This window comes from Bacteroidales bacterium (assembly GCA_016707785.1).
In the GTDB taxonomy this organism is placed as follows: domain Bacteria; phylum Bacteroidota; class Bacteroidia; order Bacteroidales; family UBA4417; genus UBA4417.
Genome location: JADJGZ010000011.1, coordinates 1 through 115343, shown reverse-complemented (window position 1 = coordinate 115343; position 115343 = coordinate 1). Strand labels below are relative to the sequence as shown.

General features: G+C 41.6%; 88 protein-coding genes, 2 tRNA genes and 1 pseudogene (1 of these 91 running past the window's edge). 47 read left to right on the top strand and 44 right to left on the bottom strand.

Annotation, left to right across the window (positions count from 1 at the left end):
* From IPH84_07860 to mutS, 8 genes are all read right to left on the bottom strand, one after another.
* Positions 1-545, bottom strand: partial view of a SusD/RagB family nutrient-binding outer membrane lipoprotein gene (locus IPH84_07860; GenBank protein MBK7173135.1) — the 5' portion only. It extends 979 nt beyond the left edge of the window; only the first 545 of its 1524 coding nucleotides appear in the window; its start codon is at positions 543-545; its stop codon lies off the left edge, out of view.
* 94 nt (positions 546-639) lie between these two features.
* On the bottom strand, positions 640-4005 hold the full coding sequence (locus tag IPH84_07855) for a SusC/RagA family TonB-linked outer membrane protein (protein ID MBK7173134.1): 3366 nt from the start codon (positions 4003-4005) through the stop codon (positions 640-642).
* 217 nt (positions 4006-4222) lie between these two features.
* Complete coding sequence (locus tag IPH84_07850) at positions 4223-5281, bottom strand: FecR family protein (GenBank protein MBK7173133.1); 1059 nt, start codon at positions 5279-5281, stop codon at positions 4223-4225.
* A gap of 179 nt (positions 5282-5460) precedes the next feature.
* Positions 5461-6048 (bottom strand): RNA polymerase sigma-70 factor, encoded by a 588-nt coding sequence (locus tag IPH84_07845; GenBank protein ID MBK7173132.1) that lies wholly within the window; start codon positions 6046-6048, stop codon positions 5461-5463.
* Positions 6049-6239: 191 nt separating this feature from the next.
* Positions 6240-7544 (bottom strand): DEAD/DEAH box helicase, encoded by a 1305-nt coding sequence (locus IPH84_07840; protein ID MBK7173131.1) that lies wholly within the window; start codon positions 7542-7544, stop codon positions 6240-6242.
* 264 nt (positions 7545-7808) lie between these two features.
* Positions 7809-7896 (bottom strand) — tRNA-Leu (locus tag IPH84_07835).
* Positions 7897-8006: 110 nt separating this feature from the next.
* Positions 8007-8079, bottom strand: a tRNA-Gly gene (locus tag IPH84_07830).
* A gap of 441 nt (positions 8080-8520) precedes the next feature.
* Positions 8521-11112 (bottom strand): DNA mismatch repair protein MutS, encoded by a 2592-nt coding sequence (mutS, locus tag IPH84_07825; GenBank protein ID MBK7173130.1) that lies wholly within the window; start codon positions 11110-11112, stop codon positions 8521-8523.
* Between the two features lie 152 nt (positions 11113-11264).
* Here mutS and IPH84_07820 point away from each other — a divergent pair, with 152 nt between their 5' ends.
* Positions 11265-11792 (top strand): RNA methyltransferase, encoded by a 528-nt coding sequence (locus IPH84_07820; GenBank protein ID MBK7173129.1) that lies wholly within the window; start codon positions 11265-11267, stop codon positions 11790-11792.
* Between the two features lie 161 nt (positions 11793-11953).
* The gene (locus tag IPH84_07815; GenBank protein MBK7173128.1) at positions 11954-13462 is read left to right on the top strand and encodes an OmpA family protein; all 1509 of its coding nucleotides are present in this window, start codon (positions 11954-11956) and stop codon (positions 13460-13462) included.
* Between the two features lie 51 nt (positions 13463-13513).
* Here the strand turns inward: IPH84_07815 and IPH84_07810 are convergent, their stop codons facing one another.
* The 4 genes from IPH84_07810 to IPH84_07795 all read right to left on the bottom strand — a co-directional run bounded on the left by IPH84_07810 (position 13514) and on the right by IPH84_07795 (position 20338).
* The gene (locus IPH84_07810) at positions 13514-15148 is read right to left on the bottom strand and encodes a hypothetical protein (protein ID MBK7173127.1); all 1635 of its coding nucleotides are present in this window, start codon (positions 15146-15148) and stop codon (positions 13514-13516) included.
* Positions 15149-15294: 146 nt separating this feature from the next.
* Positions 15295-16911 (bottom strand): choice-of-anchor J domain-containing protein, encoded by a 1617-nt coding sequence (locus IPH84_07805; protein ID MBK7173126.1) that lies wholly within the window; start codon positions 16909-16911, stop codon positions 15295-15297.
* A gap of 211 nt (positions 16912-17122) precedes the next feature.
* A complete protein-coding gene (dnaK, locus tag IPH84_07800; protein ID MBK7173125.1) occupies positions 17123-19033 on the bottom strand; it encodes a molecular chaperone DnaK in 1911 nt (636 codons plus the stop codon).
* Between the two features lie 291 nt (positions 19034-19324).
* Positions 19325-20338: a DUF4249 family protein gene (locus IPH84_07795; GenBank protein ID MBK7173124.1), complete on the bottom strand. Its 1014-nt coding sequence runs from the start codon at positions 20336-20338 to the stop codon at positions 19325-19327.
* 206 nt (positions 20339-20544) lie between these two features.
* Between IPH84_07795 and panB the strand changes: the two genes are divergently transcribed.
* The 7 genes from panB (at position 20545) to IPH84_07760 (ending at position 28907) form a co-directional block, all read left to right on the top strand.
* Positions 20545-21357: a 3-methyl-2-oxobutanoate hydroxymethyltransferase gene (gene panB, locus IPH84_07790; protein MBK7173123.1), complete on the top strand. Its 813-nt coding sequence runs from the start codon at positions 20545-20547 to the stop codon at positions 21355-21357.
* Positions 21338-22060, top strand: coding sequence for an RNA pseudouridine synthase (locus IPH84_07785; GenBank protein MBK7173122.1), 723 nt, complete (start codon positions 21338-21340; stop codon positions 22058-22060). The genes panB and IPH84_07785 overlap by 20 nt, the downstream gene beginning before the upstream one ends.
* 363 nt (positions 22061-22423) lie before the next feature.
* A complete protein-coding gene (locus IPH84_07780; protein ID MBK7173121.1) occupies positions 22424-24556 on the top strand; it encodes a T9SS type A sorting domain-containing protein in 2133 nt (710 codons plus the stop codon).
* On the top strand, positions 24531-24992 hold the full coding sequence (locus IPH84_07775; protein MBK7173120.1) for a response regulator: 462 nt from the start codon (positions 24531-24533) through the stop codon (positions 24990-24992). Before IPH84_07780 ends, IPH84_07775 begins: the two co-directional genes overlap by 26 nt.
* A gap of 144 nt (positions 24993-25136) precedes the next feature.
* Positions 25137-28028, top strand: a complete 2892-nt coding sequence (locus tag IPH84_07770; protein MBK7173119.1) for a PD40 domain-containing protein — start codon at positions 25137-25139, stop codon at positions 28026-28028.
* A gap of 12 nt (positions 28029-28040) precedes the next feature.
* On the top strand, positions 28041-28418 hold the full coding sequence (locus IPH84_07765) for a phage holin family protein (GenBank protein MBK7173118.1): 378 nt from the start codon (positions 28041-28043) through the stop codon (positions 28416-28418).
* Positions 28419-28439: 21 nt separating this feature from the next.
* Positions 28440-28907: a pyridoxamine 5'-phosphate oxidase family protein gene (locus tag IPH84_07760; GenBank protein ID MBK7173117.1), complete on the top strand. Its 468-nt coding sequence runs from the start codon at positions 28440-28442 to the stop codon at positions 28905-28907.
* A 24-nt stretch (positions 28908-28931) separates the two neighbouring features.
* Here IPH84_07760 and IPH84_07755 read toward each other — a convergent pair whose 3' ends face one another.
* Positions 28932-29528, bottom strand: coding sequence for a phosphatase PAP2 family protein (locus IPH84_07755; GenBank protein ID MBK7173116.1), 597 nt, complete (start codon positions 29526-29528; stop codon positions 28932-28934).
* Positions 29529-29581: 53 nt separating this feature from the next.
* Complete coding sequence (locus IPH84_07750; protein MBK7173115.1) at positions 29582-30355, bottom strand: (S)-benzoin forming benzil reductase; 774 nt, start codon at positions 30353-30355, stop codon at positions 29582-29584.
* A gap of 172 nt (positions 30356-30527) precedes the next feature.
* Here IPH84_07750 and pruA point away from each other — a divergent pair, with 172 nt between their 5' ends.
* Positions 30528-32168, top strand: coding sequence for an L-glutamate gamma-semialdehyde dehydrogenase (pruA, locus tag IPH84_07745; GenBank protein ID MBK7173114.1), 1641 nt, complete (start codon positions 30528-30530; stop codon positions 32166-32168).
* Positions 32169-32311: 143 nt separating this feature from the next.
* On the top strand, positions 32312-33691 hold the full coding sequence (locus tag IPH84_07740; protein MBK7173113.1) for an MFS transporter: 1380 nt from the start codon (positions 32312-32314) through the stop codon (positions 33689-33691).
* Between the two features lie 72 nt (positions 33692-33763).
* Here the strand turns inward: IPH84_07740 and IPH84_07735 are convergent, their stop codons facing one another.
* Together IPH84_07735 and IPH84_07730 are read right to left on the bottom strand one after the other, a co-directional pair.
* A complete protein-coding gene (locus IPH84_07735) occupies positions 33764-36949 on the bottom strand; it encodes a TonB-dependent receptor (GenBank protein ID MBK7173112.1) in 3186 nt (1061 codons plus the stop codon).
* 285 nt (positions 36950-37234) lie between these two features.
* A complete protein-coding gene (locus IPH84_07730; GenBank protein MBK7173111.1) occupies positions 37235-38011 on the bottom strand; it encodes a C40 family peptidase in 777 nt (258 codons plus the stop codon).
* 117 nt (positions 38012-38128) lie between these two features.
* Between IPH84_07730 and IPH84_07725 the strand changes: the two genes are divergently transcribed.
* Positions 38129-40219, top strand: a complete 2091-nt coding sequence (locus IPH84_07725) for an HDIG domain-containing protein (GenBank protein MBK7173110.1) — start codon at positions 38129-38131, stop codon at positions 40217-40219.
* On the opposite strand, the gene IPH84_07720 is transcribed toward IPH84_07725, so the two are convergent.
* The 3 genes from IPH84_07720 to trxA (IPH84_07710) form a co-directional block, all read right to left on the bottom strand.
* Positions 40179-40853, bottom strand: coding sequence for a WbqC family protein (locus IPH84_07720; protein ID MBK7173109.1), 675 nt, complete (start codon positions 40851-40853; stop codon positions 40179-40181). The genes IPH84_07725 and IPH84_07720 overlap by 41 nt on opposite strands.
* A gap of 257 nt (positions 40854-41110) precedes the next feature.
* Positions 41111-41470 carry a thioredoxin gene (gene trxA, locus IPH84_07715; GenBank protein MBK7173108.1) on the bottom strand — a complete coding sequence of 120 codons (360 nt, stop codon included), beginning with the start codon at positions 41468-41470 and terminating at the stop codon, positions 41111-41113.
* A gap of 38 nt (positions 41471-41508) precedes the next feature.
* Positions 41509-42012 (bottom strand): thioredoxin, encoded by a 504-nt coding sequence (trxA, locus tag IPH84_07710; GenBank protein ID MBK7173107.1) that lies wholly within the window; start codon positions 42010-42012, stop codon positions 41509-41511.
* A 126-nt stretch (positions 42013-42138) separates the two neighbouring features.
* On the opposite strand from trxA (IPH84_07710), the gene IPH84_07705 reads away from it, so the two are divergent.
* On the top strand, positions 42139-42594 hold the full coding sequence (locus tag IPH84_07705) for a transposase (GenBank protein MBK7173106.1): 456 nt from the start codon (positions 42139-42141) through the stop codon (positions 42592-42594).
* A gap of 85 nt (positions 42595-42679) precedes the next feature.
* Here IPH84_07705 and IPH84_07700 read toward each other — a convergent pair whose 3' ends face one another.
* The 5 genes from IPH84_07700 to IPH84_07680 form a co-directional block, all read right to left on the bottom strand.
* Positions 42680-44125: an OmpA family protein gene (locus tag IPH84_07700; GenBank protein MBK7173105.1), complete on the bottom strand. Its 1446-nt coding sequence runs from the start codon at positions 44123-44125 to the stop codon at positions 42680-42682.
* Between the two features lie 233 nt (positions 44126-44358).
* A complete protein-coding gene (locus IPH84_07695) occupies positions 44359-46482 on the bottom strand; it encodes a C10 family peptidase (protein MBK7173104.1) in 2124 nt (707 codons plus the stop codon).
* 72 nt (positions 46483-46554) lie between these two features.
* Positions 46555-48648: a C10 family peptidase gene (locus tag IPH84_07690; GenBank protein ID MBK7173103.1), complete on the bottom strand. Its 2094-nt coding sequence runs from the start codon at positions 48646-48648 to the stop codon at positions 46555-46557.
* Between the two features lie 85 nt (positions 48649-48733).
* A complete protein-coding gene (locus IPH84_07685) occupies positions 48734-49090 on the bottom strand; it encodes a TM2 domain-containing protein (GenBank protein MBK7173102.1) in 357 nt (118 codons plus the stop codon).
* 149 nt (positions 49091-49239) lie between these two features.
* On the bottom strand, positions 49240-51354 hold the full coding sequence (locus IPH84_07680; GenBank protein MBK7173101.1) for a C10 family peptidase: 2115 nt from the start codon (positions 51352-51354) through the stop codon (positions 49240-49242).
* A gap of 179 nt (positions 51355-51533) precedes the next feature.
* Here IPH84_07680 and IPH84_07675 point away from each other — a divergent pair, with 179 nt between their 5' ends.
* Positions 51534-52784 carry an imidazolonepropionase gene (locus tag IPH84_07675; protein ID MBK7173100.1) on the top strand — a complete coding sequence of 417 codons (1251 nt, stop codon included), beginning with the start codon at positions 51534-51536 and terminating at the stop codon, positions 52782-52784.
* A 39-nt stretch (positions 52785-52823) separates the two neighbouring features.
* On the opposite strand, the gene IPH84_07670 is transcribed toward IPH84_07675, so the two are convergent.
* Genes IPH84_07670 through IPH84_07650 form a run of 5 tightly spaced genes read right to left on the bottom strand, consistent with a single transcriptional unit; the run spans position 52824 to position 56680 of the window.
* Entirely contained in the window at positions 52824-53654 is an 831-nt protein-coding gene (locus IPH84_07670) for a DUF2271 domain-containing protein (GenBank protein ID MBK7173099.1), read from the bottom strand.
* A 17-nt stretch (positions 53655-53671) separates the two neighbouring features.
* On the bottom strand, positions 53672-54049 hold the full coding sequence (locus IPH84_07665) for a hypothetical protein (protein MBK7173098.1): 378 nt from the start codon (positions 54047-54049) through the stop codon (positions 53672-53674).
* Between the two features lie 60 nt (positions 54050-54109).
* Positions 54110-54958 carry an alpha/beta hydrolase gene (locus tag IPH84_07660; protein MBK7173097.1) on the bottom strand — a complete coding sequence of 283 codons (849 nt, stop codon included), beginning with the start codon at positions 54956-54958 and terminating at the stop codon, positions 54110-54112.
* A 6-nt stretch (positions 54959-54964) separates the two neighbouring features.
* Complete coding sequence (locus IPH84_07655; GenBank protein ID MBK7173096.1) at positions 54965-55912, bottom strand: calcium/sodium antiporter; 948 nt, start codon at positions 55910-55912, stop codon at positions 54965-54967.
* Positions 55913-55930: 18 nt separating this feature from the next.
* Positions 55931-56680 (bottom strand): copper homeostasis protein CutC, encoded by a 750-nt coding sequence (locus IPH84_07650; protein MBK7173095.1) that lies wholly within the window; start codon positions 56678-56680, stop codon positions 55931-55933.
* A gap of 630 nt (positions 56681-57310) precedes the next feature.
* Here IPH84_07650 and IPH84_07645 point away from each other — a divergent pair.
* The 9 genes from IPH84_07645 (at position 57311) to ftcD (ending at position 71974) form a co-directional block, all read left to right on the top strand.
* Positions 57311-58024: a hypothetical protein gene (locus IPH84_07645; protein MBK7173094.1), complete on the top strand. Its 714-nt coding sequence runs from the start codon at positions 57311-57313 to the stop codon at positions 58022-58024.
* A gap of 14 nt (positions 58025-58038) precedes the next feature.
* Entirely contained in the window at positions 58039-59313 is a 1275-nt protein-coding gene (locus tag IPH84_07640) for a T9SS type A sorting domain-containing protein (protein MBK7173093.1), read from the top strand.
* A gap of 65 nt (positions 59314-59378) precedes the next feature.
* Positions 59379-59630, top strand: coding sequence for a hypothetical protein (locus IPH84_07635; GenBank protein MBK7173092.1), 252 nt, complete (start codon positions 59379-59381; stop codon positions 59628-59630).
* 85 nt (positions 59631-59715) lie between these two features.
* On the top strand, positions 59716-62280 hold the full coding sequence (locus tag IPH84_07630; GenBank protein ID MBK7173091.1) for a hypothetical protein: 2565 nt from the start codon (positions 59716-59718) through the stop codon (positions 62278-62280).
* On the top strand, positions 62237-63487 hold the full coding sequence (locus tag IPH84_07625) for a hypothetical protein (protein ID MBK7173090.1): 1251 nt from the start codon (positions 62237-62239) through the stop codon (positions 63485-63487). Before IPH84_07630 ends, IPH84_07625 begins: the two co-directional genes overlap by 44 nt.
* A 223-nt stretch (positions 63488-63710) precedes the next feature.
* A complete protein-coding gene (locus IPH84_07620; protein ID MBK7173089.1) occupies positions 63711-66515 on the top strand; it encodes a hypothetical protein in 2805 nt (934 codons plus the stop codon).
* 301 nt (positions 66516-66816) lie between these two features.
* Positions 66817-68112, top strand: coding sequence for an L-fucose:H+ symporter permease (fucP, locus tag IPH84_07615; GenBank protein ID MBK7173088.1), 1296 nt, complete (start codon positions 66817-66819; stop codon positions 68110-68112).
* 153 nt (positions 68113-68265) lie between these two features.
* The gene (locus IPH84_07610; GenBank protein MBK7173087.1) at positions 68266-69903 is read left to right on the top strand and encodes an AMP-binding protein; all 1638 of its coding nucleotides are present in this window, start codon (positions 68266-68268) and stop codon (positions 69901-69903) included.
* A 376-nt stretch (positions 69904-70279) separates the two neighbouring features.
* Positions 70280-71974 carry a glutamate formimidoyltransferase gene (gene ftcD, locus IPH84_07605; protein MBK7173086.1) on the top strand — a complete coding sequence of 565 codons (1695 nt, stop codon included), beginning with the start codon at positions 70280-70282 and terminating at the stop codon, positions 71972-71974.
* 35 nt (positions 71975-72009) lie between these two features.
* Here the strand turns inward: ftcD and IPH84_07600 are convergent, their stop codons facing one another.
* On the bottom strand, positions 72010-73023 hold the full coding sequence (locus IPH84_07600; GenBank protein MBK7173085.1) for an aldo/keto reductase: 1014 nt from the start codon (positions 73021-73023) through the stop codon (positions 72010-72012).
* A gap of 133 nt (positions 73024-73156) precedes the next feature.
* Between IPH84_07600 and IPH84_07595 the strand changes: the two genes are divergently transcribed.
* The 11 genes and pseudogenes from IPH84_07595 to IPH84_07545 all read left to right on the top strand — a co-directional run bounded on the left by IPH84_07595 (position 73157) and on the right by IPH84_07545 (position 85180).
* Positions 73157-75712, top strand: coding sequence for a hypothetical protein (locus tag IPH84_07595; GenBank protein MBK7173084.1), 2556 nt, complete (start codon positions 73157-73159; stop codon positions 75710-75712).
* A gap of 25 nt (positions 75713-75737) precedes the next feature.
* Positions 75738-77199: pseudogene (locus IPH84_07590) on the top strand (aspartate ammonia-lyase).
* Positions 77200-77221: 22 nt separating this feature from the next.
* The gene (gene hydF / locus IPH84_07585; GenBank protein ID MBK7173083.1) at positions 77222-78451 is read left to right on the top strand and encodes a [FeFe] hydrogenase H-cluster maturation GTPase HydF; all 1230 of its coding nucleotides are present in this window, start codon (positions 77222-77224) and stop codon (positions 78449-78451) included.
* Between the two features lie 29 nt (positions 78452-78480).
* Positions 78481-78936, top strand: a complete 456-nt coding sequence (locus tag IPH84_07580) for a SoxR reducing system RseC family protein (protein ID MBK7173082.1) — start codon at positions 78481-78483, stop codon at positions 78934-78936.
* A gap of 295 nt (positions 78937-79231) precedes the next feature.
* The gene (locus tag IPH84_07575) at positions 79232-80098 is read left to right on the top strand and encodes an RnfABCDGE type electron transport complex subunit B (GenBank protein MBK7173081.1); all 867 of its coding nucleotides are present in this window, start codon (positions 79232-79234) and stop codon (positions 80096-80098) included.
* Between the two features lie 60 nt (positions 80099-80158).
* Positions 80159-81493, top strand: coding sequence for an electron transport complex subunit RsxC (gene rsxC / locus IPH84_07570; GenBank protein ID MBK7173080.1), 1335 nt, complete (start codon positions 80159-80161; stop codon positions 81491-81493).
* A 6-nt stretch (positions 81494-81499) separates the two neighbouring features.
* Positions 81500-82489, top strand: coding sequence for an RnfABCDGE type electron transport complex subunit D (locus tag IPH84_07565; protein MBK7173079.1), 990 nt, complete (start codon positions 81500-81502; stop codon positions 82487-82489).
* A gap of 13 nt (positions 82490-82502) precedes the next feature.
* Positions 82503-83117: an RnfABCDGE type electron transport complex subunit G gene (locus IPH84_07560; GenBank protein MBK7173078.1), complete on the top strand. Its 615-nt coding sequence runs from the start codon at positions 82503-82505 to the stop codon at positions 83115-83117.
* Entirely contained in the window at positions 83114-83710 is a 597-nt protein-coding gene (locus IPH84_07555; GenBank protein MBK7173077.1) for an electron transport complex subunit E, read from the top strand. Before IPH84_07560 ends, IPH84_07555 begins: the two co-directional genes overlap by 4 nt.
* Before the next feature lie 53 nt (positions 83711-83763).
* Positions 83764-84339: an RnfABCDGE type electron transport complex subunit A gene (locus IPH84_07550; protein ID MBK7173076.1), complete on the top strand. Its 576-nt coding sequence runs from the start codon at positions 83764-83766 to the stop codon at positions 84337-84339.
* Positions 84340-84478: 139 nt separating this feature from the next.
* Positions 84479-85180, top strand: coding sequence for an ATP-binding cassette domain-containing protein (locus IPH84_07545; GenBank protein ID MBK7173075.1), 702 nt, complete (start codon positions 84479-84481; stop codon positions 85178-85180).
* A gap of 46 nt (positions 85181-85226) precedes the next feature.
* Here the strand turns inward: IPH84_07545 and IPH84_07540 are convergent, their stop codons facing one another.
* Complete coding sequence (locus tag IPH84_07540; protein ID MBK7173074.1) at positions 85227-86348, bottom strand: glycosyltransferase family 1 protein; 1122 nt, start codon at positions 86346-86348, stop codon at positions 85227-85229.
* 24 nt (positions 86349-86372) lie between these two features.
* The gene (locus IPH84_07535; protein ID MBK7173073.1) at positions 86373-87515 is read right to left on the bottom strand and encodes a glycosyltransferase; all 1143 of its coding nucleotides are present in this window, start codon (positions 87513-87515) and stop codon (positions 86373-86375) included.
* Positions 87516-87624: 109 nt separating this feature from the next.
* Between IPH84_07535 and murB the strand changes: the two genes are divergently transcribed.
* Positions 87625-88644: a UDP-N-acetylmuramate dehydrogenase gene (gene murB / locus IPH84_07530; protein ID MBK7173072.1), complete on the top strand. Its 1020-nt coding sequence runs from the start codon at positions 87625-87627 to the stop codon at positions 88642-88644.
* On the opposite strand, the gene IPH84_07525 is transcribed toward murB, so the two are convergent.
* Together IPH84_07525 and IPH84_07520 are read right to left on the bottom strand one after the other, a co-directional pair.
* Positions 88637-89779, bottom strand: coding sequence for an acyltransferase (locus tag IPH84_07525; protein ID MBK7173071.1), 1143 nt, complete (start codon positions 89777-89779; stop codon positions 88637-88639). The two genes, murB and IPH84_07525, sit on opposite strands and share 8 nt — an antisense overlap.
* Positions 89780-89785: 6 nt before the next feature.
* Complete coding sequence (locus IPH84_07520; GenBank protein MBK7173070.1) at positions 89786-90910, bottom strand: glycosyltransferase family 4 protein; 1125 nt, start codon at positions 90908-90910, stop codon at positions 89786-89788.
* Between the two features lie 181 nt (positions 90911-91091).
* On the opposite strand from IPH84_07520, the gene IPH84_07515 reads away from it, so the two are divergent.
* The 4 genes from IPH84_07515 to IPH84_07500 all read left to right on the top strand — a co-directional run bounded on the left by IPH84_07515 (position 91092) and on the right by IPH84_07500 (position 96171).
* On the top strand, positions 91092-92537 hold the full coding sequence (locus IPH84_07515; protein ID MBK7173069.1) for an oligosaccharide flippase family protein: 1446 nt from the start codon (positions 91092-91094) through the stop codon (positions 92535-92537).
* Between the two features lie 91 nt (positions 92538-92628).
* Positions 92629-93675, top strand: coding sequence for a hypothetical protein (locus IPH84_07510; GenBank protein ID MBK7173068.1), 1047 nt, complete (start codon positions 92629-92631; stop codon positions 93673-93675).
* A 57-nt stretch (positions 93676-93732) separates the two neighbouring features.
* On the top strand, positions 93733-94704 hold the full coding sequence (locus IPH84_07505; protein ID MBK7173067.1) for a hypothetical protein: 972 nt from the start codon (positions 93733-93735) through the stop codon (positions 94702-94704).
* 18 nt (positions 94705-94722) lie between these two features.
* Positions 94723-96171: an O-antigen ligase family protein gene (locus IPH84_07500; GenBank protein MBK7173066.1), complete on the top strand. Its 1449-nt coding sequence runs from the start codon at positions 94723-94725 to the stop codon at positions 96169-96171.
* Positions 96172-96184: 13 nt separating this feature from the next.
* Here the strand turns inward: IPH84_07500 and IPH84_07495 are convergent, their stop codons facing one another.
* Both IPH84_07495 and efp read right to left on the bottom strand, forming a co-directional pair.
* Positions 96185-97129, bottom strand: a complete 945-nt coding sequence (locus IPH84_07495; protein ID MBK7173065.1) for a UDP-3-O-(3-hydroxymyristoyl)glucosamine N-acyltransferase — start codon at positions 97127-97129, stop codon at positions 96185-96187.
* A gap of 31 nt (positions 97130-97160) precedes the next feature.
* Positions 97161-97724: an elongation factor P gene (efp, locus tag IPH84_07490; protein ID MBK7173064.1), complete on the bottom strand. Its 564-nt coding sequence runs from the start codon at positions 97722-97724 to the stop codon at positions 97161-97163.
* 231 nt (positions 97725-97955) lie between these two features.
* Here efp and IPH84_07485 point away from each other — a divergent pair, with 231 nt between their 5' ends.
* Complete coding sequence (locus tag IPH84_07485; GenBank protein ID MBK7173063.1) at positions 97956-98567, top strand: VTT domain-containing protein; 612 nt, start codon at positions 97956-97958, stop codon at positions 98565-98567.
* Positions 98568-98630: 63 nt separating this feature from the next.
* Here the strand turns inward: IPH84_07485 and IPH84_07480 are convergent, their stop codons facing one another.
* The 5 genes from IPH84_07480 to IPH84_07460 all read right to left on the bottom strand — a co-directional run bounded on the left by IPH84_07480 (position 98631) and on the right by IPH84_07460 (position 104283).
* A complete protein-coding gene (locus IPH84_07480) occupies positions 98631-99254 on the bottom strand; it encodes an ABC transporter ATP-binding protein (protein MBK7173062.1) in 624 nt (207 codons plus the stop codon).
* Between the two features lie 410 nt (positions 99255-99664).
* Positions 99665-100453, bottom strand: coding sequence for an acyl-ACP--UDP-N-acetylglucosamine O-acyltransferase (gene lpxA / locus IPH84_07475; protein MBK7173061.1), 789 nt, complete (start codon positions 100451-100453; stop codon positions 99665-99667).
* Positions 100454-100471: 18 nt separating this feature from the next.
* Positions 100472-101863, bottom strand: coding sequence for a bifunctional UDP-3-O-[3-hydroxymyristoyl] N-acetylglucosamine deacetylase/3-hydroxyacyl-ACP dehydratase (locus tag IPH84_07470; GenBank protein MBK7173060.1), 1392 nt, complete (start codon positions 101861-101863; stop codon positions 100472-100474).
* Positions 101864-101901: 38 nt separating this feature from the next.
* Positions 101902-102939 carry a UDP-3-O-(3-hydroxymyristoyl)glucosamine N-acyltransferase gene (gene lpxD / locus IPH84_07465; protein MBK7173059.1) on the bottom strand — a complete coding sequence of 346 codons (1038 nt, stop codon included), beginning with the start codon at positions 102937-102939 and terminating at the stop codon, positions 101902-101904.
* Between the two features lie 105 nt (positions 102940-103044).
* Entirely contained in the window at positions 103045-104283 is a 1239-nt protein-coding gene (locus IPH84_07460; protein ID MBK7173058.1) for an HD domain-containing protein, read from the bottom strand.
* Positions 104284-104541: 258 nt separating this feature from the next.
* On the opposite strand from IPH84_07460, the gene IPH84_07455 reads away from it, so the two are divergent.
* The 7 genes from IPH84_07455 (at position 104542) to IPH84_07425 (ending at position 112628) form a co-directional block, all read left to right on the top strand.
* Positions 104542-106095, top strand: coding sequence for a PglZ domain-containing protein (locus tag IPH84_07455; protein MBK7173057.1), 1554 nt, complete (start codon positions 104542-104544; stop codon positions 106093-106095).
* Between the two features lie 7 nt (positions 106096-106102).
* A complete protein-coding gene (tsaE, locus tag IPH84_07450; GenBank protein ID MBK7173056.1) occupies positions 106103-106522 on the top strand; it encodes a tRNA (adenosine(37)-N6)-threonylcarbamoyltransferase complex ATPase subunit type 1 TsaE in 420 nt (139 codons plus the stop codon).
* A 12-nt stretch (positions 106523-106534) separates the two neighbouring features.
* Positions 106535-107758 (top strand): alanine dehydrogenase, encoded by a 1224-nt coding sequence (locus tag IPH84_07445; GenBank protein MBK7173055.1) that lies wholly within the window; start codon positions 106535-106537, stop codon positions 107756-107758.
* A 65-nt stretch (positions 107759-107823) separates the two neighbouring features.
* The gene (locus IPH84_07440; GenBank protein ID MBK7173054.1) at positions 107824-110181 is read left to right on the top strand and encodes a TonB-dependent receptor; all 2358 of its coding nucleotides are present in this window, start codon (positions 107824-107826) and stop codon (positions 110179-110181) included.
* A gap of 3 nt (positions 110182-110184) precedes the next feature.
* The gene (locus tag IPH84_07435) at positions 110185-111072 is read left to right on the top strand and encodes a DUF4249 domain-containing protein (protein ID MBK7173053.1); all 888 of its coding nucleotides are present in this window, start codon (positions 110185-110187) and stop codon (positions 111070-111072) included.
* 708 nt (positions 111073-111780) lie between these two features.
* Positions 111781-112350 carry a hypothetical protein gene (locus tag IPH84_07430; GenBank protein ID MBK7173052.1) on the top strand — a complete coding sequence of 190 codons (570 nt, stop codon included), beginning with the start codon at positions 111781-111783 and terminating at the stop codon, positions 112348-112350.
* A 5-nt stretch (positions 112351-112355) separates the two neighbouring features.
* Positions 112356-112628, top strand: coding sequence for an acylphosphatase (locus IPH84_07425; protein MBK7173051.1), 273 nt, complete (start codon positions 112356-112358; stop codon positions 112626-112628).
* On the opposite strand, the gene IPH84_07420 is transcribed toward IPH84_07425, so the two are convergent.
* The 3 genes from IPH84_07420 to IPH84_07410 all read right to left on the bottom strand — a co-directional run bounded on the left by IPH84_07420 (position 112598) and on the right by IPH84_07410 (position 115227).
* A complete protein-coding gene (locus tag IPH84_07420; protein ID MBK7173050.1) occupies positions 112598-113065 on the bottom strand; it encodes an NUDIX domain-containing protein in 468 nt (155 codons plus the stop codon). The two genes, IPH84_07425 and IPH84_07420, sit on opposite strands and share 31 nt — an antisense overlap.
* A complete protein-coding gene (gene mnmD / locus IPH84_07415) occupies positions 113066-113752 on the bottom strand; it encodes a tRNA (5-methylaminomethyl-2-thiouridine)(34)-methyltransferase MnmD (GenBank protein MBK7173049.1) in 687 nt (228 codons plus the stop codon).
* A gap of 170 nt (positions 113753-113922) precedes the next feature.
* A complete protein-coding gene (locus IPH84_07410) occupies positions 113923-115227 on the bottom strand; it encodes a hypothetical protein (GenBank protein ID MBK7173048.1) in 1305 nt (434 codons plus the stop codon).
* Between the last annotated feature and the right edge of the window lie 116 nt (positions 115228-115343).

Genomic DNA, 115343 nt, shown 5'->3' with positions numbered 1-115343 from the left:
AATTTATTTCCAATTGCAAAGTATTGATCAGCTGCTTTGAGCTCATCAAGGATTTTTACCAGGATCTCTTCCTGCGTATCATATTTTGGCTCTAAAAGCCCTTCTGCACCTTTACCAGCCTCACTGTAAGGAATGTCACCCATCCACATTGTCATATTAAAAAAGGTATAAGCTTTGGCAAAACTGCCCACACCTTTGTATGAATCTTCCATTACACTGCCTTCCGCTGCTATGAGCATTGCATTGATATTTGGCAATATTGTCATTGCACCAAATCCACCACTGCCAGTATTATTGTATTGAGAGCTATTCTTGCCTAAGATGGTGAATCCAACATACTTGGGTAAGGCATTGGAAGAAATGAAGCCCATAGCATCGCCTCCATGCTCAAGCATGTCAAGGATGATATTAGTGCATTCCATTGACGCCGGCACATGGGTTGTTGTATCCGGGTTGGTATTGATTTCTTCAAATTTGTTGCAACTAACAAGAGTTACTACAAGCAATGCACTTATTATTCTGATGTATATTCTTGTGTTTTTCATAGGGGTTAATCTCATTAAAAAGTTCGTTCTCAAAATTTTAGTGTCATGATATTCTGCTTTTCACGGATGGAAAAGCATAATGAATCATGTTTTATTAAAAATTGAACTTCAAGTTAAATCCGACATAACGAATGGATGGGTCACTGAAATTTTCATAACCACCATCAGGGTCGGAATATTTAAATTGCTTTGACCACAAAAACATATTCTGGCCTACAGCAGAAACAGATACTCCCTGAGAATTAAATTTTGAACATATCTCTCTGGGTAAATCATAAGTTAGCGACATTTCCCTGATTTTGAAAAATGTAGTGCTATATGCTTCCAGTGGAGAGGGTGATCCACCCCAGGCGGTACCACTATGAATTGTATTAATATAGGATTCATAGGTCACTGCGACATCATTCGGTGCATATACCCTGTCGTCACTTGTAATATTGCCGTAAGTATCATAGGTTGCGGATCCTGAAACAACCATTACGCCATCACCAGTGTAGTTTTTGGACCCGTCAACCGTAGCATCAAGATATCGTTCCTCAGTTACTGAATTTGGGTGTGAACCTGACCGCCACATATACATTTCGGTGGTTGTTTGAGCGATTCCTCCTACCCGTCCATCAACTGAAATAAAAAAGTTCAAACTTTTATACCTTAAAGTGGTATTTACTCCCCATATCCAGTCAGGGTCATAGTTGCCAAATTTTGAAGCATAAGCAGAGTAAAGTGGAACCCCATTCTTATGAATGATATTCCCATCAGGATCATATTGAAAATCATAAAGGACATAGGGGTCAGCTCGTTCACCTACCTTAATCCAGGGCTTATCAGGAGAGTAAGTAGAATCTAATTTGGAATAGAATCTAGCATATTTCGACCAGTTTACGGAGATATCCCACTTCCAGTCGCTATTCTTAACAGGAGTACCATTCAAGGTGACTTCAACGCCTTTTCGTGTAATCTCTTCATCAATATTGACATAACTATTATAATAACCTGTAGCCGGTGTGATATCAGCTTCCTGAAGGAAATCGAACATCCTTTTATTGTAATATGAAATATCAAAAGAAACCCTGTTTTTGTAAAGGTTAACCGCTGTTCCTACTTCCCAGGTTGATGATGATTCAGGGAATACATCACTGCTGTAAATAGTAGCAGGCAATGATGCTGAAGTCAGATTGGTCCATGCATTATTGGTAATGTTGAATACCTGGTTAATGTCATATATTCCGGCAGGTGTTTTTGACGATGTCCACGAACCACGCAATTTCCATAATGATAACCAACCCATTTCGGGTAATAATTCAGATGCGATAAAACTACCTGATATTGACGGATAAAGGTAAGAACGGGTAGCTTCTGACAAGGTAGAACTCCAGTCGTTACGCAAAGTACCTTCTGCATATACCAAACTATTCCATGATAGAGCCAGCCGCCCATACATGCTGTTTACCTGCTGCCTGCTTAAACTGGAAACAACATATGCTGGTAGTACAGAAGCTTTGAGAGAGTAAAACCCAGGGATGGAAAGCCCACCTTGTGTTCTTGAATCAGTTCCTTCATCCTGACGGTAAAAAATGGTTCCGCCAACAAATCCATCTATAGTAAATTTGTTGAAAGTCTTATTGCCGGAAAGAAGAAAATCATTATTAAAACTATATCCTCTGCCAAGTCCCAGATTATATGAGCCTAACTTACTTTCACCCCAAACTTGATCTCCATTTTCAATTACTGTAGCGGAACCGGCACTCACCAGAGAACCTTTGGAAATCTTTATCACCTGTCGGTTACTATAAGTGTCGAAACCTGATCGTATGGTTGCCTTAAGCCATGAAGTCAGATCATAATTCAAGGAAAGTGATCCATTAAAAATGTCCTTGTTTAAACTGTGGGTTCTTTCGTTTCGATCAAAGAAAGGATTATTGTTCGTATCTGTATAGCTGGTATTTTGTGTTTCATCAGGTACGACCCAATAATTCTTGTAGTCAAGTACATTCCAGTCGGGCGACGACCAGATTAACATGGAATACATGGGATCGTAACCGGTATAACCACTAAATCCGATATTTGGTGACGATTGCTTATTATAACCTATACTGGAGGATAAGGTTAGTCTTTTCACTTTCATATCACCACCAATCGAATAGGAATATTTGTCGAACATGGAGTTGGGATATTGTCCTTTATTCTTTACCCAACTGGCTGAAGCCCTAAAACTGCCATATTCACCCTGCTGAACTATATTCAGGTTATTATTAAGTACATATCCGGGTTCAAGGAAATTTTGAAAATTGTCTTTACCTACCGGAAGCCATGGCATTGGTTTCATGCTTCGGGAAATCGGGTCCCATTGGATGACTTCCTGTCCTTCCAATGGAGGCCCCCAGGCACCATCACCATTTGTTACTGCTGAATTGGTCGCTGTATTTACAACGCGGCCATATGTTGATTGTGATTCTGGTATCGCAAGGTAACCCGCGGCAAACATTGTGCTGCTGTTCAATGTGATTGAAATGCCATTAATGCCACTTCCTTTCTTTGTAGTAACCATAATAGCACCACTTGCTCCACGATAGCCATAAAGGGCTGAAGCAGTTGCACCTTTAAGAATACTGAGGCTTTCAATATCATCAGCCGGAATATCTCTGAGTGTCATATTACCATAAGGTACACCATCTATTACTAACAGTGGTTTCTCACCACGTATATAGAGCTCCGGGGCTGCACCAAATTCAGTACTGTTTAATACAGATAAACCGGCTACTTTACCAGTGAGTGAGGTTCCGACATCTACAGCCCTGACAGTCTGTAATCCTTTTCCATCAACCTTTTGAACAGCATAACCCAGGGCTTTTTCTTCACGTTTGATTCCCAGAGCCGTAACCACAATGCTCTCAAGTTGAGTAGCTATAGGGTTCAATACTACATTCAGAACAGTAGCTTCACTAACCGTGATTTCTTTAGGTTCATACCCAAGATAAGAATAGACAAGAATTGCTTTTTCTGACTGAAATTCAATTGAGTAGGTGCCATCGATGGAAGTTGTGGTACCTGATGTTGTCCCTTTCACCTGGATAGCTACACCTACAAGTGTTTCACCGGTTTTTGCATCAATTACCCTTCCTGTGACTTTTTTTGATTGAAAATCCCCGCCATTACCCTTATTTGGTGTTATAATAATCTGATGGTCACTTGTCACATACTTGACTTTATCACCTTTAAAGAGTTGATCAAGGATGTCTTTTATGGATGTATTAACATAAACGGCATCTACTTTGCGGGTTACATCTACAACTTCCTCATTGACCAAGAAAGTATAATCACTCTTTTTCTCGATTTCATTCAGCACATCATTCAGAGGTACATTAACGAGGTTTAATGTAATTTTAGTTGATTGTGCTTCCAGCCGGACAGGCACTGAAAAGAGAAAAATAAACAGTCCAAAAAGTAAAAGTAATCTCATATTCTGTTTGTTTTAGGGTATGATAAATTATGAAAAGACCAATATTGACCGGGATTTCCAGTTATTGAGAATTTCTAGCTTACACTTAAGAAAAGTGAAGCAGATGCGAGTGGATGAAGGAAACCAGGTATGAGGCAGATAATTCCCGAAAATATTACTCTATTCTACCGGACGATTATCTTTTCTGAACATGGTTGGAGGTATATAACTCTGGAAATTAGTTACTTGATGAAAATATGATGATTTTCCTTCTGGAAAAAGTACCGTCAGGCAATGCTTTAGGTTTGACTTCAGTATAATCGATGGGGGATGAGATCTTCAACAGTCTCAGTAATTCGCCCAGTGGCTCACTTTCAAAAGTGGCCCTATACCTGTATTTTTTAATTTCTGTGCCTTTAATCTCTATGTCAACATTGTATTGTAAGGAGATTCTCCTGGCAACTTCGCTGATATTGTCATTTCGGAAAACAAGTTTACCATCTTTCCAGGCAAAATGTTTGTAAATATCTTCGGTTTGAATGCTGAATTGACCGTTCAGGGTATCATAAATCATATGCTGGTTGGGTTGCAGGTAAGATATAAGATCCCCTGCTTCAGCAGATTTTCTTTTTTGAACTGAAACTTTACCTTCAACTAAGGTGACTGAGGGTGATCGGAAATTTTTCTCAGCCCTGATATTGAACTTTGTGCCTGTTGCCTTTACTGTAAAATATGGAGTGTTAACCAGGAAAGGTACTTCCTCATCTGCATGAACTTCAAAGTAGCCTTCTCCAACCAGTTCAACGATACGATTATCATTGCCGAATTTTTCAGGATACCGCAATGTACTGCCTGAATTTAGCCAGACTTTCGATCCATCGGGTAATTCAAGTAAAGAATAGGTTCCAAATGCAGCAACTACCTTATGGTATGAAATGGATTGGTTTTCTTTTCCGAAACCTTTCCCAAATCCCATCCACATCACTGCAATGAGCAAAGGAATAAACACAAATGCAGCTATTCTCTGAAAAATCTGCCAAAAGGTCATTCTTTTTGGTCCACGATTGATATGATTCAAGACTTTGTGTAAAGCCTTATCAGTGGAAACAGGTAATTCGGCAGCTGATTCCCATATGTTTTTGAATTGCCTGAAATATCTTCGATTTTCATCCGATTCGCTGATCCAGGTTTCAAGCAACCGGATTTCATCAGTTGTAGCATTACTACCCAGGTATTTGGCAATTAATTGGTCAACGCGATCGAAATCTTCTGTACTCATAGTTTCTTTTCTCAACATAACGACGATTTAAAAATCATTTTCCACATCATACTCCTGCATTTTTATTAAAAAAAATAAAAATGACTGGATTAATGAATTGAGAATTTATAATACTCTGTGCCTCGATGATATTTTGGATTTTACATGCAGATGTACTTATGACTTAGCACTCATAACCTCATAATGAAATAGCAATCCTAAAGGATAAGCAGATAAAAAATAAGAAAGAGGATCAGAAAATCTTTCAGTTCTTCCCTGAGTAAAGAAATGGCTTTGCTCATACGGACTTCTACTGTCCGGACTGAAATCCCAAGTTTTGAAGCAATTTCCTGGTAATTAAATGACTCTATCCGACTCATCCGGAATACTTCAGCATTCTGAACCGGTAACTTCCCAAGAGCCTGGGCAAAATTATTCTCTAGTTCTGAAAACAGGAGGTAATTCTCGGTATCATTTTCCAAAAGCATAGGATGTTCAAGCACAACTGAAGCATATTTGTTGGTAATGCTAATGTGTCGCAAGCTGTCAATACTTTTGTTCTGAACAGATTTTAACAGGAATGATTTGAGCGAAGTATGAATATCCAATTTTGAACGGTTTTCCCAAAGTTTGAGGAATACATCCTGCACTACTTCCTCCGAAGCATCTGAATTGTGCGTAATCCCAAATGAAAAATGAACCAGGTCCTCATAGTACCTGGTAAAAATAATGGTGAAGGCTACCTGGTCATCGTTGATTAGCTTTCCGATCAGAATTTTTTCATACGATGCCAATAAATCGGACATGTCACTCGCTTTTGTACAAAAGTATTGTAATATTCTAAATTTTTCTGAGGAAATATTGGCCCAACAGGATTATCCACTCTGCATCTTGTGATGTTTTAATTCTGATAGGAGCAAGGGAATATCAAACTATTTAGTGTGTGGATTCAATTTGGATTCCGACATTAAAAATAAGTTTGCAAACAACACAACAGTTATATAGAAACTTCAATCTTTACCGATTTCTTTTTAATTTTTTCGAAACGAAGCAATTGAACTACTTTGTCGATTTTATCACGTTTCACTGCAACAAATGAGGAATAATCCAATACTTCAATCAGCCCGATCTCCTCTTTATGAAGCTTCCCTTTCTGGATTAACAAACCTACAATATCCGTTTTATTGATTTTGTCTTTCTTTCCGGCAGCTACAAAGAGTGTATCCCATGCTGAATTGTCTGGTAAACGCGGATTTGCAGGTAAATCAACATATTCTGGTTTTTCTTTGAGGAATGAGGGTAAATGATCACCTTCACCCATAATGAGGTATGAAGTGCCTTCAGCATGCATCCGGGCAGTGCGTCCGTTTCGATGCATGAAAGCATCTGCAGTGGCTGGAAACTGATAATGAATAACATTTTCAATTTCCGGAATATCCAGTCCCCTGGAAGCCAGGTCGGTGGTGATTAAAATCCGATGACTTCCATTACGGAATTTGATCAGGGCGCGCTCCCTTTCTTCCTGCTCCAGGCCGCCATGATAAATGCCATGAACAAGTCCTTTATCATCAAGCAATTCGCTGATCCGTTCAACTGCCTCACGGTGATTGCAAAATACCAGGGTAGTTTTATTCCCTAGTTTGCAAATGAGAGAAAACAAAGCATCAAGTTTGTCTCGTCCTTCACTTACAACAGCTTTTAGCTGGAGCCCTGCAGGATGCTTGTCAGAAAGAAAATTCAACCTGACCGGTGAAGATACCCCGGCAAAATCAGGTATAGCAATAGCTTCGGAAGCCGAAGTTAAAAAACGCTTTTTTAAATATTGTAGTTCACTGATGATATAAGACATTTCATCCTTAAATCCGAATTCCAGAGACTTGTCAAATTCGTCAAGGATAATGGTTTTGACAGAAGTGGTATCGAAAGTATTTCTTCGAATATGATCAGCCACTCTTCCGGGTGTGCCTACCAGGACGGCTGGTGGGTGTTTCAGATTATTGATTTCAACTTTCATCGGATGTCCGCCATAACAGCAGTTCACCTTAAATTCGGTACCCATGGATCGGAATACCTGTTCTATCTGCAATGCCAGTTCCCTTGAAGGAGCCAGGATGAGAACCTGAACACCGGGAATTGTTTCATCAATCAGTTTTAATATTGGTAATAGAAATGCAAGTGTTTTGCCTGATCCTGTTGGGGACAGCAATACAATATCTCCTCCTGTTTTATTCGCTTCCAGTGAAGCTAATTGCATTTCGTTGAGTTCTGCAATTTTCAGGTTCTCCAGCGCTCTTTGTATCATCAGATATTTCTTTGTAACATCACAAAGGTAAGTCTATTCAATGACTAAGGAGTCCGATACAACTCAGGCAGTCATTATAATATTATGCAATTTCTTTAATAATAGAATTCATTCTATTGAGTATAGCCGGATAATACACAGAAATAGAGTGGCATGTTCTAATTAAAAATGCAAAGTATAAAGCATGTAAACTTTACACTTTGCATTTTTTTTGCAATTTGCAATTTGCATTTTGCGTTTTGCATTCTGCATTTTGCATTCTCGTGGTACCCGAAGCCGGAATCGAACCGGCATGGCCGCAATGGCCAAAGGATTTTAAGTCCTTCGTGTCTACCAGTTTCACCATTCGGGCACTGGATGTATCTTAAACTCTTTTGCAAAGAACTTAAAATTCATTGCAAAGATAAAAAGATATGGGCAAAAAAAACTCTTGGTTTTCCACCAAGAGTTTTTTTTATTCTGAGCGGAAAACGAGACTCGAACTCGCGACCCCGACCTTGGCAAGGTCGTGCTCTACCAACTGAGCTATTTCCGCATTGGGAGTGCAAATATACAATTTTTTTTAAATTACAATTTCCAGAAATAAAATTTCAACATTTTTTTTTGGAGAGTGCCCCATAGGGGAGCCATTGGCTCTGGGTGCTGAGTGCTGAGTGCTGGTGCTGGGTGCCCCGAAGGGGAGCCTTTGGCTCTGGGTGCTGAGTGCCCGAAGGGGAGTCAGTGGCTCTGTGCTGAGTTGTTATAATTTTCCGGCACTAAGACAATAAAACTCAAGGAAGAATAATAAGCCATTGATATTTATTATGTCAACCTCGTAATTATATCGACCTTGTCGCATTTTCAAGCCGAAGGCTTCCCTTTTTTAAATTGCCAAAGTTTCAAATTGTCGAATCGTCAAATTGTCAAATTGTCAAATTGTCGAATCGTAAAATCGGCGAATCGTCAAATCGGCGAATCGTCAAATTGTCACATCCTATTAATATTTCTGCAACTTTTTTTTGATTTCATTCAGCTTCATCAAGGCTTCAACAGGTGTTAAAGTATTAATATCCAGGTGTTGGATATCATCCCGAATACTCTCCAGCAGGGGGTCGTCCAATTGAAAAAAGCTTAACTGAAACTGATCCTGGGATTTCTGAACCTGCTTTCCGGAAACTTTTCCGGGATTTAATTCCGCACTGCTACGCTTCTTTTCTAATTGAATTAGCAGATCTTCTGCCCGTTGAATGAGGCTTCCGGGCATCCCGGCCATCCTTGCAACATGGATTCCAAAACTATGTTCACTGCCACCAGGGGTAAGTTTCCGAAGGAATATTACTTTCTTGCCGATCTCTTTGACAGCAATATGGAAATTTTTGATCCTGTTTTTCGTCATTGCCATCTCATTCAGCTCATGATAATGGGTGGCAAACAAAACCTTAGCCTTATATAGCGGATGATCATGAAGGTATTCAGCAATTGCCCAGGCAATGGAGATTCCATCGTAAGTGCTGGTGCCCCGGCCAATTTCATCCAGCAGAATCAGGCTTCGGTTGGAAATATTATTCAGGATACTGGCAGTCTCATTCATCTCCACCATGAATGTGGATTCTCCTGAGGTGATATTATCAGAAGCCCCGACACGTGTGAATATTTTATCAACCAATCCAATGGTGGCTGCTTTTGCAGGCACAAAACTTCCAACCTGTGCCATGAGCACAATCAGGGCTGTCTGTCGCAGCAAGGCAGATTTCCCCGACATATTAGGACCCGTCAGCATAATGATCTGTTGCTTTTCATTATCAAGAAAAACATCGTTGGCAATATACTCTTCCCCAGTGGCGAGGTGTTTCTCAATGACAGGATGCCTGCCTTGTTCGATGTTTATTGAAAAGGAATCGGTTATTTCAGGCCTCACATAATGGTTTTCGATGGATACGCGGGCAAAAGAAACAAGACAATCAATCCGGGCAATTAACTGGGCATTCAGTTGAACAGGCTGCACGTATTCAGCCAGATGTAAAACCAATTCATTAAATAATTTATTCTCAAGATCCAGGATTTTTTCTTCAGCACCCAGGATTTTTTGTTCGTACTCTTTCAGCTCTTCAGTGATATATCGTTCGGCATTCACCAGGGTCTGTTTCCTCATCCATTCTGCCGGCACTTTTTCCTTATGAGCGTTGGTTACTTCAAGATAATACCCGAAAACGTTATTGAAGCCAACTTTTAATGAGGTAATACCTGTATTTTCGATTTCCCGTTGTTGCATTTGAACCAGGTAATCTTTCCCTGAAAATGCCAGTTTTCTTAATTCATCAAGTTCGGGTGAAATTCCATCCTCAATTACCATCCCTTTGGAAACCAGGGCAGGAGGGTCTGGCTTTATAGTCTTGCCTATCTGATCGGCAATTAATTCACAGGGATTTATTTGTTCGGCAATCAGTTGCATTGCTTCATGACGGGTGGAAGCACAGGCTTGTTTTATTGGAACCAAAGCCAGAAGCGCCCGCCTGATTTGCAGGATTTCCCTTGGGGTAACTCTTCCAACGGCTACTTTTGAGATAAGTCTCTCAAGATCTCCGATGATCCTAAGATTTTGATCAAGAACTGCGGTTAATTCCGGGTGATTATTCAGGTACTCCACTGTTTCATGCCTTTCCACCACAGGTTTTCTGTCCTTGAGGGGCAGCAGCAGCCAACGCCTCATTAACCTTGATCCCATAGGAGAGATGGTTTTATCCAGCACCGAAAAAAGGGTGCTTGCATTTTCATTGGGAGATTGGATCAGTTCAAGGTTACGGACGGTGAATTTATCCAGCCAGACATAATGATCCTCTTCGATTCTTGACAATTTACAGATGTGCTGAACTTTATCATGCTGTGTCTCCGAAAGGTAATGCATGGCTACTCCGGATGCAATGATGCCATTCTCAAGTTCTGTAACTCCAAATCCTTTTAAGGAGGTAGTGCCAAAATGTTTAATCAGCAGATCATGGGTGAAATCATGGGTGAAGACCCAATCTTCAAAATAGGAGAGATAAAACTGGCTTCCAAAAGTTTCTGTGAATGATTGACGTTTATTCTTCTGAACAATCACTTCTGAAGGACGAAATGTTTGAAGTAATTTATCGATGTAGTCATTGGATCCCTGTGCCAGAAGGAATTCCCCTGTTGAAATATCAAGAAAGGAGATGCCTGACGATTTTGGAAGGAAGTGTATAGCAGCCAGGAAATTGTTTTCCTTGTTTTCAAGGATCTTATCATTATAGGAAACACCGGGTGTGACCAATTCAGTAACTCCTCTTTTGACGATGGTTTTGGTCATTTTCGGGTCTTCCAGCTGGTCACATATGGCAACCCTGTATCCTGCTCTAACCAATTTTGGAAGGTAGGTATCGAGAGAATGATGTGGAAAACCGGCAAGTTCGATATATTGAGCTGAGCCATTGGCACGCCGCGTCAGGATAATACCAAGTATTTCCGAGGCTTTGATAGCATCTTCACCAAATGTTTCATAAAAGTCTCCAACCCTGAACAATAACAAAGCATCAGGATATTTAGCCTTTATTGCATTGTATTGCTTCATGAGAGGAGTTAATGCAACCTCCTTTTGTTCCTTTTCTTTACTCACCTTTGTAAATTCTGATTACCGCAAATTTAGGATTATCTCCTGATCTTCCTCACTCCCTTTGGGTTGTGTTGATAATTTTTACCTTTGTGGTTCCTAAACGGCTTACCATGCGGAAACTTAGTATGGAGGAACTGAATCGTCTCAGTGTTGATGAATATCACGAGATGGAAAAGTTGCCTTTTGTTTGCATTCTTGATAATATCCGTAGTCAGCATAATATTGGTTCCATTTTTCGCACCGCAGATGCTTTTGGTATCGGGCGGTTATACTTATGCGGTATTACTGCTGTGCCACCTAACAGGGAGATCAGTAAAACTGCATTGGGTGCAACTGAATCAGTCCCATGGCAATATGCGAATGATACCAGGGAGATAGTAATACAATTAAAATCTGAAGGATATATCCTTGTTGCAGTAGAACAGGCTGAGGATAGTGTAGCCCTTTGGGAATTTTCCCCGGAAGCTGATAAAAAGTATGCATTTATCTTCGGAAATGAGGTAATGGGGGTGGATGATACAGTGATGCAAGAAGTGGATTCCTGCATCGAAATCCCACAGATGGGGACTAAACATTCTCTGAATGTTTCTGTTACAGCCGGAATCGTTTTGTATTACCTTTTCAGTAAATTCAGATAATATAATAGTATCCTGCAAATATTTAGTGTCGGGGAGCAGCTGAAAACAGGGCTATATCCTGTGAAGTGGCTGTATTTCACTCGTTTTAGCTTATATTTGCATTAATTCACCCCTTGGACTATAGAAGTTTAAAGGGTATATCGGAACTAAATTTAGTTAACATGAAAGTTTCTATTCGCATTTTCACTTTAATGGTAATCATCGCATTGCCAATATTCCTCACCGCTCAGGATGCATCTGTTGATGTTAAACCTGCTTTATTTAAAAGCCATTGGACACTCCAGGTGAATGGTGGAGTTACTGAATACTTTGGAGATTTAAATAAAGAAGATTTTTTCAACAAAACTCCAAAACTTGGATTTGGTGGTGCCTTGGGATACCAGCTTTCTCCGGTTTTTGGATTGAGAGGACAATTTGTAGCCGGAAAACTAGCCAGTGAAAGGGAAGATAAAGGATTGAAACTGAATACAGATTTCTGGGACGCTGCTTTGAATGTCACGGTGAACATCAATGAAATATTTGCTGATTATAATCCGGAAAGAGTGGTTAATTTTTATTTCTTTGGCGGAGCCGGTTTAACTTCATTCAGTTCAACAACCACTGATTTTACAACGGGTACACAGTTGCAGAAAAGTGATTCCAGGCAGAATGAGATTTTTGTTCCACTAGGCTTGGGCGCTGAATTCAGGCTTGCCAAAAGGGTGTCATTAAATATTGAGTATGGTGATCATCTTACCTTTAAAGATGCAACACTTGACTTCTACGAAGCCGTTAAAGCAAGAGATCATTACAGTTATGCATCGGCAGGGCTCACTTTCAAATTTGGTGGACCAAAAGATCAGGATAATGATGGTATTAAGGATAAAGAAGATAACTGTCCGGACAGGGCTGGGAAAGTTGAACTTTTCGGCTGCCCTGATGCTGATGGTGACGGGATTTCCGATGATGACGATGCTTGTCCGAAAGATGCCGGAAAACTTGAATTCAAGGGTTGCCCAGATTCTGATAATGATGGTATTCCTGACAAGGATGATACTTGCCCAACTGAAGCCGGTACCAGGGATTTAAAAGGCTGCCCTGATAAAGATACTGACGGTATTGCAGATAAGGATGATAAATGTCCGGATATGGCTGGCAAGAAAGAACTAAATGGTTGCCCTGACCGTGATGGAGACGGAATTGCTGACAATGAAGATAAATGTCCTGATATTGCCGGTTTAAAATCGCTTGGAGGATGTGCTGATAAAGATAATGATGGCATAGCCGATCAATTGGATAAATGTCCGGAAGTGGCTGGTGTTGCAGCTAATAATGGATGCCCCGAAGAGTCAGGGGTATTGGTAAATGAGGTCGTCTATTTCAATACTGATCAATATATAGTTTTGGCTCAGTATAATCAGTTACTCAATAAAGTTGCTGAAACGCTCAAAGATAATCCGGGAATCAGGATTTCTGTTGAAGGCCACACTGATAGCAGGGAAAGCAAGAATTATAATTTAAAACTATCAGAAAACAGGGCTGATTATGTCATTGAATTCTTCACAAAAAGAGGAATTGATGCTTCCAGGATTGTTAAGGGGTTCTTTGGTGAAACACAACCTGTTGCCGATAATGCTACCGCGGAAGGGATGAAACTCAACAGAAGGGTTGAGATCAAATCCATCAAATAAAACCTTGCTTGTAAATGGTTGAAAATAAAGATAATCAGGCTTTTCCTGCCATTATCTGAACGCCATTTTGCTCAAATAGAATACATTCCGTTTATTTTCATCAAGGTTATTATTCCTTAGTGATTCATACCCTGTAACCAGGAAGTAGTCGCCATACCAGTACTCTATTGACCCCAGGTACTCACTGATATATTGGTCGGTGGCACGTTTTGGTGCTACCGGTGTAAATGCTGTACCTTCAACAATGTCACTTTTATTGATGGTTTTGAAAGCAATTTTGGCATTGGCATTATAAAAAAGATTGGTTTCATCTTTCTCCTGGTAAATATTGAGTTTCCGGTTCAGATAGGTAGTAAGAATATCTCTCATTTCCATTCCATTATTCCATTGCATTTGACCACTTGAATCGAAGGATGCAAGGAAAGCATTGGTATATCTGTAACCATCAAAAACTGAATAAGTCGATGGAATAGCCCTGCCATAATAGTCATAGACCATTTGTGTCATGGTATGGTATTCAGGAAGATAGGCTTCGGATAACATCAGGTAAGAACCACCTGAGTATTTTACCGGATGAATCAGCAACCGATAATCGAGAGAAAACTTCTTGTTATTTCCGCCGGGATCATCTTTTTCTGAATTCTTTTTATCGGCTTTTCTTTTAGTCCTTAGCGCTTCCGGACTATTGATATACTTATATGCATTGGAAAAATCTATGAAATGATAATAATTCATATTCCCTGGTCCATCGGGTCCAATTGTAGCTGAATAATAGCCATCTGAAATAGGGGTATTATCCTGGTTTTGATCATAAGTGCTGGGACGACGGTAGAAACTGTTATAATAATAGTAATTGTAATAATCATTGTAATAGTCGTAATTCCTTTTATTCCTGGCTCCTGATCCAAAGGTGCCCAATACAAAACCCCTGTTTTCCCCTGTAAATACAAAACCTGCGGAATTGAAGATCCTTTTTTCCTGGATGTTTTCAAAGGTAACCGTTCTTCTCAGGGCTGATGAGCCGTTGTAAAGGTTTACCATTAACTGGTTCCTGGTGGAACTGGGTTGAACCTTATAAACTGCAGCGATATCCTTGTAAATTGTATCGACTGCAATATCCAGCAGTAAGGAATTTTCTGTTTCAGGGAAGTCGAAGTTGCGTTTTTCACCATTGATAAGTGAGAATCCCAATAAACCTGGTTTGCCTTTTCTTTGATTATATCCTACTAATGCAAATTCGTTAAAGATCTCAAAATCGACAACTTCTGCTTTTTCCGGAATGTCACTTTTATGAATAGTGATGATTTGTTTTGGAGGAATAATGAAGAAAACATATATATTACCTTCCTTATTCCTGCGAGTATCATGAAACAGCAGGTAAATAACACCATTCTGACTAAAACCCTTAAGGTAGTTCACATCTTCATGCAATGGCAATAGCTTTTTCCATTCTTCCTTAAGGTTCCTGTCGAGCATTACAAATGACCAGCTGATACTGTCTTTTCCCGCATCATTAATTGTGGGATAAAACATACATATTCCATTTTCTCCGAAAGGAACATAGTTAAACGGGTTAGTTCCTGCCCTCACAGGTATTTCTACTCTGATCGGCTGTCCTGATTGCGCCAGTGAGACCATGGGTAACAATGCAACCAGTAAAATCAAGGTTTTCCAAAAGTTATTCATATGCAAAGGAAATCATGAATGGATTCCAAAAATATAACAAATAAATGTCGGAAAAAGTATGTGGATAAATAAAAGAGGCTGCTTGAATTAAGCGGAACCTTATGTCCACCCAAAAAGCAGCCTCTTTTAGAATATTGATTGAGGTGTTATTTCACAATCAGTTTCTGAGTGGTTTTACCCAGAGAAGTAAGATTTGTCATTTCTACTACATATACACCATTAGATAACTGTCGGGTGGATACAAACGAATCAGTTTTTTCAATTTTCTTTTCAAGCAATATGGCACCTGAAGTACTGAAAATCCTGAGAAGATAACTGTCATTTCCTTCTATCCGGGCCTGGAAGCCTGTAGTACAAGGGTTAGGATAAATTCCAACCTGATTGGCTTCCGGGGTTTCATTAAATCCAACACCGGAATTATAAGTTACATATACATCATCAACTTCCCATGTAGGCACATTATCAGTTCCACAATCATATTTGAAAGCGATATGGGTATTAGCGCCTTCATAGGCTGTCAGATTTATTGATCCCGATGACACCCATGTGTAGTTACCTGTTGAGAAAGTAGCCTGTCCGGAGAGATCAGTCCAGGTAGAAGCTGAGGGATCACCAGTTGAATAATCGGTGGAAACCATCAGATAAAATTTATCAGCTACTGTTCCGAATTTCATCGCTGTCTTGAATTCAAGTTTTGGGGAACTGCCGGCAGCAAGGGTTAATGAAGGTGAGATTAACCAGTCCTGGTTCAGGAAGGAGGTTCCTCCAACATATCCTGACATACGCATGAAAATATTTCCTGAAATGGTATCAGTAATCCATTTTTCATCACCGGTAACACTAAATTCAGTCCATGGGGCTAATAATCCATCCTGAAAATCTGTTTTGAGCAGAATTGCCTGTGTGCGAGCACTAGCTGAAGGTGCAGTTCCGTCAGTTTTATAATCAACAATAGAACCTGAATTGGAGAATGGGTAGATCTTCAGAAAATAATTTTTTGAAGCTTCCAGTCCATCGAAAATGTATTGCTGGTTTCCCTGGGCAACAGATTTTGAACCGCTACCATCGCTGATATCAAGGTCGTCACCTACATAAGTTCCATCTACAGGAGCGGTGATATTGTCGGAGGTTGAAATCCTGACAAGATAGGAGGCTGGAAGTTGAGCGCCGGTTGCATCAGTCCAGGTAGCTTTTATTTTAAGGCCATCTCCGGATGCAGCAAATGCTGAAGGATAATTGGTAGGTTCAGGATCAGGTGTTCCACCTCCAAAAGCCGTCCAGGTGATATTATCAATTGCCACTTGTCCGGCAGCAGTGCTGGCCTGGATGAATTTCAGGGTTACACTGCCGGATACATTCACGGCTATGGCTCCTGAATTCAATGTAATGCCCTGTTGGCCTACCGTTGTTACCGTGGTGATAAGAATATCATTCACAAGCACATTAAGCGCAACATCTGTTGAAAAAACCTGGCGGTAATCAAAACTTAAGGTTCCAACACCATTCACAAGTGCTCCAGAACGAACTTCTGCGGTCGGTGTTCTGTTTTTCCCAAGCGTGGGAGTTGGTGCTGTAATCATTGAGTCACCACGGCTTTGGAAGTAACTCCATGTAGAACCATCGAGTCCGAGAAATGTGCCATCATGATAAGCATTTGTGTTTTCAGGGTAATTGGCAAAAGTCTCCAATCCTTGAGCAAATAGTACTGTGCCTGAAAAAAGAAAGAGGCAGGTTAGTACGGTTAGAGTAAGTTTTTTCTTCATTGTATAGATTGTTTGATTGATTTTGGTTCTTGTTTTGCCAACTGGGCAAGGTCTGGATTGTCCAACAAAGATACAATTTTTCTATTGCTTGATATAATTTTCTGACAATTTGTATATGGCCTTTATCAGAATTATTTATTAACGAATTGTGAATAAAATGGAAAAAAAAAGTGGGACAATCGTCCCACTTTTTGCTCTAAAACACCAGAGATTATTTTACTTCTTCAAAGTCAACATCGGTTACTTCCTGGTCAGATTTTTTAGCTTCTTCATTTCCAGGGTTTCCACCAGGTTGCTCTGCACCCGGAGGAGGAGCTTGCTGGGTAGCTTTGTACATCTCTTCACTGGCTGCCTGCCAGGCGGTATTTAAACTGGCCATTGCAGCATCAATTTGTGCAAGATCCCTGTTTTTATGGGCTTCTTTTAATTCAGTAAGAGCTTGCTCAATAGGGGCCTTTTTGTCAGCAGGTAATTTCTCGCCAAATTCCTTCAATTGTTTTTCGGTTTGGAAAATGAGGGCATCTGCACTATTAAATTTATCCACTTCTTCCTTCATTTTACGATCGGACTCAGCGTTTAATTCAGCTTCTTCCTTCATCTTTTTAATCTCAGCTTCTGTAAGTCCTGAAGATGCTTCAATCCTGATTTGCTGCATTTTGCCGGTTCCTTTGTCTTTTGCTGAAACATGAAGGATGCCGTTTGCATCAATATCGAAGGTCACTTCAATCTGAGGAACTCCACGAGGGGCAGGAGGGATACCATCGAGGTGGAAACGGCCAATGCTTTTGTTTCCTGTCGCCATCGACCTTTCTCCCTGAAGGATATGGATTTCAACAGTAGGCTGACTATCAGAAGCTGTTGAGAAGGTTTCCGATTTACGGGTTGGGATCGTAGTATTTGATTCGATCAATTTTGTCATTACTCCTCCCAGAGTTTCAATTCCCAGGGAAAGAGGAGTAACATCCAGTAAAAGAACATCTTTTACTTCACCGGTGAGAACACCACCCTGGATAGCTGCACCTACTGCAACTACTTCATCAGGATTAACCCCTTTAGAAGGTGCTTTTCCGAAGAATTCCTCTACTGTTTTCTGGATAATCGGAATACGTGTTGATCCTCCTACCAGGATTACTTCGTTGATATCAGAAGGTGAAAGTCCTGCATCACGCATAGCATTCTTACAAGGGTCGATAGTGGAACGAACCAGGTCATCAATGAGTTGTTCGAATTTCGCACGCGACAAGGTCCTGACTAAATGCTTGGGGATACCATCCACCGGCATAATATAAGGTAGATTAATCTCTGTAGAAGAGGAGCTTGATAGTTCAATTTTTGCTTTTTCAGCGGCTTCTTTCAGACGTTGTAATGCCATCGGATCCCTTTTCAGATCAATGCCTTCATCTTTTTTGAACTCTTCTGCAAGCCAATCAATGATACGTTGATCGAAATCATCACCACCCAGATGGGTATTCCCATTGGTGGATTTAACTTCAAAAACGCCTTCTCCAAGTTCCAGGATAGAAATATCAAAAGTTCCTCCTCCAAGGTCATAAACAGCTACTTTGATGTCTCTGTGTTTCTTGTCGAGTCCATAAGCAAGCGCTGCTGCAGTAGGTTCATTAATAATACGTTTAACAGTGAGACCTGCAATTTCCCCTGCTTCCTTGGTTGCCTGACGCTGTGAATCACTGAAATAAGCCGGCACTGTTATAACGGCTTCTGTAACTGTTTGACCCAGGTAATCTTCAGCAGTTTTCTTCATCTTCTGAAGCACCATGGCTGAAATTTCCTGTGGTGTATAATTGCGATCATCTATTTTTACACGAGGAGTATTATTATCCCCTTTGATTACAGCAAATGGAACCCGGCCCACTTCCGCAGATACGCGGTCGAAGGTTTCACCCATGAACCTTTTAATAGAATAGACTGTTTTTGTTGGATTGGTGATCGCCTGTCTCTTGGCAGGGTCACCTACTTTCCGTTCTCCGTTTTCAGTAAAAGCAACAATTGAAGGGGTTGTACGCCTGCCTTCACTGTTGGGAATTACAACTGGTTCATTGCCTTCCATAACGGCAACACATGAATTGGTAGTTCCTAAGTCGATACCGATGATTTTTCCCATTTGATTATGATATGTTTTGTAGATTAAAATCAATTTAACAAGTAGGGGTTGTCAATCATTATGCCAAGCTCACCCTGTATCCTTCCTATTCAATGTTCCTGATCATTGCTAAGAAATATTTTGATTATTATTCGCTTATAATGGTCACTATAACAATTAATTATGAAATTTATCATGATTTAGGAAATAGCATATATACAACTGTCAGCAAACAGTCTTTCCTGGACAAATTGTGACAAAACGGCAGAAATCCCTGAATCAGGTGTGACGGAAAGTGATAGGAGACGAAGGTTAGTTGGCGAAGAAATGCAGGTCAGTCTTTACCTGCAGATCTGCTTTGATCTTATCTCCAACCTGGGCATTGACTTTTAACTTATAAATACTGGAAAATAATCCAAGGCCATTTGTAATATTGGAGTAGGAGGGTTTCTCAAGGAGTAGCCCGGTTGTAGGACCATTAACATCAAGATAAGTACTGAATTCATCCCCGACGACGGTAAAATCTATCACGAAATGATCCACAAGCCTTGAACTGACATCTTCTTCCAGCTGAATATCAGCATATGGAATATTATCTTCACATAATTTGTAGAATTCTTCACTCTTAAAATCAACTGAAAGTTTTTCCCCGCCTTCCAGTGAGCTGGATTTATAGCTGGCGAATTTCCATTCAATTTCACGGGTAATGGTATCCCCGGTAAAGTTGATTTCTTTAAAATAGAATCTAAGAATCGGTTGATATAGCCTGCCATTAACAGCAGAACTCCATTCAATTTTTTGCATTGAAATGGTATCCCTTTTAAAATCAAATCTCCTGATGCCTGCAGCATTTTTAGCGGGTTTTGAGATGCTGAAATCCTGAATCAGGTTAGTCACTGAGGTTACTTCATTACCGCTGGTCTTGTTTTTTACTTTCAATGTATAGGTGCTAAGCGGATTCAGGATGGCAGTTGCCTTGTACATGAGTTGATCTGGTGAATAAAAGATACCAGCCTCTTTATCATGAATGGTAGTAGTATCAAAAACTATGGTTTTCTGAATTCCACTCGGATTTGTCTCTGTCACAATTACCTCAATGCTGGTCCCAAATGAGCTGGAATCATGATTCGCTGCATAGATAAGTGCATTCCCGTCACCCAGGTAAGCTTTGTTAATCCTTAAATAATGTACGGTATCATTCTGACTCAACAGCCCATAAACAATTGCTATCTCCTTATAATCAGCGGTAACATCAAAATCCGTTTCGCATGACGAAGTAAGAATCAGTAAAGGAAGGACAAGAAGAAGCAATGAGTTGAATTTCATGAATGTCATTTCTGAATGGAACGTTGCAAAAATAACCATTATTGTGGTTGTATTATGACTGTGGCCAACATATATTGATGATCTTTTCCATTTATTTGTAGCTTTGCACCCCTGATTCCTGAAGAAAGCATGCAATGTTTAACAGCTTTTTTGGAATCTGAATTATAAGTCTTTCACGTCTTTCACCTAACTAATAGTCTATTATCATGAAGGCCGGAACCATATCAAAAGTAACGACACATGTTTTGCAGGAGATGAAATTGAAAGGTGTCAAAATTGCCATGTTAACAGCCTATGATTTCTCAATGGCCCGATTACTTGACAAAGCAGGCATTGATGTGATCCTTGTTGGAGACTCAGCCTCCAATGTTATGGCAGGCCATTCAAGTACCCTGCCTATTACCCTGGACCAGATGATTTACCATGCTTCTTCTGTTGTAAGAGGCGTCAGCAGGGCTTTTGTGGTTGTTGATATGCCTTTCGGTACCTACCAGGGAAACTGGAAGGAAGCTTTGCAATCCGCGATACGAATTATGAAGGAATCGGGCGCAGATGCTGTTAAACTCGAAGGAGGTGTAGAAGTGATCGAATCGGTTGAAAGAATATTATCTGCCGGAATCCCTGTAATGGGTCACCTCGGCCTTACACCTCAGTCGATTCATAAATTCGGAACTTATGTTGTAAGAGCAACTGACGAGTCAGAAGCTAATAAACTTATTACTGATGCCGGTTTACTCGAAAAGGCAGGTTGTTTCAGCCTTGTTCTTGAAAAAATTCCTGCTCGCCTGGGTGAAACTGTTGCCAGGAATGCTAAAATTCCGGTGATTGGTATTGGAGCCGGCGGCAAAGTTGATGGACAGGTTTTGGTTTTACACGACATGCTTGGAATTACCACAGAGTTTTCTCCCAGGTTTTTAAGAAGATATATGAACCTGAGTGAAGACATTGTTGACTCTGTGGGAAGGTATATTTCAGATATTAAAAGCCTCGATTTTCCCAATGAACGAGAGCAGTACTGATATCAGGGAATTACTGGCTGAACTTGAATCCCAGGTGCTATTTGAGGATAACCATTTATTAGTGGTTAACAAAAAACCTTCCCAAATAGTGCAGGGTGACAAAAGTGGGGATAAGCCACTCGTCGATTTGCTGAAAATTTATATTAAACATAAATACGCCAAACCCGGGGACGTTTTCCTGGGAGTGGTGCATCGGCTTGACAGGCCTGTTAGTGGTGTTACCATTTTTGCAAGGACTAGTAAATCCTTAAGCCGTCTCAATGAAATGCTTAAAAGCAGGGAAATTCAGAAAACCTATTGGGCCGTTGTAAAGAATGAGCCACCTCATATTGAAGACAGGTTAATTCATTACCTCTTAAGAAATGAATCCAAGAATAAGTCATTTGTTGTCAAACCGGGAAATAGTAAAGCGCAGCGAGCAGAACTCACCTATAAGTTAATAGGGAAAAGTGATCAGTATTATCTCCTTGAAATTGATCTGATGACCGGGCGTCACCACCAGATCAGGACACAATTAGCAGAAATAGGTTGTCCTATCAAAGGGGACCTGAAATATGGTTTTCCAAGATCTAACCAGGATGCCTCAATTCATCTGCATGCAAGAAAAATTGAATTCATCCACCCGGTAAAAAAAGAACCTGTTATTTGCATCGCTAAACCACCTTCTGACCCGGTTTGGAATTATTTTTGTGATATCCTGTGAGATTTAATTATAAACAATGAATGTTAATAAAAATTTAATTATTACATCATTTCAATGTATTTGAGTTGATTGTTCCAAAATAGATAAAATTTCTAAGTTCATTCCCAAAAACGGACAAATTTTAAAAACTAGATTTTCATAGTCCTCAGACAATTGTTTGATATTCAATGATTAGCTATTTGAGGCATGTATTTTGTTTATTGGAGAGCAACAATTTATCTGGAAGAATTCATTGTTAAAGCCTTGTCTAGCAGTCTTGAATTATTCATCTTAAAATCAGGTTGTTAGTTTTTTAGTAAAGTTTCTCTCAAGGTTAACAGTTGATTCCCAAAACAGTACTATCCACAAAACAATAATGAACCAATGAAAAGATTCCTTCTCAATTCTGCACTTTTAAGCCTGATCCTGCTTACAGGAGTTATGGTTTATGGCAGGGAAGGAAAAAAACTTTTCTCCATTGGAAATAATGTTGCCTGGACGAACACCGGTTCCTGGTCAAATGAGCCTGGTGGAATGTCTGCCGGAGTAACTCCCCAGGGAAATGATACTTTGATTATTAATACCCGTATCATACTTAATAATGACTTTACCCTTTCAGCATCAGGTATGATTGAAGTGGGTCAGTCCGGCTTACTCAGGGGCAGCTCCTTTAACATGTTCCTGAATGATAATTCATCCATGATTTGTAATGGTGAAATACAACTGAACAACTGTTCTGTTACCGGATATGCTTCTATACTTATCGGAGTTAATGGGAAAATGAAAATTTATTCTGATTTAACTCATTCATCTGCTGCTTCACAAATAATTGCTGGAAGTATGATCATCGCCGGCAATCTGGATATTACTTCACTTTCAACAATTACAGGCACCGGTACATTTACAACCAATACCTGCTCCGGTAATGGAACCATTATGGGGATAACATCTTCCTCAATACCGGCCGGTTCTATATTATCAGAAATCAACTGGATTGGAACATACAGTAATAAATGGCAGGATGCTCAAAACTGGTCGAATGGTGAAGTTCCCACCTCTATTAATAATGTAGCCATTCTTTCAGTAAATGTTCAACCTGAACTCAATGAAACTGGATTTTGCAACAACCTCGTAGTAAGCCCCGGTTCTAAGCTATTAGTTAATCTTTCAGCAACACTTAAAGTTGAAGGTAACTTAACCATCAGCGAAGGAGCTGAAGTTTTTCTAACAAATACCTACACACAACACTCTTCACTGATCACCATGGGGGATGTTATCGGTTCTGTTAAATCTGAAATCCAGATTCCCGCTAATCAACCCATTCTGGTATCATCTCCACTTAATGATGCCCTTTCCGGAGTATTCATGAATATGTATCTGCGTGAATACAGCGAACAAACTGGTAACTGGGGTGAATACATCATTCCTACCAATGTTAGCCTGCAATCCATGAAAGGTTATGAATTGCTTTCTCCTTATTCAGCAACCCGTGTTTTCGAGGGTAATCCTGTTCAAGGTGAAGTCGTACAATCAATTACAGCGCTCAATGAAGGTTGGAACCTGATTGGAAATCCTTATCCATGCTATCTCGACTGGCAACAGGACGATCCTTCAGCTCTTGGATGGCAGCGGAATTGTATTGCAAAAGCGATCTATTACCCGGATCCTTCAGGTTCAGGAAATTATTCAGTTTATCTTCCTGGGAGTGATCTTATATCAATCAATAATGGTAGCAGGTATATTGCCCCAATGCAGGGATTCTTCGTGAAAGCCAGGCAACAAGGACAAACTGGCACTGTGAAGGTGAATAAGAACGCCGTTGCTTCAATTAATGAAAACTCAACCATCGATCTTGGTCAATCCTCATTAAAGTTCAAAGTAGAAGGAAATGGCAGAAGTGATGAATCCATTATCCGATTTAACTCTTCGTCAAGTTTTGACTTTGATGATGACTATGATGCTTATAAGATATCCGGTTCAACAGATGCCCCGTCGATCTTTACCAATCTGACTGATGGAACAAAGTTGGCTGTGAATACAATGCCATCCCTTTCTTCCTCTATGGAAATTCCAATTGGTTTTTTAGCCAGTGCTGAAGAAGAATTTAAGCTTACGGTAACAGGAAATTCAAATTTCGAATTCCGTTATCCTATTACACTCGAGGATAAATCCACTAAAACATTTACCGATCTCAGGAAGGATTCTGTTTATGTTTTTAACCATTCCATGCTGAACGACCCAATGAGATTCGTTCTTCACTTCGATTTGGTTGCAGGAAATGATGAAGTTAATACTCAGATACCAAATATCATACTCACACAAGGCAATATTAAGATCACCGGTTTGGAACATCAGAACAGTCTGGTTGAAGTCTTCTCCCTTGAAGGTAAGCAACTCCTTCAATATGAGGGTTCAGGTCAATCAGAACTTCTAATTCCTTTTACCGGACATGGTATTTTTATTGTCAAGGTAACCTCTAAAACTACTAGCCATGCTAAAAAACTTATCGCAGAGTAATTATGTATCTGCCAACCCCGTCGATAAACTAAAGGAATTTAAAACATATATGCCTGAGAACATGAAAAAATTGAATATTTTGTTAGCTGAGGATGATGAGATGATTGAAAAGATCACATCGTTCTACCTGAGAAGGATAGGTCACGATGTGGATGTTGCCAGAAATGGAAATGAGGCTGTTAGTATGTTCAAGAACAGGCAGTATGACCTTATCCTCATGGATATACAAATGCCGGAACTGGATGGACTGCAAGCTGTAAAAGAAATTCGAAAAATCGAAGAAGATTACAGGAAAAGCGGTCATACGACTATCATAGCCATCACTACCAATCCTAATAAAGAAGAATGTATTGAAGCCGGCGTGGATGGATATGCGCAAAAACCCTTTAGCTTTGAAGAGTTCAATTCTTTATTCTACCAGTTTAATCTTGTTTAATCTACATTCTGCTTTGCTTCAATAGTTTAGGTTTTACTATAACCTTTGCGTTATCAATATTTTCTTTTTTTATAGCATTTTTAGGTAATTTTGAACAAATACTCCGAATGATCATTTTTTTTCTTTCGGTAAAAAAACATCTGCTTGATCAATCGAAGCTTATCATTATTATGGGCTTTATTTTGCTCTTTACCGGTCTTCTCCCAATATTATAACCTGGGCCAGGATCCGGCTTCTGTGCATTGGCGGACGATCAAAACTGACAATTTCAGACTCATTTATCCTGAAGCGTATGAAAAAAAAGCCCAGGAATTAACAGGGCTTTTTGAATACGTATATATTCATGGAACCAAGACCCTTGGACATCAGCCTCGTTTTGTTCCTGTCGTAATCCATACCTCTGATATTATCCCTAATGCCTATTCTGTCTGGACCCCCAAGCGACTTGAATTATATACCTGCACTCCTCAGAATACATATTCTCAAAACTGGATGGAACAATTGGTGATTCATGAATTTCGCCATGCCGTTCAAATGGATATGTTGAATAAGGGTTTTACAAAGGGCCTCACCTGGGTCTTTGGTGAACACGCAACAGCTGCAGTTTCCGGGTTGTTCGTACCAATGTGGTTTATGGAGGGAGATGCTGTTTGCACAGAAACTGCTTTAAGTCATTCTGGTAGAGGAAGGGTGCCCTCCTTTGAAATGGATTTGAGGGCGCAGGTTATTCAGAAAGGTATTTACAGTTATGATAAGGCTGTTTTTGGATCATACAGGGATTTTATTCCGGACCAATATTCATTAGGTTACCAAATAGTTTCCTTAACCTGGAAGAATTTTGGCTACAAGTCATGGATATCTGCTATGGATGTTGTCGGACGTAAACCGTTTCTGATCAATCCTTTTAACGTGGGCCTTAAAAAAGTCACCGGAATGAATAAAAACGAGCTCTATAAATCATCTCTCAAAGAATTGGACAGCCTCTGGAAAGAACAAGCTTCAAAAACGATTCTGAGCCCTTTCACAAGAATCACCAGGGTTAAAGGAAACGAATATACAAGGTATAAATTCCCTCATTATCTAAACGACTCTCTGTGGATTGCTGAACGCACAGGTTTGAATGATATCAGCAGGTTTGTAATTATTGATAAGTCGGGTAACGAAAAAATCCTGTTCACTCCTGGATTTTTTTCATCAGAAAATTTTTCTGTAAATTCCGGTTCATCAACATCTTCAAACAAACCCGGCTCTTCTGCGGTAGATTGTTTTTCGTTATCTGAAAGCTATATGACATGGACGGAAAGGGATGCTGATCCCCGATGGCAAAATCGTAATTACTCCGTTATAAAGGTTTTTGAATACAATACAGGCAAAATCAGGAAGTTGACGCATAAGAGCAGATACTTCGCACCGGCGCTTTCTCCTTCCGGAAAAACATTGGTTGCAGTCAGTGTGGATCTGCAGGATAAAGCATCTCTTATTGAACTTGATTTTAATACCGGTAAGGAAATCAGGGTATTATTCGAATCAGGCAAGGATTTCATTATGAACCCTTCCTGGTCACCTTCAGGTGAGTGGATTGTTTTCATGCTTCTGAATCAACATGGGAAACAAATTCAACTAATAAACACAATAACTCTGGAAAGAAAAACAGTGCTGCCACCTACATTTTCTGAGATTTCCAACCCAACTTTTGCCGGCAATTACATTCTTTTTAATGGATCATATTCTGGAATTGAGAATATTTATGCACTAGATACTACGGGATCAGGAGTCTTTCAGGTTACTTCCTCAGCCTTTGGTTCGTGTAATGGACAGTATAATCATAACCGGAGAAAATTGGTGTATTCTGAGTATGATGCAAATGGTTATAGTTTGGTAGAAACCGATTTTGACCCTGCCCGGTGGATATCCCTTGAAAATATAAAGGATAATTCGCATTCGGTTTACAATGCAATTGTGAAAGAAGAAACCGGAATGGTCGATTCAACAGCCTATTCGGGTAAAACCTATGAATCAAAAGCTTATCACAAAGGCAGTCATTTGTTTAATTTCCATAGTTGGGCACCTGCTTATTTCAATTATATGACATCCGAGTCAAATACCGGTGTATCATTTATGTCGCAGAATCTATTGAGCACAGCTACCACAATTATTGGATATGAATGGGACCTGGCTGATAAGACCGGGAAATATAATGTTAGCTTTAAATGGGAAGGCTGGTATCCTGTTCTCGATGTGGATGCCTCATATGGAAAAGGTGCTGGATATCATACTGAAGATGAAGGTACCGAGACACGCTATACCTGGAATGAAACCCGGATAAGTGGTGGATTAAAGATTCCCTTGCTTTTTAATCATGGCAGGTTTTATTCCGGAATACAGCTTTTGGCTCATACTTCTTATTTAGGAGTATCAAATAACACCCGGACTGATACCATAGGTTTTGAAGGGAATATACATTCACTCGACTACCGGATCTATTTATCTAATTTCCTCAAACAGGGCCAGAAAGATCTTTATCCCGGATGGGGCCAGGTACTCGATTTTAATTTCAGGCATTCTCCTTTAGGTGATCGTTCTTATGGTTACATCGGATCTGCAGAAGCGATTCTGCTCTTTCCCGGACTGATGAGGCACCACAGTATCAGGTGTTATGCCGGGGTACAACAAAAAGAGAAAAAAGACTATTTCTACGCTGATCTGATAAATATTCCCAGGGGCTATCATCCTGTTGTTAATAGTCAGGCGTTGAGTTTTGGGATTAATTACAAGTTTCCATTTCTATATCCAGATCTGGCCATTGGGCCCTTATTCTATTTTAAACGATTTAAAGCAAATCTTTTTTATGATCATTTTGTTTATAAAGAAGCAGGCCAGTCTTCATTCCTGAATTCAACAGGTGTTGAGATTTCCACTGACATGCATATACTTCGGTTCTTATTGCCTTTTGACCTGGGCTGGAGAATGGGATATCGTTTCGAGGATAAAAAAGCCTTCGCTGATATGCTATTTTCGATAAATTTGTCGATCTAATTTTCACCTGTCATGAAGATATTACTCAAATTACTTGTTTCGTCCTTGGCTGTCTTTTTTTCTGCTTATATATTGCCAGGTGTTTACCTTGATGGTTTTCCGTCTGCAATGGTTGTAGCCTTGATTTTAGGTGCACTGAACGCATTTCTGAAACCTTTGCTGATTGTGCTTACTATTCCGGTTACAATGATCACTTTTGGGCTGTTCCTTTTGGTAATTAATGCTTTCATGATTATGATCACCGACTCTGTTCTGGAGGGTTTCTCGGTGAATGGTTTCTGGTCAGCCCTACTGTTTAGTATTATTGTTTCACTTGCTACAGCGTTTCTCGAAGCGCTGGCAAAACCCAAGAAATCAGAACCCTGGAATTCAAAGGATCCACAGTCTTGAATAATGCCTTAATTAACCCGGATGCGCGCTAAATTCATTCAACAGCAAAGGGATATTGATGAAATTATCCTAAAGTGCAATGTCTGTTATGTGGGAATGATGGATGTTGATAACACACCCTATGTGGTTCCCTTTAACTTCGGATATGAAGATGGAGTTATCTATCTCCATTCCTCAAAAAAAGGTAAAAAAATTGAAATCTTAAAAAAGCATCCCCAGGTTTGCATTGTATTCAGTGCTGATCACCTTTTGCATGCTCAAAGCGAGCAGGTCGCCTGCAGTTATTCAATGCACTACAGGAGTGTACAAGCCTTCGGGGAAATTGAGTTTGTTGATGACAAGGAAGAAAAAATCCGGATTTTGAATATGATTATGAAGAATTATTCGGATAGGGAGTTTACTTATAATGACCCCTCTGTAAGGGAGGTCTGCACATTTAAAATAGTTGTAAAAAGATTTTCCGGAAAAATTTTCGGGTACGTGAAGTAAAAGGAATCATCAATTCCATAATTTCTACTCATTCTCAATCCTAGTGACAGCTTTTTGAAGCATACCACTTTTCATCCATTTCTCCAGGCCCCATACCATTAAACCTCCGGTCAATATTCCTGCGATAGCTCCGGTGAGAACATCCAGAGGGTAATGAACCCCCAGGTAAATCCTGCTATAGGAAACAAGGGTCGCATATGAAAGGCATATCCAAACCAGGTATTTCATCTCTTTTCCTAACATAAGTATGACGAATGTCGCAACTGCAAAGGCATTAGCAGCATGTCCCGAATAAAAACCATAAGGTCCGCCGGTGTAACCATTCACAATGTGAATCAGGTGACGGATGGCCGGTTCATTAGAAGGTCGTAAGCGCATAAATCCATTTTTGAATAGGTTAGCCATCTGATCACTCAATACAATCATTAGTGTGATCATCACCAATACCATCCAGAACTTACTCTTATATTTTTTATAGAGGAGCCATATGAACCATATATATAAGGGCACCCATGTGAATTTGTCACTAACCAGCCACATAAGCTGATCGAAAAAAGAGTTATGGAAACTATTCAGAAAAAGCAGGAAACGGGTATCCAGTTCTTTTAATGCATCAATCATTCGGAATCGTGTTTTTTACCGCCATTAATCTAAATTCGGTTGCTGCATCAAAGTTAGTGCTCTTTTGAATAGGATTTCATTTGATCAATATTCAGAATTTCCCCTTGAGGAATGTCAGGATTGAATATTGCTTTAATAATTATGCCGGCAACACTCGCAGGATCACTTAATTTGCCTTCTTCATGAAGCTTAACAAACTTTTCTTTCTCGGTGAACTGCTCAGCATCTGATTTTCGGATGTGTGTTTGCATTGCAGTATCTACAATTCCCGGAGCAAGCGCTATCGTTTTAACAGGATTTAATGATGATGATTGTTCCAGGCCAATAGTACGCGTAAGCATATCAAGACCTGCCTTTGATGCGCAATACATTGCCCAGGCAGCATACGGGTAAGCAGATGCCCCGGATGATATATTCAGAATTACTTTAACGATGGGCAGGTTTCCTGAATGCTTGATAAAGCCTGCACTCAGCAATGCCGGAGCCAGTAAGTTCAGTTTCAGGTGTTCTTCCATTAATATTGGATCAGCATTCTCTATCCGGGAGATGGGCTCCAACATACCTGCATTGTTGATTAATGCAATCCGGGTAGAACTGTCTGGAATAATCCTTGAAAAAACCTCATCCATGAACTTTTCAGCTGTACCTTTATGAGTGAGATCGGCTTCATAATAGAAAAGTGGAACTTCCATTGATGAAGCTGTTTCAACAAGGTCTTCATTCATGGTTCGGGAAGTGCAAAAAAGGGTGTTTCCTTTGTAAAGCAGATTCCTGGCTATAGCTTCGCCAATTCCCCTTGAAACACCGGTTATGATATAATAATCCATCTGAATAAACTTTGTGTAAAATTAATACATTTTAAAGCTTCAGAAACCTGCCAGATTGCATGAAGGTTATTGTAAAAGGCTGCTTTCATTCGTGCCTAATACGTGAACAAACAAGCTGATTAAATGTTGTTTATTACAGTAAACGAATCCTTTAACTTAGATTAATTTATAGATGCATAATTCAGTTTTTATTTTTGACTATCCATCGAATGAGCAGGTTCACAGTTATGCCCCCGGGACAAAAGAAAGAAAAGATCTCATGGCTGAACTTGATTCCATGTCCTCTGAGATCCTTGACATTCCATTGATCATTGGCGGTAAGGAAGTTCGTACCGGGAATATTGAAGAAGTCAGGATGCCTCATGATCACCGGCATGTAATTGCCAGGTATCACAAGGCAGGGGCAACTGAAGTGGGAATGGCTATTGATGCTGCCATGAAGGCGCATAATGAATGGGAAGGACTATCCTGGTTTGAGAGGGCATCGATTACCCTGAAAGCTGCTGAACTCATTTCAAAAAAGTACCGTAACCGGATCAATGCAGCAACCATGCTGGGCCAGGGTAAGAGCGCATACCAGGCTGAAATAGATGCGGCATGTGAAGTAATTGATTTCCTGAGATTCAATGCACATTATATTTCAGATATATACCACGAACAGCCTCATTCCGATCCGGGAATCATCAACAGGCTGGAGTATAGGCCTTTGGAAGGATTTGTGTTTTCACTCAGTCCTTTCAACTTTACGGCTATTGCATCCAATCTGAATATGGCACCTGCTTTAATGGGAAATGTTACGCTTTGGAAACCGGCATCTACTGCGGTACTTTCCAACTACATCCTGATGGATATTTTCAGGGAAGCAGGATTGCCTGCCGGGGTAATTAATTTCATTCCGGGATCCGGGGGCGTGATAGGGAAAACCATTTTCGACCATCCTTCATTTGCTGGTTTACATTTTACAGGATCTAACGCTACATTTAATAAACTCTGGCTTATGGCAGCCCAGAATCTGTCAAGCTATCGATCCTATCCCAGAATAGTTGGGGAAACAGGTGGTAAGGATTTCGTACTGGTGCACTCTTCTGCCAATAGTGACGAAGTGGCAACTGCATTGGTAAGAGGTGCATTTGAATACCAGGGTCAAAAATGCTCAGCTGCTTCCAGGGCTTATATACCTGAATCTCTATGGCCGAAAGTCAAAGAACTAATGGGTGATATGCTAGCCGAAGCTAAAATGGGCGATGTAAGGGACTTTGGGAACTTTATGAATGCTGTTATTGATGAAAATTCTTTTGATAATATTTCCGGGTATATCTCTCAAGTAAAGAGTTCAACGGATGCTGAAATTGTTTTTGGTGGAAATTCTGATAAAACTACCGGATATTTTATTGAACCCACTGTGATTAAAGTGAAAGATCCTCATTATGTTACCATGGAAGAAGAGATCTTTGGTCCGGTGCTTTCGATATTTGTTTATAAGGATAAGGATTTTGATGAAACCTTGAAACTTGTGGATGAAACCTCCCCATACGGACTTACAGGTTCTATTTTTGCTTCTGACCGATATGTGCTCAGTTATGCAGCTGATAAGCTAAAATATGCGGCAGGTAATCTTTATTTTAACGATAAACCTACCGGGGCAGTTGTTGGTCAACAGCCCTTCGGAGGGTCCAGGCAGTCAGGGACAAATGACAAATCCGGCAGCCACCTTAACCTGGTTCGTTGGACAAATCCCAGAACCATTAAGGAAACCCTGATGCCTCCAACAGATTACAGGTACCCTTTCATGAAAAAAGACAGGTGCCAGTAAGATATCCAAGCTGAATAATTACGATTGATGATTTGATTGGCAGAAGATGAAAGTTTAGAGACTTTGAGCTTTTCTAATTTCATTTAGGCTGCACGGTTACCCATTTCCTTTTGCTGCTATCTTTGCCAATCTTATTTGTTGGTATGGATAAACACAGAAACGGCAAAATTCTGATTCTCTTATTTACAGGGGTGCTCATGGGAGCCCTTGATATCTCGATTGTAGGTCCGGCAATTCCATCTATTGAAAAGAGTATTCAGGTGGATCACAAATCCTTGGCCTGGATTTTCAGTATCTATGTCTTGTTCAATCTAATAGGAGTCTCATTATTGGCACGACTGTCAGATTTATACGGCAGGAAGTCAATCTATGTTTTTTCTGTGGCTGTATTCGCAATAGGTTCAGCCATGGTGGCATTTTCAGGAAATATGACTTTGCTACTTTCAGGGCGTGCTGTCCAGGGATTTGGTGCGAGTGGAATATTCCCGGTTGCATCGGCTGTTATTGGAGATATTTTCCCGCCTGAAAAGCGGGGTAAAGCCTTAGGAATGATCGGCGCAGTATTCGGAATGGCATTTCTGATCGGGCCATTAATGGCTGGAGTCATGCTCAGGTTTTTCAGTTGGAATTCCCTTTTCCTCATCAATATTCCAATTGCGATAGTGGTTATTTACTTTAGTTTAAGGATGCTTCCCTCTCATAAAAGCAGTGCGGTGAATTTTGACTGGCCGGGTATGCTCCTGATTGCAATATTGCTGGCCTCCTTCGTTTATGGAATCAACTCGATTGATGTTGCTAGGGGATTAAGCAGCCTGGTCTCTATTGAGGTCTGGCCCTTTTTTGTGATCTCGGTGATCTCATTTATACTTTTCATTTTCTTTGAGAAGAAAGCTTTCGCACCTGTCATGAAAATTGAGCTCTTTGATGTAAAGCAGATAAGAATTGTGGGTATTGTTGCAGTTGGAGCCGGTTTGCTTCAATCTGTAACCATTTTTGTTCCTGAAATGGCTGTGAATCTTTTCCAGGTATCTTCTTCAGATGCTGCTTTCATGCTGATCCCTTTTGTACTGGCAGTTGCAGTTGGAGCGCCTGTTTCTGGGAGGTTGATTGATAAGGTTGGTTCAAGGGTGATTGTAATAGCCGGGCTTTTTTCATCAGCAACCGGTTTGTTGGTCTTGTTCTTTGCTTCGCACTCATTACCCTGGTTTTATGCCGGAGGGATCCTGATAGGGTTGGGAACATCTATGTTGCAAGGATCCTCGATGAGATACATCATGTTGAATGAAGTTCAGTCTTCTGATCGTGCAATGGGACAAGGACTTATTACACTTTTTACAAGTGTGGGCCAGATGACAGGAGCTACTTTGATAGGAATTATTGTTGCCGCAGCTGTAAACAGGTTAAAGGGATATGACAGTTCATTCCTTTTAATCGCCATGATGGCTTATGCTGCAATGTTACTGAGTTTCCTGCTTAAAGGAAGAAAAGAAGAAATTCAGAACGCTTCAAGGCCCAATATATAAAATCACACTTTTCCGAAAAATGGAAAAGGCTGCCTGATTTTGGCAGCCTTTTCTGTAAGGAAGTTTGTTCGATTAAAAAGTATACCTGATTCCTAACTGTGCTCCCCATGTGCTGAGTGTAGACAGCACCGGTACATAAGTAGTAGTAGGTAAAGCTGAACCTGAGTAGTTTAATTGATAAACGGGTATGCCATCGCTACCAGTTTTGCTGTATTTTAATAAAGTGATGTCATAGGTTCCAAGGGTCTGCCTTTTTGAAACACCCCAGTCAGAATTGATTAAATTACCGACATTCAGCAGGTCGAGACTGATCTGCAGAGTGTGTTTGGTAGGACCGAATTTGGTAAAGATATCCTGCATGATCTTAATATCCCAGCGGTTTAGCCAAGGCATAACCACGCCATATCTTTCGGCATATTCCCCTTTGTGTTCTGAGAGGTAGTCATCCTGATCAACATATTTCCAGAAGGCAGTTGCCTGATCAGCAGCAGAGAATACTACTACGGTATTTCCTTCATTATCTTTCTTAGTGATATCAGCAAAAACAATTTCTGTTTCATCCTTAGGAATGTACATGAGGTCAGCAGCATTACCATCTCCATTCATATCATTTGAATAGATGTAATCGAGGCGACCCTGGCTGCTTCCCTGGAAGTAAACAGAAACGGTAGTTCCGAGATGCTTGAGATATTCTTTATGGTATGATAAGGAGGCAAGTAACCTGCTGGGAACTGCAAACTGTGAATAACTAAGTCCGGGAGTGTTCTGGTTTTGAACTGATGGATTGCTGGACCATGCCGACTGAGCAGCAGAACCTGGATTAGCTGTAAGGTCCTTTGCTCCCGTATAAGTGTAAGCAAGGAATCCTGAGAAGCCCTTTGTGAATGGTTTTGCAATTTGGGCTGTCAAAGAATAAGTAAATCCTTCACCCTTGGCATTGGTGAGAACCATTGCTGAAGATATAGCAGAATTTATTTTTGAGGATAAGTATCTTGGGCGGTTATCAGCACCCTGGAAAGTGGTATCAGTGGCTTTTACATTGGCATTGTATTGAACAATGGCATTAACGTCTTTTGAATAAATGCCTTCAATCGTAAACACGAGGTCATACCATGGAAGTTCAAAGTCGGCAGCTATATTGGTTCTCCATACCTGGGGCATTTTGAAGTTTTTATCCACAACGGCAATGGAACCCGGAGCTTTTGAAGAAGGAGTAGAAGAGAAGAGGGAGTCTATCTGGTGAGCTCCGCTAACATAATAGAAAGGATCAGGATTAAAGGTAAGTGCACTCAGCTGGTAATTCTTGGTGATTTCTACTGTATTCTGCAAAACACCACTATTGGTTGGCTGGTTGGTGAACCATACAAAAGGCAGACGGCCTGTGAATACACCGGTACCTCCTCTGACCTGCAGAGATTTATCACCCTTGGCATCCCAATTGAAACTGATACGCGGGGAAATGGTTCCCTTTGCTTTTGGCCAGCTACCAACATTAATTGAAAGATCATTTCCGTCAAGATCCTTGAAAGTTAGAGCTTCAATAGCCGGGTTTGCAGTAGGATCGTCCATATATACCGGCATTTCATACCTTAAACCGGCGGTGAGTTTCAGGTTGTCAGTCATCCTGTACTCATCCTGAACATATATACTTCCATAACCAAAGTTTAATTCAGCATAACCATCGCCACTATATGGATAGGTGATACCGAATGTAGTGGGTGCTGCTTTATTAATAAAATCTTCCATGGAAGCAAAACGATAATAGCTGGTACCATAGCGTTTATAACTATTTCCGAAGTACAGTTTATCAAAGGCGGCACCTACAGTCAGGGTATGTTTACCAAGGTAAAAATTGAAGTTATCGGTAATGGTAAGAACATTATTCTTCACATCATTGTCCTTGCTGAATAATTCGTACCCGAAACTCATATAGGGATCACCATCCTTGTAAATATCAACAAATGGGAATAAGGAACTATTGCTGCTCCTGGTATCCCGTATTTTAGTGTAGGTAAAGAGAAGCTTATTAGAGGATTTATTCAGAACAGAGTTCAACTCTGCGGTTATTGAACTGACAGTATTCAGGAAGCCATAATTTGCATTGGTAAAGGACATAGATTTCTCTCCGATACGACCGAATGTAGAGCGTGTCCCGGGGGCACTGGTTGCATTCACCTGCTGGTCATTGGTTGATTCTACGTAGTTGTACCTGAAAGTGAAACGATGTTTCTTGGTAATATTCCAGTCAATCCTGGCTAATATTTTATAGTTTTCGGAAGCAAAATTTCCAAAATCCTTGTAGGTTCCCGGATCATAACTATAGTTAGACATAAGATGAGTGCGCATGGCCTCAAGATCCGTTTCGGAGGTTCTTGAAATACTGGCGGCGGCATCACCTACTCCATCTGTGCTGGGTTTCCAGGCAATGCCCGGGTAAGAGGATTTTTCTTTCTCGGCATTGGCAAAGATGAAAAGCTTATTTTTAATGATAGGGCCACCAAACCTGGCTCCATAAGTGGAAGTAGTCTGGTCAGTTAAAGTAAGGGTCTGATCTTCAACCTTTGAACCATTAAAGGATTTATCGCGATAATACCCATAGATCGATCCTTTCCATTGATTATCACCTGAACGGGTTACCGCATTAACATTGGCCCCGGTAAAATTTGACTGGCGAATATCATAAGGAGCAATATTGACGCTAATTTCTTCGATTGCATCCAGACTGATAGGCTGAGCATCTCCTCCGGGAAGTGATTTTGAGCTCAATCCAAAATTGTTATTGAAGTTAGCACCATCAATAGTTATGTTGTTATAACGCCCATCCCTGCCGGCAAAACTATTCCCGTTGGATTGAGGACTCATCCTTGTAAAGTCATTGATACTCCTGTTAATGGAAGGAAGTGACTCAATCTGCCGGGTACTTACATTGGTAGAAGCACCGGTCCTGTTACCATTGATCAGTTCATTTTTAACAGCGACTACAACAACGCCGGCAATTTGCGAAGATTCCTGTACAAGGTTCACATTAATACCTTGTGTCTGCCCCAGGTTGAGGGTAATATCATTCAACTCAGTTGTTTTGAACCCAACAAAAGAGACTTTTAATGTATAGGGTCCACCTACCCGCATATTGGAAAAATTAAAATAACCATCCGGATCGGTGATGGTGCCATACTGTGTACCTGATGGAACGTGAATGGCCATCACAGTTGCACCTGGAAGAGATTCATTGTTCGCAACGGTGACTTTCCCATTCATTCCTGAAGTAGTCACCTGCGCCTGAAGATAGCTCACAGCTATCAAGAGTAGAAAGCACAGAAAATTCCTGATTTTCATTGATTTCGATTTGTTTGTGGTTAGATATTGGTTTATTATTGAGGCATGTCAAGTTAGCAAGGTATATCTGTTTAGACCTCCAAAATTAAATGCTATTTGTTAACAAAAAATTATACTTATTAACATGTATCATAAACTTAACAGAAGCTTATTCATAAAATGACTGATTGATGCTATATCTATAATTTAATACTTTATAAAAAGATACTAAGTCATTTTTTTGATAATTCTCAAGGTGTGGGTATAACGACCCAATTGCTGGTTAAAAATACCATGATGATCAATGGAATCAATCCTCACCGAACCGGAGGCATGAATAATCCTGTCGGTGCCAAGCAGTATGCCGACATGTATTATATTTCCTGAGCCATTCTCGAAGTAAGCAAGATCGCCGGGTTGTGCTTCACTGATAAAACTGATGCCTTCTCCCACTAGAGATTGCTGATGTGCATCTCTTGGCAAAGTATAACCCGCTGATTTGTAAACCATCTGGACAAATCCGGAACAATCCAGTCCGAATGGTGATTTCCCTCCCCACAGATAGGGAGAATTCAAATATTTCATGGCTTTTTCAAGAATGCTGCCGGGTTCAGGAGAATCCGGAATTGCACAGACATTAGCAGTTAACCCGTATACATCGTCATTGATTCTGAATTTGCCATCCTGGTAAACAGGTAATATACTGCCTCTGACCAAATTCAATGATTGGGAATTCCCCTGGTTGATTGCCAATGCTGAAATATCTTCAAGCATTATTGTCTTTGCAGATTGTAAAGACTGTAAAAATGAGTCTTCGGCCTTATGTACAACTTTTTCGTCAACCCACCCTTCGTAATGATCATAGTCGCTTCTGATGAGAACCCAGTTATTTAAATCATCAAGGATACTGTAGGTTTCTCCAAATAATAACTGGCTCACCATTTCTGATTTGTCAGAAGGTTGGAGCCTGATAGGAATAATGCTCAAATTACAAATACCAGTCATATCTAAGGTAATAAACAATAATTTACAGGATGATGCTTGTTAATTGTACTGCTGCAAAGTTATCAATTGAGTCCTTACCGGCAAATTTTATTATATTCGTAAAATAATAGTACCTGTATGAGACGTCGCTTTATTGGGTTCTGGAAGCATTATTATAATATCAACAAAGGGATTTATTTTGTATTAGTCCTGTTCATCCTGGTGAGCCTTTTCCCAAGAGAAGGACAGTTTAAATATGAATTCCATCGTGGAAAGCCATGGCAGCATGAAGATCTTATAGCACCTTTCGATTTTGCAATACATAAAACTAATGCAGAACTATTGAAAGAACAAAAAGAGGCACTTACCGAAACATTTGCATACTTCCGTTACGATTCAGTGATTGTAAAAACGTCAGTTGATCAGTTCAAAATCCGCTTCGAAGAAAAATGGAAACAAACAAAGGGGGAATCTCCAGAGATGAAACCCCGGGAACTGACAACACTAAATGCCGGACTTTTTATTCTTGATAGCTTGTTTAAAAGGGGTGTAATTGAAAATACACCTTCAGTTACATCGCTCAAGGAGGGCAACCGAATCGCAATACTTAAGGAAAATGTTGCTGAGATACGCGAAATGAGTAGCTTATTCAATGTACGTTCAGCCAATGATTTCCTTGTGAAAACTGCTGCGATGTATGCAGGAGCCGATCAGTCATTTTTATTGCCTCTTTTACAACAGTCTATTGTACACAATGTAATCTATGATGAGTCTTTTTCACTTGTCCAAAGGGAACAAACCTTAAAGAATGTTTCAGCTACCAGGGGGATGATGCAAAAGGGTGAAAAAATTATCGCCAAAGGAGAAGTGGTAACAGATTCTAAATACCAGGTGTTGATTTCATTCAAAAAGGATTATGAAGAAAGGATAGGGCAGACCTCCAGTTATCCCATGATATTTGCCGGGAGGGTGCTGCTGGTGGCAATTTCACTGATGGTTTTTGCTTTATTCATGATCACCTTCCGCCATGATATCTTCAATGAAAACAGGAATATTGTGCTTTTACTGATGCTGATCACTATCATGGTTACATCAACTACCCTGGTGATTAACCATAATGTCTCCTATCTCAATGCTGTTCCCTTATGCCTGGTGCCCATCATTGTAAGGACTTTTTATGATACAAGGCTGGCACTGTTTGTACATATCATTACAATTATCATTCTTGGTTTTCTCGTGCCAAATAGTTTTGAATTTCTGTACATGCAACTTATAACCGGGATCATTGCTATCATTTCTGTGGTATCACTGATCAGGAGGTCACAGTTCTTTTTTGCTTCACTCATGATATTCATTTCCTATTCCCTGATTTATGTCGGAATGACCTTATTGCAGGAAGGAAGCTTCAAGGATCTTGAACGGCAGAATTTCGTACTTTTTGGGATGAGTGCATTACTCACCTTATTTTCCTATCCCCTCATTTTTTTATTTGAGAAGGTTTTCGGATTGGTAACAGATGTTTCGCTGATCGAATTTTCCGATACCAACAATAAGTTATTGCGTGAATTGGCCGTAAAAGCACCCGGAACTTTCCACCATTCCATCATGGTTTCCAATATTGCTGAAGAAGCAGCCCGGGCTGTGGGAGCCAATCCCTTGCTGGCCAGGACCGGTGCCTTATATCATGACATAGGCAAAATGGATATTGCTCAATATTTTATTGAAAATCAAGGAGGTGGATTTAATCCTCATGATGAACTATCAAGTGAAGAAAGTGCCGGTATTATTATCAGCCATGTTATATTAGGGGTTGAAAAAGCACGGTCCTATAAATTACCCGAAGCCATTATTGATTTCATCAGGACCCATCATGGTACACGATTAACCAGGTACTTCTACGAAAGACACTTAAGAGAGTTTCCCGGGGAAGAAACAAATGAGGCATTATTTAAATATAAAGGACCCAGGCCTTTTTCTAAGGAGACTTCTATACTCATGATGGCTGATTCAGTAGAAGCTGCATCCAGGGCATTGAAAAACCCAAATGAGGAAATGATTGAAGAATTGGTGGAACGAATTATTGAGGAACAGGTTAAAGGGAATCAATTCAGGAATTCTGATTTAACGCTGAGAGATATTTCAACCATCAAAAAAATTATTAAGAATAAAATTTTGAGTATCAATCATATCAGGATTGAATATCCTGCAGGGATGAAGTTATCTCACTAAGGTTTAATTGAATCATCTTGCTTAAATACCCCTTAGCATCAGGGCCTAAATGGAAAAGCAGGTCAATGATGCTTAAGTTTGGAATAAATCCAAATTTAGGTTCGAACGCCTGAATATACCTTGGGTACTGATGAATTCCACATTTGTCGGGTGCTTTTTTTGGGTGGATCGATAACCTGTAGTCTGTATCTCTTTCCGGCATAGTAAAATCAAGTGTTGGAATAATATTGATGCCTTCCAGTTTAAGAAGCTTAATACATAACTGGATAAGTTGAAGGTTGAAATCAGCCAGGTTATCGAAATGTTGATGAAATAATCGGGAGAAATAATCTTTGTAATACAGAAAATAGGGGGTCCTTGAATAGGCTGATTCGATGGATCGCCAGTGAATTTGTTGCCAGTTTTTTTTATTGTCGATGCCTATCTCAGCAACCAAAGTATGGTTACCATGCGTGCGGATTACCGGGATACTCAGGGGTAACAAACCAGATGCACTATAGATATGGCAGCGGTTCCTGTAGGTTTGCTTAGGATAGGTCTCCTGCAGTTCAAGGTGTATCTCTTTTTCATGATACAACAATGCCCACCAGGAGATAGGGGGGAGGTAGGCTGTAGGGAGAATTATTGTTGGCATCCTGCTCAGATAATCTGCAAAAGTAGAGTAAATCAGCTTTATAGTGCTGTTTGTTGTGCCCCGAATTTTGATGAGTACTTTCGGATAAGTAGAAGGCCTGAGTGAGTGAAGGAATTTAATTCATACCAAGGTTTCCGACTGACCAATTTGAAATTATCCAATATTGAAACTGGAAAGAAATAAAAAAGCAGGGCAGCCAGGTAAAAAGGCATGACCCTGCTAGTTATAGATCAAAATTTATAGATTTGGGAGTCTTACTAGTTGTTTGAATTCAGTAACACATCCTGTATGGCATCTTTCAGTGCCTGTTTTGGCAGTGCACCCATAGCCATTTGAGGTTTGCCATCCTTAGGACAGAATAGCATGGAAGGAATGCTGCGGATTCCAAAAGCTGAAGCCAGTTCCTGCTCAACTTCTGTATCCACTTTATAGATATTGATTTTACCTTCATATTCCTTTGAAAGTTCATCAAGTATAGGTGCTACCATTTTACAGGGTCCACACCAGTCGGCATAGAAATCAATCAGGCAAGGCAAATTGCCTTCAAATTTCCATTCTGTATTTTTTTCAAAGTTGAAGACTTTCTCTAAGAAGGTCTCTTTCGTTAAATGTTCCATTTGTTTTATGATTAATGTTTTAAAAATTTATTGAATAATTAGTCTTTGAGGAGAACATCCTGAATTACTTTCTCAAAGGTTTCTTTTGGTAATGCCCCTTGTGTCATTTGAGGCTGACCTTTTACAGGGCAAAATAGTATGGTGGGTATGCTGCGGATGTTAAAAGCCTGTGCAAGTTCCCTTTCTTCATCAGTATTGATTTTATAGATATCAATCTTTCCTTCATATTTTGACGCAAGCTCAACCATTATAGGAGCCACCATTTTACAAGGCTTACACCAGTCGGCATAGAAATCAATGATGCAAGGCTTACTCCCGTTATATACCCAAGTATCAGGGCTTTTTTCAAAGTCATAAACTTTAGTAAGAAATTCCGCCTTGGTAAGGTGGATGGGTTTCCCTCCGGTAACATCGCCAACGGTCTTATCTGAAGCTTCAGTCCCGGTTATCCCGGTAGTTGTGTCTTTGCTTTCGGCGGTACCACCACAACTTGAAAGCCAGAACAGTGTTAACAATGCAGAGGTTAGGATTGCAGTTTTCATATTGTTATTAGTTAGGTTAAGCATAATTATCGGTGCAAAGATATATAATATTTTAGATATATCGCATAAATATCACTTTTTTTATATATTTTTGTCAATATTATTAAGGTTGTAAAATTAATTATCATGGAGAGAAGCCCTGTAGATATCAGGAGTATGTTCATAACAATGGATACAGATCGGTTCAAGGAAACTTTTGACACGGAGGAGAAATGCCTTGAAATATTGGCTGCTTCCAAATGGAAGAATGGTTTTGTCTGCCATAAATGCGGCGGGAATAAATACGGAAAAGGGAAGAAACCCTATTCGAGAAGGTGTACCTCCTGCAAGCAGGAAGAATCAGTTACAGCACATACGATATTTCATCATTGCCGCATTGATCTGCCCAGGGCATTTGAAATTGCCTACAGGGTTTGTGGTACGCCCGGGATTACAGCATCTTCTTTATCACAGATACTGGAAACAAGACATATGACTTGTTTGAATTTCAAAAAGAAAATACTTGAATGCGTGGCTTCTCATGGAGATTTTTCCAGGAGTGTTGAACCGATAATAACAATTGAAAGGACTATCTCCTATTAATTGTACATTTTCTACTCATTTAAAGAGTATGCATAAAAAAAAGGCTGACCCATAGGATCAGCCTTTTTTTTGTGTTCAATCAGAACTATTTATTGATAGCCTTGATTTCAACTCTGCGGTTCTGAGCCCTTCCTTCTGCAGTTTTGTTATCAGCAGCTGGTTTGGATTCTCCGAAGAATGCCTTTACGAGGCGTGTTTTTTCAATACCTTTCTTAGCAAGATAATTGATGACATAATCAGCACGCTTTTCTGAGAGGCGCATGTTATAAGCATCATTACCCTGTGAATCAGCATGTCCTTCAACAGATACACTTACTTCAGTGTGCTCTTTCAGGATGGTAGCAACTTCATCAAGATCTTTGGTGTACTTGGTAATAGCGACTGTCCTGTCGGAACCAAAGTAAACAACCTTGTAGAGTTCAAATTTAGGAGCTTCAGGACAACCATTGTTTGCGATGGTACCTGGAACATCCGGACATTTGTCATCTTTATCTGCAACACCGTCTCCGTCTTTATCTGGACATCCGTTGAATTTTGCAAGTCCGGCTACATCCGGGCAAGCATCATCCTTATCAGCAATACCGTCGCCATCCTTATCAGGACAACCACCCAGTTCTTTCTTACCTGCTGCATCCGGACATTTATCTTCTTTGTCGGTTATGCCATCGCCATCCTTGTCAGGACAACCATTGAGTTCTTTCTTTCCTGCTTCGGTAGGGCATTTGTCATCTTTGTCGATGATACCATCACCATCAGTATCTGGGCAACCTTTGAATTCAGGTTTTCCTGCTACGTCTGGACAAGCATCATCCTTATCGGCGATACCGTCATTGTCTTTATCAGGGCAACCTGCAAGTTCAACTTTACCAGGTACATCAGGACAAAGGTCAGTCTTATCAGGAACACCGTCCTTATCAGTATCTTTCACACCAAGGCGGAATTTGATACCGGCTGTATAATGCATATAATCATCACGTTTTTCATCATTCAGTTTTGGTGAAATGATGTAATCATAGGATCCCTGGAAGTTCAGGCCTACTTTTTCAAGTACCCAGATATTGAAACCAACACCTGTAACTTGTTTCAGGTAGGTATTTTTGTCGGTACCTAAATCCATGATACTTGTAGCACCAACTCCAAGATAAATGTACGGATCGAACCAACTGTCCTGCTTCAGGATGTAACCATTGGCAAATTTGTAAGCCAGGTTAAGATCTGCAGTCCAGAATTTTGAATCAGATAATTCCTGACCCAATGTTTTCATTGTTGCCTCTTCAAGCTTACTGATTCCAAATTCTCCCAATACATTGAATGATGGATTCAGATAACGGCCAACGGTTAATGCTGATGGGAACTGATAACCTTGCCATTTGGTATATTTGAATTGGTCGGGCACTGAACGGTGAACTGTATGAAAGTCCTCCCAATTCCAATTGAGTCCAACTGCCCATTTATAGTCAGAATTCTGGGCCGGCACTGTAAAAGTTGCCATCAGTAAGACAATAATTGAAAGAAATGTAAGCTTCTTCATAGCTATTTAATTTTGTTTTTAATGTTTGTTTTGTGTGGTTCGATATTGCTTGTTTATTAATCAAAAATCACGCAAATGGTAATACTATCTATTTTGATAGAAACACCTTTACAAGTAGTGCAAATTTCGTGTTAAATATACAAATATACAAGGCTAAAAAAAAGAAATAGAGGCTAAGACTTTTTTTGTTAGTCTAAGTTACTGGAAATCAACTATTAATATGTACTTTATTATCAGTTGATTACGATTTTTTGTTGGTTTTGATGATGATTTGTTGACATTTCGAGCAGGTAAAAAGCCTTTGGAAATCTGCTTAAATCGATAGAAAATTGATTTAAACCGGGTAATAACTGGAAGTTTTTCTGGTAAATGAGTTGCCCTTTCGATGTTTTTACACTGATTTTCATATCCTCTTTTACTTTAGAATTGCATTTGACCGTAAAAACTCCATCAGATGGATTAGGGGTAATCAGGAGATCAGAAGTTTCAGGAAGCAGATTTTCCTCGCCTACAAGTGAACTATAATAATATCCTTCCCATCCTTGACCTGAAGTCGTTTTATTCGTATAAAACATGAGAAGCATTTTTCCACTTGGTGAAGTAACAGATTCAGGGAGCTCTGTGCCGGTAAAAGCCCCAAGCAGCTGGTTTGTAGCGATATCAAAAATTCGTAAAACATCAAGACTGTCAGGGAGGTTAAAAGAGGTAAATGTGAGTGTAACAGAACCGGCGCCTGCAGGAAGTAGCTTCCATTTGCAAAGTGAATTATTGATATAGTTCTTATCACCGCTTCCATCACTGATGTTGCCGCTCAATTCTGTGATTTGAGTTGTTCCGGAACAATATACAGGAAATATAGGTTCAAAGTCAGCTAACCATCCTCCCATATTTACAGTTTCATTTGTCTCAAACACTATAAGTACCTTATCTCCGGAGGATGTAATGACAGGTGGAAGGGTATTGCCTGAATAGGTTCCCAGCAAAGGGGCAGATGTTGTATCACCATCATATACATACACGACATCTTCACCGGATTCCGTATCCATTCGTGCGAAAGTAATTTTTAAACCCTGAATGGAATCATATTCCGGATCCTGGGGATTGATCAACCAACTGCATGAAGACCCGGGCTGATAATTATTCCAACCACTTCCGTCTTCAATGGATCCCCGTATAAAATTAATTTCTGTATGGCCATTGCAATAACCGGGATATACATTGTTCACTGTATCAGGAAACATAGGAATCACCTCCTGGGCATAATTGAAATTATTGCCTCCCGGTGTAAGATTGTTCAGGTAAAAATATCCATCTGATTGACCTCCCCACCCCCAGTTGAAATGGAAGTAATCTGTCCCCTGGTAACCGTCGCAAACAAAAGCATGGCCACTGGTCGACTGAACTCCTGCCCACCCTGCATAGTAAAGTGGTTTTCTTTGGTCAAGGTTAACAATAAGAATACTATCCCAGTCGATAGATGTACTATCCCTGAAGAAATACCTGGTTTCAGGCCCATATTTGAAATAGGTCTTGAGGGAGTAGGCTGCCTTATGGTTCCACATCCCGCTGCCATCAGGCCCATAATCCATGTCGACTGAAACACCCAGGTGGAATAACAGGTTGGCAATGGGATGATTTGATGTGCTTAGCGATCCGGGCATACCATTCCAAAGATACTGTGTGGCAGAAAAATCGGCTGATAATGTGTCGTAATCAGGATGATAGTATGTATAACTGCCCTGGCCTTGTTCCGGGAAACGATAATAATTCATTAATTGTCCCATGGCAGTTGCAACACAGCCTGCATAGCATTTTCCATCCGGACCTGCAGGGTCTTCAGGACATTCACCATTGTAATATTTATCCTGATTCCACCTGGAAACCAGCAGAGGAGACACTGAAGAAGGACTTTTAATCGCCTTGAGTTGCGATATATCCAGTGTTTCCAGTCTTTTCCATTCATTTTTTATAATGATATCCTGTGGCTTCTGATCAGTGATGGCTTGTTCAATTTCCTCCTCATACCTTGACATCCAGGAGGAAACATTACAGAAATTCCGTTCGAAGGAACCTTCAAAAGAATAGGCCAGAACGGGCACTACCAGGTCGGTAGCAGCCACCAGGACATACCCTCCGCTATTGATCTTATATGAATAGTATAAAGGTATCCCGGATACACTTCTGTATGTCTTCTCTATAGAGGCATTCAGTGGAGTGGAAGCCTGATTGCCTGCCATCATGGCTTTTTCATAATAAAAGTTGATGGCAACAATTTTTGCTACTTCTTCTGAAACGGTTTTTCCAATGAGAAATGAGGGAACCAGGAGTATGAGCAGGATGAAAACCAGTTTTTTCATAGGTCAGAATTTAGTACAAATATAAAAAAAGCCATCGCTTGATGCAATGGCTTTTCAGATCGGTTAATGCTTTCAATGCCTGATGATTACTTTCCGGTTAATGATCATTTCATCTGAAACAATCCTCAGCAGGTAAACACCTTCGGGAATATTTTCAACACCCAGGTTTTCATCAAGTTTCTTGTTGTTTACAAGCCTGTTAACGCTGATAAGCTGGTTACCCTTCATATCAGACAGTGTGAGTAAACAACCGGTTCCCGATAAGTTGTTTGCTGTAATCCTGATACTTTGGTTGGCAGGATTAGGAAATACCCTCAGGTTGCTCTCACTCAGTAAATCATTGACACCTGTTAGATTGGATGACGTATAGGAAAAGCTCCAGCCTTGTCCGTTATTGACTGCATCAGAGTGGAACATAAGCAATAGTTTTCCGGTATTGAAAAAGAGGTCGCCGGGGATGCTAGTTCCGGAAAGGGTTTGCAAAAGATCATTGTTTTCCAGGTTGAAGATCATGAGGAAATCATTCTCATCAAATGTGTCAAACTGATCAAAATGCAGGGTGATGGATTCCGCGCTGTCAGGTAATATTTTGTATTTACAAAGGCTGTTTTCGTGGTAGTTATAAGTTCCGCTGCCGTCGTTGAGAGAACCTTCGGGAGCGGTAAGAATAGTAAGCCCTGAACAATAAGTAGCCCTGGTTGAACTATAGGAAGCAAACCAGCCTCCCTGATTTATTGCATTATTGGTGGTAAACTTGATAAACATGGCACCACCAGTGGAGACAGCCTGTTGCGGGGCATCACTGCCAGTAAAAACTCCAATAACAGGTGCATCTTCATCTATACCATCATAAACGGTAAGGAAATCACTCCCGTTTTCCAGGTCAAACCGATGAAAAGTCAGGGTGATGCTTACGATGGAATCTTCAGGAATAATTAACCAGCCACAATTGAGGTCTTCAATGTAACTGCCGGTTGGTCCGCTGCCATCTTCAATGGTACCATTCAGACTTCTGAGAGTATCCGTTGAATTACAGTAATATGGATAGTTCCCGGTGGGTTGTATTCCAACAATTGCTCCCTGTCCTTCGGTAAAAGTATTGCCGCCGGGGTTCAGGTTGTCGAGGTAGAAATATCCGTTATAAGAACCACTCCATCCCCAGTTGAAATGGAAATAGTCAGTACCCTGGTAACCATCCAGGTTGAAGGCATGTCCGCCTGATCCAAATCCATGATAATACATGGGTCTGCCGGCTTCAAGTTCAGTTCTTAAAAGTGATTTCCAGGTTTCATTGATAGGGGATGGGGCATATTCCAGATGAAGCCCTCCATCCATTCCAAAATAGTTAATAAGTGCATTGGCAGCATCATCGCTGTATGCTCCGGAACCATTGGCACCATACATCATATCCACTGCAATTCCCATATGGTATTGGATTTGAGCCATCTCAAAATTCCTGATGCCATTAGATGCATTGGTCATTTCTTCCCATTTATAAGTAGTGCTTCCATAATCAGCTGAAAGGTATCCGTAACTGGAATAATACCCATGCGATCCTTCCCCCTGCAAAGGCCAACGCCAGTAATTTGCTACCTGCGACATAGCAGTGGCAACACAACCGGCCCAGACATGTCCTCCGGATCCCCCGGCATCTGATGGACATAAATAATTATAAGGAGAGCCCTGGTCCCAGGTACTGGTGAGGAGTGGAGAAACAGTAGTCATAACCCCTTTAGAAACCTGGTTACCGGAATTCTGTTGAAGCGAGTTCCACATTTCAACAGTTTTCACATCAGGTTGCTGATTATTTTGAATAGCAGCACTGATTTGTTGATTATAACCTTCAAGCCATGCTTTAAAATTCCCGGGCTGGTTATTAAGATCATAATTGCTTTCGAATGAATAGCCAAGAATCGGGAAAGATGCATCATCAGCAGATAGTAAAATAAAACCTACCGGTTCAATTTTGAATGCATAAATCACAATATTTCCGTTTTCATCCAGGATAGCAGGAACAATTTCTTCTGAAATCCTGGCATCAGAATTCAATGTTGAATTAAGAAAGATTGAGGCAACCTGGCGGGCTTTAGTTTCTGTAACATGCGCAGCATATATGCAGGTAGCGGCCAGGAATAGGGCGAGGAAAAGGTTGAACTTCAAGAGCATAATGGAGAAATTTCTCCAAAAGTATGAAAAAAGTTAAGGCATTATCCGATTCCTAACTCTTAAACCCTTTTTCCTTTGAAAAATTTTATGAAGGCATCTTTGAAATCCAGAGGGATAACTCATTTGCGACCTGGATATTATAATCCATAGCCAGTTGCCTGTGATTAATAAGGTCAATGATAGTGCCGATAAAACATAGCCCTCCGGTAAATACATAGAGGATACCCATCCCGATCTGGTTGAGCATAAAACGGTGAACACCTGCAATTCCCAGAAAGCCAATAAGTGCGGTTAATAACACAATCTGTGGGTCACGACGTCTTACCCTGTACATATTGGCGAAATTCACCAGTTGGTTTTCATTGAAATTTCTAACAATAGATTGGATATAATTCATTTCCTGCATATCGAGTTCAGGAAGAATTTGATAAAGATTTGTCATGATACTTTGATGTTTTAGTTTTGAATGAATAGATGTGGTTTATTTTTTTTCTTTCTTCATCAGAATGTTCGTTTGACGCAGTATTGTATTTCTGGTTACAAAAAAAAGCCACCCGGAGGTGGCTTTAGAATAATTATTTCACTACCGGGTTAGCGGACAATGAATTTTCTGGAGGTTGTACCCTGAACAGTGCTTATGTTAAGGAAATACATACCTGAATTGTATCCATCAAGTTGTATCGTCTTTTCCAAACTGCCGGTTGAACCTTTCACCATTTCAGTGAAATGTTTTTTACCAGTCATGTCAGTGATGGAAATTTCCATATCAAGTGCTTTTGTATTCAAAAGGCGCAAAGTGGTGAAAGTTTCAGCTGGATTTGGAGATAAACTGATGCCTGAAATTCCGGCAATTTCTTTCATGCCTACATTTGAGGTTGTATAATAACCCTCGAAACCACCGGCAGGATCATATCCATTTGCTTTGAACATAAGGAGGAAAGCACCGGTAGGTGAAACTATAGGTTCTGGGATATCATTACCTGTGAGCGTTGCCAGGAGGATATTGGAACTCCCTGTTGCATAAACCAGTAATTGGTCATTTTCTTCCAGATCAAAAGCGGTAAATGTCAGGGTGAGATCCATAGCATAAGGAGGTTGAATTTTCCATTTGCAGATGGCATTATTATTATAATTGTTTGGACCACTGCCATCGGTAATATCTCCATATGCGGCGGTCATAGTGGTAGTGCTGTTACAGTAAGTCGGGTAGGTTGAATGGTATTCTGTTAACCAGCCTTTACTTTCAGTAGCACCATCGGTGACAAATTTGACGAACATCTTTCCACCGGTAGATGAAATATTGGGAGGAACTGATGTGCCTGTATAAGTTGCCAGCAGGGGAGCAGAATCATTTTCTCCATCATATATATATAGGGCATCTGAGGCATCCACATCAAAGAGGACGAAGGTCAAAGTAATTGCATTTACTGAATCTGCTGGATCTATGAGCCATGTACAATCGGAATTCGGGTCATAATCAAGGCGGAGGCTACTGCCATCTTCAAAGGAACCATTTGCATCTGTAATGGTATGTGCTGAACAGCCATAAGGGAAATTAGTGGCAGGAACAATATTCCTTATCATCCCTTGCTGAGTAGTAAATCCATTAGGATTAGCAAGGGTGTAAAATCCGTCGCCATATCCACCCCAACCGAAATTAAAATGGAAAAGCTTAGAAGAACCATTAACCTGGTATCCATCGCAAACCCAGGCATGTCCTCCACCGGTGACAGGTGTAGGGTCGGTTCCGGAGTAATAGATAGGTTTCAGAGCATCCAGTTGTTCAACAACCATATTTTCCCAAACAGTTGCACTGTAACTTGAGCGTGCAGCATATTGTGTGGAAGTAGAATAACCAAAATGGGAAATTAATGCAGCTGGAACATCAACGCTATAGGCTCCTGAACCTGTTGGGCTATATTGCATGTTCACTGCAACACCTGCATGATACTGAAGTTCTGCAACGGCTGGAATACACTGCCCGCTGCTGCCATTCAAAGCATCCAGCATGGCATCCCAATCATAATGGGTATTGCTGTAATTTACATTTTGTGTGCCATATCCAGAAGCATAATAGCTATGAGTGCCTATTCCCTGGAGAGGATACCTGTAATAATACATAATCATGCTCATGGCAGTGGCAACACATCCTGCATAAACGTGTCCACCAGGACCGGCTGCGTCCTCCGGGCATAACAGGTTATATGGGCTGTCCTGGTTCCACTGACAGGTCATCAGAGGCCCCATATCAGTAGTAGCCATATAGGAGTCGTTATCCTGTGAAAGATAATGATTCCATGCAGCCTGTGATTCAAGGCTGATGTAGTTTGCCTGACTCCTGACAAATTGTACCTGGGAAACGAAGTCTTGTATTAAACCATCAAAAGAAGGAACTTTCCCTTCAATAGGGTAGCTTCCTGCAGATGAATACCCAAGGATTGGGTTGAGACCATCCTCCGCGGAAACGATAATGAAACCTTCGCCATTATTGGAAAAAACATAAAGGGACGGCGCATTTTCATCTCCAAGAACAGCTTCCAGTTTTATGGAAATATCTGAAAGGTTCCAGTCAACCTGATGATTGGCAATTCGTTCGCTGATAAAGTTAGTAGCAACGAGTTGTGCTTGTTCTTTCTGGACTATGCCCCCGAGAACTGCAGGAAAAACAGCCAATAACAAGGCTAAAGAAAGTAGAAAGGATCGCATTTTCATGTTGTGAATTTGTTGACTATCAATTGATGAATTTGGATTCCAAAAGTAATAAAAGTATTGTAACGAATTTGAACCATGGTTGATACAGATTAATTAATTTTACCCGCACAGTTTGTATGATGGATGTACAATAATAAACAAAGGCTCCAATATTTTTTTACCAATTAATTTTTATGAAAATACTCATCAGGAACATAAGTGAATTAGTCAATGTAGAATATGATCCCAGGCCATTTGTTAAAGGAAAAGAGATGGCCACTGTAAATACTATCAGGAATGCGTTTCTTTTAATTGACAAAGGGGTGATAAAAGAATTTGGCAAAATGGAGGATTTGTTTTATCCTGATGAGCCTCAAAAGAGCAGGATTAAGGTAATAGATGCAGAAGGACGGATGGTTTTTCCTAGTTTTTGTGATTCGCACACTCACCTGGTTTATGCCGGTAGCAGGGAAATTGAATATGTTGATAAGATTAAAGGATTATCTTATGAAGAAATTGCCCGCAGGGGGGGAGGGATTTTGAATTCAGCCCAGCGTCTGCATGATGCTACAGAAACAGAATTGATAGCCCAGGCGTTGGAAAGGCTTGAAGAAATTATGTGGTTGGGTACAGGTGCTGTGGAGATCAAGAGCGGATATGGATTGAATACTGACGATGAGTTAAAAATGCTAAGGGTGATTCGCCAACTGAAAGAACTCTCACCGTTAACCATCAAAGCTACCTTCCTCGGAGCCCATGCAATTCCTGCTGAATATAAAGGAAGGCAAAGTGAATATGTTGACATGGTTATCAATGAAATGATCCCATTGGTAGCTTCGGAAGACCTGGCTGATTTTATAGATGTATTTTGTGATAAAGGGTTTTTTACGGTTGAAGATACAGAACGAATTCTGATGGCTGGTTTAAAATATGGCCTGAAACCCAAGATACATGCCAATGAACTGGATTATTCCGGAGGAATTCAAACCGGGGTAAAATATGGGGCATTATCAGTTGATCACCTTGAATTTACCGGGGATGCTGAAATAGAGAGTCTTAAAGACAGTGAAACCATGCCTACGATTCTGCCCGGAGCAGCTTTCTTCTTAGGGATGGTGCACGCACCTGCCAGGAAAATGATGGATTCAGGCCTGCCTGTTGCGCTGGCTAGTGATTTTAACCCGGGATCATCACCTTCCGGGAATATGCAACTGGTTTTGTCGATGGGGTGTATTCAATACCGGATGACCCCGGAAGAGGCTATTCATGCAGTTACGCTAAACTCTGCATATGCAATGGGAATTAGTCATGAATTGGGCTCCATAGCGATTGGGAAGAAGGCGAATGTATTTATTACAAAACCAATCCCTTCTTTGGAATTCATGCCTTATGCCTTTGGAAGTAATAAGGTAGATACGGTCATACTCAATGGAAAAATCCAGTAAGGAATTTTTACTGATGACTTTTCTGAAATGAGTTCTTGATTATCTCAGGATTAGCTTCCTGTAAAAACTCTTCCCATTGATTGTTAACTGTAAAAGGTAGATACCAGCTTTCAGCCGTTTCCCGTTTTCATCAGTCCCATCCCATTCGAATGAGTAGGTGCCGGGCTGACAAATTTCATTAATCGCTGATTTTTGCTTTCTTCCTTCAAAATTAATGATGCAGGCCTGAACCTGTGACTTTACATCAAGGCTGAATTTGATATTTGTGTTTTCAGCAAAAGGATTAGGATAAATAACAATATCCGGATTTACAGCAGGACTTTCTTTCACACCCACACCCATGGGTACCCAGTCGAGAATCATGTCCTGAAAGTAAGTGAGATTGGCAGGAGTGATATGATCTGTGACCGGGCCTTTGTGAAAAGGTATTGATGTTGAAGGCCCCGCAGGTTGTCCGTTAGCTGAATTCTCACTGGAATACTCCACCCAGACCTGGTAGATCCCATCTTCAACCAGCGCACCATCTGCATTTCGGCCATCCCAGGTAATGGTATGAGTCTGATGTGTATTCAGTGTAGCTCCGGTAGTTGCTGAGGTGGTATTATATGCTGAAGAAGCTACCCATTTCACAAGATGCTTTTTCCTGCTTGCTGCCATTACTTTTTTTGACACAATGAAATTGCCAGCCTCATCTTTGATCCAGATGGAAAGCACATGTTTTGGTGAATATCCTGTTGAATTACTTAGTGTTCTGACAGTAAATGTGAGGGTACCTTCAGTGATTTCCTTAGGGTTTTTTTGGGCAAAAGAAATTTGCGGATAGAAAAAACCAAGTAAAGCCAGAATGATTGAGGCAGATTTGATATTCATAAGTTTTGTGTTTGGGATTAACTTTTTTTTCTGCTGCCATGAAAGGCAAATACGGTAAAATAGATGGCTGGTACCAGAAGAATTACATAAACGATCAGAATGTCTTTACCGGCCCTGTCAACAAAATACCCCGTAGAATTTACCAGAGTATAGAATAACATTCCCATCGAAAGAAGCAACATCCCTTCCCCCTGGCCTTTAATTAACAGAACCCTTAGTCCACTGATAATAAGCATTATAGCTGTGCAATATTCTACGACCAGGTGAAACATGGTTTCTGTGGGATGATGACTATATTCAGGGACTGCACCTTTAAGTAAGATGTAGCTCCAAACCAGGAAAATCATAAATCCTATTGTGATTGCAAAATATGCAAGGGGTTTTGCGTTGTTCATTTCATGGTATTTATTAATTCTGAATTGATGCTGCTTCATAGAATAGTAAAGAGTGAGTTTTCAATGAATGTTTTCGAGTTGTTGGTTGAGCCAATTCAGGATGAAGGCAAGAATTTGTTCTCTTTCCGGTTCATTATGTAGTTCATGAAACAGGCCTTCATATGATTTGAAGGTGCAATATGGAGAATTATTTGATGCAAAACTTTGACTTGAATTAAATAAGGTGATGCGATCGCTGGTCCCATGAAGCAGGAGTAGCGGTATTCCCAGGGTTTGAGCATTTTCCAGGGCCCAAACACCGGCTTCTGTTATGATTCGATAAGTATTTAAAGATATTTTCCCATGCACCAGCGGGTCCTTTTCATATGCCTTGCAGATCGCCTGATCGTGGCATAGTTCAAAGGCATTAATCCCATTGGGAATGGTTAATGAAGGCATTATATATCCAAGCAGGTTGCCGGCAAAAGCAACAAGTTTGGCAGGGGGATTGGCCAGATGCAGCCAGGGACTTGAAGAGATCAGCAATTGAATTGAGGCTTGTCGTCTAAGTCCATAATTCAAGGCCAGGTTACCTCCCATACTTTGTCCATAAATTACCAGGGGAATATCGGGCCATGATTTCCGAAAATGATTAATGATGAAATCAATGTCACCAATGATCTGATCGATGGACTCAAAATGTCCGCGTTTACCGGTAGTGAGGCCATTCCCCCTTAGGTCAGGAGCAATAAAGATATGTCCTGCATTGCAAAAAGCCTCAGCTACATGATCAAATCGTCCACTGTGATCAGCTAGTCCATGCAACAGGAAAACAATGCTTCCTGGATTTTCAGAAGGCACCCAGACTTTTACGTGGAATTTGTCAACCGGACTTAATTCAAGATAATAATCTGTTGGATTGATCCCCATGATCAGCTATTTTGGCCAAAGATAATAAAGGTAGATTCCATACAAAAAAAGTAAGATGAAAGCTTCATCCTTTTTCAATGTAAATTTGGTCCGGAAAAAGGGTAGTAAGATAAGGCTGGTTCCCAGTAAAATATATAAGTCGATGTTGGAAATAGCCAGGGCTGAGATGGGATTCACAATAGAGGCTATTCCCAGGATACCCAGTAGATTGAATGTACAGGAGCCAATCACATTCCCGATTGCAATATCATATTCCTTTCTATAGGCAGCGAATGCGGAGGTAGCTAGTTCAGGCATGCTGGTGCCTGCAGCAATAATGGTAAGCCCGATAATTGTTTCGCCTACACCCAGAGCTCTTGCTACATCCACGGCTCCAAATACCAGTAATTTTGACCCGGCTAAAAGAAGAAGCAGCCCTCCAAGCATTAATGCATACTCCATCCACCTGCTCTTGAGTTTGACTGGAATTTCAGCCGAATATTCTTCCAGCACCTCCTTATTTTTCTCTTTTCGGGCCAGATGTATATTTACAACAGTGTATATGATCAGAAAAGCTAATAATATCATTCCTTCATACCTGTCAATAGACCTGTCCCTGAACATCAGCATAAATATCAATGTACTGCCAATTACAACAGGAATATCTATTTTCAGGATCTGAAGTTTGATTTTCAGGGGGGAAACTAATGCTGCTATGCCAAGGATCACGCAAATATTGAAAATATTACTTCCAATAACATTGCCAATGGCAATCCCACCCTGCTGGTCAATAGCGGCCATAATACTCACAAGCAATTCAGGAGAACTGGTGCCAAAGGCAACAATGGTCAAGCCTATGATGAGAGGACTTATTCCTTTTCTGAAGGCAAACAGGGAACTTCCCTTAACAAGCCAATCTGCCCCAAAATACAACAGGACCAAAGAGAGAAGGATGTATAAAACCGAAAGCAACATTATATCAGGGTATTAGTTTTAATTGATCAGATTTTTAATTTTTTTAATGACTTCCTCCTCTGGAAGAAGAAGATCATATTCCGGAACATTGAATGTTCCACCCATCCTAACATACTCATTCTTATAAAGCATTTTGCCAGGATAAAGTTTTTTTGCTGAAAGATGAATCGAATTTGCACCTGATTCTTTTAAAATATATTCTGCATTATCAAGTGATATTCCACTGCCTGGCAAAATTTTGATCCTGTTTTGTGCTTTCTGAACAAGTTTTTTTAATATAGTAACACCTTCCAAGGCCGTCTGTTTTCCTCCGGAAGTGAGAATGATATCAATTCCTGTTTTTATTAATGAATCCATTGAATTAAAAAGGTCATTTGACATGTCGAAAGCCCTGTGAAATACCAGTTTCCGTGGGTATGACAGATCACGTACCAGTTTCATTCTCTGTTCATCAATCTGTCCATCCTTTAAAAGAATTCCACAGACAATTCCATCAGCTCCGGCCTCCAGGGCAGCTTCTATGTCCAGCAGGATATTCTCAAATTCAAAATCAGAATAACAGAAATCACCTTCCCTCGGACGAATCATAACATGAACAGGTATTTGCAATAGTTGTTTAGCCAGCCTGATAGTTGCAATGCTTGGAGTGAGGCCACCTTCGGCAGGAGCAGAGCATAATTCAACCCTGTCGGCCCCGGATTTCTCGGCCAATATTGCAGCCTCCAGCGAAAACACAGCAATTTCCAATACATTTTCAGATCGATCCATTATTTTTTTTTTCAAAGTTAAGAAACCAGTATAAAGTTTTCGGAAAAGTTGTCCGGAATCAGAATCTCGGACAACATTTCTATTTGAAATTATACCATAAATCTTGTACTTTGTAAGAGAGGTGAAAAGATTGTATTTTAATGATGCCAGATTTTATGAAATCAATTTCTGGATGGATTGATAAGGTTAGTCAGCATTACATGAATGATAAGTTAATTGGTGGGTATTTTAGTTGTGTTAAGATGTGATAATTGTTGAATTCGATCTAAAAGCAAACATTAAAATAATCATTAATAAACACTTTTGAACCTTAAAAATTTAGGAAGTTGGCTTAATGGTAACTATCTGGGAGTGCTTCCATTAACAAATTACTTAATGAATAATTTTAAAAAGTGGGAATGAATTTGAGATTGCAAACGTTTGCGAAAAAAAAACTTATTTCTGCAAACGTTTGCGGGAAAAATAAATTTGTATTAACTTATTGTACCTTGTATATTTACGAACTGAATTAAGTATTATACAGTGACTTAGTTAATTCATCATTTGACTAAGCCCCTGTTTCCTTTTTAACATTCAAAGACTTTTAATAACCCAAAAACCCAAAAACCAAAACCCAAATTTCCTATGATCATGAAAAAGTTACTCGTTTTAATTTTGTTTTTACCAATTGTTGCGCTTTCCTATCCCTGGGCGCACAGGTATGCTCCGGAACAATCCAGCCAGAACATCGTAGTTGATGTCAATGCTTCCTTTACAGTCTCTGTTGAGTGGGGTGAAGGAGATTGGGATTATCCTGAAGGCAGTATGTTTGGTTATGGCCTTTCATCTGATGGTTCCGGCTGGACCTGGGTGGACATTAATTGGTTCCAGGATGGTGATGGAAGCAATAAAAGATGTAAAACATCTCTCAGTATTTCTACACCGGGTAAGTATTATTATGCTTATCGCATGAAAAAAGCGTCCAATGGAGGCACTTCCTATTCTTTTGGTACTGATTCATGGGCTGAAAACAGCGGGACATTGAGTCCGTATGCGACTATTGTTGTTGGCAAAGTAAGTAAAGCCGATGGTTTATGGTCTGATGGTTCCACCTGGGAAGGTGATTCAGCGCCAGCTTCTTCAAGCAACGTTGCCATTATGCATAATGTTACTCTATCATCAGCTGCTACAGTTGCTAGCTTGTATGTATATAATGGTAAGTCTGTGACAATTACCGATGGAAATTCATTAACTGTTTCCGGTGCCTTTGTAAATAATTCAACTGCAGCAGGGCTAACCGTTGAGAGCGGCGGATCATTGATTACCAATGGTTCAGTTAGCGGATCTGCAACTGTAAAAAGATAATTTCCAGCGATAATTTGTGGCATTTAATTTCATCACCTGTCTCAGGACAGAACATCTGTGATGGGAATTTTGCACCTACAACAGGTAACTTTAACTCTACTACCGGTGCTACTTATGATTTTTATCGTTGGAGTGAAGCTGTAGTGTCAGGAAATCTGAACTGGTTGAATCTAAAGAATTCTGACTGGTCACTCAATACCACTGATTTTGGTGCAACTCCACAATTTGGAGTATCTACAGGATACCTGGTGGCATATAGTTCCGGTTTTGCCGGTAGTTCTACAAAATCTTTTGCAGGAACACTAACTACAGGTGATCAGACAGTTACTCTTGGGACAGGTGGAAATACCTGGAATTTAATTGGAAATCCTTTCGCTTCCGCTATTGATTGGGATGGAGTTACCAAATCGAACCTGGATGGAGGATATTACTATGTTTATAACGAGAATAAGTCGGGCGGAGCAGGTTATGAATCATACCTGGATGCTTCACATAAAACAAGCGGAGCTAATGGGAAAATTTCAAATACACAAGGTTTCTTTGTAAAAGCATCGGGCTCCTCATTGGTACTTCCAAATTCTGCCAGGGTACATAACAATAACTGGATGAAGAGCTCCTTAGCCAGCAATCAGCTAAAACTTACGCTTGGCAACGAAACCAATTTTGATGAAGCATTTGTAATATTTGAAGAGGTTGGTTCAACCAATAAAGATTTTTATGATGCAGAAAAGCTCATAAGCCTTGATGAGACTATTCCACAGATAGCCACTACTCTTGAGGATGGCAAGAATCTGTCGATCAACTCCATGCCATTCAGTATCATGGGTTTCAGCATCCCGGTGAATTCCACAATTAAGGTTGAAGGTTCATATACTTTATCTCTCGAAGGATTGGAATCATTTCCAATGACACCCGGAATTATGCTGGAAGATACTAAAACAAGTACTTTTCATGATTTTACTCAAACATCTGTTTATAGTTTTACAGCTGAAAACAATGAAGATCCTCATCGTTTTATTCTTCATTTTGCTGGTGTTACGAGTATTGATAATCCTGAAGAAACGCTTCAGCTGCTTGTTTTTGCAACAGCAACTTCACTGAATATAAAAGCTCCGGTTGCACTTAGTGGTCAGGTTACTTTATCTGACCTGAGTGGCAGGATTATCCGTTCAGGCAATCTGCAATCAGGATCGCTGTTAACTATTGAAAAACCCTCATGTCCTGGAATATACATGGTTAATCTTTTCTCCAGGCAAGGGGTTGTCACTCAAAAGTTAATTGTCCAGTAAGTGCAACAGGCAAACTGAAATTTGCAAGAAATAAACCAAAAACCCAACCTTTGATTTTTATACTCATGAAATTAACTGCTAAACATTTTGTTGCAGGCATTTTACTCCTGTTACTAAGTATTGTTTGCGTTCCTATGCAAGCTCAGGAACCTCCCCATCCTCCCGGATCGGGTCATGGCCAGACAGGCAATCAGAATCCAAACGGTTCAGCACCCATAGGTGGTGGTGTCGTATTTCTGATGATTTTTGCGGCTGGTTATGCAACAGTAAAACAGAAGAGATCTTCTGTGGATAACTCTGTTGACAAACTTCAATAAAGTAATATCGTTTTTGTCGGCACAGGGATTAGTTTCCCTTGTGCCGATGATTTTTTAATAAGTTTAGAAACAAAATAAAACGAATATGAAAAAAAGATATACTAAAAGATCAGCTTTGATGCTGAGTTTATTTGTGATCATCCTTGGTATGATGCTCTCTCTAAATTCAAAGCAGGCAGTGGCTCAGATCTATGAGCCAGAAGGTCTCAATATGCCAGGAGGATGGAATGGATGGCAAAATCCACCAGCCAATCTTGCAATAGCAAGTTTTACCCAGGTAGCCGGAGGAAGAGTAACAAAAATTACTAATGGAACCACCCGATGGCAAACTATATTCAGTGTGGCAACCAGTGGAGGAGACCTTGTTGGAGGTACTTATGAATGGCTCTTCACAAGTGGATCCACCGGAAATCCCTGGGGAAATAAATGGGCTGGTGTTGCAGTGAGCATGAATAATCTGCAAAACTATACATTTAATAGTGGGGGTAATAACACCATTACTATCGGAGATGGAAAATGGTACACAATGAACTGGAAGGACAATGGCTATACTGGTTCTCAGGCCATTTTTATGGAAACCAGTGCCTTACCTGTGGATATTTTAACTGTTTCTGTACCTGTGATTGCAACCGTCGGAACACCTGTAATTGTTACAGTTACAGTTTCAAATGCATTATGTCCGGAAGAAATCCTTTTTGTACGTTATTCCACTGATAATTGGGCTACTTCAAACTTACTGGCGGCTACTATGACAGGCACAACTGGTACTGTTGAAATACCAGCTCAGGCAGATGGCACAACTGTTAAATGTTATGCATTTACTACAACAAATGGAAGTATTAACCTTGATTATGATATGCATAGCATCAAGGTCAATAACAATGGAGGCGCAAATTACTCTTACCCTGTGGGAGCTGCGCCGATTAGTTGGGCTAATGTCCAATCTCCGGCTACTGCCTCAATTAATCCAGGAGAAACTGTTGATGTTTTCGGGCAGGTTTATATTGCTGCAACCACAGGCCAGCCAACAGCTGCACCTGGTGTACAGGGTTGGATCGGGTATAGCAGTAGCAATACCAATCCGGATACCTGGGTTGATTGGGTACCTGCTACCTATGTTGGTCCCTCGGGATTGAATGATGAATATTCAGCTGCGATTGGTACTGGCTTAACTGCCGGAACTTACTATTATGCTTCCAGGTTCCAGTTGGGATCTGCTTCTTTTGTATACGGAGGTTATAATGGCGGCCTATGGAATGGCACAACAAATATTTCAGGAATTCTGACTGTAAATGGGGCACCCCCTGCAGTAACCACAGGTACTGCATCCCTTGTAAGCACAACTTATGCAACCGTTAGCGGCACTGTTATCGGCGATGGAGGCTCAGCTGTTACTGCAAGAGGAATTTGCTGGAGTACATTGAATAATCCAACACTTGATGATGATTTTACAGTGGATGGTTCAGGAACCGGATCCTTCTCCGGACTCCTTACTTCACTTATTCCAGGTACAACCTATTTTGCCAGGGCCTATGCAACCAATGCCAATGGCACTTCCTATGGCCTGGAAATTGAATTCAAAACTCTATTCAGTGTTGTTTTTAATGTTGATATGTCAACAGCTGCCGGTTTTATCCCGGGAACAGACGTGGTTTATTTGGCTGGTGGATTCCCAGGTGCATTCTGGAATACACCCGGGTCTAATCCAGGTATGCAATTACTTCAGGTTGGAACCACTCTTGTTTACACCCTGGAACTTACACTTTCGCAAGGTACCTATGAATTCAAGCACTTTAAGAATGCCAGCTGGTCTTTTGGAGAATGGGGTGGTGGATCTAACAGAAGCGTAAATGTAACCAGCAATACAGTTGTAAATAGCATATGGGGAGGGGAACTTAATTGGGTTAATTTACAATCTCCTGCTTCAGGAATTATTCTTCCATCTACTCCATTTGAGGTAACTGCACAGGCCTCAATTCCGAATGGAATTACTGGTGTTGTTGGTGGTGCTTATGGATTGCAATGTTGGATCGGATATAGCACAGTAGCCTCTGATCCTTCTACATGGACCGACTGGGTTCCTGCTCCTTATTTTACTGCTGTAGGTGGTAATGATGAGTTTAAGGCTGATATTGGTTCCGGAATAACTACCAATGGTATCTATTATTATGCAAGTCGTTTTAAATTGGGTGACGGAGCCTTTGTATATGGAGGATATAATTCCGGATTCTGGAATGGTACATCTAATATTTCTGGTGTGTTATCTGTAGTGAATGGGTTTGTATTTACTGTAGTAACCGGAACTATAGATGCTCTTTCTGGCACTACCGCAAGTATTAATGGAAATGTAATTGCCGATGGGGGTAATGCTGTTACTGCCCGTGGGATTTGTTGGAGCACATTAGCCAATCCAACTCTGGACGATGATTTTACTGTAGATGGTTCGGGATTAGGTGCATTTACCGGCTCCTTAACATCCTTGATTCCAGGGACTACTTATCATGCCAGGGCTTATGCAACCAATGCCATTGAAACAGTATTTGGTGATGAAATTATTTTCTCCACCTATCATTCTGTTGTTCTCAACCTTGATATGTCAACTGCAAGTGGTTTCATTCCCGGAACTGACCAGGTTTTTTGTTGCAGGTAGTTTCCCCGGAGCCTTCTGGAATGAACCAGGAACCAACATGTCGTTACTCTTATCGCCAGTTTCAGGAGGAGGACTTAGTTATACAATTGAACTGTTTGTCCCATCGGGCACCTATAATTACAAGTTTTTCCTGAATCCATCATGGGCAGGAGGCGAGTGGGCTTCTGGTCCAGACAGGTCAACGACAATAACTACAAGTACCACCTTGAATCACACATGGGCTGGTGAACTTAACTGGGTTAACCTTCAATGGCCTGATATGGGCACTATTGAATCAGGAACAAACTACGATGTATATGCAATGGCTAATATTCCTAACGGCAGAACCGGTTCTGCTCTTCCTGCTTACGGACTGCAGTCATGGATAGGATACAGTACAGACAATACAGATCCTTCCACCTGGACGAACTGGGTAATAGGTACCTATAATGCAGCATCCGGTGCAAACGATGAATTTAAAACAAATCTGGGTGCTGAAATTACAGTTCCTGGTGTCTATTATTATGCCAGCCGTTTTCAGTTGGGTGCCGGAAATTATGTGTATGGTGGCTATAGTGGCACCGGCGGGGGGTATTGGGATGGTACCAGTAATGTTTCTGGTATTTTAACAGTGAATCCTCCTGCAACCAAGACGCTTAATGTAAAACTTTTCCTTGAAGGATTATTCAATACAGGATCAGGAACAATGAACCAGGCAATGGATGTTCCTCCTTCACCTAAGTATGGAACCGGAATTGCTGACATTTTGACAATTGAACTGCATGATGCGATTACCTATACTTCAACCTATAGTTTTACTGCTGATCTGTTTACCGATGGTACATTATCAGTGAATACTATTCCCGGTGCCTTTACAGACTCCTATTACTTAGTGATCAAACACCGGAACAGCCTTGAAACATGGAGTGCAAGCCCGATTTCTTTCAGCGGATCAGGTCCTGTTTCCTATGATTTCTCTTCAGATGCTACCCAGGTATTTGGGAACAATATGAAACTGATGGGAACAACATGGGTGATTTTCGGTGGCGATGCATCTCAGGATGGAATCGTTGATGGAACAGATATGGCTTCAATAGATAACGCCAGTACATCAGTGATGATTGGGTACAATGCAGAAGATGTGAACGGAGATGGGGTTGTTGATGGTTCTGATATGGCATTGATAGATAATAATTCTACAGCCATCGTCCAGGTTCTAAAACCATAATTCATTTTTATCATTTATTTGAAACCTTAAGAATTCCCTTTTTTCAGAAGGAATATTCTTAAGGTTTCAAATTAAATGGATATCTTTATCTACACTCAACCCATTCATTGAAATTTATATAATACCATCAGCCAAACAAGCAAAACACTAAATTCTAAAAAGAGTTCCTTGGTTTTCGTTTAATAGAATTATTAGGATCTCTTCCATCATTTAAGAAGCAGCTATGAAAAAAAATCTATGCCCTGGAATTGCAAAATTATTCTTGCTAACTCCTGTATTCTTTCTTACCATGTTTTTTACCTCCCGGGAACTGCCCGCCCAAATCTGGGAGCCAGAAGGACTTAATATGCCAGGCCTTTGGAATACCTGGACTAATCCTCCTGTAAATGCTCTGGCACTGGCCAGTTATACCCAGGTCCCTGGTGGCAAGGTTACAAAAATCAATAATGGAATTCCCCGCTGGCAAACCATCATAAAAGTGGCAACTACAGGAGGTGATGTGCTGGGAGGGTCTTATCCATTTCTTTTCACAAGCGGCCCCTCCGGTAGTCCATGGCAGAACACCTGGAAAGATGTGACAGTTGTAATGAATACCCTCCAGAATTATACTTATAATGGTACCCTGGATAATCAGATCACAGTTGTTAATGACAAATGGTATACCGTCAACTGGAAGGATAATGCCTATGCTTCCACCCAGGCAATATTTATGGAGACATCCGGTGATCCTGTTTCCATAACCAATGTTACCCAAAGTCCCCTTGCCGGCCAGGTTTCACCCGGACAAGCAGTAACTGTAACAGTGACTCTCACAGGGAACCCTTCAGCTGAGGAAATCTTCTACCTCAGATATTCAAATGATGGTTTTTCAACATCAACCCTATTACCGGTAACTGTGACTGGTGCTTCTGGTACAGCTGTTATTCCTGCCATTACCGGTTCGGTCAGTTATTATATTTTCTCAACAACTGTTGCAACACCTTCAGCAGATTTTGACCTCTACTCAATCAAAATCAATAATAATGGAGGATTGAATTACAATTTCTCTTACAATACTTCCAATGTGAATGTTACTTTCAAGGTAGATATGACTCTTCAAACTGTTTCAGCAGATGGAGTTCATCTTGTGGGTGATTTCCAGGGATGGAATACAAGTGGAACTCCAATGTCACCAGTTGGTAATGGTGTATACACAGTTACTGTGCCTATTCAAAGCGGGGGGTACCAGGAATACAAATTTCTAAACGGAAATACTTATGCAGGAGAAGAAACAGTTCCTGCAGTTTGTGGTGCTGACAATGGTTCCGGGGGATTTAACCGATTTATAGTAGTACCTTCCAATGATACCGTGCTTGGGGCTATTTGTTTCTCCAGTTGCACAGCATGTGGAGCCATGGTACCGGTTACTTTCAAGGTAGATATGTCGCAGCAAACAGTGTCAGCTGCCGGTGTTCACCTGGCTGGTGACTTCCAGGGTTGGAATCCCGGTGGTACTCAGATGCTTCAAACATCAGGCAATATATATTCCGTTACTGTCAACCTTGAAGAGAATACCATTCATCAATATAAGTTTATCAACGGTGATGCATGGGAAGGATCAGAAATTGTGCCTTCAGACTGCGGTGTTGACAATGGTTCCGGAGGGTTTAACCGTTCTTTGACGGTTTCATCTTCAACTCCAATCCTTCCGGCTGTTTGTTTTTCAAGCTGTAACCCATGCGGAGCATTGGTGCCAGTGACTTTCTGGGTAGACCTTTCCCAGCAAACTGTCTCACCTGACGGGGTTCATATTGTGGGGGACTTCCAGGGCTGGAATCCTGAAACGACACCGATGGAACTGATATCAAACAGTGTTTATATGGCTACTCTCAACATGCAGGAAAACACTAGCTATGAATTCAAATATATAAATGGAAACACATGGGACGGAGCAGAGTTTGTTCCCGCCGAATGTGGTGTTGATAATGGTTCAGGCGGTTTTAACCGTTTGCTGAATCTTGGGAATACCGGTGCTTCTTTACCTGAAGTATGCTTTTCCGGATGTGAAGATTGTCCTCCCCCTCCGGATCCTATTAATGTAACTTTCAAAGTTGATATGTCAAATGATACGGTATCTCCTGAAGGTATTCACCTGGTGGGTGATTTCCAGGGCTGGGATACTGATACTACCCAGATGACGGAGAGCGGGAATGGAATATATACTGTTACCATAATCTTAGGAGCTGGTACCGTCCATGAATATAAATTCATTAACGGAGCAACCTGGGAAGGGGAAGAAATAGTGCCTGCAGAATGCGGAGTTGACAATGGTTCAGGGGGATTCAACCGCCAGATTACCGTGCCCGCTATTGATACAATTACAGGGGCAGTATGCTTCTCAAGTTGTACTTCTTGCCAGGCACCTTCTGATAGCTCTCTTGTTACCTTCAGGGTTGATTTAAAGGAACATGTTATTTCTCCGGAGGGTGTTCACATTGCAGGAAATTTCCAGGGCTGGGATCCTGCTTTAACGGCAATGACCCTTGTTGGAGATGGAATTTATGAAGCCAATATACTGCTCATGGAAGGATTCCAGGTAGAGTATAAATTTGTTAATGGAGCCACCTGGGAAGAAGCTGAACTGGTTCCTGAATTATGTGGTATTGATCACGGAAATGGTGTTTTTAACCGGTATTTTGTTGTACCTATTGAGGATACTACAACTTCAGCGGTTTGTTTTCAACAATGCGAAATCTGCCATGTTGGGATAAGAGAATTACCCGGTAAAGAAATCAGGATCAGCGAACCAAGGCCTAATCCTGCCGAGGATATTGTGATCATTGATTATTGGTCAAAGAACCCTGCTGTACTCAAAATTCAGATATTAAATTCCAGGGGAGAAGAAGTAGTAAAAACAAGGATTTACCCTCTTGTTTCCGGCCAGCAATCTGTACCATTCCAAATTGGTGCACTTTCTGGTGGGGTGTATTTTATTCGCCAGACGATCAATAATCAGGAATCGGTAACCTCGATTTTTATCAAGAAGTAAAGGTATAAGATCATTAATGGGAACCCGTCATATTTCGCATGCATTGCGATTTATGGCGGGTTTTTCTTAATAATTCCAAACCAGGCTTTTAAACCCTGGACTCTTTTCACTAAAAGGAGAAGAGGAGTAAAAATATAATGAAGGTCATTTTTTTAAAATTATTTCCATCATCTTTGTAGTTTGAAGGTTAATCCTACAAATGAAAATGATTCGGTCCAAAAGCTGCTTAATAATAGTACTTCAGGCCATCATAACAAGTCAATAATTAATCGGATCCGGTCTCTGGTAAATTCATCCTTTTATGGCATTATCTGAAAATAAATCATCGAAACTGATTGCATCAGGATTAATTGTTCCCTTCATACTTACCACCAGCTTATTTTTCCTTTGGGGCATCCCCAATAATCTGAACGATGTTCTCATCAGGCAATTTATGAAATCATTTGAACTTACCCGCTTTCAGGCAGGATTGATTCAATCAGCCTTTTATATGGGGTATTTTCTTTTGGCTATGCCGGCGGCTATGATCATGAGACGATTTGGATATAAGACAGGGCTCGTAATTGGCCTGTTTCTTTATGGATTTGGTTGTTTTCTCTTTTGGCCGGCTGCTTTGATTGGTGAGTATGGATTCTTTTTATTTGCCTTGTTTGTGATTGCTACTGGTTTGGCATTTCTTGAGACCGGTGCTAACCCTCTTATAACTGTCCTCGGAAACCCTGAATCTTCTGAGAGAAGGTTGAATTTTTCACAGGCATTTAATCCCATCGGATCAATAACAGGTGTATTAATTGGTACAGTCTTTATTTTTTCCGGGATTGAACATGATGAAACAAAAGTTGAAGCAATGAAGGTTTCTGGTGAATATGCCTCATACCTTCAGCATGAAACCATGAGAGTGGTAACTCCGTATCTTGTCCTGGCAGGAGTCACTTTACTGATGGCTTTCCTGATCATGAAGACCCGCTTCCCGCACATTGATGATGGTGATTCCGATGTAAAGAATGGCAATAAGATTAAATTCACCCACTTGTTCCGTTATCCTCATTTTGTGAAAGGCGTGATCGCCCAGTTCTTCTATGTGGGTGCACAGGTAGGGACCTGGAGTTTCTTTATTCAGTATGTGCAGGACTATACCGGACAAAATGAAAAAATAGCCGGTTATTTTCTTACCGGCACCCTTGTGGCTTTTATGCTTGGAAGGTTTTCGGCCACTCTGCTCATGAAAAACATACAACCTCATAAACTAATGGGACTCTATTCCATTATTAATGTGCTATTGGTACTGGTAAGTGTTGTAATGCCTGGTTGGGTTGGTTTGTGGGCGATCTTCCTCACCAGTTTCTTTATGTCGTTGATGTTCCCGACTATCTTTGCCCTTGGGATCAAAGGCCTGGGGCCTTATACCAAAATTGGGGGTTCCATGATTGTAATGGCCATTATTGGCGGAGCTTTCTGGACTCCGATCATGGGCCTGATTGCTGAAAATGGCAGTATGGCCCTTGCAATGCTGGTTCCTTTGATCGCCTATCTATATATTACATGGTATAGCTACTATGGATCCAGACCTTCCGGTGAACTGCCTCAGCTACAATAGTTTTAGATAACTTTTTATAATCTTTGTTCACTTTATGCAATAATTTTATAAAGTTTAATTATGCCATTTTCCTGGCAATAGATCTTTCCTATATAATTTGATTACATTTGTTAATCTAATTCACAGGATTAACGATCAGAATATTCAGCCAAGATGTTAAAAGAAAACTTTGTCCAATACCTTGAAGAAGGTATCAAAAAGAACTGGGAGAATACATCATTATCTGATTTTAAGGGAGAATCATATACTTATGCGGATGTAGCCTCCAATATTTTATGCCTCCACCGCCTGATGAAAGATTCCGGGATTAAACCACAGGACAAAGTGGTGCTGCTTGGTAAAAATTCGGCACGCTGGGGTATGATATACCTGGCTGTTACTTCTTATGGAGCTGTGATTGTGCCTGTTCTCCCTGATTTTAAACCTGCTGATCTGCACCAGATTATCATTCATTCAGATGCAGTTTTGCTTTTTGCAGATGAATCCATCTATCAAAAACTGGATCCTCAGCATTTAAAAGCTCTAAAAGGAGGTATATCAATTAATGAGTTCAAACTTCTTTTTTCAAATGATAAACTTTTGGACCAGGCATTCTTTGAGCATCATCCCTCTTCGCCGGGTAAAACAGAGTTATCTTCCTTCAGTCTTCCTGCCATTGCTAATGATCAGTTAGCAGTGATCAGTTATACGTCAGGAACCTCCGGATTCATTAAAGGGGTAATGCTTGAACACAACAGCCTGGCTGCCAATATCCGTTATGCCCAGCGTAATATGCCTTTGAATGCCGGCGACAGAATAGTATCTTTCCTTCCACTGGCCCATGCATTTGGTTGCGCCTTTGAATTCCTTTTTCCTTTTACTCTGGGTTGCAGTGTAACGATCCTGACAAAGACGCCCACACCCCAGATTATTATGTCCGCTTTCCAGGAGATCAAGCCTGCACTCATTCTTTCGGTGCCGCTTGTAATTGAGAAAATTTTCAAGAAACAACTGGTGCCTGTAATTGGGAAATTTCATATGCGACTGTTGCTGTATGTCCCTGGTATCAAAGATGTTATACTTAAGAAAATTCGGGAGAAACTGGTGGCAGTATTTGGTGGAAACTTCAGGGAAATTGTTGTTGGAGGAGCCCCTTTCAACCACGAAGCAGAAATGTTTTTCAGAAAAATGAAATTTCCTTTTACTGTTGGATATGGTATGACTGAATGCGGACCATTGATCAGTTACATAAGTTGGGATAAACTTAAAGTCGGATCCTCCGGCATCGCGGTTGATACCCTCGAAATGAAAATTGAATCATCCAAACCTGCTTCCATCCCTGGTGAAATATTAGTCAGAGGTGAAAATGTAATGAGGGGTTACTATAAAAATGACGAGCTAACCCGCGAGATTATTGATGAAGAGGGCTGGATGCATACCGGGGACCTGGGGTTAATGGATAAAGACGGCAACCTTTTTATCAAAGGCAGAAGCAAGAGTATGATTCTCGGTGCTAATGGAAAGAACATATATCCTGACGAAATTGAATCCTTGCTCAATAACCAGTTTGCTGTCGGAGAATCATTGGTTGTTCAAAGAAATGGCAAACTTGTAGCCCTGATTTTCCCGGATCCTGAAACCATTGAGAAGAATAATATCACTCCTGTGATGCTGAATAAGCTTTTTGAAAGGCATTTGAGAGTTATCAACCATAAGATGCCAAAGTACATGAAGCTCTCTGCATTTGATCTTCAGGAAGCGGAATTTGTAAAAACACCGAAAAGGAGTATAAAACGGTTCCTGTATAATTAGAATCATCCTGGAAATTGTCTAAAAATTCTATTTCTTGAAGAATTCAGTAGGCAGAATTCAGTAGTCAGAATTCAGAATTCAGAATGACTTTACCTTTAGCTTGTCTTGTCCTGAAATAGGTTTACAGAAATTACGCGCTTCTAACCTTTCTTTCAGTCAACTATTTTGATGACTTCTGGATTCTTGAATTCTGGATTCTTGAATTCATTTTTCCAAGCATTAATCATTGTAGTGTACTATTTAAATAATCTCATAATCCCCCTGGTTTTCAAAAGGAAATTTGCATGCATCACGGTTGACCTCTAAGGTCTAATCACTACATTTGCACTCACTTTTCCAAACAGTTAATCTATAAATCATTGAATTGTAGTACTATATGAAACAGCTCATTGAATGTGTACCCAATTTTTCTGAAGGCCGGAATATGGCCATCATTAAACAGATTACGGATCAGATTGAAACTATTGAAGGGGTCAGGTTATTGGATGTGGATCCGGGAGCGGCAACAAACCGAACCGTAGTCACTTTTGTCGGAGAACCTGAAGCTGTTATTGCAGCTGCTTTCCTGGCCGTTAAAAAGGCTTCTGAACTCATTGATATGAAGCAGCATAAGGGAGAACATCCCCGTTTCGGTGCTACAGATGTTTGTCCATTAGTACCAATCGCAGGTATCAGTATGGAAGAGACTGTTCAGTATGCGCGCCGTTTAGCTGAGAAGATAGGGACAGAACTGGGTATCCCGGTTTATTGTTACGAAAATGCAGCATTCACTGAAGAAAGAAGAAATCTTGCCAATAATCGGGCAGGAGAATATGAAGGATTATCCAGGAAACTGGCCGATGCACACTGGAAGCCGGATTTTGGTCCTGCCGGATTCAATGAACATGTTGCCAATACAGGGGCTACAGCAGTTGGAGCCAGGGATTTCCTGGTTGCCTACAATGTTAATCTGAATACTACCTCAACGCGCAGGGCCAATGCGGTTGCCTTCGATATCAGGGAAAAAGGCCGTCCTGTCAGGGAAGGGAACCCGTTTACCGGGAAGATTAAAAAAGATGAGAATGGAAAAGAAGTCTGGATTCCGGGAACTCTTAAAGCTTGTAAAGCCATCGGCTGGTTCATTGAAGAATATGGGATTGCCCAGGTCTCAATCAATTTGACCAATATTAGTATCACATCGGTACATATGGCTTTTGAAGAATCCTGCAAAAGAGCCCAGGAAAGGGGGATGCGCGTTACCGGTTCTGAGTTGGTAGGACTTATCCCGAAAAATGCACTTTTAGAGGCAGGGAAATATTTTCTGGCGAAGCAAAACCGCTCGTTAGGAGTTTCTGAATCAGAGTTGATAAAGATTGCAGTAAAATCACTCGGTCTGGACGATCTGAAGCCTTTTAACCCACAGGAAAAAATCATTGAATATCTTCTGGAAGACCCTAATGATAAGAAACTCGTTAACCTGAGTCTTGAAGGTTTTGCCAATGAAACCGCATCAGAGTCTCCTGCACCCGGGGGAGGGTCAGTATCTGCAGCAATGGGAGCTATGGGTATTTCTCTTGCAACCATGGTAGCTAATCTTTCCAGCCATAAAGCTGGTTGGGATGAGCGCTGGGAAGAGTTTAGCCAATTCGCAGAAAAAGGTCAGAAGATCAAGGATGAGTTACTCTATCTTATCGATGAGGATACCAGGGCCTTCAACAGGATCATGGATGCTTTCGGAATGGCAAAAGGAACAGATGAAGCCAAAGCTGCAAGAGATCAGGCCATTCAGGACGCCACCAAATATGCCATTGAAATACCATTCAGAGTGATGAAGCTTTCCTATGAGAGTATGGATGTTATCAAGGCTATGGCTGAGCATGGTAATCCGAATTCGGTGACCGACGCCGGAGTAGGTGCATTGGCTGCAAGATCAGCGGTGATGGGTGCTTTCCTCAATGTGAAGATCAATGCTTCCGGACTAAAGGATCAGAATTATGTTTCTGAAATTATGATAGAAGGAAGTAAAATTGAATCCCTTGCATCTGCCCTTGAACAGGATATTCTGGCTATCGTGAATGGAAAGATCAGGTAGATTTTCCATTTCCGCTTAATAACCAATCATTGTTTTTATCTCTTATCTGAGGTTAGTTGATGGCTTTGTGGGTAGGGGACAGGCATTCTCCCCAGTTCAGTGAGCCTATCCATATCCTCTTCATCAAGCTGCCATTCGGAACAACCTGTATTCTCCCTGAGTTGGTTGAGGTTGGATGCCCCAATGATAACAGATGTAACAGCAGGACGTTGCAGAACCCATCTAAGAGCAATTTGTGCAATGGTTTTCTGGTATTTGGAAGTAAGGGATTCTATCACATCTAACAATTCAAAACCTTTTTCCTCATCAGTAGCCCAGTATTTCAAGGTAGAAGCTTCTCTTTGGCTGCGTCGTGAATTCTCGGGCAAACGATTGCTTCGGGTGTATTTGCCGGTGAAAAATCCACCTGATAAGGGGCTCCAGCAAAGGATGCCAAGTTGCTGATCCTGGCAAAAGGGAATAAGTTCATGCTCGATATCCCGGGCCCCGATGGAATAGTATAACTGTGTTGTGATAAATTTCTCCAGGTTCATTTTTTCGGAAATCGCCAGCGACTTCATCGTTTGCCATGCAGTGAGATTGGAGCAACCGATATAACGAACCTTGCCACTTCTCACCAAATCGTCCATTGCCCTTAATGTTTCATCGAGCGGGGTGCCAGGATCATACGAATGAACCTGGTAAAGATCGATATAATCAGTATTCAGCCTTTTCAGACTGGCATTGCAACTTTCGATGATATGGTACCTGGATAACCCGGTAGAATTCGGATGCGTACTCATGGGGAAGCGCACCTTTGTGGCAACAATTGCATCTTTTCTCCTGCTTCCCAAGGCTGCACCCAGCATCGTTTCAGATACTCCCAATGAATAAACATCAGCAGTATCAAAGAAATTGATTCCATTATCAAGGGCAAACATAGTGAGTTCATTGGCCAAAGGTTGCTCAATAGAACCGATTTCACTCTTTTTTCCCCCATTGAAGGTCATAACACCAAAGCAGACTTCTGACACTTTAAGTCCTGATGATCCGAGATACCTGTATTGCATATCTTTTTATATTGGAGGTTAAAGATACAATCTGATCTCTTAGGTTGAAAAAGAATCATCACCTCCATTTCTATTTCAATAGATTTCTTCTACAGATGCCTTGGGTTTTATACCTTTGTTGAAAACAACCTATATGAAACGACTACTGTTCCCATTGATCACAATCGGGTGTTTCCTAATAGTAGCTTTTGCCTACCTGGCAACTGATAGCAATCAATCCATTCCACTTTTAAAAGGAGAGACATATCCTGCTGATTGGATGAGTTCACAAAGGGCTTATCCTCATGGGACTATAAAACATGAATCTATTTTGGAAGGATTCATGCAAGCCCAGGTGCTGCGAGCCCAGGCCCCCAGGTCCAGGTCGGGTTGGCAATTAGCCGGTCCAACAAATATCGGGGGACGCCTTACGGACATTGAAGTTCCTGTTGATGACTCAACAGTTGTTTATATCGCTGCAGCTACCGGAGGGATCCTCAAATCAACCGATAATTGCCTTACCTGGGAGAGTATTTTTGATGATCAGCCTGTACTCACGATGGGTGATATCGCTATAGATCCTACGAACAGTAATATCGTTTATGCCGGGACTGGTGAAGCCAACTCTTCTACATTCAGTTTTCTTGGAAATGGAATTTATAAAAGTACCAATGCTGGTGCAACCTGGTCGCATATAGGGCTTGAAAGATCTGCTTTCATTGGAAGAGTTATTGTTGATTATTCAAATCCTCAGCGGGTATTTGCCGCTGCTGCCGGTAATCTGTTCACTCCCGGTCCTGACAGGGGAATTTACAGGAGTGATGATGGGGGTGCCAGCTGGCAGAAAAAACTATTTGTAACCGATAGCACTTCTGGTATTGATCTTATTCAGCATCCCAGTGAACCGGGTACTCTTTATGCTGCCATGTGGGAAAGAAGAAGAGGCTTGAATTATCGCCGATCATTCGGGTATAGTTCAGGGATTTATAAATCGGTGGATGGAGGCGATAGCTGGCAAAAACTCACCAATGGCTTGCCTGTTTACCCGATGGGAAGAATTGGTTTGGCAATAGCTCCGACCAACCCGGATATGGTCTATGCATTCTGTGATAATATTTATTCAGTAGATGTATTTAAAACTGTAAATGGGGGTCAAAGCTGGACCCAGACAAATGACGCAGCCTTACAGGGTATGAATAGTGATTTTGGATGGTATTTCGGACAGATCAGGGTTGATCCGGCCAATGCCAACCGGGCTTATGTGATGGGAGTTGAATTATGGCGAACCGATGATGCCGGTGATAACTGGATTAAACTTGCCGGATATGATATTGGAAATATTCATGTGGATCACCATGCAATGACCATCGACCCTGTGAGTGGGAGAATACTGGAAGGAAATGACGGAGGTTTATTCAAGAGTTATGACCTGGGAGTGAACTGGCAGAAATTCTACCAGCTTCCGCTGACACAATTTTATGAAGTGGAAGTAGATTATCAAAATCCAACCAGGTTATATGGGGGAACACAGGATAATAATACCCTCAAAACTTTTGCCGGGAATATCCATCAATGGAATTCTATTTTAGGAGGCGATGGATTCTATTGTCTGGTGAATTATAATGAACCGGATATCATTTATGCTGAATGGCAGAATGGAGGGCTGTGTAAGTCGACGGATGGCGGGAGTAGCTTCAATTATATTATTCCCAATGATATGTCCGGCGACCGCAAAAACTGGTCTATGCCATTTGCTATGCATCCGCTTGACCCAGATGTTCTTTATTTGGGAACCCAAAGAGTCTGGAAATCTGAATTTGGAGGATATGGCTGGGTAGCCATGTCGGAGGATCTTACCAAAGGTCCTGATGGCAGCGGATGGCATACGATTTCCACCATTGCAATTTCACAGGTGAATTCTGACCAGGTAGTGGCCGGTACTGATGATGGACTGGTTCATATCACTGAAGACGGAGGCTTTACCTGGACCAATATAACCAATGGTTTGCCTGATCGCTATGTAACTCGGGTTGCCACGGATCCGGATGATGATAACATCTTATATGTAACCTACTCAGGATTCAGGTGGGATGAACCTATCCCATATGTTTTCAGGTCACTGAACAAAGGGCAGACCTGGGAAGATATCAGTGGAAACCTCCCGCAGCTTCCTGTAAATGCCATTGCTATTGATCCTTTGGATAAGACTATTATCGTGGGAACCGATGCAGGCGTATTCTTTACCAGGGATACCGGGGCCAACTGGTATGCTTCTGCTGAAGGGATCGGGAATGTTCCGGTGACTGCCTTAAAGATTCATGTACCCACCCGCACCCTGGTAGCCGGGACTTATGGCAGATCTGCCTATAAGATCAGCCTTGATGATATACAGGTTGGAAATTCTGAATTGAAACCGGCGAACCCCGGGCTCTCTCTGGCCCCTAATCCATTCAATCCTTCGATGGCTTCCAATATGAAGATATCATTTACCCTTCCTGTTGCCGGTTTGGCTGAGGTAAGCATTCTGGATATCAAGGGGAATATCATCAGGCGATTAAGAAATTCCACTGTTTCAGCAGGGAGATATGAAATCTACTGGAATGGAACCACTGAAAATAATAGCCGGCCTGGAACCGGGGTGTATTTCTGCAGGCTAAAGACCGATTATGGCTCCGTTTCATCAAAATTCCTTTTCCTGCCTGAGAATTGATTTGAATCTCTAAGATCAACAAACTATGGACCCCGAACCCAAAACAAGGAGAGAAACTGATTCAATAGGCTCAATGGATGTCCCTGCAGAGGTATTGTATGGCATTCATTCCATGAGAGCAATGCAGAATTTCCCTGACCGGACTCCTTTTTCATTGGAATGGTATAAGGCAATGGGGAAAGTAAAACTTGCCTGTTACCAGGCTGTTTCGGGGTTTGGGAAAGCCATCAGGGAGAAATATGGTGACAAACAGATGCCTTTTACATTGCCCTCTGAAGAAATCCTGGAGGCTATGTCATCGGTAGCTGATCAATTATCACAGGGGGATTATTTCGATCAGTTTATCATTCCGGCCATTAGTGGAGGTGCCGGGACGAGTATTAATATGAATGTGAATGAGATCATCAGTAATGCAGTATTGATAAAATTGGGAAAAATTCCAGGGGACTACACGCTGGTTGACCCAATTGAAACTGCCAATATCTATCAATCCACTAATGATGTAGTCCCTACTGCATTGAAAATAGCAGTAATGGGGCAGTTAAACCTGCTGGAAGATAAAATCAACCTGTTACGCCAGGAAGTTGAAAGAGTAGAATCAGAAAACAGGAATGAATTGCGCATCGCCTATACCCAAATGCAGGAAGCCGTACCCTCATCTTATGGTAAGCTTTTTGCTACGTATAGTGATGCCTTGTCACGTGATTGGTGGAGGGTTTCCAAATGTTTTGAACGTATAAAAGTGGTAAACCTTGGGGGGCAGCGCCATTGGGACAGGGATAGGTTCCCCAAGATATTTTATCATGGAAGTTATCCCGATCCTGCAACGAATTACCAATCTTCCGGTAACCCGTGGGGAGAATCTTCAGGATACCACCAATAACCTTGATTCATTCGTTGAAGTCCATGCCATCCTGAAAGCCCATGCTGTAAACCTGGAAAAGATGGTATCGGATATACGGTTATTGGCTTCTGACCTCGTTTCTACCGGTAATATTCAGATCCCTCAACAGCAGGTAGGAAGCAGCATCATGCCGGGGAAAGTGAATCCAGTGATCCCGGAGTTCGTGGTATCAGCGGCTCACAAAATCTATAGCAATGATATGCTGGTAAGCTCCCTTTCGGCCCAGGGATGCCTTGACCTGAATGCATATTTACCTTTGATTGGCCATTCAATCCTGGAAAGTTTACAGTTGCTGATTGCTGCTGATGATACTTTATGCAGGCATCTTTTCAAAGGATTAAAAGTAAAGTCGGGTGCCGGTAAGGAGCAACTGTTCAGAAGTCCTGCAATTACCACAGTTTTAAGTCCATACATAGGTTATAACAAAGCGTCGGAGTTGTCCAAAGAGATGAAAGCAAAAGGTTGCACAGTGTTTGAAGCCAATGAGCATTTAGGAATCATGGAGGATAAAAAGCTGGTCAAAGTACTTAAACCAGAGAATCTGTCAAAATCAGGTTTTACCCTGGATGATGTTTTGGAATGAGAATGCACATTTAAATTGAACCATGTCAAAAGGAAAATCTTCAACCCCTCATATCGGGATTTTTGGTCGCAGAAATAACGGGAAAAGCTCCATGGTAAATTTTCTGGCAGGGCAGGAGGTATCCATTGTTTCTGAAGTTGCAGGCACTACCACCGATCCTGTGAAGAAATCATTCGAGATTGGCGGACTTGGGCCTGTTGTCTTTATCGACACTGCCGGTATTGATGATATAGGTGGATTAGGCGAAAAAAGAGTGGCCCGTACCCTGGATATTATCAAAACCATCGACCTGGCCATCCTGATCATAACACGAAATACTTTTGGCGAATTCGAAAAGAACCTGGTAGCTGAGTTCAGGGAGTTTGATATTCCCTTTTTCGTAGTTCATAACAAGTCAGATCTCATGGCCATTTACCCTGAGACCAGGCGGTTGATTCAGACTTCATACTCAACAGATGTACTTGATATGAATATGTCGCTGACTGGAAGTACTCAGAAGCTCATTGATCTGATCCGGAAGTATATGCCGGAAACTGCATGGAAACCCGTGACCCTGGTGGGTGACCTGATCAGCTATGGGGATGTTGTTCTTCTCATTACCCCGATAGATATTGAAGCTCCCGAAGGCAGGTTAATTCTTCCACAAGTGCAGGTAATAAGGGATATACTTGACAATGATGGCATTGCAATCGTTTGCAAGGAGCGCGAAATTGATTCTTTTGTCAGGAAAATGAGCCCAAAGCCTAAATTGGTGATTACTGACAGCCAGGTATTTCTGAAAGCAGATGCTTCCATTCCCAGGGATATTCCTTTGACAAGCTTTAGTATTGTTTTGGCAAGGCAAAAAGGTGATTTTCAAAGTTTTCTGAAAGGTACACCGCACATTTCGAAGTTACAGGATGGTGATAAAGTATTGATTCTCGAATCCTGCAGCCACCATGTTTCATGTGATGATATTGGGAGAGTAAAGATTCCGCGATGGTTGAGTAATTTTACAGGAAAACAGCTCACTTACGAGGTGGTTGCCGGTTTGAACAGCATTCCGGGCCAGATGACTGATTATGCTATGGTTATTCAGTGCGGAGGGTGTATGATTACCCGCAAACAATTGATTAACCGTTTGAAACCAGCGATTGATGCCGGAATTCCGGTTTCCAATTATGGCATGGCTATCGCTTATGCACATGGGATCTATCATAGGGCGGTTGCCCCTTTTCTCAGTCAGCAGCAGCAAGGGTCAGAATATCTTTAATGCCTGTTGAGAGGCAGTTATATTGAGTTATGGAACGCAGTATAGAAAATGTTTATCATGAAGGACTGATTGATCACCAGGATCAGCGCAAATTGTATGTGAAAATACTCTCTCAGTCGGCTTGTAATGCCTGCCATGCCAAAGGGATGTGCACCACAATGGATATGAAGGAAAAAATCGTTGAAGTTGAAAAGTTATCCGCACAAAGTTTTGCCGATGGGACTCCTGTAATATTGGAAATGAAAAAGTCGCTGGGACATAAGGCAGTGATCCTTGCTTACCTGATCCCTTTTATATTGGTTATTTCAACCCTGCTCATAGTTTCATCCTTTGCCAGTGAAGGAGTAGCCGGATTATCAGCACTTTCAATATTATTACCCTACTTCCTGATCTTAAACCTTTTCAGGAAAAGATGGAGCTCAACATTCCAGTTTACAGCCAGACCGAGGCCTGCAGATTTTTCCATGCATTGCAATCCTGAATAGTATCCTTAATAAATATTGAATTTATATTGATTCTAAGAAATCCTCTGAAAAGAGCATTAGTGTTAATATATCAAATATTTTAAATGTGAAATAATTCACAATGAGAATTATAAATTCCTGTTAAACAGCGTGTTGTGTGAATGAAAAAAGCGCATTATATCTTATCTATTCAATATAAATATTTATACATTTGCGCACCCGGAATCCCCAGTATCTATTGGGAACAGAGGGTTTCAGGAATTCTTATTCATGGGTGAATAAGATCAGGTCATGGAATCATTAGAAGTATAATCGCATGAATCAGGCAATTCTTCTCGCGGTAGCTGCATTAGGAGCCATAGGTATCGCTTCGGCAGTCATTCTGTATTTTGTTGCGCAGAAATTTAAGGTGATCGAAGATCCTCGGATCGACCAGGTGAATGATTTGTTACCGGGCGCGAATTGTGGCGGATGCGGTTTTGCAGGATGCAGGAATTTCGCAGAATCGATTATTAAAGCCGGTAGCCTGGAAGGGATGAATTGTCCTGTAGGTGGAAATACTGTTATGAAACAGGTTGCCGCTGAATTGGGATGGGAAGCGGCAGAATCTGATCCGATGATAGCAGTTATCAGGTGTTTCGGTTCCAGAACCCATGCGCCTGCCAAATTAGTATATGATGGAGCCTCCAGCTGCCAGTTCGCCCATAGCCTGTATAATGGGGAAAGCGGTTGCCCGAATGGATGTATCGGACTTGCTGATTGTGTCAACGCATGCCAGTTCGACGCCATGTATATGGATGAGGAGACTGGACTTCCGGTTATCATCGAAGATAAATGTGTGAATTGTGGTGCCTGTGTGAAATCCTGCCCGAGGAAGATCATTGAAATGAGGAAGCAAGGGCCTAAAAACAGGCGTATCTATGTTGGGTGTATTAATACTGAGAAAGGAGTTATCTCAAAGAAAAACTGTGAAGTAGCCTGTATTGGTTGCGGAAAATGTGTTAAAATCTGCAAGTTTGAAGCGATCACACTGGAACATAACCTGGCCTATATCGACTTTGGTAAGTGTACCCTGTGTCGCAAATGTGTTGAGGAATGTCCGACCCATTCTATCTATGAAATCAATTTTAGTCCCCGAAAACCCAAGCAGGAGGTTGAAGTTAAAGAAGAAGTTGGAGTTTAGTCAGAACAAAGAAACCCGGACTGATTTTTAAATTTAATTCAGTTCCAAAAAGCATAAACCATGCTGAAGACATTTAAAATTGGGGGTGTTCACCCTGAAGAGAGTAAACTTTCTGCCAATAGTCCCATTGAGCCTATTCCAATTCCTTCAAAAGTTATCATTCCGGTAGGACAGAGCCTTGGAACTCCGGCTACCGTGATTGTTGAAAAGGGAGCCGAAGTAAAAGTAGGGCAATTGATAGCAAAAGGTGAAGCCTTTATATCAGCAAATATCCATTCAACAGTTTCAGGTAAGGTTAATAAGATTGATGAGGTTACCGACCAGAGTGGATACCGTAGAAAAGCCATCATCATTGATGTTGAAGGTGATGTGTGGGAAGATTCCATTGACCGTACATCTACTCTTGTGACAGATTGTATTTTGAATCCTGAAGAAATCACAAAGAAAATTAATGCAATGGGAATCGTAGGCCTTGGGGGTGCTACTTTCCCATCCCATGTGAAACTTATGGTTCCGCAGGGTAAAAAAGCTGAATTGCTAATTATCAATGGTGTTGAATGTGAGCCTTACCTGACCTCTGATCATAGGCTAATGCTGGAGAAAGGGGAGGAGATTCTTGTTGGGGTACAACTACTCATGAAAGCCTTGAAAGTTGAAAAAGCCGCCATTGGTATAGAGAGTAATAAACCAGATGCTATCGCCCACCTTCAGAAACTCATCAAAGAAGGATCAGGTATTTATGTAGTACCATTAAAAGTTAAATATCCTCAAGGAGCTGAAAAGCAATTGATCAAAGCTGTAACGGGACGGGAAGTGCCTTCAATGAAGCTTCCTATTGAAGTGGGTTGTGTGGTAAATAATGTCGGGACAGCCTTTGCCGTTTATGAGGCCATTCAGAAAAACAAGCCCTTGATTGACAGGGTAGTAACCGTTACCGGGAAGTCGTTGAAGAAGCCGTCAAATTTCATGGTAAGGATTGGCACTCCTGTAGAAGAACTCATTAAATACGCCGGTGGGCTCCCTGAAGATACAGGCAAAGTGATCAGTGGCGGGCCGATGATGGGTAAAGCATTGAATTCAACAGACGTCCCGGTTGTAAAAGGCACTTCCGGTATCCTTGTGATCCCTGCTTCCGAATCCAAACGTGTCACCGTACAAAACTGTATCCGGTGTGCAAGATGTGTAAGTGTTTGCCCGATGGGGCTGGAACCTTACCTGCTTGAAAGGGTGGTGAGTACAGGGAACCTTGACATGGCTGAGCAGCATCGCATCCTGGATTGCATGGAATGTGGTTCCTGTCATTTTACCTGCCCTTCCGGCCGATCATTGCTTGATTATCTCAGGCTGGGAAAAGCCAGGGTCGGACATATAGTAAGAACGAGAGTCAATAATTAATTAGATATGCAGTTGTTAACTATTTCCGGATCTCCGCATGTTCATGCTGAACAGCCTGTTCAAAAGATCATGTGGGGTGTTGTGCTTGCCTTGATTCCCGCCTACCTGGTGTCGCTATGGTATTTTGGGATTGGTGCCCTTATTGCATCCATTGTGGCAGTCGTGACCTGTATAGGCGTCGAGTACCTGGTTGCGCGATTTATTCTCAAACAGACACCAACCATTTGGGATGGTTCGGCAGTTGTTACCGGACTGCTTCTGGCTTTTAATGTACCCAGTAATATTCCCTGGTGGCAGCTTGTAATTGGAAGTCTTTTTGCCATTGCAGTAGCAAAGATGTCTTTTGGCGGCCTGGGCAAAAACCCTTTTAACCCGGCACTTGCAGGCCGTGTGTTTATGCTGATTTCTTTCCCGGTGGATATGACTTCATGGCCTTTACCATTGCAGAACCGTTTTGTTTTGGTGGATGCACTAACAGGGCCAACTTCTCTCGGAATAGTGAAGGAAGGTGTGAAAAACGGGGAATCGATTTCACAGCTTACCCAGCAAATTCCTTCCCAGATGGATATGTTCCTGGGGGGTATCGGGGGATCTCTTGGTGAAGTATCAGCCCTGGCCTTATTATTGGGAGGCCTATTTATGCTGTATAAGAAAATTATAACCTGGCATATACCGGTATCTTACCTGCTTACAGTGCTTCTTTTTACAGGTGTACTCTGGTTGATTGACCCGACAAAAAATATAGACCCTGTTTTCCATCTTCTTGCCGGAGGTCTGATGTTGGGCGCAATTTTTATGGCTACTGACATGGCCACTTCACCGATGACCTGGTCGGGGATGCTGATATATGGTTTTGGCTGTGGGATACTCACGGTCCTGATCAGGGTATGGGGAGCCTACCCCGAAGGAGTCTCTTTTGCCATTCTGATTATGAATGCTGTTACTCCATTGATTAATAAAGGATTTAAACCCAAAAGGTTTGGGATGAACAAATAATCGATTTGCGACGATGTCAAAGAAATTAGAATCGACCCTGAAAAATATGATCCTCTCACTGCTGCTAATCTCGGCAGTGATGGCTGCAGCCCTGGGATTTGTATACAGCGTGACCAAGGAACCGATTGAAAAAGCCAATAAAGCCAAGGAAATCCAGGCTATTAAAGAGGTGCTGCCCGCTTTTAATAATGACCCTACTCTGGAAGTTAAGGTTATTGAAGGACTGACCTTTTATCCGGCTTCAAAAGATGGAAAAAACGTTGGAGTAGCGGTGAAAACCTATACGGAAAAAGCATTCAGTGGCCGTTTCGATATGATGGTAGGATTCAATCCTGATGGAAGCATCCATAATACCGTTGTCCTGGATCAAAAGGAAACCCCTGGCCTTGGAACCAAAATGAAGGAACCAAAATTTAAAGATCAGTTTAATAATCTGAATATCGGGACCCTTAACGGGAAAGAAGTGAAAGTTAAAAAGGATGGTGGTTCCATTGATGCTATAACTGCTGCTACTATTACATCAAGGGCGTTCTGTGATGGCGTCCAGAAGGCTTATTCTCTCTATAAAAAGAATTTTACTGCACAGGATACTGATTCAGTTCCAATGAAAGACGGAGGTGCCAGATGAGTAATCTAAAGTATTTCACTAATGGGTTTATCAAGGAGAATCCATCCTTGGTTCTGGTATTGGGTACTTGTCCGACCCTTGCTGTCACTACTGCAGCCATGAATGGAATCGGGATGGGAGCTGCAACCACCTTTGTTTTGGTTTTCTCAAATCTGCTCATCGCCGCACTAAAGAATTTTATCCCTGACAAAGTAAGGATTGCCGCATTTATCCTTGTGATCGCTACTTTCGTTACTATTGTTGACCTGGTAATGAAGGCATACACACCTGACCTTTACAAAACACTGGGCATTTTTATTCCTCTGATTGTTGTAAACTGCATTATTCTTGGCCGTGCAGAAGCTTTTGCCCAGAAAAATGCTGTGGTTCCTGCTATCCTTGATGGTTTAGGAATGGGAATCGGGTTCACCCTGGCTATCACCTTGATGGGTGCCATCAGGGAAGTCCTGGGAAATGGTACCCTGTTCGATATTCGCCTTGTTTCCCAGGAAGCCAGGACAATCCTCATCTTCATTCTGCCCCCGGGTGCTTTCATCACTTATGGCTATCTGATTGCCATCATGAACAGCTACAAAAAGAAGTATAATATCTGAGAATCATATCCTGAATAGTCAAAGGAGATTTTCTAACTGAAATTTTATATAGCATGGACCTCATAAAAATCATCATACTCGCCCTGGTTGTCAATAATGTCGTTTTAGCGCAATTCCTTGGCATTTGTCCATTTCTTGGCGTTTCAAATAAAGTAGGAACCTCCATTGGGATGGGAGCTGCTGTTATCTTTGTCATGGCACTTGCAAACCTGGTAACTTATCTCATCCAGGTTTTCATCCTTGTGCCACTGCATATTGAGTTCATGCAGACGATAAGCTTCATTTTTGTGATTGCCTTCCTTGTGCAGGTGGTTGAAATCATCCTGAAGAAGGTTGCTCCTCCATTGTACCAGGCGCTAGGGATTTATCTTCCCCTTATTACCACAAACTGCGCTGTTCTTGGGATTGCGATTCTTGCCGTTCAGAAAAATTATTCTTTGGTTTCAAGTGTTGTGTATGCTTCGGCTACAGCAGTAGGATTTACACTGGCCATGATCCTGATGGCTGGTATCAGGGAACAAATGGAGCTAAACGGATATCCGAAAGGTATGAAGGGTTTCCCCCTTTCATTGATTACAGCCGGGCTGTTGTCACTTGCTTTCATGGGTTTTTCAGGACTTGTGAAATAATTCCGGGTCTCCTGGTTTAAATGACGGATTTTTTCAGAACCGGATCAGTGCAAACCTGCTCATCTAACTCTTAAGGAAAATATGTATTTTTGGGATGTATTTCCATGGATGATTACATGGAATTCCTCAAACTATTTCTATGGGTCTGGATACAATTATTGGAATTTCTGATGCTTCTGTTTTTCAGAAAAATATTCTCATACTTTCGGAGGTAACTCTATCTATTGATAAGGGAGAATTTGTTTACCTGATTGGTAAGACGGGTGCAGGAAAAAGCAGCCTGTTGAAGACAATTTATGCCGAACTGCCTTTAATGGAAGGGGAAGCAGAGATTGCAGGTTATAAATTAAAGGAGATCCGGTCGAAAGATAAACCCTATCTGCGTAGAAAACTGGGCATCGTATTCCAGGATTTTCAATTACTGAATGATCGGTCTGTTAATGATAACCTGATCTTCGTAATGAAAGCCACTGGCTGGAAAGACGATGATGCCATGCGGCACAGGATGAATGAAGTACTTGACAAGGTCGGACTGATCACAAAAGGTTTTAAAATGCCCCATCAGCTCTCGGGAGGAGAACAACAGAGAGTGTGTATTGCCAGGGCTCTTATCAACGACCCGGAACTGATTCTTGCAGATGAACCCACTGGGAATCTTGACCCGGAAACTTCTGAAGGAATTATGCAACTCCTCATTGATATCAGTAATGCCGGGAGAGCTGTATTTATGGCTACACATAACTTTGCCCTGATTAAAAAATTTCCCTTCCGGACGGTTAAATGTGAAGGTGGTAAAGTTATCGAACTGCCTAACCCGATTGCGATTGCCATGGAAGAATAATCGGGTTTATAAATTATAACCCGAAACCAGCAGCAATCAAACTTATCTAAAATAAATATTCCAGTAATTTCTTTGCATTCACCTTGTCGGAATATCTCTCTGTCAGGATTTTAGCCCTTTGCTCACTGGTTTTACCATCAAACGGGGTATGAATCAGTCTTTTCAACTCTATTTTAAGTCCTGATGCATCTTCTGCTTTTTCACAGAGGTCATCCAGTCCGGTGCCAGCCAGCATTTTCGAATTTACCAGCACATGCCGGCCTTTGAATAGGGTGTTTAGCAATTTAAGTTTCAATCCGGTAGCCTGGAAAGTGATCAATACATTTACCTGGGCTTCTCTGAGCAATTCTTCCATTTTCTCCGCACTTGTATTGGCAAAAATGGTGATATTGTATTGTGCTGCCAGGTCACGCAGACTTTGAGGCGGGTTTAACCCTGCAATTATCAGCGGTATTTCAAGGTCATTGAAAACCTCTTTGATGAGGAATTCTGCTGCAAGGGTGTTTTCTGAAACAGCCAGGTTCCCGTGATAGAATGCATAGTTGCCCATCCCTGGCTTGCCTGAAGGTTCAATATTCCCATGGAAACTGGGAAGATAATGTACCTCTTTCCCGGGAAAGCGGTTTTGCAGGTATTCTGTATCCTTCTCCGATACTGCAAGCATGGCACTTGCATGACTGAGCTTCGACTGGAAAAGTTTTAGTTTTATGCTTTCCAGCAGAAAAAAGAGCTTGTGTGAAATCTTTTTTTCAGCGCGAAACAGATGGTAATAATAATGATGTTCGATATTGCTTTCCCTGTAGATTAGCTTCCTCCCTTTTAATGCCGGGTGATTGAGGAAATAACAGGAATGAAGTCCTTCGAAAAGTATCGGATAATCATTGGCAAGCAGGTTTTTCAATAACTCAGGGTTGTTTCTGCCTCTGACAATGTAAGGTAATGTAGAAAGATGTACAGCCACCCCTGTTAATCTCGGATAGTAATGGATGGTTTCACATAAAGAATCAAGCTCGGGAGCAGGTTGACGGTCGTATCTGAAACAATGCAGGTGGATACGTATTCCTAATGAATGAAGAGCCACCAGCTTATGGTAAACATCAATCACACCACCGTAATTTGCCGGAAATGGTATCGAGAATGAAACAATATTGATATGACGGTTCTCCATTAATTGTCCAAAATAATCAATCAGTTACTTTTTTTTGGTTTTGTTCTTATTCAACCTGTTGAAAATATCCAGCAGCACCTTTTTTTCATTTTCCCAATTGAGTTCTTCTGCGGCCAGGGGAAGATTTTTCTTCCACGTTGCATATTGTTCTTTATCGGCCAGTATTTCATTGATTCTTTCCGCAATATGCTTAGGATCATGATGGTTGATAAATCCCCCGACATTATACTTCTCAATGATTTTGCGAATCTCCGGCAGGGGAGTGGCAAGGATCGGAATGCCGGCATGAATGTAATCGAAAAGCTTATTAGGCAGGCTGAACCTGTAATTGATATTGGTATCCTTGTCGAGGGTCAGTCCCAGGTCGGCATTGGCAGTATAACCCATCAACTGATCGGGCGGAAGTTTTGGAATAAACCTGACTTTATCACCGAGTCTAAGCTTCAGCGCCATTTCCTTTAATACGGGTAACACATCTCCTCCGCCAATGATCAGCAGTATCGCATTGTTCACGTATTGCATGGCTTCAACTGTTTCTTCAGCCCCCCTTTGAATATTAATACCGGCTCCTTGAAGTAATACGATTTTTTGATCCATCGGTAGCCCGAGAGCAGTTCGATCAGGGAGATTTACACCTGTTTTTTTTCTTGGAATATTCCGGACTACCTTGAATTCAACAGCATATTCCTTCCTGAAAAGCCCTGCTATTGAGTCATTCACTGTGATGCAATCCCGCAAATGCGGAACAATGCTTTTTTCTATTCTTTTCCAGAATTTCATGACAAAAGGCCGATGAATAACTTCCGGGGTCTGGGTGAAGTATTCGTGGCTGTCATAAACAATAGGAACCCTCTTTAACAGGTGGATAAGGAAATTGGGCAAAAGAGTGTCAAGGTCGTTGGAAATCAATAAGTCACAAGGCCGGAAAAGCAGGTAGAAAAATAACCTGAAATTGTATTCAGCATAGAAAACAGGGCCTTTTTCCCATAATAACCGCATACGATGGGTTTCATAAGGCCTTTCAGGCATAGCAATACTGTCGCTTTTCCTTCGGCCGACCATGGTCACCTCATAACCTGCTTCTATCAAAGCTAAGGCAGTTTTATCCACCCTTTGGTCTGTTACGAGGTCATTGATCACGGAAACAATAGCTCTTTTCTTATGCATACCCGGCTTTATGCTGCGAATTTAGGAGTTTTGGATGAGTTATTCTTACCCCTATTCGGAAACGAGCGATATCAAGTTTTCGTGTACTTTTGAATTTTATTTTTCATGTATGCCAACGATTAAGGAAAATGTATCACTAAAGGCATTTAATACCTTTGGGATTGAAGCTAATGCAAAGTATTTCACAAGTATTTCCACGGTTCAGGATGTTGAAGAAATCAGTCATTCTATTGTGGAACCCGGGAGTAAATTTCTTTTTTTAGGTGGCGGGAGTAATATCCTGCTGACCGGGGATTTTGATGGATACATCATCCATGTTGAGAACGCGGGAATAGAAAAAGTTTCTGAAAATGAGGATTTCGTGAGGGTTAAAGCTGCCGCAGGTGTAAATTGGCATGAATTTGTCATGTGGTGTGTTGATCAGGGATGGGGTGGACTGGAGAACCTTTCGCTCATTCCAGGTAATGTTGGAAGCAGCCCTATTCAGAATATTGGTGCCTATGGGGTGGAAATGAAGGATTGTTTTGAATCCCTTGAAGCTTATGATCTTGAAACACGGCAGTGGGTTATTATGAGTAAGGAGGCTTGCCGGTTTGGCTATCGGGACAGTGTGTTCAAACAGGAATTAAAAGGGAAAATACTGATTTGGTCAGTTTCCTTCAAATTAAGTAAGAATCCGGTTGTCCAGATGGAATATGGAGCCATACAGGAGGAATTGAAGTCAATGGGAGTGACCAATGCCGGAATTAAAGAGGTAAGCCAGGCGGTTTGTAATATCCGTCGTTCCAAGTTGCCAGATCCGCTTGAAACAGGCAATGCAGGCAGTTTTTTCAAAAATCCAACGCTTCCGGCAGAGAAGGCTGATTTTCTTAAAGCTTCATATCCCGGACTGGTTGCCTATTATCTTCCGGAAATGAAGGTAAAGCTTGCTGCCGGTTGGTTAATTGAACAATGCCGTTGGAAAGGGTTCAGAAGAGGAGATGCTGGCGTGCATCAGAAACAGGCCCTGGTATTAGTGAATTATGGAACGGCATCAGGAAGTGAAATCCTTGAACTGGCTGAAGAAATTCAACAATCTGTGCTTGAGAAATTTGATGTATTACTGGATATGGAGGTGAATATTATTTAGCCTCAGCTTTTACAAGCCTGGACTTTCGGAAGTGGTCCCTCAGACTCGTGAAAGGCTTTTCATAGAATCTGTACAATAGATAGGAAAGCATGAACGTAAGTCCCCAGTACAGGAAATATCTTATGCAGCTGATGACAAGATGATTCTTTGTTATTGCTACAATTACCGGAGTAAGGGAAGGAATAATGCGGAGTTGTACCAGTGAAAAATTCACCAGGTACATGCTATAGGATGTAATACTTACAAAAGTGAGGAATCTATAGATAAATCCTTTGCCGGTCTTCCATTCAGATAGGTAGGGAAGCATCAGGAGAGTGCCGGCAGAAGTCATCATGAGTGAGAAATAATTCAGGAAGAATAGATTTTTACCCAGGAAAAAATCTACACCCATCGGGAACACGAGAAGGATGAGCCCGAGGAATAGCCAATATCTTTTGCCGGCTTTCCAAAAAACAGGAAAGTAAAAATTTACCCACGCCCCCAGAAATCCATACATGATGCTATCCAGTCGGGTGATCACGATTTTGCGCTGCAGATGATCCCAGGTCTCGAAATCCGGGATGTAGAGAGTTAATGCCCTGTAAATCCTGATCCCTGTTACCAGGAGTATCAGGAAGATAATCCAGGCCAAAACGATTGTTTTCCGATGATTTTTTGAAATTTTCAGGGTGATATAAAGTCCTAAAGGGATCAGCAGGTAGAACCATTCTTCCACCGTAAGACTCCATGCTTCGGGAAAAAAAGCCGGGTGAGGACTTGCAAAATTCTGAAGGAAAAAGAAATAGGAAGTTATTGAGTTACCTATACCTGATGCTGAAAATACTGTGATCAGGGTCAGCAGAATCAGCATTAGGAAATAGTTGGGCAACGTTCTGAACCAACGGCGAATCCAGAATTCCAGCAGATTATTCCAGTTGAAATCCGTTTGATTGATGGTGCGGAGCAGAATGCCCCCAATCAGGAAGCCACTGAGTACGAAAAAGATAGTGACACCATCGAGCGAAAGAATATTATATGCTTTTTCATTTACATGGTCAATGACCAGGAAAAAAGCATGGGAATACAAAACAAACAGGATCGCAAAAGCCCTGAGGATATCCAGTCCGTAAATTCTGTTGGTGTGTCCGGATGTCATAGGTTATCAGGAGACAGTCCGTTCAATGGTATTCCATAACTTCTCTGCAGTGGCATTCCATGAGAAAAGTTCCTGTTGCTTATGGCCTTTCACAATTAGCTGATTTCGAAGTACAGCGTCGTCGGCAATAAAGTGCATAGAGGAAACGATGGAATCGATGGAGAATGGATCCACAAGCAGTGCAGCATCGCCAGCTACTTCAGGCATGGAAGTCAGTGTAGAAGTAATCACCGGGGTGCCGCAATGGAAAGCTTCCAGGATGGGAATTCCAAATCCTTCAAAATAGGAAACATAGGTAAGTGCCAGGGCAGAAGCCATCAATCTGGATAAATCGGCATCAGAGACACGACCCGTAAAGATCACATCTTCCTTATAATGCATGCTTTCATAGGCTTCACGGATTTCGTTTGTCCACCACATCTTAGCCCCGGCAATAAGCAATTTGATGCCTCGCTGATCAGCCTGCTTGAATTTGTCGAATGATTTGAAAAGATTTACAAGGTTTTTCCTGGGGTGCAATGAACCAACAAAAAAGAAATAGTTCCTTTCATCAGCAAATTGCTTCCGTACAGCAATTTTCTCTTCTTCCGATATCGGTTTAAAACTTTCACTCGCACCATTATGAACAACATCAATCTTACTTTCTTCTATCTCGTACCTTTTTATGATATCTTCCTTTGAAAATTGTGAAACGCTCGCAATTCTATTGGCCTTTTTCGCAAAAAGCGGAAACATTTTCTGATAATAGATTCGGTCTGTCCAGGGAAGGTCCATGGGAAATTTTTCAAAATTCAGATCATGAATAACTGCAACCGAAGGGATATCTGTTTTTAGTGTAAGATAACCATCGGGTGAGAGAAAGATATCAGGTTTGTACTTTGAAAAGATATAGGGAAGGGATAGTTCGAACCAGAACAGATAAAGCAGTGGATGGCGGGCCTGGGGTGCCACTTTGATCGGCGTTATATTCTTTGAAAAAATAAAACTCTCATGAAAAGGCCGGTCGAAGATAAACAGGAATTCATGTTCAGGATGCGATTCCGTCATGATCCTGAGTGTCTCGTAGGTAAACCTACCGATTCCATCTAACCGGTTATGAAGGAGAAGACGCGTATTGACAGCAATTTTCAAAGCCTTTTTCTGCAAAAATAGGGTATTTTATGGTCATTCCCCCTACCTTTTTCCCTTAAAGACCTCAAAATATGAATCTGTATGGATTTGTAAGCGTTTTTGATTGATTATTTAAGGAAATGGTTAAATTTGACGACCAAGTAACTTTTATTATCCATCCAGCAAATCAATAGCGCACACGATGCAGCGCAAGTTTCTAACCAACCTGACCCTCCTGCTCTTTTTGAACCTGCTGGTGAAGCCATTCTGGATATTCGGCATCGACAGGACTGTTCAAAATCTGGTAGGATCAGGGGAATATGGATGGTACTCTTCATTGCTCAATTTTACTTTTCTTTTTAATATCCTGCTGGATTTTGGTATCACCAATTTCAACAATAAGAATATAGCCCAGAATAATCACCTGCTGAATAAGCATTTCTCAGGCATCGTGATCTTCAAATTTTTACTTGCATTGCTTTATATCATTGTAACAATGTCAGTAGGGTTTATTTGGGGATATGATTCCAGGCAAATGTTCTTCCTGCTGATCCTCGGATTTAACCAGATACTCATATCACTGATTTTGTACCTGAGGTCAAATATCTCCGGACTGTTGCATTTTAAGACTGATAGCCTGATTTCAGTATTGGACAGGCTCCTTATGATATTGATATGCAGTGTGTTATTGTGGGGAGGCATGAGTGGAAAAACTTTCAGGATTGAATGGTTTGTATATGCTCAGACTGCCGCATATGTTATCACTGCCCTGATTGCTATGATTATTGTCATGAAGAAGGCTGCTTTCAGGAGGTTGCAGTGGAACATGGCCTTCTTTGCCCTGATTATCAAGCAAAGTTATCCTTTTGCAGTACTGGTATTATTGATGACCTTTTACAACCGTATTGACTCTGTAATGCTGGAGCGTATTCTTCCGGATGCGGAAGGCGATTTACAGGCAGGTATTTATGCTTCGGCCTACCGCTTACTGGATGCTATCAATATGATTGCCTACCTGTTTTCTGTGATACTCTTACCCATGTTTGCTAAACTCATCAAAGATAAACTTCCCCTGGAAGGACTTGTCAAACTGGCTTTCACCATGATTTTTGCTTTCGCAATAACCGTTTCTGTTGCTTTGTGTTTTTTTACAACAGAATTCATGGAACTACTTTATGTGAAGCATATTGCAGATTCCGCTGCGGTATTCCGTTTTCTTATACTAGGCTTCATACCTATTGCCACAACCTATATTTTCGGGACGCTTTTAACCGCCAATGGGAACCTCAAATGGCTTAATATCATTGCTTTTTCAGGTATGGTTCTGAATATTTCATTGAACTATTTCCTCATTCCAACCTATATGGCGGTAGGATCTGCTTATGCAAGCCTGATTACTCAATTTTTCACGGCTATCCTACAATTTGTAATGGTACAGCGGATTTTCCGTTTTAAGCCGGAACTGTCTTATCTTTTTAGCTTGCTGGCATTCGTTTGCTTTGTTATCTTATTAAACTGGTTCATGAAAGGTGTTGACCTGGATTGGAAGGTCAGTTTCATTATCTCACTTCTGGCTGCATTGGTAGCCTCTATTGCCTTGCGATTGATCAATTTCAGGTCCATGCTGGCCTTGCTGAGGAATAATTAATTTCCTTACCTTAATAGCCTTTAGCCCGCTTGGTTTCTTGCGGATTTTTCCTATTTTTGCGGCTCTTCTAAAATAGCCTGACGGCTTATTTATGACAAGCGAAAAAGTTTACCCCGAATTTGATTCATCAAAGCTCCTGATGTTTCTTTACAGATGGCGAAAAGCATTCCTGGTTACTGCAATTATTGCAGCAGTAGTCTCAATGATCGTTTCATCTTCTCTGTTCATTGATCCGCTATATCGCTCTACAGTGATCATGTATCCTGCATCCAGCAATTCTATCTCAAAATCATTGCTAAATGATAATGCAGGAGCAAAACAGGACATTCTTGAGTTTGGTGAAGACGCTCAAACTGAACAAATGTTGCAGGTATTGAATTCCAATAAAATTAAGGACCGCATCATTAAATCCTTTGATCTTGCCCGTCATTACGGTATCGACACATCTTCAAGGTACAAGAACCTTCGTTTATACAGGCAATATGAATCCAATATTACCTTTAAGCGGACGGAGTACATGGCTGTGAAAATCAGTGTTCTTGATCATGATCCCCAGGTTGCGGCTGATATAGCCAATACCATTGCTGCTTTGCTTGACACGGTAAAGAATGACATGCAGAAGGAGAGGGCTGTTCAGGGATTCAGAATCATGGATGCAGAATATCAGAAATTGAAAGCTGAGATTCGGGTCATGGAAGATTCGCTCACAGAACTGCGAAAGTTAGGCGTTCATGATTATGAAACTCAGGCTGAGATGATCAATCAGCAACTTGCCATTGAAATTGCCAAAGGAAATAAAAGGGGAATTGATGCACTTGATAATAAATTGAAAGTGCTGGCCCAATATGGTGGCCCTTATGTGTCATTAAGAGATGCACTGGAGTATGAAAAGAAACAATTGAGTTTTGTCAAGGCAAAATATGAAGAGGCTAAAATTGATGCAACTCAATATATCCCTCAGAAATTTGTGGTTGAAACCGCTTATAAGTCTGAAAGAAAGGCTTATCCCATTCGCTGGATCATAGTAACACTTTCAACTTTAAGTGCATTATTCATGGCTGCAATGGTGATACTGTTGCTTGAGAACGCCCCCTTAGCATTAAGGAAAATGCGTGGACAAAACCATGAACCTGTTTGAATAAAACCTAATCTCAACTTAGTAACCCGTTTCAGGAAATTAACATCGGTCGGATATATGGAAAATTTTTTTAGCAATACCAATTTATTGCGAATCATTGGAAAGTGGAAGTGGCATCTGATTATCCTTATGGTAATCGCTGCCATCGCATCCCTTATAGTTTCTAGCCCATGGGTCACTAAACCCAGGTTTAAATCCGTGGCTGTTATTTATCCTTCAAATATCGCTCCCTATTCCGATGAGAGTGAAACTGAGCAAATGCTTCAATGGCTCACTTCCAGGGATGTCAGGGATAGTGTAATGCTCAAGTTCAACCTGCCGGCACATTATGGGATCGACTCAAGTTATAAGTACTTTGCTTCCACGATGGCCTACCTGTATGATAAATTTGTGAAGATATCAAAGACTCAGTATGAGAGTGTTGAAATTACCGTTTTGGACCGTGATCCGGTAATGGCAAAAGATATCGTAAATGCCATCATCTATTACACTGATGCAAAAATCAGGACTACTCACCATAAAAAATACATGGAAGTAGAGAGAAGTTTCCGCAAAGCAATGGAACTGAAGAAACAGGAAATTGATTCTGTAAAAGAAGAAATGCATAAGATCACCTCAACGTATGGAATCTATGACATTCTGGGCCAAAGCCAGGAAATCACCCGTGGAGAACTTAGAACCGTTGACGGTGGAGGCTCAGGGATTAACCGTAAAAGCGTTGACCAACTGACTGAAGGCATGAGAGAAAAAGGAAGTGACCTGCTTTTCCTTTCAAACCGCGTGAAAGATGTTGCCAACGAATACAGTGAACTGATGTTGAAAGCCGACCTTGCAATCTACGATGCCAATAAGGAATATACCTTTATCAATACCGTTTCTCCTGCTAAAGTTGCCGATAAGAAATCATATCCCAAACGGCTGATGGTCATGTTCTATTTTGTGGCTGGAACCTTATTGCTTAGCCTGATTGCCATTGCAGTAATTGAACAGAGAAAAGCATTTCTTGGTTCCCCGGGAAACAAAGATTAATGATTCTTATCCCCTGTTTTGACTGAAAAACTGAAAATATCAATCGTTTACCTGGTTACCAGCGTATTTATTCTACTGAATACCTACCTGGTGATAAAGGAATTCTATTGGGGAATACTCATCCCAATGGCAATCCTCCTTGTTTTGCTATATATTTTCTCCCTTGATAAGGTCATCTTTCTTGCCGTCTTTTCCACACCCTTAGCCATTGATATTGGTAACTACGATCTTGGGGCCAATATCTCTGTCCCCAGTGAACCCCTGTTATTCGGGGTAATGCTGCTTTTTGTCCTGAAACTGAGTATGGAAAAGGGCCTTGATAAACAATTTCTCAGGCATCCTGTGACAATTGCTGTTTTCCTGAACCTGGCATGGCTGTTTATTACTTCCTGTGCCAGTGATCTTCCGGTTGTTTCCTTTAAGTTCCTGATGGCCCGTTTATGGTTCATCATTCCCCTTTATTTTGCCGGATCCCTATTGTTTAAGAAATTCAGCAATATAAAGCCGTTTGCATGGGCCTATGTGATATCACTGGTAATCGTAATAGGATATGCTACCTACAATCATTCGCTTTTTGCTTTCAGTGAGAAGGCAGGACATTGGGTAATGACTCCTTTCTATAACGATCATACCGCCTATGGAGCTATATTAGCCCTCTTCCTCCCAATCATGGCTGGATATTCAATCGATCGAAATTCGTCGCGACAGATGAGGATACTGGCTTTGGTTGTTACACTTATCATTATGCTTGGTTTGTTCTTGTCAGCAAGTCGAGCTGCATGGGTAAGTTTCGCTTTTGCATTAGTGGTGCTCGCATTGGTATTATTCCGTATCCGCTTCACCTGGATTTTACTGACAATCTCTTCCATTTTACTGATCTTTTTTACATTTCAGTTTGAGATCCTCGATAAACTGGAAAAAAATAAGCAGGATTCATCGGCCAATTTCATCGAACATATTCAATCCATCTCCAATATTTCAACAGATGCTTCCAACCTGGAACGTATCAACCGATGGCAGTCGGCTTTGAGAATGTATCATGAACGCCCGTTCTTCGGATGGGGCCCGGGAACATATCAGTTTGAGTATGCCCCTTTCCAGCGTACCAAGGAAAAAACCATCATCAGTACCAACCTGGGAGATATGGGGAATGCACATAGTGAATACATTGGCCCACTTGCTGAACAAGGCTTCCCGGGATTGATCAGCTTCTTACTGATCATGATCACTGTGATATATACAGGCCTTAAAGTGTTCCGAAAAGCAGAACGCAGGCAGGTAAAGATGTTGTCGTTAGTTATTACTTTAGGACTGATTACCTACTTTGTGCATGGCACCATGAATAACTTCCTCAATACTGATAAGGCGAGCGTACCTTTCTGGGGCTTTGTCGCAATCCTTGTTGCCATGGATTTGTATCATTCAGGAAAAAAAGAGGAAGAGCCTGCTGATAGCCAGGAGTCATAATACCTTGTTACAACTAATTTCCTGGATCTTTGTCCAGTTTTTGGATGATTTCAGGCAGGCGTTTTAAAGCTGCCATTTCCCTCCATTTCTTCATGGCTTCCACTGCCGGGGATCCGAAATAGGTTTTCCCACCGGGAACAGACTTGTCAAGGCCGGATGTAGCCAGTACAATAGCTCCTTTGCCGACTACAATATCTTTGTTTATAACCACTCTCGCCCAAAGAATAACATCATCCTCGATGCGTGTTACCCCGGCAATAGCAGAATGTGCTCCAATCAGGCAGTTACGGCCAATATAGGTATCATGGCCCACCTGGACATGATTGTCCATTTTCGTCCCTCTTCCAATGGTGGTATCTCCTGATACACCTTTATCAATAGAGCAAAGCGCCCCTATTTCCACATGATCTTCAATGATCACCTTGCCACAGGATTCAAGTTTCCTGTAGCCCTCAGGTCGTCTCTGGAAATAATAGGCATCAGCACCGATTACTGTATTGGAATGAATGATTACATTGTTTCCAATGATGCAGCGGTCATAAATGCTCACATTTGCATGAATGATACAGTTGGAACCGATCAAAACATGGTTACCAATGAATGCACCAGGTTGAATAATGCTGCCTTCCCCTATTGAAGCGGAGGGACTGATATTTGAATGAGCGGGGCAGAATGGAGAATACTTCCTGACTAATTTCACATAATCGGAAAAAGGATCCGTGCTGAAGATAAGCGACTTACCTTCAGGTGTATCCATTCTCTGGTTGATAATGACTATGGTGGCTTTGGAGTTTAAAGCCTTGGAATAATACTTGGGATGATCAACAAAAGTTATATCACCCGGCACTACCATATGAATCTCATTAATACCGGTAACAGGGTTTTTAGGGTCACCTGCGAAATCTGCACCCAGAAAGTCCGCAATCTCCTGGAGTGTGGATGGTATTGGAAAGACCATGAGGCGGAATTAAAAGGTTAAAAGAAGAGGTTTATTTAACCCTTTCCATATAGGCTCCGGTGCGGGTATCCACTTTGATTTTTGTTCCTGCTTCAATAAAGAGGGGAACCCTTACGTTTGCGCCGGTCTCAACCGTAGCAGGTTTTAAGGTATTGGTGGCAGTGTCTCCGCGAAGGCCGGGTTCAGTATAAGTTACTTCCAGGTCAACGGAAGTAGGTAATTCGCAACTGAGCAAAGCTTCATTATCGGCATGAAATACCATTTCAACGCCAACACCTTCTTTCAGGAACTGATAACCTTCAATCATTTCTTCTTCAACATTGATCTGGTCGAAAGTCTGGGAATTCATGAAATTGTAGCCATTCTCATCCTTATAAAGAAACTGGTAAGGGCGACGTTCAATACGGGCTACATCAATTTTTTCACCTGCATCGAAAGTGTTGTCAATTACTTTTCCGGTTTTCAGATTTTTTAATTTGGTGCGGACATAAGCAGCGCCTTTTCCAGGTTTTACATGTTGGAATTCAACGATTTTGAAAAGGTCATTCTTGAATTCGATGCATAATCCATTGCGGAAATCAGAGGTATTTGCCATAAGAATACTTGCGTGTTTTTGATGTTTTAAAAAGGAGTGCAAAGGTAGAGATATTCCTTCATTTTACCTAATGACTCACATAAGGTTTGGGTAATTATCAGGGATTGACCATGTGATGATTGCTTGTTCTGTTTAAGATTTAATGTAAAATGTTCACAAAAATCGTTAAACCCCCCTTTGAGATTGAACATGGTTACTCTGGCTCCTGTTCTTTATATAAAGAATTATTTTATGCAATTACTCACTGATCCGGTTCACCTGATACAATATGGAGGCTTACTCATTCTGCTGATTATCATTTTCCTTGAAACCGGAACCCTGCTTGGTATCGTATTGCCCGGAGGCGATTACCTGGTTTTTACTGCCGGATTGCTAAGCGGGACACAATACCTGGATGTTTCCCTGTGGGTATTGGTTTCAACAATGATTGGAGCTGCCATTCTGGGTGATTTTACAGGGTATGCAAAAGGCAGATGGTTAGGAGGTATGCTTTTTAACAAGGAAGACAACAGGTTTTTCAAGAAGTCACACCTCGAAAAGACCCGTAATTTCTATCAGAAGTATGGCATGATGGCTTTTATAACCGGGCGTTTTATGCCTGTTATCAGGACGCTTATCCCTATGTTGGCAGGTGCCACCTCCTTACCCATAAAAAAATTCAGTTTTCTTAATATAGCCGGGGCAATACTCTGGATTGGATCGTTGACACCATTAGGTTATTACCTGGGTACCGCTTACCCCGGAATTATGAAATATTCAATCTATTTCCTGTTGGGATTCGTATTAATGGCTTCATTTCCAATGCTTAAGATAATGCTTTCAGGAAGAAGTAAAAGAACCTGAGAACCATTGAATAAGAGCAATTATTACTTTTGAGGAAAGAATGCTTTAGAAAGCAACTTCACATTACTTCTTATAAGAATCGATAGAAAGGGATGCTTTACAGAAATCGTGCTCTTGTGGTTGGGAATTGGAGCAGATGATCACTACCCTGTTTTTTCGGTATTGAGCCACCAGGTCCCTGAACCATTCTATACCCTGGTGATCGAGGTTGGAGGCAGGTTCATCAAGCAGAACGATTTTTGTATCACTTAGCAGGGCAAGGGCGAGTTTTACCCTTTGTTTCATACCTGAGGAGTAGTATTTAATTGGTTTTTTCCTGTTTCTGGCGAGTTGGGTAATTTGGATCAACTCTTCCTCAGTCATTCCATTCAGAAAAGGTTTGAATTTATGATGGAACCGGATCATTTCATCAAGAGTGAACTCTTCCAGGATTTCAAGGTATGGGCCACTATAAGATACATGACGAAAAATCTGTTCTGCCTGCAGAATTTGATCCTCGAAATGATAGCTTATCGAACCGCTACTGGGATGGAGATGTCCTGAAATGATCTGCAATAAGGTGGATTTCCCACTGCCATTGGAACCTAGAATAGCATATGCTTCTCCACTTTCAAACTGGTAATTGACATCACGGAATATCCATTCGTAATTGAATTTCCTGCTGATATTTTCCAGTTTGATCTTCATGTTCAATGTCGGATGTTTGATGTCGGATGTTTGATGTCTGATGTCTGATGTCTGATGTCTGATGTTGGATCGGATTGCGGATTGCGGATTTGGGACTTGGTCCGCCAGCTGGCGGATGGATCTTGGATCTTGGGACTTGGATCTTGGGACTTTATTTTAGTCCACTAATCCGCCAGCTGGCGGACGAATTTCAGCACGAATTTTCACGAATAAATTTACCCCTCTCCCAGCCAAAGACTCCCCTTCGGGGCATCTCTTCATCTCCCCCTCTCGCCCTCTCCTCCCCAGCCCCCCTCTCCCCCTCCCCTCCCCAGCCCCCCTCTCCCCCCCCCCCCCCCCCCCCCCCTCTCCCCTCTCCCCATCTCCTCATCTCCTCATCACTCAGCACCCAGCACCCAGCACTCAGCACTCTAATCCCGTGATCCCGTATACCCACGCATAATTCCCCTGGCAGAACTGGTGACAAACGAGATGATCTCATCCCTTTCAGCGGTGGCTGGCATCATGGCTTCTATCATTTCCAGCGCCTGGCTCACATTATGGCCTTTCAGGTATATATACCGGTATATTTCCTGGATTTCATTGATTTTGTCAGGGCCAAATCCACGCCTTCTCAGGCCTACCGAGTTAATCCCTACATAGGACAGTGGCTCACGGGCGGCTTTAGTATAAGGGGGTACATCTTTACGAACGAGTGAACCTCCGGAAATCATACTGTGCTGACCCACATTAACAAACTGATGAACCGCAGTTACACCACCAATAATGGCCCAGTCTTCAACAACAATATGTCCTGCAAGGGTAACCGCATTGGCCAGGATACAATTATTCCCGACTACACAGTCATGAGCAATATGTACATAAGCCATCAGAAGGCAGTTATTGCCAACTACGGTTTCCATATTGGCTTTGGTGCCCCTGTTAATGGTCACAAATTCACGGATGGTCGTATTGTCGCCTACTCTCACGAGTGTATCTTCCCCTGAATATTTCAGATCCTGGGGAATGGCAGCAATAACGGCACCGGGAAAAATCCGGCAGTTTTTTCCGATCCTTGCACCTTCCATGATGGTTACATTGGATCCGATCCAGGTACCTTCACCAATCTCGACATTTTTTTCGATATTGACAAAAGGTTCGATTACGACATTTTTTGCGATCCTGGCTTGAGGATGCACATAGGCAAGCGGTTGATTCATTGTACCCGGAATATATTGTTAAGTGTTTTTCTTTCTAACGATCTGAGCCATCAATTCAGCTTCAGTAACAATTTTATTGCCTACATAGGCTGTGCCTCTCATATGACATATTCCCCTGCGGAATGGAGTGATAAGCTCCAAAACGAAAACCAGGGTATCACCGGGAACCACTTTCTGCCGGAAACGCACATCTTCCATTTTCATGAAATAGGTGATGTAGTTTTCAGGATCCGGAACCGAGGAAAGCGCAAAAATCCCACCGGTCTGAGCCATTGCTTCTACCTGTAATACTCCCGGCATTACCGGTTCATCAGGAAAATGGCCTACAAAATAAGCCTCATTCATGGTCACATTTTTCAGCCCGACCACATGTTTTTCACTGAGTTCAAGGATCTTATCGATCAGGAGGAATGGCGGACGATGGGGGAGAAGCCTTTTAATGTCGTTGATATCAAAAACCGGTGGTTTCATGATATCGATGTTTGGCTGTGTCTGGGCTTCCTTAATGTGCTGACGGATGAGTTTGGCAAAGTTGGTGTTCACCTCATGTCCCGGACGGGTGGCAATAATGTGGCCTTTAATCGGAACACCAATGAGGGAAAGGTCACCGATCACATCCAGGAGTTTATGCCTGGCTGGCTCATTATGATAATGCAGTTCGAGATTATTCAGAATGCCTTCTTTCATTACCGTTACCTCTGGCTTATTGAAATGCCTTGCGAGGTTATTGAGTTCTGTGTCAGATAGTAAGCGGTCGACAAAAACGATCGCATTGCTTACATCACCACCCTTAATAAGGTTGTTATTAATCAGGTATTCCAATTCATGCAGGAATACGAAAGTGCGGCAATTGGCAATCTCCGTCTTGAAATCATCGATATGAGCAATAGAAGCGTATTGAGTTCCAAGTACCCTGGTTTCAAAATCGATCATTACTGAAAGTCTGAATGTATCTTCCGGGACCAGGATCAGCTCACTTTTACGCTTAGGATCTGTATAAGAGAGGGTAGACCTGATTTCAAAATAGATGCGGTCAGCATTCTGTTCAACAATGCCTGCATCTTCCAGTGCTTCAACGAAGAAGCGTGCACTGCCATCCATGATAGGCATCTCTTCACTATCCACTTCGATAAGGACATTATCGATGCTGAGACCTGCAACGGCGGCAAGGGTATGCTCAATGGTGGCCAGCCTTACACCCTGGTGCTGAATGGTTGTGCCGCGGGCAGTATCAACCACATAATCCGCAATGGCATCAACAATGGGCTTGTTTTCTATATCAACACGGCAGAATTTAATACCATGGTTCTCAGGAGCTGGTTTAAAAGTAACAGTAGCTTCTTTGCCGGAATGAAGACCGGCTCCTGAAACACTTACTGCTCTTGTGATTGTACGCTGTTTGTCGGACATCGACCTGGTGTTATATTAATGACTAAAAACGATGATTATTATTCTTTTATTAGTTTCTTAAGGCTTCTTTCCAAATCAGAAACCCTGTTCACCATCTTATCAAGATTATTAAAAACGGCGATTGATCGTTTGAATCTGCTGATATCGATGGCGGGAGCGCCTAAAACTATGCTTCCCTCTTTTGTAATATTTCCTGCAACACCTGCTTGTGCGCCGATCTTTACATCATCTGCAATGGTGATATGGCCAACAATACCTACTTGTCCGCCAATCATGCAATTCCGGCCCACTCTTGTGGAACCTGAAATACCTGTTTGAGCTGCAATCACGGTATTCTCATCGATTTCAACATTATGGCCCACTTGTATCAGGTTGTCGAGTTTCACACCTTTTCTTACGATCGTGGATCCTAAAGTTGCCCGATCGATGGTGGTATTGGCACCAATCTCAACATTGTCTTCAATAACGACATTGCCGATCTGGGCCACTTTCTTATAGTTGTTATCACTTTGAGGAGCAAACCCGAATCCATCGGCACCAACGACAACACCTGCATGAATCATGCATTCATTCCCGATGGTGCAGTCATGATAGACTTTTACTCCCGGATAAATTGTGGAATTTGAGCCGACAGATGCATTATCCCCGATGTAACACTGAGGATAAATCCTGACATTTTCACCCAGCACAACATTATCACCAATATAAGAAAATTCACCGATATAAGCACCAGGGCCTACCTTTGCTGAAGGTGAAATGAAAGCCTGAGCCGAAATACCTGATTTCTTTTTCTGCATGCCATCATAGATCTCCAGCAATTTTGCGAATGCCGAATAGGGGTCAGAAACCCTTATCAATGTGGAGGCAACAGGCATTTCAGGTTCGAAATCTTCCCTGATAATGACAATGCTGGATTGAGTGGTATAAATGTACTGTGTGTACTTGGGATTGGCCAGGAAACTCAAGGCCTGTGGCTCTCCATCTTCTATCTTGGCGAGCTTATTCACAGTTGCATCAGGATTTCCATCTACTCTGCCACCAATAAGGCTGGCGATGTCTTTTGCTGTAAACTCCATCAGGGAAACGTAATGAGTTATAAAGTCGGTGCTTAAAGAATCTGCAAATATAGGCTTTTTGATAATAAGCTATAAGCCATAGAATAATTAGAAACTAACCCTTTTTCAGCTGTTTTGTTCAGCCCACTTAGGGAAACAGATGAAATGTTTCATAATTATACTCGAGTACATCCCAATATTCAACTGATCCGAAATATCAGTGAGATCCCTTACCAGTCCGTCATTATCCACAATATTGATCCTGTCTTTCAAGGGGTCATAGGCATTATTGGAAATAGTCCCTAAGGTGACCAGGTAATCAGTTTCCTTCATAGATATTCCCATATGGGAAGCAATCCTGGATTTGATTTTTTCAACATATTCCGGTTCAAAAGGGAACTCCTGGATCCTCACCCTGAAAAGTTTCCTGTTAATAAGCGCCTTGCTGATGCCTGACAGAACCGGGTCCGGGTGCTCCATCCATTGTTTGATCGACGACAATATATCCACATCATCAAGTTGAGCAAAAATCTCCAGGTTCTTTTCATCCTGAAGGAAATGGTCGAGAGTAATATGATTCAACAGGAAATAGGAAAAGGCTGGGGTTGCAGGAAGCTTTTCTCCCTGGTCAGCCAGGAACTTGGCCCGCCTCAGGATTTTTACCAGCATATACTCAGCCGAAAGCACTGTTTTATGGTAATATACCTGCCAGTACATCAGCCGTCGGGCAACAATAAATTTTTCGATCGAATAGATGCCTTTGGATTCAACGGCAAGATCTTCATCGGCTATGGTGATCATTTTCAGGATGCGTTCTGTATTGATCACACCTTCACTAACCCCGGTATAAAAACTATCCCGCATCAGGTAATCCATCCGGTCCATATCCAGTTGTCCTGACACCAACTGATGCAGGTATCTTACAGGGTATTCATTTTTAAAGATAGCGATGGCAGTCTCAAGTTTCCCATCAAACTGTTTATTGAGCCTCTCAAAAAACAATAAAGAAATTTCCTCATGGGAGAGGTTGTTGACAATACAGTTTTCAAGGGCATGGGAAAAAGGTCCATGTCCGATATCATGCATCAATATGGCCAATGTGACCCCTTTTGCTTCTTTCTCAGAGATTTCGATTCCTTTACTGCGAAGGGTTTCAATCGCCTGCGTCATAAGGTGCATACTGCCCAGGGCATGGTGGAAACGGGTATGCAACGCCCCGGGATAAACCATGGATGTCAATCCCAGTTGTGATATCCTTCTTAACCGTTGAAACCAGGGATGCTCAATAATCGCAAATGAGAGTTCATCAGGAATGGTAATGAAACCATACACCGGGTCATTCACTATCTTTCGTTTAATCAGCATTATATGCGAATGAAAAATGTTAAATTTGTATAAAACACAAATAGAACAGCAGGCCCCAACAATAATTGGATTGTTTATGCATTAATGATACAACTGTCCTGTACATGTGAAAATATTACTTTTAAGTAACAAAGGTACACATACTCTGTATACAATAGTTTATTTGAACTGCCGGACCGGTATTCAAGGGGATCTCAAAAGAAAAGGTGTGCAGACAATTCATCAGGTATTCATTTATAAATAATTAAATCAAATAGAATGGAAAGTGGAGTGATTTTATGGGCCGATGACGAAATTGATCTGCTCAAGCCCCATATCCTGTTCCTGAAGGAAAAGGGTTATGAAGTATTTACCACAAATAACGGGGATGAAGCATTGGATTTGCTGAAAACCCGTCCTTTTGATATTGTATTCCTTGATGAAAATATGCCGGGCTTATCAGGAATAGAAACCCTTTCATTAATAAAAAAAGGATTTCCGAATCTGCCGGTCATTATGATCACGAAAAGTGAGGAAGAACACATCATGGAAGATGCCATAGGTGCCAGTATTTCCGATTACCTGATTAAACCCGTGAATCCGAAGCAGATATTGCTCAGCGTAAAAAAGAACCTGGAAAATAAACGCCTGATCAGTGAAAAAACAGCCCATGCTTATCAAAAGCAATTCAGGAATATAGGCATGGAGATATCAGGGAAATTATCCCATAATGAATGGGAAGAGGTATATAAAAACCTTGTATTCTGGGAATTGGAGCTGGAGAAATCTTCTGATTCAGGAATGAAAGAGGTCATGTTGCAGCAAAAAGATGAAGCCAACCAGGTGTTCTGCAAATATGTGGAGAATAACTATGTGGATTGGGTGAATGGAAAAAATGAAAAAAAACCCGTTCAGTCGCATAACCTGCTGAAAGATAAAGTTTTTCCTTTGATGCAGGAGAATCAGCCCTTGTTCATGATCCTCATCGATAACATGAGGTATGATCAATGGAAGGTGTTACAACCCATATTTGAAGAGTATTACAGGGTGGAAAGGGATGAATTGTATTTCAGTATTCTTCCCACTACTACCCAATATGCCAGGAATACGCTTTTTGCTGGACTGCTTCCTACTGAGATCGAAAAAAAATACCCCAAATATTGGGTGGATGAAGATGAAGAAGGCACGAAAAATCAGTTCGAAGGGGAACTTCTTGGAGAGCAGCTCAAACGATTCGGCAAAAATGTGAAGTACTCCTATACGAAAATTCTGAACCTGACAGCCGGACGGAAACTCGTTGAAACCTTGCCAAACCTGATGGGCAATAACTTCAATGTGATTGTTTATAATTTCGTGGATATGCTCTCTCATGCCCGGACGGAGATGGAAGTGATCAGGGAACTGGCAGATGATGAACCTGCATATCGTTCTTTAACACTCTCCTGGTTTGAACATTCTCCATTGATGGATATCATTAAATTCCTTGCTGAGAAAAAGGTAAGTGTTGTGCTTACCACCGATCATGGTTCCGTGAGGGTCAATAACCCTGTAAAAGTGATTGGCGACAGGAATACCAATACCAACCTGCGGTATAAGTTTGGCAGGAGTCTGAATTACGACAGGAAGGATGTTTATGAAATAAAAAATCCTGCCGATGCATTGCTGCCAAAGTCTACCATGAGTTCTTCCTTCATCTTCTGCCGCAAGGATTCATTTTTCGCCTATCCCAATAACTATAATTACTATGTGAACTATTACAAGAATACTTTCCAACATGGTGGCTTGTCGATGGAAGAAATGTTAGTTCCCATCGTATATTTGAAGGCGAAATAAAAGAACTATGACGGAGAAGTTGATTTGCGGTTCACTGGAGGAACTTGAAGGTATAGCTATTCGCCTGCTTGAAAAATATCCCGGTAAAAGGATCTTTGCCTTTTTTGGAGCCATGGGAGCAGGTAAAACGACATTTATTAAGGTGTTGTGTAAACATCTGCAAGTAACAGATGTTGTAAACAGTCCCACCTTTGCCATTGTTAATGAGTATATTTGTATTGATGATTCGAAGGTGTATCATTTCGACCTTTACCGTTTGAAATCATGGAAGGAAATGCTGGATATTGGCTATGAAGATTATTTCTTCAGTGGTCAATACTGCCTCATTGAATGGCCGGAAAAAATTTCAGACCTGCTGCCGGATGATACCATCGAGGTACATATCGATGCAGATCCCTTGGGTGAAAATCGGGTGTTTACTTTTTAACTGCTGATAACCATGGATTTAACACAAAATAACTATTCAGAGTTGCTTCATGGCGGGCAATTTATGCCTCGTGAAGAAATGCTGGAAGTTCAGCGTGAAATGCGAAAGCTGGTCATTGGTGTACCAAAGGAATCAGCATTCCTTGAGAACAGGGTTTCCCTGGTGCCTGATGCCGTTGGTCTATTGGTTCAACAAGGCCACCATGTAATGATAGAAAGTGATGCCGGAAAGGCTGCTCATTTTACTGATCATGAATTTAGTGAAATGGGTGGTGAAGTGGTTTATGATACCAAAAAGGTATTTAGTGCCGATATCATCCTGAAAGTGGCACCACTTCTACCTGAAGAATTTGAATTGCTGGGGAACAGGCAAACTGTTTTCTCTTCAATTCATACCTCCAATACCAGTGAAGAGTATTTCCGGAGATTACTCTCAAAGCGGGTAACTGCTGTTGCCTTTGAGTATATCCAGGATAAAGCGGGTACTTTCCCCGTAATCCGCGCCATGAGTGAAATTGCAGGGAATACTTCAATGCTGCTGGCTGCTGAATACATGAGCCATCCCGAATACGGCCGTGGAAAAATGCTCGGTGGTTTCTCCGGGATTTCACCCACTGAAGTTGTAATTCTGGGTGCCGGTACGGTCGGGGAGTACGCGGCCCGTGCTGCATTCGGCATGGGTGCCTTCGTGAAAATATTCGATAATTCGGTTTATAAACTCAGGCGACTGCAAAACAACCTCAATACAAGGGTTTATACCTCAATGCTTCAACCAAGAAACCTGCTGGCAGCCCTTAAAACAGCTGATGTGGTGATTGGGGCAGTGCATACCGCCTATGGAAGAACCCCATGTATTGTAACCGAAGAAATGGTTCAGCAGATGAAGGAGGGCGCTGTTCTGATTGATGTCAGCATCGACCAGGGTGGCTGCTTTGAAACCTCTCAGCTTACGGACCACAAAAGCCCTGTTTTCAAGAAATATGGGGTTACCCATTACTGCGTTCCTAATATAGCCTCAAAGGTTCCACATACTGCTTCCTATGCATTAAGTAATTTCCTGACTCCCATTCTTATTAAGATCGGGGAACAAGGGGGTATCGACCAGGTACTCCGTTCTGATTATGGCGTAAGGCAAGGGGTGTACCTGTTCAATGGGATTTCTACTAACAAATTCCTTAGTGATACATTTCATCTTCCTTTCCAGGATATCAACCTGCTGATGGCTGCTTTTCATTAAAAAATGTCATCTACATAATATCCCGGTAATCTTGTCAATTTAATTTCGAAAGCTAACTATTTCTTATGCGATTTCATCACCTATGCCTGGTTTTAGCCATTGCAGCCTTCTTATTTTTACCCTCGCTTGCTCATTCACAAACCCCGCCTGAGAGTAAGAAATTTACAATTTCCGGCCATGTTAAGGATGCCTCAACCGGTGAATATCTTATTGGTGCTACAATATTTGTTTCGGAACTAAGTGCCGGCGTTATCACCAATTCCTATGGATTTTATTCCATCAGCCTCCCTTCAGGATCCTATCAGTTGCGTTTTTCCTATATTGGTTATTCTACTTTCTTCAGGAAGGTGAACCTGGCGGAAAACATGGTTCTCGATATCGCTATGGAATCCGGCCAATCAGAGCTGGGGGAAGTGGAAATCAAAGGCACCCGTACCGATGAAAATGTCAGGGCCCCTGAAATGAGCCTCGTAAAACTGGATGTAAAAACCATCAGCAGGATACCGGCTTTATTGGGTGAAGTGGATATCATCAAAGCGATCCAGCTCCTTCCCGGGGTACAGTCCACCAGTGAAGGGTCAACAGGTTTTAGTGTAAGGGGTGGCAACTCGGATCAGAACCTGATCATTCTTGATGAAGCCACGGTGTATAATGCTTCCCACCTCATGGGCTTCTTCTCGGTTTTTAACAACGACGCCATCAAGGATGTTACACTTTATAAGGGTGATATACCTGCAGCATACGGGGGAAGGCTCTCTTCATTGCTGGATGTCAGGATGAAAGATGGCAACTCCAAACAACTCAAACTCACCGGTGGGATTGGAACCGTTTCCAGCCGTCTCACCATCGAAGGCCCTATTATTAAAGACCGCACAACTTTTGTTGCCTCAGGCAGAAGGACTTATGCAGATCTTTTTCTACCCTTCGCCAAAGATGAAGGGGTGAGGGATAACAAACTTTTTTTCTATGATTTCAACCTGAAACTCACTCATACGATCAATGAAACGAACCGGGTCTATTTTTCCGGGTACCTGGGCAGGGATACTTTTAAAAACCAGTTTGCAAAAATGGGTTTTGGAAACCAGACGGCTTCATTGAGATGGAATCACCTCTTTTCGAGCAAGTTGTTCTTCAATGCCAGTGTGATCTATTCGCAATTTGACTATAACCTGGGAACCCCACAGGGGGATGCAAATTCCTTCAACTGGAGTTCGAAAATGCGCGACCATTCTGCGAGGTTCGATTTTACCTATTACCTAAATACGAAAAACACGCTTAAATATGGTGCAACCACAACCTTTCATGAGTTTTTTCCCGGCACTGCTACCGGCCTGGGCGATGAGAGCCTGATCTCCGAATTCCGCCTACCCACGCAATACGCATTTGAACACGGGGCTTATGTGAGTAATGAACAGAAGGTTACCGATAAACTGACCCTGAAATATGGTCTCAGGCTGTCTGTTTTTCAAAATGTCGGACCCGGCACTTATTACCGCTTTGATGAAGACTTTAATCCAATCGATAGTGTGGTCTACAAAAAACGTGATTTCTTTAACACCTATTTTGGACTGGAACCCAGGCTCGCATTCACCTACCTGCTTGATGAACGTTCATCCATCAAGGGACATTACTCCCATACCTATCAGTACATTGCCCTGGCCCAGAATTCAACGGCAGGAACACCGCTTGATGTTTGGTTTCCGAGCACTCCCAATGTAAAACCCCAGGTTGCTGACCAGGTGGCCATCGGATATTTCAGGAATTTTTTCGATAACTCCCTGGAAACCTCTGTTGAAGTGTATTACAAAAAAGTAAATAAGGTGATCGATTTCTGTGATCATGCTTACCTGCTTCTAAATCAGTATATTGAAGGTGAAATCAGGATTGGTGAAGGGGAATCCTATGGTCTTGAACTGATGACCAGGAAGAATTCCGGCGATCTGAACGGATGGATCAGTTATACCTATTCAAGGTCCTGGCGGAAGATTGAAACCATCAATAACGGGAATCGTTACCCTGCACCTTATGATAAACCTCATACCCTGAACATTGTCCTTAATTATGAAGCCAGCAAACGGGTTGAATTATCAGCAACCTGGGTATATGCTACCGGCCTCCCTGTTACCTTTCCTACCGGCAGGGCACTGATTGGAAATGCAATCGTACCGATCTATTCGGATAGAAATGCTTACAGGATGCCTGATTATCATCGCCTGGACCTGTCCTGCACACTTAAAGGCAAGGAGAAACCCGGAAAGAGGTGGAGGGGAGACTGGAACCTTTCAGTCTATAATGCCTATAACCGTAAAAATGCATGGTCTATCAACTTTGAGAAAGATGCAGCTGACCCATACACCACTTATGCTGTGAAAACCTACCTCTTCTCAATTATCCCTGCTCTCACCTACAATTTTAAATTTTAAGTAATGATCTGCCATTCCTATATAAAATTGAGTCAAAATACGCTAAAAAAGGCAAAAACAGGGATTTTATATGTCCTGGTTACCGGACTTATTCTGTTATCCTCATGCACAGAACGAATCGAAATCGAGTTGGAGGATGATTTTGCCCGCCTGGTGGTGGAAGGTGCCATTACAACGGATACAATGCCTCACACCATCAAACTGACGACCACTTCAAGCTATTATTATAATCAGCCTGCCCCGGTGGTTCAGCATGCCATTGTGAGTATTTCAGATGGAACTGAAACTTTCCTGCTGAATGAAACAGCACCGGGAATCTACCAGACGGCTCCAAATGTTTATGGACAGCCTGGCCGCACCTATTCACTTTCCATTCAACTGGCTGAAACAATAGGTGGGCATGATAGTTATACTGCTCAGTCGACCCTTTATGGGGTAGCTGAAATTGATAGTATCGGACTGCTTTTTCATGAGGAATGGGGCCGGTCGGGCATATGGGAGGTAAAATGTTATGTCCAGGAACCTCCGACTGTTGATTTTTACCGCTTCATGATTTACAGGAATAGCCACCTGATGACCGACAGCATCCCTGAATGGTTCGTGGTAGATGACAAACTTTTCAATGGATCATATACCAATGGTGCGTCTGTAGGATTCATCAACCAGGGTAATCCACAGGAAGGGCTTCGTCCGGGTGATACCATTACCCTTGAAGTGAACAATATCGGTGAAGATTACTTTAACTTTGTATGGCAGGTTCAGTCAGAAGTGCAGGGAACCAATCCGCTGTTTTCCGGCCCTCCTGCCAATGTGAAAGGGAATATTTCGAATGGGGCCATTGGCTTTTTCTCTGCCTATAGCTCGACGAGGAAGTATAAGTTGGTGCCGTAGGGGAGATGCCCCGAAGGGGAGTCTTTGGGTTAGGGGATGAGGAGATGAGGAGATGTGGGGAGATGAGGAGATGAGGAGTGGGGAGATGAGGAGATGGGAGATGGGAGATGAGGAGAGGGGGAGAAGGAGAGAAGATGGGAGATGTGGAGATGGGGAGATGCGAGGATTCGGGATTGGGAATAAAAGATGTCCCCCTTTTTTAAAAGGGGGTGTCCGCTTTCGCGGACGGGGGATTTTAGCCCCAAATCACACAAATGCCACACAAATAAACGCAAATGACCTGCAAGCAAGATTCAATTATTTATGTCAATTAGTGAATCATTTGAGCAATTTGTGTTCTGGTTTTTTGCCTGAAGGATTTATATTTTGATGGAAGTTAATGCTACTGACGAAATAAAATGCCACGAATGCACGAATGAAGCACTGCCTAAGTCCCATCCGCCAGCTGGCGGACCAAGTCCCAAATCTCAAGTCCCAAGTCCCAAGTCTCAAGTCCCAAGTTTCAAGTCCCAAGTTTCAAGTCCCAAATCTTAAGTCCCAAGTCTCAAAATTCAAGATCCAAGTCCCAAGTCCCATCCGCCATCCATCCGCCATCCGACATCCACATCCGCCATCCGACATCCAACATCCGACATTAAACATCCGACATCCGACATCCGACATCAAACATCCGACATCAAACATCCGACATCAAACATCCGACATCCCTTGCACGACCTTGAACCTTATTACAACTGGAGACACCTGTACATCGCTTCCGAAGACGAAAGATCACCCTTTTTTGGAAGAGATTACAGCGAATTCGTCTTTAGCGACAGCATTTATAATTATTTCATTCATCCTCAATGGGACGGCTTTGGTTCAGCAACCCTGTACCTGAAGATTCTATATGTGAACTATGAAGAACATTTCTGTGTGATTGAGTTCCTGGGGGAATGGAATGATTGTCTGTACAATGACATCATGTATCTAAAACGAAATGTGGTGGAATTTCTTCAGGAAGAAGGGATTAACAAGTTCATCCTGATCGGTGAGAATGTGCTTAGCTTTCATTTTGATGACGATTCCTACTACCAGGAATGGTTCGATGAAGTAGAAGATGGATGGATTGCCCTGGTAAACTTCAGGGATCACGTAATAAAGGATCTGGAAGATGCCTCCCTCGATTATTATATGGCCATGGGCGGGAACCTCAACGACTTACCCTGGAGAACCGGTGAACCGGGTAAACTCTTTATGCTGGTTGACTCTTTAATGATGAAAAGATTGAACGCCTGAAGCCTATGAAAAGTGCTGCAATCCATGTGTACGGGAAAGTTCAGGGTGTAGGATTCCGCTATCATTGCATGAATGCAGCATTGAATCTTGGAATCAAAGGATTTGTGATGAATTCGGCAGATGGTTCTGTTTATATCGAAGCCATTGGGGAGGATCCTGAAATGGAAGCATTTATTGAATGGTGCAGGAAAGGTCCGGAATGGTCACGGGTGAGCTCCATCAAAGTGCATCCGTTAGGCAAGCATGATTATTCTTCCTTCACGATCAATAAGCCCTGACGATACTCTTCCAGTAATTTCTGAACCACTACCTTGTCAACAGGAAGGGTGAATAATGCTGTATCGACTTCTGATAAAGGGATCCATCGGAAAGTCTGGGCCCCGTCAGTAATTTCAGGAAAGTCAAAAACCTTCGTGGTGGTTGTAAACTTGTACGGATGAATAGCCCTGACCCGGTAATAAATATTGATGACCTGCCTGGATTCAGGAAGTTTAAAGGCCGGCTGGAAAAAATCTGTGGTGTAATAATGGGATAATATTTCGATTTCCATCCCGGTTTCTTCTTTCCACTCCCTTTTCAGACAATCCAGTGTACCTTCCCCATATTCCAGTCCACCCCCCGGGAATTTAGTCATAAATATCCCCAGGCGAAATTCATCCGTCACCAGCAGACGCGACTGCTCAATCAAAATTCCATATACCCTGATGGTGAACATTTATAACGAATTTATAGGTTTAAGGGCTCTCAATATCTCTCTCTTTCCGGGTGGTCCGGGTAGTTTTTGAATGCTGAACCCGGCTGAACGCAGGGCCCTTTTTACGATGCCCTTACAAGAATAGGTAACCAGGCAGCCTCCCGGCTTTAAAACCAGGAAAAGCTTTCCAAAGACCTCTTCTGTCCACATTTCAGGCTGTGTTTCAGGAGAGAAGGCATCAAAATAGACCAGGTCAAAGGTTTCACTTTCCCCCTGAAACTCATTGATTCCAACTTTTAACTTGGTAAACCGGAACCATTCACTGATCTCCTGCTCCTTTGCCCAGGCAGCTTCATGCATATGGCTGAAATATTGCTGTGCATCAGGTTGTTCCAGGAGAGAAGGGTAGTTCAGGCTTTTTCGGCTTTCCTCAGTAATAGGAAAAGGTTCCAGCGTTATGTAGCAGGTACGGGAGTGGAGCAACCGGCTTTCCATGCAGGTGAGCAGCGCATTTAACCCTGTTCCGAACCCGATCTCCAGCAACCTGATTTCATTGACTTCCTGATGTACATAGTGATATCCTGCCTGCAGAAAAATATGCCTGGATTCCTGGATGGCTCCATGTGTTGAATGATAATGCTCCTTAAATACCCCAGACATCAAGGTATGCGAACCATCCTCACTCATCACCAGCTTATTTTCCTTCATAACCGACATCTCCGAAATTCGTAGTGTTCCTGATAACTTTCTGATTGTGTAACAAGAAAATCATGCTTGACAATCACAACCATTGAATACCAGGTATTTGTGACCATTGTTTGACATTCAGCGATTTGAGACATTTGTGTCTTATTTTGCTCCCTGACAATTTAGTAACCTTATTTATTGTAAAACAACAAAATATCCCTAATGGGTTCATTCATCTGCAATGTGCCCGTTAAAGTCCCTTCCGGAAAACTATAAACACTTAGCATTTTCCCTGAACCCGTAAAAACCTGTTGCCCAATATTTTCGCAGGCAATACTTGCATCCTCAATATCCTTCACAAACTCCACCAGGCTGTTTTGGCTGTAGCGATACCAGTATATGGTGTGAGTCCCGGCAAGCAGGTAGTTATCTGAATCCATCGCTGACACCTGCCTGACTATCTCATTATTGATCGAATGAAGCAATGTGAGTGTCCCCGATTGAATATCAAGCTTGTAAATGCCTGCCTCCCCATCCTTATTCCCAAAACACAGGCTCTTTTGCTGGTCCAGGGGCATTATAGCTAACATCTGAGGCGCAGGGGTAATGGACTGCCGGAGAGTGCCGCCCGTGATATTATACCAGGCCAGGGAATACTTTTCAGAAGCATATTCCTTGCGGTTCACAATGACATATTCATTCTGGATTCTTGCACAAACCGGGTAATTAACTCCCGATGCTGTGGTTGTAAAGACTGTTCCTCCTGTATAATCAAGTCCTTTGACATAACCTTCATAATAGCAGGTAAGAAGGTAGGGCGCATCCGATGAAATTGCTTCAAACCAATGACCATGAGGCAGTTGTTTGGAGGGTTGACTCCAAAGTACCTGGTAATCATCAAGAGAGTAAGCATCGAGATCCGATTGAGAAGATCCGCAGATGAACATCATTTGCCTGGAAGATTGAAGGGCTGCCGCTTTATAATCCCCGGTCCTGCTGATGATTTTCAGGGGCGTGGCGTTTTCCAGCGAAAAGACATTTATGAGGTTCGACCCCGGCTGTGTGACCACTAATGGATACCGGAATTCCCTGGGGAGTGCGGTAATCTGTATCTGTCGGAAGCTATTGGTTTCCGATACCCCGTCAGAGGCTTTCACCTGGATTTCATAGGTGCCGCCAGCCAGGCTGAGGTCTGAGATAGGGTAGGAGAGTACCAGGTGGTAAGGATTGGTTGGAATGCTGATTTCAACAGGAGCCAGCACCGGCTTTCCTTCATTGTCATTCAGTACCACCCTCACTGAGTGCAGGCTTTCCTTGTCCGACAGGTCCGCAACCACAATAAGCGTATCCCCCGCCACATACGTTGATCCCGCCTGCGGAGCGCTGATGGTTACAACGGGCAAACTGTTTTCCGCTTCTTTATTGCAGGAAACAAACAGCATCACTACCCATATGCAGGCCCAGCATAATCCTATTTTTGAATTGCAGCTTTTCACACTGTAAAGTTAGACTAAGTAGGCTGATTTTTATGATGAGCAGCGTAAAAGGATATAACATCGGAAAATTCCGGGGGTATAAGATCCAAGTCTCAAGTCCCAAGTCCCAAGTCTCA

Coding starts and splice junctions, on each gene's coding strand:
- IPH84_07855 (MBK7173134.1), bottom strand. CDS start 4,005: ATGAGATTACTTTTACTTTTTGGACTGTTTATTTTTCTCTTTTCAGTG.
- IPH84_07850 (MBK7173133.1), bottom strand. CDS start 5,281: ATGTTGAGAAAAGAAACTATGAGTACAGAAGATTTCGATCGCGTTGAC.
- IPH84_07845 (MBK7173132.1), bottom strand. CDS start 6,048: ATGTCCGATTTATTGGCATCGTATGAAAAAATTCTGATCGGAAAGCTA.
- IPH84_07840 (MBK7173131.1), bottom strand. CDS start 7,544: ATGATACAAAGAGCGCTGGAGAACCTGAAAATTGCAGAACTCAACGAA.
- mutS (MBK7173130.1), bottom strand. CDS start 11,112: ATGAAGCAATACAATGCAATAAAGGCTAAATATCCTGATGCTTTGTTA.
- IPH84_07820 (MBK7173129.1), top strand. CDS start 11,265: ATGCGGAAACTTAGTATGGAGGAACTGAATCGTCTCAGTGTTGATGAA.
- IPH84_07815 (MBK7173128.1), top strand. CDS start 11,954: ATGAAAGTTTCTATTCGCATTTTCACTTTAATGGTAATCATCGCATTG.
- IPH84_07810 (MBK7173127.1), bottom strand. CDS start 15,148: ATGAATAACTTTTGGAAAACCTTGATTTTACTGGTTGCATTGTTACCC.
- IPH84_07805 (MBK7173126.1), bottom strand. CDS start 16,911: ATGAAGAAAAAACTTACTCTAACCGTACTAACCTGCCTCTTTCTTTTT.
- dnaK (MBK7173125.1), bottom strand. CDS start 19,033: ATGGGAAAAATCATCGGTATCGACTTAGGAACTACCAATTCATGTGTT.
- IPH84_07795 (MBK7173124.1), bottom strand. CDS start 20,338: ATGAAATTCAACTCATTGCTTCTTCTTGTCCTTCCTTTACTGATTCTT.
- panB (MBK7173123.1), top strand. CDS start 20,545: ATGAAGGCCGGAACCATATCAAAAGTAACGACACATGTTTTGCAGGAG.
- IPH84_07785 (MBK7173122.1), top strand. CDS start 21,338: ATGAACGAGAGCAGTACTGATATCAGGGAATTACTGGCTGAACTTGAA.
- IPH84_07780 (MBK7173121.1), top strand. CDS start 22,424: ATGAAAAGATTCCTTCTCAATTCTGCACTTTTAAGCCTGATCCTGCTT.
- IPH84_07775 (MBK7173120.1), top strand. CDS start 24,531: ATGCTAAAAAACTTATCGCAGAGTAATTATGTATCTGCCAACCCCGTC.
- IPH84_07765 (MBK7173118.1), top strand. CDS start 28,041: ATGAAGATATTACTCAAATTACTTGTTTCGTCCTTGGCTGTCTTTTTT.
- IPH84_07760 (MBK7173117.1), top strand. CDS start 28,440: ATGCGCGCTAAATTCATTCAACAGCAAAGGGATATTGATGAAATTATC.
- IPH84_07755 (MBK7173116.1), bottom strand. CDS start 29,528: ATGATTGATGCATTAAAAGAACTGGATACCCGTTTCCTGCTTTTTCTG.
- IPH84_07750 (MBK7173115.1), bottom strand. CDS start 30,355: ATGGATTATTATATCATAACCGGTGTTTCAAGGGGAATTGGCGAAGCT.
- pruA (MBK7173114.1), top strand. CDS start 30,528: ATGCATAATTCAGTTTTTATTTTTGACTATCCATCGAATGAGCAGGTT.
- IPH84_07740 (MBK7173113.1), top strand. CDS start 32,312: ATGGATAAACACAGAAACGGCAAAATTCTGATTCTCTTATTTACAGGG.
- IPH84_07735 (MBK7173112.1), bottom strand. CDS start 36,949: ATGAATGGGAAAGTCACCGTTGCGAACAATGAATCTCTTCCAGGTGCA.
- IPH84_07730 (MBK7173111.1), bottom strand. CDS start 38,011: ATGACTGGTATTTGTAATTTGAGCATTATTCCTATCAGGCTCCAACCT.
- IPH84_07725 (MBK7173110.1), top strand. CDS start 38,129: ATGAGACGTCGCTTTATTGGGTTCTGGAAGCATTATTATAATATCAAC.
- IPH84_07720 (MBK7173109.1), bottom strand. CDS start 40,853: ATGCCAACAATAATTCTCCCTACAGCCTACCTCCCCCCTATCTCCTGG.
- trxA (MBK7173108.1), bottom strand. CDS start 41,470: ATGGAACATTTAACGAAAGAGACCTTCTTAGAGAAAGTCTTCAACTTT.
- trxA (MBK7173107.1), bottom strand. CDS start 42,012: ATGAAAACTGCAATCCTAACCTCTGCATTGTTAACACTGTTCTGGCTT.
- IPH84_07705 (MBK7173106.1), top strand. CDS start 42,139: ATGGAGAGAAGCCCTGTAGATATCAGGAGTATGTTCATAACAATGGAT.
- IPH84_07700 (MBK7173105.1), bottom strand. CDS start 44,125: ATGAAGAAGCTTACATTTCTTTCAATTATTGTCTTACTGATGGCAACT.
- IPH84_07695 (MBK7173104.1), bottom strand. CDS start 46,482: ATGAAAAAACTGGTTTTCATCCTGCTCATACTCCTGGTTCCCTCATTT.
- IPH84_07690 (MBK7173103.1), bottom strand. CDS start 48,648: ATGCTCTTGAAGTTCAACCTTTTCCTCGCCCTATTCCTGGCCGCTACC.
- IPH84_07685 (MBK7173102.1), bottom strand. CDS start 49,090: ATGACAAATCTTTATCAAATTCTTCCTGAACTCGATATGCAGGAAATG.
- IPH84_07680 (MBK7173101.1), bottom strand. CDS start 51,354: ATGCGATCCTTTCTACTTTCTTTAGCCTTGTTATTGGCTGTTTTTCCT.
- IPH84_07675 (MBK7173100.1), top strand. CDS start 51,534: ATGAAAATACTCATCAGGAACATAAGTGAATTAGTCAATGTAGAATAT.
- IPH84_07670 (MBK7173099.1), bottom strand. CDS start 53,654: ATGAATATCAAATCTGCCTCAATCATTCTGGCTTTACTTGGTTTTTTC.
- IPH84_07665 (MBK7173098.1), bottom strand. CDS start 54,049: ATGAACAACGCAAAACCCCTTGCATATTTTGCAATCACAATAGGATTT.
- IPH84_07660 (MBK7173097.1), bottom strand. CDS start 54,958: ATGGGGATCAATCCAACAGATTATTATCTTGAATTAAGTCCGGTTGAC.
- IPH84_07655 (MBK7173096.1), bottom strand. CDS start 55,912: ATGTTGCTTTCGGTTTTATACATCCTTCTCTCTTTGGTCCTGTTGTAT.
- IPH84_07650 (MBK7173095.1), bottom strand. CDS start 56,680: ATGGATCGATCTGAAAATGTATTGGAAATTGCTGTGTTTTCGCTGGAG.
- IPH84_07645 (MBK7173094.1), top strand. CDS start 57,311: ATGAAAAAGTTACTCGTTTTAATTTTGTTTTTACCAATTGTTGCGCTT.
- IPH84_07635 (MBK7173092.1), top strand. CDS start 59,379: ATGAAATTAACTGCTAAACATTTTGTTGCAGGCATTTTACTCCTGTTA.
- IPH84_07630 (MBK7173091.1), top strand. CDS start 59,716: ATGAAAAAAAGATATACTAAAAGATCAGCTTTGATGCTGAGTTTATTT.
- IPH84_07620 (MBK7173089.1), top strand. CDS start 63,711: ATGAAAAAAAATCTATGCCCTGGAATTGCAAAATTATTCTTGCTAACT.
- fucP (MBK7173088.1), top strand. CDS start 66,817: ATGGCATTATCTGAAAATAAATCATCGAAACTGATTGCATCAGGATTA.
- IPH84_07610 (MBK7173087.1), top strand. CDS start 68,266: ATGTTAAAAGAAAACTTTGTCCAATACCTTGAAGAAGGTATCAAAAAG.
- ftcD (MBK7173086.1), top strand. CDS start 70,280: ATGAAACAGCTCATTGAATGTGTACCCAATTTTTCTGAAGGCCGGAAT.
- IPH84_07600 (MBK7173085.1), bottom strand. CDS start 73,023: ATGCAATACAGGTATCTCGGATCATCAGGACTTAAAGTGTCAGAAGTC.
- IPH84_07595 (MBK7173084.1), top strand. CDS start 73,157: ATGAAACGACTACTGTTCCCATTGATCACAATCGGGTGTTTCCTAATA.
- hydF (MBK7173083.1), top strand. CDS start 77,222: ATGTCAAAAGGAAAATCTTCAACCCCTCATATCGGGATTTTTGGTCGC.
- IPH84_07580 (MBK7173082.1), top strand. CDS start 78,481: ATGGAACGCAGTATAGAAAATGTTTATCATGAAGGACTGATTGATCAC.
- IPH84_07575 (MBK7173081.1), top strand. CDS start 79,232: ATGAATCAGGCAATTCTTCTCGCGGTAGCTGCATTAGGAGCCATAGGT.
- rsxC (MBK7173080.1), top strand. CDS start 80,159: ATGCTGAAGACATTTAAAATTGGGGGTGTTCACCCTGAAGAGAGTAAA.
- IPH84_07565 (MBK7173079.1), top strand. CDS start 81,500: ATGCAGTTGTTAACTATTTCCGGATCTCCGCATGTTCATGCTGAACAG.
- IPH84_07560 (MBK7173078.1), top strand. CDS start 82,503: ATGTCAAAGAAATTAGAATCGACCCTGAAAAATATGATCCTCTCACTG.
- IPH84_07555 (MBK7173077.1), top strand. CDS start 83,114: ATGAGTAATCTAAAGTATTTCACTAATGGGTTTATCAAGGAGAATCCA.
- IPH84_07550 (MBK7173076.1), top strand. CDS start 83,764: ATGGACCTCATAAAAATCATCATACTCGCCCTGGTTGTCAATAATGTC.
- IPH84_07545 (MBK7173075.1), top strand. CDS start 84,479: ATGGGTCTGGATACAATTATTGGAATTTCTGATGCTTCTGTTTTTCAG.
- IPH84_07540 (MBK7173074.1), bottom strand. CDS start 86,348: ATGGAGAACCGTCATATCAATATTGTTTCATTCTCGATACCATTTCCG.
- IPH84_07535 (MBK7173073.1), bottom strand. CDS start 87,515: ATGCATAAGAAAAGAGCTATTGTTTCCGTGATCAATGACCTCGTAACA.
- murB (MBK7173072.1), top strand. CDS start 87,625: ATGCCAACGATTAAGGAAAATGTATCACTAAAGGCATTTAATACCTTT.
- IPH84_07525 (MBK7173071.1), bottom strand. CDS start 89,779: ATGACATCCGGACACACCAACAGAATTTACGGACTGGATATCCTCAGG.
- IPH84_07515 (MBK7173069.1), top strand. CDS start 91,092: ATGCAGCGCAAGTTTCTAACCAACCTGACCCTCCTGCTCTTTTTGAAC.
- IPH84_07510 (MBK7173068.1), top strand. CDS start 92,629: ATGACAAGCGAAAAAGTTTACCCCGAATTTGATTCATCAAAGCTCCTG.
- IPH84_07505 (MBK7173067.1), top strand. CDS start 93,733: ATGGAAAATTTTTTTAGCAATACCAATTTATTGCGAATCATTGGAAAG.
- IPH84_07495 (MBK7173065.1), bottom strand. CDS start 97,129: ATGGTCTTTCCAATACCATCCACACTCCAGGAGATTGCGGACTTTCTG.
- efp (MBK7173064.1), bottom strand. CDS start 97,724: ATGGCAAATACCTCTGATTTCCGCAATGGATTATGCATCGAATTCAAG.
- IPH84_07485 (MBK7173063.1), top strand. CDS start 97,956: ATGCAATTACTCACTGATCCGGTTCACCTGATACAATATGGAGGCTTA.
- IPH84_07480 (MBK7173062.1), bottom strand. CDS start 99,254: ATGAAGATCAAACTGGAAAATATCAGCAGGAAATTCAATTACGAATGG.
- lpxA (MBK7173061.1), bottom strand. CDS start 100,453: ATGAATCAACCGCTTGCCTATGTGCATCCTCAAGCCAGGATCGCAAAA.
- IPH84_07470 (MBK7173060.1), bottom strand. CDS start 101,863: ATGTCCGACAAACAGCGTACAATCACAAGAGCAGTAAGTGTTTCAGGA.
- lpxD (MBK7173059.1), bottom strand. CDS start 102,939: ATGGAGTTTACAGCAAAAGACATCGCCAGCCTTATTGGTGGCAGAGTA.
- IPH84_07460 (MBK7173058.1), bottom strand. CDS start 104,283: ATGCTGATTAAACGAAAGATAGTGAATGACCCGGTGTATGGTTTCATT.
- IPH84_07455 (MBK7173057.1), top strand. CDS start 104,542: ATGGAAAGTGGAGTGATTTTATGGGCCGATGACGAAATTGATCTGCTC.
- tsaE (MBK7173056.1), top strand. CDS start 106,103: ATGACGGAGAAGTTGATTTGCGGTTCACTGGAGGAACTTGAAGGTATA.
- IPH84_07445 (MBK7173055.1), top strand. CDS start 106,535: ATGGATTTAACACAAAATAACTATTCAGAGTTGCTTCATGGCGGGCAA.
- IPH84_07440 (MBK7173054.1), top strand. CDS start 107,824: ATGCGATTTCATCACCTATGCCTGGTTTTAGCCATTGCAGCCTTCTTA.
- IPH84_07435 (MBK7173053.1), top strand. CDS start 110,185: ATGATCTGCCATTCCTATATAAAATTGAGTCAAAATACGCTAAAAAAG.
- IPH84_07425 (MBK7173051.1), top strand. CDS start 112,356: ATGAAAAGTGCTGCAATCCATGTGTACGGGAAAGTTCAGGGTGTAGGA.
- IPH84_07420 (MBK7173050.1), bottom strand. CDS start 113,065: ATGTTCACCATCAGGGTATATGGAATTTTGATTGAGCAGTCGCGTCTG.
- mnmD (MBK7173049.1), bottom strand. CDS start 113,752: ATGAAGGAAAATAAGCTGGTGATGAGTGAGGATGGTTCGCATACCTTG.